A 100,008-nucleotide genomic window follows, 5' to 3' on the forward strand; every position below is an offset into this window, starting at 1 on the left:
AAGGCCCGGATCGGACAGCCCATACCATTGCTGCAGCAACAGCGCCTTAAACAGCGCCAGCGACGGGTAAGCTGGCGCTCCCATCGCCCCGCTGCGCAAGCCGCTCAGCAGCACTTCGATCGCGCCCCAGTCGACCAGTTCCGACACCCGCTGCAATGGCGCATTGGCTCGAGCCGCGTCACTCACCAGCCCGTCCGTAAAGCTCAGCTGACCAATCTGGCGCTCCGCCATCCATCCCTCCGGCGAATCCTTCACCTAAGAGAATCATCCCCACTGACTTCTGCAAAGCCCTCGCGAAAGCGGGGGATCCAGTACGCCGCGGCCTCTCGATCATCCTCCGGCGTCTCTGGAATACTGGGTCCCCCGCTTTCGCGGGGGACGACAGGTTACATGAACCTCACTTGTCCACGAACTCATCCCGCCGATAGCCCTGCGCGTACAGCAGCGCGGTGAGATCGCCGTGGTCGATCCGGACCGCGGCGGCGGCCGCGACCGCCGGCTTGGCGTGATAGGCAACCCCGAGGCCCGCGGCCTGGATCATGCCGAGATCGTTGGCGCCGTCGCCCACCACCAGCGTGTCGATATCGTCGAGGTCGAAGGATTCGGTGAGCTCGATCAGGGTGGCGAGCTTGGTGGCGCGGCCGAGGATCGGCTCGATCACTTCGCCGGTCAGCTTGCCGTTCTCGACCTGCAACTGGTTGGCGCGGTTCTCCTGGAAGCCGACCTTCTCCGCGACCACCCTGGTGAACAGAGTGAAGCCGCCCGAGATCAGGCAGGTATAGGCGCCGTGCGCGCGCATGGTCATGACCAGCTCGCGGCCGCCCGGCGTCAGCGTGATGCGCTTGTCGAGCACCTCGTCGACCACGCTGACCGGGAGCCCCTTGAGCAGCGCCACGCGCTCGCGCAGCGCCGACTCGAACTCGATCTCGCCGCGCATCGCGCGCTCGGTGATGGCCGCAACATGGGCCTTCAGCCCGGCGAAGTCGGCGAGCTCGTCGATGCACTCCTGGCCGATCATGGTCGAATCCATGTCGGCCAGAAAAAGCTTCTTGCGCCTGATGATCCGAGGCTGCACGACAATGTCGATCGGCAGGTCGCCGCGGGCCTGGCGCAGGCGCTCTTCGAACGCCTTGATGTCGTCCCTGCTGGCGTCCTGATGTTCAAAGGGAATGTCGACGGCGACCTCGTTGAACAGCCACTGCGCCGGGCCGGGTGAGGGCAGCACGGCCCGCGCACCGTCGACGATGGTGGAGTCGAGCGCGGGGCTTGCGGGATTGCAGATCAGCGTGGCAACGAGGGACATGCAGGCGCATTCGGAATTGTTGGACAAGGCAGTGCTTATCGCAGGGCCGACCGCCAGCGGCAAGTCGGCCCTGGCGCTCGAGCTCGCGCAGCGCACCGGCGGGGTCGTGATCAATACCGATTCCATGCAGGTCTATCGCGATCTCCGGATCATCACCGCGCGGCCGACCGCCGCCGAGGAGGCACTGGTTCCGCACCGGCTCTACGGCCATGTCGACGCCGGTGTGAATTTCTCGGCCGGCGCCTGGGTGGCTGACGCGACGACAGTGCTCGGCGAGGCGCGCGCGCAGCGCCGGCTGCCGATCTTCATCGGCGGCTCGGGCCTGTATTTCAAGGCGCTGACGCGCGGCCTGTCGGCGGTGCCGCCGGTCCCGGCGGCAGTGCGCGACGGCGTGCGCGCGAGGCTGGAGCAGCACGGCGTCGAGGCACTGCATGCCGAGCTCGCAACGCGCGATCCGGTGTCGGCCGAACGGCTGAAGCCGCGCGACCGCACCCGCATCGCGCGTGCGCTCGAGGTCGTCGAGGCCACCGGCCGTCCGCTGCCGGACTGGCATCGCGAGGGCCTGCCGCCGCTGCTGCCGCCGGGCCAATTCCACGCGCTGTTTCTCGCGCCTGACCGGGAGCAACTCTATGCACGGATCGACGCCCGGTTCGGTGCGATGCTCGATGCCGGTGCGCTCGACGAGATCGGGCAGCTTGCGGCGCGCGGGCTCGATCCGTTGCTGCCGGCCATGAAGGCCCATGGCGTGCCGGCGCTGATCCGGCACCTGAAAGGGGAGATCAGCCGGGAGGAGGCCGCCGAGATCGGCCGGGCCGACACCCGCCATTACGCCAAGCGCCAGTTCACCTGGTTTCGCCATCAGCTGCCGGAATTCGAGTGGGTCGAGCCCGGGGCAGCGAAGGCGTGGCTGCGGGAGCGGATCCGGTAGCCCGGATGGCTTAAGTGGCGGCGTACGCCCGTCTGCCATGCGCGTTTCATCACGCAAAAGCACTCGCCGAACGGGCGGAACCCCGGTAGAGTACGGAAATCGCGAAAGTGCTTGCCTTGCCTTGACATTCAGGCTTTGGCCGCTATGTTCGCGCAACCTTTGGGAAGACTGGGTCGTCTCGTGCGCAACATTATTGCCAAACTCCTTATCGCCGTCGTACCCAGGCACACCGCCGGGGATGGCTAGCGGCCATCCAAATTCGGGCGGTGTGCATGGGGCCTCTGGGGCCCCTTTTTATTGCCCGAAGCCGAACTGACGAGAACTGACAAAAGCCGCGCAAAAACAAGCGCATCCGGAGCGAACCATGACCGACAAGAGCCACGATCCCAATCAGATGACCGGCGCCGCGATGATCGTGCGCGCGTTCATCGATCACGGCGTGCAGCATGTCTTCGGCTATCCCGGCGGTGCGGTGCTTCCGATCTACGACGAGATTTTCCAGCAGAGCGAAGTCGAACACATCCTGGTCCGCCATGAGCAGGGCGCCGGCCATGCCGCCGAAGGCTATGCCCGCTCGACCGGCAAGCCCGGCGTGGTGTTGGTGACCTCGGGGCCGGGCGCCACCAACATGGTGACGCCGCTGACCGACGCGCTGATGGATTCGATCCCGCTGGTCTGCATCACCGGCCAGGTGCCGACCCACCTGATCGGCAACGACGCCTTCCAGGAATGCGACACGGTCGGCATTACGCGGCCCGCCACCAAGCACAATTGGCTGGTGCGCGACGTCAACGACCTCGCCAGGGTGCTGCACGAGGCCTTCTACGTCGCCACCACCGGCCGGCCCGGCCCGGTCGTGGTCGACGTGCCGAAGGACGTGCAGTTCGCCACCGGCACCTATCATCCGCCGCGCAAGTCGGACGTGCACATCTCCTACACGCCGCGCGTGAAGGGCGATGAGAACCAGATCCGCAAAGCGGTGGCGATGCTCGCCAACGCAAAACGTCCCGTCATCTATACGGGCGGCGGCGTGATCAATTCCGGCCCCGAGGCCTCGCAACTGCTGCGCCAGCTGGTGGAGGCGACCGGCTTCCCGATCACCTCGACCCTGATGGGGCTGGGCGCCTATCCCGCGTCTGGACCGAACTGGCTCGGCATGCTGGGCATGCACGGCACCTACGAGGCCAACATGACGATGCATGATTGCGACGTCATGCTGTGCGTCGGCGCGCGCTTCGACGACCGCATCACCGGCCGCACCGACGCGTTCTCGCCGGGTTCGAAGAAGATCCACATCGACATCGACCCGTCCTCGATCAACAAGAACATCCGCGTCGACGTGCCGATCATCGGCGACGCCGGCAATGTGCTCGGCGACCTGCTGCACGTGTTCAAGGCGGAGGCCAGGAAGCCGGACATCAAGGCCTGGTGGCAGCAGATCGCGCAATGGCGCGCGCGCAACTCGCTGTCCTACCGCAAGAACAACGATATCATCCTGCCGCAATACGCGATCCAGCGCCTGTTCGAGCTGACCCGCGGCAAGGACACCTACATCACGACCGAAGTCGGTCAGCACCAGATGTGGGCCGCGCAGTTCTACGGCTTCGAGGAGCCGCACCGCTGGATGACCTCGGGCGGTCTCGGCACCATGGGCTACGGCCTGCCGGCCGCGGTCGGCGTGCAGGTCGCGCATCCGGATAGCCTGGTGATCGACATCGCCGGCGATGCCTCGGTGCAGATGACGATCCAGGAGATGTCGACGGCGGTTCAGTTCGAGCTGCCGATCAAGATCTTCATCCTGAACAACCAGTACATGGGCATGGTGCGGCAGTGGCAGCAGCTGTTGCACGGCAACCGCCTGTCGCATTCCTACTCCGAGGCGCTGCCTGACTTCGTCAAGCTCGCCGACGCCTATGGCTGCGTCGGCCTGCAGGCGACCAAGCCGTCCGATCTCGACGGCGCGATCAAGGAGATGATCGCGATCAAGCGCCCGGTGCTGTTCGATTGCCGCGTCGCGGCGCTGGAGAACTGCTTCCCGATGATTCCGTCGGGCAAGGCGCATAACGAGATGCTGCTGCCGGAAGAAGCGACCGATGAGGCCACCGCGAAGGCCTTCTCCGGTGGCAAGGCACTGGTGTGAGGTGAGGGCGGATCATGTTTGATCTCGACGAGCTCGAGCGCGCGCACAAGATCGTCGGCACCGCGGTGCCGGCGACGCCGGCGCATGCCTGGCCGCTGCTCGCCGAGCGGCTCGGCACCGAGGTCGTGGTCAAGCATGAGAACCACACGCCGACCGGCGCCTTCAAGGTGCGCGGCGGCCTGGTCTATCTCGAGCGGCTGAAGCGCGAGCGGCCCGAGGTGCCCGGCATCATCTCGGCGACGCGCGGCAATCACGGCCAGAGTCTGGCGTTTGCCGCGAGCCGCCACGGCGTGCCGGCGACCATCTACGTGCCGCGCGGCAACTCGGTCGAGAAGAACCGCGCCATGCACGCATTCGGCGCCGAGCTCGTCGAGCATGGCGACGACTTTCAGGCCGCGCGCGAGGAGGCCGAGCGCCGTGCCCAGTTCGCCGGCCTGCACATGGTGCCGTCGTTCCACCCGGATCTCGTGCTGGGCGTTGCGACCTACGCGCTCGAGCTGTTTCGGTCCGCGCCCGACCTCGACATTCTCTACGTGCCGATCGGGCAGGGCTCCGGCATCTCCGGCTGCATCATGGCGCGCGATCTGCTCGGCCTGAAGACCGAGATCGTCGGCGTGCAGTCGACCGAGGCGCCGTCCTACGCGCTGTCGTTTGCGGCCGGCAAGATCGTGACCACCGAGACCAGCAACACGCTGGCCGACGGCATGGCGACGCGGATTCCTGATGCGGATGCGTTCGCGCTGATCCGCAAGGGCGCTTCCCGCATCGTGCAGGTCAGCGACGACGAGGTCGCCCAGGCGATCCGCGCCTACTGGACCGACACCCACAATCTCGCCGAAGGCGCGGGCGCCGCGGCGCTCGCAGCCGCGTTGCAGGAAAAGAGCAGGCTCGCCGGCAAGCGGGTCGGGCTGATCCTGAGCGGCGGCAATATCGATTTCGATCTGTTCCGGTCATGGATCGGGACGGATGCTGCGCCGGCCGCCCAGCGGGCGGTGGCGTGAAAAGAATGTAAGGGGACGACCATGAACCAGCCCGCATCCGCCTACTTCCTCGAAGAACGTCACGATCCCACCGAGACGCACACGCTGTCCGTGCTGGTGCAGAACGAGCCCGGCGTGCTCGCGCGCGTGATCGGCCTGTTCTCCGGCCGCGGCTACAACATCGACAGTCTCACCGTCTCGGAGACCGAGAACCAGAAACATCTCTCGCGGATCACGATCGTCACCACGGGCACGCCGATGGTGATCCAGCAGATCAAGCATCAGCTCGACCGCATGATCCCGGTCTACCGCGTCGTCGACATGACGCTGACCGGCAGCTCGATCGAACGCGAGCTTGCGATGGTCAAGGTGCGGGGCGGTGGCGATCACCGCGTCGAGGCGCTGCGGCTGGCGGATGCGTTCCGCGCCCGGGTGATCGACGCCACCACCGAGAGCTTTGTGTTCGAGATCACGGGCAATTCGTCCAAGATCAGTCAGTTCATCGACCTGATGCGCCCGCTGGGCCTGGTCGAGGTGTCACGAACCGGGGTGGCCGCGATCACGCGTGGGCCGGAAGGGATGTGAGTCATGTTGGCGCGCGACTGGTACTACACGCAACGGCGGCAGGTCGGTCTCGATACCGCGGTTGCCTCGATCTATGACGTCAGCGAGGACAGCGACGTCCGCGCCCGCCAGGCGCTGACCATGCTCGGCGTCAAGCCGGGCTGGCGGATCGCCGATATCGGCTGCGGCAACGGCGTGCTGGCGACCGAGGCGGCGCTGATGGGCGCCGAGGTCGACGCCATCGACATCTCGCCGGCGATGATCGGGCTTGCCGAGATCTATGCGCGCGACCGCAAGGCGAAAATCCGGACCCAGCCGGCCGGCCTCTTGTCGTTTGCCTATCAGCCGAGCTCCTACGACCTGATCGTCAGCGAGTTCACGCTGCATCATCTGCCGGACTTCTGGAAGGCGGTGGCGCTGTCGCGGATCTTCAACGCGCTGAAGCCCGGCGCGAACTTCTATCTGCGCGACATGGTGTTCGTCAGCATGCCCGACGGCGTCGACCGCGACATCGAGGGCTGGGCCGACTTCTCGATCAAGAACCACGATTTCGAGCGCGAGAGCGTGATGACCCATATGCGCGACGAATACTCGACCTTCGGCTGGGTGATGGAGCGCATGCTGACCGAGACCGGCTTCACGCTGGTTTCGGCCGACTATCACGCGCCGCTGCACGGCACCTATCTGCTGCGCAAGCCGAAGCCGGACGAGCAGATCTAGATCCCGACCGAAACGGAAGTAAAAGAAGAACAACAATGAAGCCGGCCGATGTTGGCATCGCCGTCATGGTCGCGGTGATCTGGGGGCTTGCGTTCGTCGCAAGCCGGATCGCGCTCAATGAGTTCTCGCCGGAGCTCATGACGACGCTGCGCTTCGCGGTCGCCGCGCTGCCGTGCCTGTTCCTGCGCAAGCCCGGCGTTTCCTGGCCGCTGCTGATTGCAATCAGCTCCACGCTGTTCCTCGGCCAGTTCCTCGCCCAGGCGTTTGCGATCGCGCATGGCGTCCCGGTCGGCCTCTCCAGCGTGGTCGTGCAGAGCCAGGCGCTGTTCACCATCGCGTTCGCGGCGATCGCCTTCGGCGAGATGCCGACGCGGACGCAGGCGATCGGGATTGCGATCGCCGCGACCGGCCTGCTGATGATCTGCGGCACGGTCGGTTACGACTTCAGCGTCTCGGCCTTCGCCATTCTGATGATCTGTCCGGTCAGCTTCGCGATCGGCAATCTCCTGCTGCGGCAGGCGCACGCCGCGCCGATGTTCGACCTGTTTGCCTGGCTGTGCCTGTCGGCCGCGGTGCCGCTCGCGGTGCTGACCTTGATCAGCAACGGGCCGCAGCCGACCTGGCAGGCGCTGACCCACATGTCGCTGACCGGCCTGATCTGCATGCTCTGCCTCGGCGGCATCTCGACCAGCATCGCCTACTGGCTGTGGGGCCGGCTGCTCAGGGATTATCCGGCGGCACAGGTGGTGCCGTTCGCGTTGCTGGTGCCGTTCGTCGGCTCCGCCGCCTCCAGCATCGTGTTCGGCGAGAGATTCGGGCCGCTGCGGCTCGCCGGCATGCTCACGGTGATCGCCGGCATTGCCGTGATGCTGCTGGCGAAGCGGCCAAAAGCTCTGCCGAAAGCCGCGTGAGGGCGTCATGTCGAATTCGCTGCTGTTCGCCTTTGTCGTGTTTGCCGTCGTGATGTTCTTCACGCCCGGCCCCAACAACATCATGCTGCTGTCGTCCGGGCTGACCTACGGCTTCCGCCGCACGGTGCCCCACATCGCCGGCATCACGATCGGGTTTGCCTTCATGGTCGGCGCGGTCGGCGTCGGGCTCGGGGCCGTCTTCATCGCCTATCCGGTGCTGCAGACGATCCTGAAATATGGCGGCGTCGCCTATCTGGTCTACCTTGCCGCCGTCATCGCCACGGCCGAGCCGCCCTCGGCGGACAAGGACGACAAGCCCGGCCGCGGCCCGATGACCTTCTGGGGCGCGGCCATGTTCCAGTGGATCAACGCCAAGGGCTGGGTGATGGTGATCGGCACCATCACGGCCTATGCGGCGATTGCCGCCTTCCCCTGGAACATCGCGATCCAGGTCGGTCTGAGCCTGGTCCTGGGGACGGTGTCCTGCATCGTCTGGGCGCTGTTCGGGACCGCGCTGCGGCCGGTCCTGACCTCGCCCCGGGCGATACGGATCTTCAATGTGGCGATGGCCGTCCTGCTCTTGGCCTCGCTCTACCCGGTCTTCATGGACGCATGATGCCGCACCGCGCCATGCGAGATGAGGGTTTCCCCTGAGGGGGAAAATGCTCTAGACAACGCCGGAAATTCGCGGGCGCCCGGCGGTTCTGACCTTCCGAAAGCCTGATTCATCGGCCGATTTTGGCCCCCTTCAAACGAGGAAACCACGATGCGAGTTTACTACGATCGCGATGCCGACCTGAACCTGATCAAGGGCAAAAAGGTCGCCATCGTCGGCTACGGCAGCCAGGGCCACGCCCACGCGCTGAACCTGAAGGATTCCGGCGTCAAGGAAGTGGCGATCGCGCTGCGCAAGGGTTCGGCCTCGGCCAAGAAGGCGGAAGCCGCTGGCTTCAAGGTGCTTGAGGTCGCTGAGGCCGCCAAGTGGGCCGACCTCGTCATGATGCTGACCCCGGACGAGCTGCAGGGCGACATCTATCGCGAGCACCTGCACGACAACATGAAGAAGGGCGCGGCGCTCGTGTTCGCCCACGGCCTCAACGTGCACTTCAACCTGCTCGATCCGCGCGCCGACCTCGACGTGCTGATGATCGCGCCGAAGGGCCCCGGCCACACCGTGCGCTCGGAATATCAGCGCGGCGGCGGCGTGCCCTGCCTGATCGCGATCGCCAAGGATTCCTCGGGCAACGCCCATGACCTCGGCCTCAGCTACGCTTCGGCGATCGGCGGCGGCCGCGCCGGCATCATCGAGACCACCTTCAAGGAAGAGTGCGAGACCGACCTGTTCGGCGAGCAGGTGGTGCTCTGCGGCGGCCTGGTCGAGCTGATCAAGGGCGGCTACGAGACGCTGGTCGAGGCCGGCTACGCGCCCGAGATGGCCTATTTCGAGTGCCTGCACGAAGTGAAGCTGATCGTCGACCTGATCTATGAAGGCGGCATCGCCAACATGAACTACTCGATCTCCAACACCGCTGAATACGGCGAGTATGTCACCGGTCCGCGCATCGTCACGGCCGAGACCAAGGCGGAGATGAAGCGCGTGCTGGCCGACATCCAGGGCGGCAAGTTCGCCCGCGATTGGATGCTGGAGAACAAGGTCAACCAGACCTCGTTCAAGGCGACCCGCGCCAAGCTCGCCCAGCACCCGATCGAGGAAGTCGGCGCCAAGCTGCGCGACATGATGCCCTGGATCAAGAAGGGCGCGCTGGTCGACAAGAGCAAGAACTGAGGTTGAATTTGCGGGGCGGGCATCGTTCGCTTGCCCTGCACGCCGAAAGCAAAAAGGGTGGGCAAATGCATTGCCTACCCTTTTTCTTTGCCGGAAAAACGCTGGCGGCGGCTAACCGGCCGCCATCGGCTGCTTCTCGATCCGCTTGTGCAGCTGCCAGAACCGCACCGTGCGCTGGGCGGTCTCCAGCGACAGCCGCCGGTAATCGCGCTGCGCGATCTCCAGCGTCGCGTGGTCGATGGCATGCGGCAGCGGTCGCTTGCGCAGGATGGTTTCGACCGTCGGCCAGTTGAGCCGGGCCGAGCGGCACGGAATCAGAAGCAGGTCGGAGCGCAGGCCGAGCATCAGGCGCTCGATCATCGCGATCGGCATGTCGTTGAGCACGGCGAGCGCCACCGTGACCTCGTCGAACTTGCCTTGCTCGGCGAATTTGTAGACCGCGACATCGTCGAGCTCGTTGAGCTGCTTCATCAGCTTGACCAGCTCTTCGGCGATGCCGTAGTTGCGGCGCGGAGCGGCGGCCTCTTCCTGCGCGATGTCGTTCAGCACCTGGCTGATCTCTTCGCGGGCGCGGGGCGATGCGATCGCGAGCAGGCGGGCGCGCACGGTATCCTTGGCGCGCTGCAAGAGGTCGCGCAGCAGCTTGGCTGGAATGTCGATGCGCAGCCCCAGGATCTCGACCAGCTCGTCGTCGCCTTCGGCGCGGGCGACGATGGTGGAATAGCCGTTATCGGAGAACTCGGCGCCGGCGTTCTTGGCGAGACGCCGGATCACCTTGTCCTCGCCGCGGTCGATGATCACGTCGGTGACGGAGGCGGGCAGGTTTTCCCGCGCCGAGATCGCGAACAGATGATCCTGTCCCTTGCTGCTGGCGATCTCGCGCAGTGCGGCGTTTGAGAGTCGGCTGGAGTGGGTCAGCACTTCGCCGGCGACGCCGATATCGTCGTCCCAGGCGAGGTGTTGAATCACCTCAAACGGCGCATAGTCCAGCGGCGCGAGCCGCTTGCTGAGCTCGGCCCGCGCCCGCGTCTCGACGCGCGCGACGAGCAGGCAGAGCACGTCGTCGAACACCTTGACCTGTTCATCGTTGAGGCGGTCGCCGTCGTTCAGGAACAGATCGGTGACCTGCCGCAGCGTCTGCACGCGCTTGGCCGATGTCCCGTCCCGGACCGCATCTTCGAGTTCGGCAATAATCGATTGTGACGCTTGTTGCGCCATCGATGGGCAACCTTGTTTTTGTTGAATGACACCTGTCTCCGCACCATGCGAGGCGCGGTGTTACACCTGCGTTAAGGTGGAACCCGGTGCAAATACGGTGTGCGTCGCATCCTTAACAGGCTGCGACCGGACTCGATTCAATTCACGCTTTCGGCGCGGCGGAAGCCGATGCCGATGCATTTTAAGAGAACGTTTAGGACGATGCGCGCCGCGCGACGGAAAAGATCTCGATCGACGCGGCACGTCCGCGCAATTGCGTCGAGCCGAGTGGCTCGATGACAATGTCCCGGTCCGGCGGCAGCAGGCGACGTAGCTCGCCAGATACCAGCAGCGGACGGCCGGCCTCCTTGCAATGCGCCTGCAGCCGCGCCGTGACGTTCACGGTGTCGCCGAAATAGGCGATCTGCCGCCGCGAATCCCCGCATTCGGCGATGACGACCGGTCCGGCATGGATCCCGGCGCGAAATGCGGGCACCACGCCGAACTCCTTGCGATAATGATCGGCCCGCTTGGCGAGGCGGTCCTCGATCGCGAACACGCAGTCGAGATAGCACCGCGATTGCCCGACGGCATTGGCCGGCCAGGTCACGATCACCTCGTCGCCGACATAGGCGTGCACCTCGCCGCCATGCGACACGATCGGCTCGTCGATGTCGAAGAAGAAGCGCGTCAGCAATTCCTGCACGCGCAGCTCGCCCATGGACTCCGCCAGCGTCGTCGAGCCGACCAGGTCGAGAAACAGCAGCACGCGCTCCTCGCGCACCGGCTGGCGGTAGCGCCCGAGCACGATGGCAAGCAGTGTATGTCCGCCGATCATCCGGATCAGCTCGTAGATCGTCGTGATTGGGATCGACAGCAGCAGTGCGACCCCGATGATCTTGAAGAAAGAATCACGAAGCCACTTGGCCTCGAGCCCATGCCCGTAGAGCACGACCTCCAGCACGGTCGCGGCGACCGCAACGATGGCGGCGAGGATCACCGAGCGGGCAATCAGTTCGACGATGAGCGGCTGCCGCCGCAGCCAGCCGCCGCGGGCCGCCAGATAAAGATGCGTGGCCCAGACGATCAGGGTGATGGCTGCGCCGTCGAGGGCGCTGCGCACGTAGTTCGCGACGGAGCCCGTGTTGGACTCGTCGAAGGCATAGCGAAACAGACCGCCGACGAGCACGCCGAACGCGGCCAGAACGATCACAGGCGTCAGGTTGCGCCGCATGGTGCCTCCACGCTCATGAAATATCCCGCGCGGGTCGGGAACGCCAGCGGCGCTGCGAATGAACGGGATGCGCAGCCGCCGCACTCATGTAAGGTCCGACAGCAATTTCGAACGAAAGGGAAGGTGGTATGAAATCGGCTCTTGCGGCAGGCGCGTGCAGGCTCAGGCCGCTGATTGCGGCCGTGTTGGTCACCGCCACCTCGTCGGCCTTCGCCGGCGATCAAGGCGATCCCGAACAGTCCTGCGACGGCAGCACTTACCAGATGGTCGAGTGTCTCAAGGCCAAGACCGCGCAATGGGACAAGCGGATGAACGTCGCCTATCAGCAGGCGCTGAAGGATGCCGCCGGCGACAGGCAGCGCGAGCAGCTCCGCATCGCGCAACGGCTGTGGATCCAGTACCGCGATGCCAACTGCCTGTATTACGACCTCGGCGAGGGCACCATCGCCCGGCTCGATGCCGGCGAAAGCATGCGCAGCATGACCGAAGCCCGGGCCAAGGAACTGGAGAATCTCGGCCATCAGTGAGCCATGTTCCGGAGTCAGGACCGAGGTCATGACCGACGGAAAGAACCAGGACGAATTGACCCAGCTTGCGGAGGAGGCGCTGCGCGCGCAGCCCGGCTGCGAGACCGCGCGCGTGCCGGCGGTCGCCGCGCTGCCCGATGCGCAGATCGGGCGCAACTGGGAGATTCCGAACGTGGTGCTCGGCGACAGCCTGATCAGCGACGTCGATCGCGCGGTGCTGTCGGTTCATCGCCAGCTCGGCCGCAAGTTTCATCTGGTGTGAGCGGGCCTGATCTCAGCCCGCTTGCTCCTGACGCGGCGCGGGCCGCGTGGCCATGCTGGTCATCCTGAGTGCGAACACGACGGCGAGCGGCACCAGGAACAGCGCGTAGAGCGGCATCTCCGGAATCCGCTTGCCGAACGAGACCATGAACTGCAGCAGCAGATAGTAGCCGCCGATCAGATGCAGCCTGCGCCAGACGTGCGAACCGAGCATCGCAGCGGTGCGATCGAACGAGGTCGCGGTCAGTGCGATGATGACGAGATAGCCGATGCCGCCGAAGATGTAGGAGACGACGGAGGTCGCGGCCGCGAAGCCTTCCGGATCGAGCATCGCGAATGCGGCAATCGCGACCGCATGGATGGCGTGCGAAGCCGCGAAGGTGACACCGAGATAGCGGCGGTTGCGGCGCTGCCAGTGCGTCCAGGCGTTCGGCCAGAGCCGCGCCAGCGCCGCGGCGGAGAAGGCGAGGCAGAACAGCAGCAGCGAGGTCCGCGCCGTGAAGCGGATCACCATCCGCACGCCCTCGACCTCGAACTGCCGCATCGCGGCGATCCAGATCGACAACACGATCAGGGTCAGCGTGAGCAGGCCGAACAGCCGCCAGCCCTCGAACCAGTTTCGACGCGTCGCCATATCCCGACTCCCACGGTTGATGTAATCACCAGTTACATTTGGCAATCGCCTGCGGTCAATCCGTGTAATCGGTGCTTACATTCACAAGCGGGTGATGCTAGAGGGCATGATCCGGAAAAGTGCGCAGCGGTTTTCCGAGAAAGATCATGCTCAAACAAAGAGCTAAAGCGCCATGCGTCGCCCCGCCAAAACTCCGCCTGCCGGTCGCCGGCCTGCCAAGCCGCGTCCAGCGCGAACGCCGGCGGCCAAGCCGTATCACCACGGCGACCTCCGCCGGGTGCTGCTCGATGCCGCCATGCAGCTGGTCGGCGAGGGCGGGCCGGAGGCGGTCAGCGTGCGCGAGGCCGCCCGCCGTGCCGGGGTCTCGCCGGGTGCGCCGTTCCGGCATTTCCCGAGCCGGGATGCGCTGATGAACGCGGTGGCGGAGGAGGCGCAGCGTCGCTTCCGCGCCGAGATCGAGGCGGCGCTCGCCGGCGCACCGTCAGGCGATCCGCTCGGCCGCTTCCGCCGCCTCGGGATCGCTTATCTGCGCTGGGCGATGCAGAACCCGACCCATTTCGAGATCATCTCAAGCCGCCGCTTCTTCGATCACGACCGCTCGGTCGGCGTCTCCAGCGACAATGCCGAGTTGATCGGCCTGACCGAGCGCACGCTGGCGGAGGCATTGTCGGCCGGTCAGCTCGGGGCGCACGACCTGAAGCAGGTTCAGATCGCCGGCCGCGCCCTGGTCTATGGTTTTGCGCGGATGCATATCGACGGTCATTTGCCGCGCTGGGGCGTCGCCGACGCGGAGGCCGAGCAGATGGCCGCCGACATCGTCGACCTCTTCATCGCGGGCATCACAAGGCGTACCTCGCAAGTCTAAGCACCGCGCTGGCCGAAGAGGACTTGGGGGCGGGCAAATTCATTGCGCGTTCATGACGATTCAATTACGGTTTTGTGACGCGGCGCAGACACCGGCTGTGCCGGGTGCCTCCTGGCCATTGCCAGTCAAGGCCGTGGCATTGCGCCGGGTTGTATTGCGTCCCGCCCATGGCGCCCGCGCCTCAGCAAAACTCTTCCATTGCCGCACTGGCCGGCGGTCTTGCCGCGATCGGCGTCTGGCGGTTGATGGCGGTCGCCGGACCGCATCTCGGCGCGCTGATCCTGATGCTGCGGACCGAGACCGATTTCGGCTCGCGGCTCTGCTTCCTTCTCACCTGGGGAATTCTGAACTTCCTGTTCATCGCGCTGCTGCGCAGGCCGGCGCTGTCGGGCGCGCTGTCGCTGACGCTGGTCGTGGTGCTGGTGCTGCTGTCGCGGTTCAAGCACGACGTGGTGCAGATGACCGCGAACTTCGTCGACCTGATGGTGATCGATCGGGATACCGCAGCGTTCCTGCTCACGATCTTTCCGAACCTGCGCTGGTCGATCATCGGCGCCGGCCTGATCACGCTGCCCTTGATGTACGCGCTGTGGTGGCTCGATCCGTTCCGCATCCGCCGCCTGCCGGCCGCGGCCGCCTGCCTTGCCTGCACCGCCGCGCTCTCGGGCTATGCCTTTGCCTGGCCGGATGAAGCCTGGCGCGGCTATTACGACGACGGCTATCTGTCGAAATTCGCGCGCTCCGGCGTCACGGCGGTGTCCGATTTCGTCGCCTACGGTTTCATGGAGTCGGATCCCGCCGCGAGCGACCAGCTCAAGGTCCCGCTGGTCGACGCCTGCCATCCTGCGGGCCGGCGGCCCAACATCATCATGATCCATGATGAATCGAGTTTCGACATCCGCGCCGCTTCCGGCGTCAAGGTGCCGGCTGGCTATGGCAGCCAGTTCAAATCCTATGACGGCGTCGAGCGCAGATTCCTCGCCGAGAGCAATGGCGGGCCGAGCTGGTTCACCGAGTACAACGTGCTTGCGGGGTTGTCGTCACGATCGTTCGGCCGCTTCTCCTATTTCGTCACCCGCATCGCCTCGGGCCGGGTGGAGCGCGGCCTGCCGCTGGCGCTGCGCCGCTGCGGCTATGACACGCTGTCGCTGTATCCCGCGTTCGGCGCCTTCATGAGCGCGCGCAACTTCCAGACCACGACCGGCATCCAGCACTTCTACGATGCGCATGATCTGCATGCGAAGGACGTCGAGCCCGACAGCTTCTTCTACGACAAGGCGCTGAAGCTGATGGCGGACCAGAAAACATCGGGAACGCCGCTGTTCACCTTCGTCTATCTCGCCGCCAATCATTTTCCGTGGGAGACCAAGTTCCGTCCTGACCTGCTGCCGGCATGGAAGCGGCCGGGCAACACGCCGTCGATCGACGAATATCTGCGCCGGCAGGCGATGAGCGCCAGCGACTATGCAGGGTTCGTCGCAGCGCTGAAGAAGAAGTTTCCGGCGCAGCCGTTCCTGATCGTGCGCTACGGCGATCACCAGCCGGAGTTCTCGCCGCAGCTGCTCGATCCCGAGCTCGACGAGGCCGGCATCGGCAAGAAGCTGATGGAGTACGATCCGCGCTACTACGCGACCTATTACGCGATCGATGCTGTCAACTTCGAACCGGTGAAGAGCCCGGCGGTGATGGAGACGATCGACGCCGCCTATCTGCCGCTGGTAATCCAGGAAGCCGCGGGCATTCCGCTCGATCCGTCGTTCGAGGAGCAGAAGGCGATCATGCTCCGCTGCAACGGCGCGTTCTATTCCTGCAAGGACGGCGCAGAGGCGCGCCGCTTCAACCGCATGTTGATCGACGCGGGGATCATCAAGGGACTTTGAGCATGCTTCGCCGGAACGTTCGTGCAATTGCATGAGCAGTTGCAACGACCAATCCGCACATCAGGGCGATCGCATCTCGAACTAGACTAATGGCGGTAGACGAAGGTCGCCTGCGCGAAGTCGCGAGCATTACTCATTTGTAATTGCTCTGCCGAGATTTCGTCACGATTGGCTCGATGATCTGTCGCGTCGCTGCCACGATGTTCATCGGCGCGCAGCGTCAACTCAGCCAATCCCGCCCTTCTTGCAGGAGTGTTTGCCCATGCGAGCGCTCGATGTTGCGCGCCTTGTCGTCGCCTTCGGACTTGCTACTCCCCTCGCGCTTCCCTCAGCCTATGCCGCAGAGCCGCCTCACGACATCAAGGGGCTCTACATGATGACGGACTATCCGGCCGTCACCGTCAGGCCCGGCACCACTTCCAACATCTCGCTGCGTTTGCAGAATTACGATCTCGGTCCGCAACGCTACAAGCTTTCGGTCGAGGGCGTGCCGAGCGGCTGGACCGCGACGTTGCTCGGCGGCGGCCAGCCGGTCGCGGCCGCGATGCCGGCGCCCGATTCCGGCGTGCCGCTGCAGCTTCGGCTCGACGTGCCCGCCAACGCGTCGCTCGCCGAGCAGACCTTGACGGTGAAGGCCGAAGGGCAGGGCAGCACGGCAACCTTGCCGATCGTGGTCGCGCTCGCCAAGGAACTGCCGGCGAAGCTGACGGTGTCGTCCAAGCTTCCCGAATTGCGCGGCAGCCCGAAATCGAACTTCGAATACACGCTGACCATCAAGAACGACAGCGGCCGCAACCTGGTCGCAAGCTTTGCTGCGGCGGCGCCGCAGAATTTCGAGACCTCGTTCACCGAGGCCTATGGCACCCAGGAACTGTCCTCGATCCCGATCGATGCCGGGCAGTCCAAGGACATCAAGCTCAAGGTACGGCCGCCGAGTGCGATCGATGCCGGGCATTTCCCGGTCAAGGTCACGGTCAATGCCGAGGATGCCAGCGCGCAGACCGAGGTGGCGCTCGACGTAGCCGGCCAGCCGCAGCTTCAGCTCTCCGGTCGTGACGGGCTGCTGAGCGCGCGGGCGGTCGCGGCCGAGCAGAGCACGATCCCGGTCGTCGTCACCAACAGCGGCACCGCGCCGGCCGACAATATCGAGCTCTCTGCGACCGCGCCGAGCGGCTGGAAGGTCACGTTCCAGCCCGCCAAGATCGAGCGGCTGGTGCCCGGCAAGGATACCGAGGTGCAGGCTTTGGTGACGCCGAGCGACAAATCGCTCGCCGGCGATTACCAGGTCGCGATGCGCGCCGCCTCGCGCGGCGAGACGGCATCGAGCCAGTTCCGCGTCACTGTGAGCACGTCCACCGTCTGGGGCATGGCCGGAGCCGGCGTGATCGGCGTCGCGCTGCTGTTGATGCTCGGTGCTGTCGCGAGGTTCGGACGGCGATGAGCGAACAGCAGACCAACAATGCTGCGATCCGGCCGGAGGCCGTGATCGCAGCGCGCGATCTTACCAAGCGCTACGGCAAGACCAGCGTTGTCGACGCCATCAACTTCGACATCGCCAAGGGCGAGGTGTTCGGGCTGCTCGGCCCGAACGGCGCCGGCAAGACCACGACCATCCTGATGATGCTCGGCCTCACCGAGATCTCGGCCGGCCGGGTCAGCGTGCTCGGCTTCGATCCGGCGCGCCAGCCGTTGCAGGTCAAGCGCCGCGTCGGCTATCTGCCCGACGCGGTCGGCTTCTACGACCATCTGTCGGCGGTGGAGAACCTCGCCTACGCCGCCAAGCTGATGGGGCTGCCGATGGCCGAGCGCTCGCGGCGGATCGCGGCGGCACTGACCCGGGTGCGTCTCGTCGAGGTCGCCGACAAGCGGGTCGCGACCTTCTCTCGCGGCATGCGGCAGCGGCTCGGGCTTGCCGAGATCATCGTCAAGCGCGCCGAGATCGCGATCCTCGACGAGCCGACCTCGGGTCTCGATCCCCAGGCGACGATCGAATTCCTCGACCTGATCAGGGAATTGAAGGCCGAGGGCGTGACCGTGCTGCTGTCCTCGCACATGCTCGACCAGGTGCAGCGGGTCTGCGATCGCGTCGCGCTGTTCCGTGCCGGGCGGATCGCGATGATGGGCTCGGTGGCCGAGCTCTCGGTCCAGGTGCTGGGCGCGGGCTTCGTCGTCGAGGTCGAGGCCGACGGCGCCGGGATTGCCCGGCGGCTTGCCGCGATCCCGGGCGTCGGCAATGTCGAGACGCTCGCCGACGACCGCTTCCGCATGACCGCCGACCGCGACGTGCGGGCCGATGCGGCGCGCGCGGTGGTCGCGGCCAACGGCGCGCTGCGGCGGCTCTCGGTCGACGAGCCGAGCTTAGAGGCGATCTACGCTCGTTGCTTCCAGGTCCCCCCGTCAGGAGGCGTACGCGATGCGGCGTGAAGGTTCAGCATTCCAGGGCGTCGGCGCGGTCTTCGTCAAGGAGCTGTCGGACAACATCTCGAGCGTCCGCATGCTGATGCTCGAGCTCCTGATCGTGCTGACGGCGATGGCGGCGCTCTACGAGGCGATCGTGGCGCTGCGCCAGAACACGGCGGAGGATCCGTTCCTGCTGCTGCGGCTGTTCACGGTGAGCCAGGCGCCGCTGCCGTCCTTCGTCGCCGTCCTCGGCTTCCTGATCCCGCTGATGGCGATCGGGCTCGGCTTCGACCTGATCAACAGCGAGCACAACCGCCGCACGCTGTCGCGGATCCTGGCGCAGCCGATCTATCGCGATGCGCTGCTGCTCGGCAAATATCTCGCCGGGCTTGCGACGATCGCGATCAGCCTGACTGCGCTGTGGCTATTGGTGATCGGGCTCGGCCTGATCTTCCTCGGCGTGCCGCCGGGCGGCGAGGAGATCGCCCGCTCGCTCGCCTTCCTGGTGATTGCGGTGTTCTATGCCGGGGTCTGGCTGTCGCTCGCGATGCTGCTCTCGATCGTGTTCCGCTCGCCGGCGACCGCGGCATTGGTCGCGCTCGGGATCTGGCTGTTCCTGACCGTGCTATGGCCGATGCTGGCGCCGGCGATCGCGCAGGCCATCGTGCCGCCCGATCCGCGCTTTGCCGCCCTTGGCCTCGATACGCCGGGCACCGCGATCTGGACCCTGCAGTTGCAGCGCTTCTCGCCGAACGATCTGTTCGGCGAGGCGACGCTCGCGGTACTGTCGCCGACCACGCGCACGCTCGGCCCGGTGTTCCTCGACCAGATCCGCGGTGCGGTGATGGGCGCCCCGCTGCCGTTCGGCCAGAGCGTGATGATCGCCTGGCCGCAGACGGTCGGCCTGATCGCCTGCACGATCGTGCTGTTCGTCGCGGGTTACGTCCTGTTCCAGCGGCAAGAGGTGAGGGCCTGAATCTTCGTCATTGCGAGCGGAGCGAAGCAATCGATATATCCGCGTATGTGGAGCAATGGATTGCTTCGTCGCTGCCGCTCCTCGCAATGACGGTGTGGTCCTATTTTGGCCCGACCTTCTCCCACAGCCAGCGCGCCACGGCGTCGGGCGACGATGATGCGTCATTGCCTGACGCGCGCAGGTTCGCCTCGCGCATCGCGGCGATGCCGATTTTGCCGAGCAGCGGCTGCAGCGCCGCCTTGAAGGCCTCGTCATCGCGCCGTTGCGGCGACAGCAGCACGATCGCGTCATAGGGCGGGATCGCGTGCCTGTCGTCCGCGAGCGTGACGAGGTCGTATTTCGCGATCAGCCCGTCGCTGGTGTAGCCGGCGATGACGTCGACCTCGCCCGAGGCGACCGCGGCATACATGAAATCCGGTTGCATCGTCCGCTGGGCGCGGAATGTCAGCCCATAGGCCTTCCGGATGCCGGCCCATTCCGGCCGCGAGAAGAACTCATAGTCGCCGGCGATCGACATCGTCGCGGCGCGCGACGCGAGGTCGGCGATCGAATGGATGCCGAGCTCGTCGGCGCGCTTTCTCGGCATCACCAGCGCATAGGCATTCTCGAAGCCGAGCTCGCCGAACAGCGTGATGTTCTGCTTGCCGAGCGTCGTCTTCAATTCGCCCAGCAGCTCGGCGCGGGGCCTGACGTCGGTGTGGTGGAACTGGTTGGCCCACAGCGTACCGGAATAGTCGACATAGACGTCGATATCGCCGGCTGCGAGCGCGTCGAAGATCACGTTGGAGCCGAGGCCGGCGCGGGTGGTGGCCGGTAGTCCGGCCGATTGCAGGCGCTGTGCGAGCAGCGCCGACAGCACATATTGCTCGGTGAATGTCTTGGCGCCGACCACATAGCGCGCATGCGGACGCGCGAGCGCGGGCACCAGCGTCACCGCGATCAGGGCCGCGATGCCGAGCCCGCCGAACGCGGTGCGGGTCCGGCTGCGGTTGCGCAGGCCGTTCTCGATCAGCGCCAGCAACTGGTCGACGACCAGCGCGAGCACCGCGGCGGCGAAGCAGCCGAACAGCACGAACACCCAGTTCTGGGTTTGCAGTCCCGCGAAGATGTAGTTGCCGAGGCTGGTCTGGCCGATCGGCGTCGACAGCGTCGCGGTGCCGATCACCCACACCGCGGCGGTGCGGATCCCCGCCATCATGACCGGCAGCGCCAGCGGCAGTTCGACCATGGTGAGCGATTGCCGTGGCGTCATGCCAACGCCCTGGGCGGCCTCCAGCACGGCGGGGTCGACGCCGGATAGCCCGGTGATGGTGTTGCGCAACACCGGCAGCATCGAATAGAGCGCGAGCGCCAGCACCGCGGGCAGGAAGCCGAAGGCGGAGAAGCTGAAGCCGAGCCAGGTCGCGGTCAGCGCAGCGAGCGCCAGCAACAGCGGATAGAACAGCGCAAGCAGCGCGAGGCCGGGCACCGTCTGCACGACGCTGGCAAGCCCGAGCAGCGCCGTGCGCAACACCGGCCGGTTGCGGGCGGCGATCGCGAGCGGCAGGCTGACCAGAAGCCCGAGCGCCAGTGCGGTGACGCTGACCCGCACATGACTGCCGAGATAATCGGGCAGATGTGCAAGCGCCTCGCTCCAGCGTGGATCGGCCGACGGGCTCATGCCGTGCCGTCCCGCGGCAGCAATGCGCCCAGGCGCTCCGCCTGGCGCCGCGGCGTGCGCAAGAGTTCGCCGACATAGCTGTCGGTGCTGGCCGACAGTTCCGCGGGCGTGCCCTGCGCCAGCAGCTTGCCGCCATGCATCACAGCGACCCGGTCGGCCAGCAGCAGCGCCTCGGTCATGTCGTGGGTGATCATGACCGTGGTCAGGCCGAGCGCGCGGTGCAGCGTCCGGTAGTCGTCGCCGAGCGCGTCGCGGGTCAGCGGATCGAGCGCGCCGAACGGCTCGTCCATCAGCACGATGCGCGGCTTCGCCGCCAGCGCACGCGCGACGCCGACGCGCTGCCGCTGGCCGCCGGACAGCTCGTGCGGCAGCCGGTCGCGATATTGTGCGCGGTCGAGCCGCACCAGGTCGAGCAGTTCGTCGACCCGCGCCGAAATCTCCGCCTGCGGCCAGCCGAGCAGCTTGGGCGTGATGCCGATATTGCCGGCGACGGAAAGATGCGGAAACAGCCCGCCGCTCTGGAAGACATAGCCGATGCGCCGCCGCAGCTGGATCGGGTCGATGCGGCTGACATCGTCGCCCTCGACGGCGATCCGCCCTCGGTCGGCTTCGATCAGGCGGTTGGCCAGCCGCAGCAGCGTCGTCTTGCCGGAGCCGGAGCCGCCGACGATAGCCAGGAATTCACCCTCGGCCACGTCGAGCGAGACGTCGTCGACCGCCACCACGCGACCATCGTCAAAACTCTTGCCGACATGCGCGTAGGCAATCAGCGGCGTTGCGGGCATTCGGTCCTGTCCCTCCCAGGGGGGCCGCCTGGTCACCGGATCGGTTGTGGCGTGCACATCTGATCTATTATGCTGTCGGCAGCGTTGACGGAAGGGCGGCGAAGGGCAGCGATGAGCGCCGATCAGTGCAGTTACGACTACTGGCTCGGCGCCAGGGAACTCAAGTACAGCGCCGCCGGCGTGGAGCGTTCCGTCAAGCCGGCCGCCACGATCCGGCGGGCGCGGGCCGTCCTCGATATCATCGGCGTCACCAAGGTCGCCGACGTGACCGACCTGGACCGGATCGGCATTCCGAACTTCACGGCAGTGCGGCCGCACGATGCCGGACCCGGCATCTCCTATTACAGCGGCAAGGGGACGACGCGAGACCAGGCTCATGCGGGTGCGCTGATGGAGGCGGTCGAGCGGCATGCGGCCGAATGGTACGACGGTCCGATAACCGCCGCGTCCCACGCCAATCTGCGCGAACAAGGTGCTTGTGTGGACCCGCGTCACATTCATGTGCCGACGGTCCGCGATTATAGCGAGAAGCTGCGCCTGGAGTGGGCACAGGGGTTCGACCTGATCGGTCGCTGTCCCACATACGTGCCGGTCAACTGCCTGCTGGCGCCTTACCGTCCCTATTTGGGGGCGCTGCTGTTCTATTCGAGCACCAACGGTCTCGCCTCCGGCAACACCAGGATCGACGCGCTTTGCCACGCGCTGTGCGAGGTGATCGAGCGCGACACGACCGCGCTGGCGATGGCGGAAGCGTTGGTTGGGCCGGCAGTGGCCGCAACTCTCTCCGAGATCGGATTTGACGTCCGCCAATCGCCGGAGCCCGCGGACGCGCCGCTGATCGCGCTTCGAAGCCTGCCCCGTCAGGCGGCGGCGCTGGTCCGCAAGATGCAGCGCGCCGGCATCGAGGTCGAGCTGCGGAATTTGACGTCCGCGATCGGGATTCCGACGATCGACTGCATCATCACCGAACGGGATGGTCCGGCGGGTGTCGCGGTCGCCTATGGCGGGGCCGGCACCCATCCCGACGCGCGTATCGCGTTGACCCGCGCGCTGACCGAAGCCGCGCAATCGCGGGTGACCGGAATTCATGGTGGCCGGGAGGACATTCCGGATTACGCATCCGCCGTTCCGCGCCCCGCACCGGAGCCCGGTCATTCAGCGATCAGCTTCGGCGAGATTCCGTCACGCGAGCATGCCACCGTAAACGAGGACGTCGAGTTCATCATTGACCGGATGCGTAACGCCGGGTTCGATCAGGCCGTCGCATTCGATCTCACGCGGGCGGAGGTCGGAATTCCGGTGGTACGGGTTGTCGTGCCGCGCGCCGAATCGTGGACGCTCTTCATTGAGCATGGCGGCCGTGCGAGTCTGGGGCCTCGGGCGTTGCGGCAGATCACATGAACCAGACCGCTGTGCCGATGGTCGATCCGCAGGCTTCGCTGAAGATGATCGTGTTTGCCGGTCCATCGATCAGCGAGACCGAGCTGCGCAAGCATGCAGTTGCCGCCCATGCGCCCCCGGTCCGGCGGGGTGATCTCGCAATGGCCGACGACTACGACATCATCGTGATCCTCGATGGCGAGTTCGGCCAGAGCATGTCGGTGTCGCCCAAGGAGATCCTGGGTCTGCTCGCGCGCGGAAAGACTGTGATCGGCGCGTCGAGCATGGGGGCGCTCCGCGCATCCGAGCTCGACCGCTGCGGCATGATCGGGGTCGGCTGGGTGTACGAGTATTTCCGCCGGAGCGCGGTTCGCCGCGACGCCGATGTCGCCCTGGTCTATTCGCCGTTCGACATGAAGGCGATGACGGTGCCGATGGTCGATCTCGAATTCTGGATGGAGGGTGCGGCGCGAGCGGGCCTGGCGTCGCGCAAGGACGGGGTTCGCCTGCTCAAGGCGGCCAGGAGCATCTTCTATGCCGATCGAACGCCGGACCGGTTGATGGACGCGCTGCACCGCGCCGCGGGTGCCCAGATGCTCGAAGCGCTGCTCGGGTTCTCGGACGGAGCCGTTCCAAGTGTCAAATCGCTCGACGCGGTCGAGGCGGTTCGTTTCGGAGCGTCATTGGTCGCGCGCGGCCGGCGGGACGGGTAGCGCGCCGGGGACGGGAAGGGGGCGGCAATTGGACGTCGACACGCTTTCAACACCGAGCCGGCAATTGAAGGAGCTGCTCGGCAGGGCGCTGCTGGACGACGAATTGCGCGCGCGGTTGCTCGCCGATCCCGGCGCAGTCGCGCGGGAGCTCGATCTTGCTCCCGCCGAGGCCCGCGCCCTCACGCGGCTCGACCATGCAGCCTTCGAGCAGCGGGCTGCCCGACTGCGACAGGTCTGAGGCCGCGCGAGCGGCGGCAGATTTGTTCAGGGTGTTTCCTGATCAGGATGTTTTGGGCGGGCAACACATCGTGAACCGAAGCAGGGTCGGACGGAGGCTGTCTGCCGCATATTCCCATTCCAGCTTGACCTCATGCACCTTGGCGCCCGTCGGCAGGTCTTCGACGTCGACAATGATGCAGATCGGATCCGGTTCCGAGTTGAAACACTTGCGAAGGCAGGCGTCCAGCAACGCACATCGTGTCAGCGGGACGACGTCGGGCTCGTCCAACGATAGCGGCGTCGTATTGGGCTGGTTGGTGAGATCGAGACGGGCTTGCCCCATCTCCTTGGTCCAGTACTGGCCGGCCCCGAACGGCCAGTCTTTCAGCGGTGACAAGACCGGCTGATACTGCCCGTACTCCATGGTCGCCATGTGGATCTGGTTCGAGGCCTTGAGCTTGGCCACGCTCGCTCTCATGGCGTCGATCGGATGGTAGAGCTGGTTCATATGATCTTTGAACTGCTGATTGTTGTAGATCGCGCCGCCGAATTTGGTGGGCATAATCGGGGATCCTTTCGAAACAAAAGCGTGATGGCACTACCGCGGGAAGTCTACGCAAGGTTGCGCGGTTGGCAATACCGCGTTGTGGGAGCGCCCGAACGACGGGTATGTCATTGACATGACACGTCTCGCGGGGGCTTGTCCGACCGGTTCGGCTACGTCACAATTGATTAACATCCCTGTCAGAAGGGCCGCCGAGCATCCGCTCGGAATGCGTCTGCCGACGTAACCGCAATAGCAGGCTGGATGGTGGACCCCGATAGCGAACGGAAGTTCGTGACAATTCTCCGCGCGGATGTGGTTCAGTCGACGGGTCTCATTGCCGAGCTCGAACCTGAGCAGGCGGTGTCGCGCCTCGAGCCTGCGTTGGTGGCGATGCGGGCTGCCGTGCGCCAGTTCGGCGGTATTGTCAGCAAGGAACTGGGCGATGGCCTGGCAGCCGTCTTTGGTGCGCCGATCGCCGACGACAACCACGCACCGTTGGCCTGCCACGCGGCCATCGAACTGGTCCGGCGGGTGGAGAGCCTCGGCGATCCGAGCCTGCAGGTCCGCGTCGGGCTCCATTCCGGTCTCGTGGTGACGTATGTGGTCGCCAGCGAATTCTCCAAGGTCTACGAGATCGGTGGTGCGGCGCAACATCTTGCCGCCAGACTGGAGTCGGTCGCGGAAGCCGGTCAGATCTACGCGTCGGAGGCCTGCCAGAAGCTTTGCGAAGGACACGTGCGCTTCGAGTTCCTGGGAACGCGGGACCTGCGGGGCTTCGCGGACCCGACCCCGGTCTATCGGGTTGTCGGAGCAAGCGATCTGTCGAGTTGGCGTGTGCGCAAGGCGCGTAGTGTTTCCCGGTTCGTGGGTCGCTTGGGAGAGACCGAACAACTTAGGGACTTCGCCGAGGCCGCGAGGAGCAACGGCCGAACCGTTTGTCTGAGCGGCGATCCCGGCATCGGGAAATCGCGTCTGGTCCACGAGCTTGTTCAGGAGCTCGAGGGCGAAGGTTGGAAGATTGTCGAAGCCGAATGCAGTCCCAATTTGCAGAGTTCGCCATTTGCGGCGCTCAAGCGATTGTTGCTGTCCGTCCTCGGCCCCGCGAAGGGGAGTTACACCCACGGCAGCGGAGGGGATCTGCGGTCGGGATTGCCCGCGGTCATGCGAACGGCGATCGATGCCGTGCTCGACCTGCCGATCGCGGACGCGCACTGGGAGCGGCTGGAGCCTCAGTTGCGCGGGCGAGCGATCTGCGATGCCACCTGCGCGCTGATCGAGAAGCTCGCGTGGCAGAAGCCCACGGTGCTGCTGATCGAGGACGTCCACTGGGTCGACCGCGCCAGCGATGCCGCGATGGCCGCCCTGGCGTCGCTGCGCGTCCGAAATCTGCTGATTATCATCACCAGCCGGACCAATGGCCTCCCGGATTGGGTCGATCGAGGCTCTGCCGAGCGGGTCGTTCTGCGGCCCCTCGAGGAGGGGGCAGGATTGGCCATGCTCGACGCAATTCTGGGAATCTCGGCGACCACGCTTGATCTGAAGAGCCGGATCATGCGTCACACCGCCAATGTCCCGCTGTTCATCGAAGAAGTCTGTCGCGGCCTCAAGGAGACCGAGGTTCTCCAGGGACAATGGGGCGCGCTGGTCCTCGCGCAACCGATCAACGAATTGGGAATTCCTGCCAATATCCAGGGGGTGATCGCGTCGCGTCTCGACCGCTTGTCGCGAGAGGAGCATTCGCTCATGCAGACCGCGGCCGCGCTCGGTCCGCGCTCGACCTTGAGTACGCTCCGCGACGCCGCCGAACTTCCCGATGCCTTGTTGCAGAGCTGTCTCGCCACACTCGACGGCGCCGAACTGTTCGTCAGGGCAGGCGACCTTTCCGGGGAATCCTTCGAGTTCCGCCACGACATGGTACGCCAGGTCACCTACGACACGATGGTCCAGCGCACGCGCGAACGGATCCACACGCGCATTCTTTCGGTGCTGGAACGTGACGACAGCCTGCGAGAGGAGCCCGACAAGCTCTGCTATCATGCGACGCGCGCGAAGGATTGGCCGAAGGCCTTTACCTATGGACGCATCATCGCCCGGAAATGCGTCGGCCGCTCTGCATTCGCCGATGCGGCCACGCATTTCGAGATTGCGATGGATGCGCTCGACCGAACGCCGATTTCCCATGAGCGGGAGGCCGAGGCCGTCGACTTGCGCATCGAGGCCCGGATGGCCTTCATGGGATCCGGCAGGGTTTCGGAATGGCTCGATCTCGGAAAGGAGGCCGAGCGACGCTCTGATTCCATCGGCGATATCGGGCGCAAGGTCGCGGCGATGACGATCCGCTCGGCGGCGCAGAATTTCTACGGCGCGGCGGTCGACGCGGTCGCCACCGGCGAGCAGGTGGTTCATCTCGCGGAGGAATGGGGCAATGTCGGATGGCTCAATCTCGCCGAATACGGCCTTGGCCAGGCCTACCATCTGTGTGGTCGTTATCGCGAAGCCGAACAGTCGCTCGGACGCGCTTGCGCTCGATTGATGGGACCCGAGCCCAGTGCGCCGATCGGGACCACACCAAAATATCTCCTCCTGGTATGCTGCATGATGAAGGCGATCGCGCACACGGCGCTCGGGGAATTCGATGAGGCTGAGGCGTTTCAGCGGCGGGCGGATGAAATCGCCGATGAAAGCGGACGTCCGTTCGACCGCGTAGCGGCCGCCTATAGCGGCGGCAGCCTGATCCTTGCACGTCAGGATCCGGCGGCTGCAGCGATCCTGCTCGATGATGCGTTTGCACTGGCGCAGGAGCATGGCGTGCGGATTTTCGCTCCGGTCATCGGCAGCCAGCGCGGTATGGCCTACCTCGAGCAGGACAGGGTGGACGATGCCTGCGCCATTCTATCGGAAGCGCGCGAGACCGCGCGCGAGGTGGGCTACACCTCGACCGTCGTTCGCAGTTCGGCGTTCCTGGCCGTGGCTCTCAGCCGGAGAGGTGAATTGGCCGACGCACAGAGAATGGTCCGCGACGCCCGCAACATAGCCCGGCAGCAGGGGTTTCGCGGACTGGAGGCCGAGGCCCTGTATTACGAAGCCGTGATCGCACCTGCGACCAGCGAGGATGATCGGGCTCCACTGGTTCGCACCTTGCAGGCCTGCATCGCGCTTGCGACCGAGTGCGAGGCTCATCCGTTGCGCGCGAAAGCAGAGGCGCTGTTCGACAAGATGTTTGCTTCGATGCGCAACTGAGGCCCGACCGGCCCGCCGTGTGAGGTCCTACACCTCGTACATCACACTTCGTTCTTGGGTACGTATTTGCCCATGATGCACTTATAACTCTGTAGGTGCCACTCATGGTACGGGCCCTTGGCGAGCCAATCGGCGATGCCGATCTGCGCATTCACTGCGCAGGCGCCCATGGTGATGCCGGATTGATCGCTGTTGGTGACGACCTTTTCCATGCAGAGCTGAGCATTGCAGAGGATGGCGACGAGCGTAACAAGCATGATGGTGTTTATCCGTAGGATTAACCCGGTCTGAACCGAATCATGCACGGTTCATGCCATTATCAGCGACTTTGGTGTCGCAGCCGACAAGACCGGGATAGTACGGCTGAGCGAATCACACGCTCGCCAGCGCGTAGCCGCACGCCCGCAGATACGCTATAGTTGCTCCCCAACTACGACGTGAGATCGGGGGCGGGCGAGGAAACGTTGCGCGGTCTGGGGCTGCATCGATGATGACGTTACCTGAGTTGGCGGCGGGTGCTTTGGAGAAGTTTCTCGCCACCTGGGTCAGCCGCACCTTCGGCGCTTCGCAGGCGCGCTTCGGTGAACTGCTGCCGGCTGCGGCGCGTATCGCGCTGGAATGCATCGGCAACAGCGACGCGCTCTATCACAATGTCGAGCACACGATGCTGGTCACGCTCGCCGGGCACGACATCATCCGCGGCCGCGCGCTGCACACCCACGTCACCGCCGAAGATTACACCCACACGATCATCGCCTGCCTGACCCACGACATCGGCTATGTGCGCGGTTTGCTGAAGGGCGATGGGCCGGATGGTTACGTCATCGATGCCGCCGGCAACAAGGTGGTGCTGCCGCGCGGCTCGTCGGATGCCGGCCTGATGCCCTATCATGTCGACCGCTCGAAGCTCTATGTGCTGGACAGGCTCGAGGCGGTGCTTCCGCTCGATCGCGAGCGCGTCGCGCGCAACATCGAGGGCACGCGGTTTCCGGCGCCCGAAGGCCAGCAATATGACGACGAGGCGGCGATCGTGCGGGCGGCCGATTTCATCGGGCAGCTCGGCGATCCCAACTACATCCGGAAAGCCAACGCGCTCTATCACGAGTTCGAGGAAGTCGGCATCAACCGCCAGCTCGGTTATGAATCGCCGGCCGATATCGTCGACCGCTATCCGCAGTTCTACTGGAACATGGTTGCGCCGCACATCCAGGGCGCCATCAATTGCCTGAACATGACGGCAAGCGGCCGTCAGTGGATCGCGAACCTCTACAGCAACGTCTTCCGCGCCGAGCGCGAGGTGACCTTGTCCGGCCCGCAGATCTAACCCCAGCAGCCAGGGCCGCGGCCTTTCAGCACGGATTGCGTTGCGTTCCCCGCGCGTTTTGCGGGTGTCCACATTTAGGCCTGCTTCATCGTTGCACAGTCGGTCGAAATCAGCGACCTTGGGCCATGGACCTCCCGAACGACCGTGTTTTCGACCGCTTCAGCATGATCTCCCGTTTCGCTCAATTGATTGTGGCTGCCGTCGCCTGCTGGCCTGCGCTCGCAATGGCCGCGGGCCCGGTCTACGACGTCGACCTGTATGCGTTGATGTCCGGCACCTGCCGCAACGTCACCGTCGCGGGCCGCAACTACACCTGCAAGGCCGTCGCCTATTTCCACACCTTGCGCGGCCGTTCCGAATTCACCGTGGTGCTCGACGATCCCGCCGACAAGAGCCACATCATCTCGTTCTCCGGCGAGAGCACCGAGCGCACCCAGGACAATCTGTTCGAGCTCGCGGTCGACCGCATGCTCTTGAAGTCGAGCGACCGCCCGCGGGTCGACGGCCTGCCGGTGCCGCTGGTCGAGATGTCGACGGGCTCCTGCCGTCAGGTCGGCAGTTTCATCACGCGCCAGGTGTCCACCATCACCTGCGCCGCCACCGACCAGGGCGGCAAGAAGTACGAGCTGAGCTTTGAGTCCGACGGCTCGCCGATGACGCTGCGCCGGTTGCGGCAATCCACGCTGCCGTCGGACCGGCAACGGGCCCGCCAGATCGCGCAGCTCGAATGCCGTCTCAAGGCGCGTGCCGCACAGGTTCTGCCGCGGGACACCACGGCCTTCATGATCCGCTGCCTCGGCGAAGGCGACGGCAAGCCGGCCGACGAGCAGCGATAGAAGCGCGCCCGGCGTGCCGGACCAGGCTCGAGGAGAATGCGATGCGCCTGACATTCACCATCATCGCCGCCGTCGGCGTTTGCATCGCCGGGCCCGCTACCGCGCAAATGTACGATCCGAATTATCCGGTCTGCATGGAAGTCTATGAAGGCCGGCTGACGCCCGAATACGTCGATTGCAGCTTCACGTCGCTTCCGCAGTGCCAGGCAACGGCCTCGGGACGTTCGGCGACATGCTCGGTCAATCCGTTCTACAAAGGTCCCAAGACGGCCCCGAAGGAGCGGCGGCAACGACAGCGCCAGCCCGGCAACTAGCGCGCTTGCGTATCTCGATCGCGTGCCTGCGAGCATACGCATGGCCGTTGCGTTGCTGGCGCTGTTGACTAACTCTGGCAGTTGTGAGGAAACGGTCCGAACGACAAGGAGACGTCGATGCGCCTGAAGCTGTTCGCGGTCGCCGCGTTTGCGGTCACCCTGACCGGGCCTGCCGCCGGGCAGGCCTATGATCCGAACTATCCGGTGTGCATGCACGTCTATGGCGGCCGGGCGGCCGGCGGAAACTACATCGATTGCAGCTTCACCTCGATCCCGCAGTGCCAGGCGAGCGCATCGGGCCGTGGCGCGATGTGCTCGGTCAATCCCTTCTTCGCTCCGCCGCCGCCTCCGAGCCGCCGGACGTATCGTGGACGGCATCATCGCACTTACTGACGCGGGAGCAGCCGTTCCCGCGCCGGCGATGAAGCGCGGTCAGGACGGCGCGCCCATCGTGTAGGGCTTCAGCACCGCATAGAGCATGCTGTGCGTCGGCGTCGCCACGCCGAGCTTGCGGCCGAGCTCGACCACCTTGCCGTTCAGCCAGGGCAGTTCGAGCCGGTTGCCGCGCTCGAGGTCGAGCGCCATCGAGGCCTTCATTGCCGGCGGCGCGTGCCCGATGAAGTCGAGCACCTTGGCAAGCGGGTCCGGCGGCAGCTTGATGCCGCTGGCGTGGGCGATCGCGATGATCTCCTCGCAGGCCGACACGAACAGCGGACGCAGGTCGGGATCGTCGCGCAGCCTGCCGATCGGCTGGCGCGTGACCGCGGTCATGCCGGCATTGGTGGCGAGGCCAATGAACTTCATCCAGAGCTCGGTGTTGATCTGCTCGCTCAGCGTGGCGTCGAAGCCGGCCTTCAGGCAGAGCTCGAGCAGCGCCTTGCCGCGCGGCGTGATGCGGCCGTCGAGCTCGCCGAAGATCATGCGCATGAAGGTGCCGACCTGGTTGATCACGCCGGCCTTGATGATCGAGGCTGAGATCTGCGCCACGCCGCCCATCACGGCGTTGCGGCCGAGGATCGGGATCAGCCGGTCGGGCGCGTCGATGCCGTTCTGGAGCGGGATCACGGCGGTGCCGGGACCGACCATCGGCTTGATGCGCTCGCCGGCGCTTTCGACGTCCCACAGCTTGACGCAGAACAGCACGATATCGACCGGGCCGACGCGTGCGGGATCGTCGGTCGCCTGGGTCGGGACCAGATGGGTTTCGCCGCGGCCGCCCTGAACCTTCAGCCCCTCGCTCTGCATGGCGGCGAGGTGGGCGCCGCGCGCGATAAAGGTGACGTCGGCGCCGGCATGCGCGAGCGCCGCGCCAAAGCCGCCCCCGACGCCGCCGGCCCCCACCACTGCGATCCGCATGACCTGTCTCCCTGTTCGCCACTTTGGCCGGCAGCCTCGACGATGTCGGATCAATGTGCAACCCCGGTTGCGCAGCGCGCAACCCGGCTGCGCTGAAAACCGCGTGACCGCCGCGTCAGCGGCCATATGCGCCATCTTCCTGCGTTGACTTGCCCGTTCAACCCGCTAAGCCATCCGGCAAATTGGGAGGCACGCGGTGGAGAATTCAGAGCCGACGGCGGTCGCGCTTGATAAGGCGACGGTGGCGTTTCGGTTGGCGGACGGACGCGTCTATACCGCGGTCGAGCAGGCCAATCTTGCGGTGGCGCATGGCGAGTTCGTCGCCATCGTCGGCCCGACCGGATGCGGAAAGTCGACGCTGCTCAACGTCACCGCGGGGCTGCTGAAACCGGCCGCCGGGTCGGCGCGGATCTTCGACAAGCCGCTGAACGGCCTCAACCGTGACGCCGGCTATCTGTTCCAGGCCGACGCGTTGTTCCCATGGAAGACCGCGATCGACAACGTCGCGATCGGGCTCGAGATCCGGGGCACGCCGCGCACCGAGGCTCTCTCGCGCGCGCAGAAATGGCTGACCTCGGTCGGGCTCGGTGCTTTCGCCAACCGCTATCCGCACATGCTGTCGGGCGGCCAGCGCAAGCGCGTCGCGCTGGCGCAGGTGTTGATCCGTGATCCGAAGATCCTCTTGATGGACGAGCCGTTCGGTCCGCTCGACGCCCAGACCCGGCAGATCATGGGCAATCTGCTCTTGGAATTGTGGAGTGCCGATCGCAAGGCGGTGCTGTTCGTCACCCATGATCTCGAGGAGGCGATCGCGCTGGCTGACCGGGTCGTGATCATGTCGGCCGGCCCTTCCGCGCGCATCATCGGCGATTGGCGCATCACGCTGCCGCGGCCGCGCGATATCGCCGAGGTCCGGATGGAGAAGGATTTCCATGCCCTGCACCGCGAGATCTGGGGTGTGCTGAAGGACGAGGTGATGAAGGGCTATGTCCAGTCGACCCAGGCGGGAGCCGCCTGATGTCGCGCATCACATTGCTGGCCCTGCAAGTTCTGGTCGCCGTCGTTACGCTGGCGCTGTGGCAGTTGTTTTCGACCGTGCCGGTGTTCGGCAAGGTGCTGCTGCCGCCGTTCTTCTTCTCCAATCCGGTCGACGTCTTCAGCCAGATTGTGAAGTGGTTCTCGAGCGGAGTGATCTGGAAGCATCTGGCGATCACGCTGTGGGAATCGATCCTCGCCTTCGTGATCGGCTCGGCCGGCGGCATCCTGGTCGGCTTCTGGTTTGCGCGGCAGCCGCGCGTCGCCGCGGTGTTCGATCCTTATGTGAAGATGGTCAACGCGCTGCCACGTGTGGTGCTGGCGCCGATCTTCGCGCTGTGGTTCGGGCTCGGCGTCTGGTCCAAGGTCGCGCTCGGCGTGACGCTGGTGTTCTTCATCGTGTTCTTCAACGTCTACCAGGGCGTCAAGGAAGTGCCGACCACGGTGCTCGATAACGGCCGCATGCTCGGCATGAACGAGCGGCAGCTGATGCGCCACGTCTACTGGCCGTCGGCGCTGTCCTGGATGTTCTCCTCGCTGCACACCTCGGTCGGCTTTGCGGTGGTCGGTGCCGTGGTCGGTGAGTATCTCGGCTCCGCCGCAGGTCTCGGCTATCTGATCCAGCAGGCTGAAGGGGTGTTCGACGTTGCCGGCGTATTCGCCGGCATGTTCGTGCTGTCGGCCTTCGTCATCCTGATCGACATGGGCGTGACGATGGTCGAGAAGCGGCTGCTGGTGTGGCGGCCGACCGCGGCGGCGAGAGACTAAGGGCGCGTCCATCGGACTGCAACATAAAGAGGCCGCCAACGTTGGCGGCCTCTTTGCATTCTCGATGCAAAAGCGTCAGGTCTTGTATCCCTGGCTGTGGCACCACCACGAAATGCCGTTGGTATCGTGGCCAAACTTGAGCAGGGATTCCCTACATTCGTTGAAGTTGTGGAAACGGTTGACGCCCTCTGGCCAGCAAACCACCGGCGTAGGATTGGGCCAGCTACTGGAGACGGAGCAGGGTACTCTCGAGGTTGCCTGTTTAGCGAGTGCGGGTTTGTTCTCAGCATTTGCGGGTGCAATCGACAAGATCGCGACAGCTAGACCCGCGACGAAGAGCGGCGAGGCTTTCATGGCTATCTTCTCCCATCCACCGTTGGGTCGGTGGTGGGGTACCTATACCAAAGGATGCGCCGAACTCGCGATACAATTCGTGTTTCGTTACGTGAACGCAGCCACGGTCACCTGCGTTCGGTCACTAGCGCCGCGTTCATCAGCCCGCGGATCTTATCCGTCACACCGGGGTCGACAGGATTGTAGACGATCATGCTGAGATCCGACCGGCCATCGACCGCGAACGCGGAATACTCGAACTTGACCGGGCCGAGGATCGGGTGCCGGAGCTGCTTGACGCCCTCGCCATGGGTGCGCACGTCGTTGTCGCGCCACAGCGCGGCGAATTCCGGGCTGAGCCGGCAGAGCTCATCGACGAACGGCTGCACCTCGGCGGCAGCACCGGCACGCGCGGCGTCGACCCTGAAGGCGCCGACCACGAAGCGCGCCACGCTTGCCCAGTCATGTTGCGCGGCGCGGACGCGCGGATCGAGGAACATGAAGCGGAGCACGTTGCGCTCGCGCGGCGGCAGCGATCCGTAGTCCGTCAGCATCACGGTCGCCGCCCGGTTCCAGGCCACGATGTCCCATGTCGCGGTCCGGATCACGGCGGGCTGCGGCTCCAGCGCGTCGAGCACGCGTTGCAGCCGCGGCGTGACGCCTTCGCTTTTTTGGTAGCGCACCTCGGGCGTGTGGCCGAGGCCAAGCAGGAACAGGTGCTCGCGCTCGACATCCGTCAGCATCAGCGCCCGCGCGATGCGGTCGAGCACATCGGCCGACGGCGCGCCGCCGCGGCCCTGTTCGAGCCAGGTGTACCAGGTGGCGCTGATGTTGGCGCGTTGCGCCACTTCCTCGCGGCGCAAGCCCGGCGTGCGGCGGCGCTCCGGCGGAAAGCCGAAGGTGGCGGGATCGAGCTTGCTGCGGCGGTCCTTCAGGTAGGCGCCGAGCAGGTTCTCATGCGCGAGCGGTTCGCTCATCCTGTTAGCCATTATACCATGATAAGGTCACTACTTTACCACGATAGCGTAACGACCCATTTGTCTCCAAGCAAAACCTGGAGACTTGCTGATGCGTGTGTTTGTCACTGGAGCCACCGGCTGGGTCGGCTCGGCCGTCACGAACGATCTGATTGCCGCCGGCCACAAGGTGCTCGGCATGACCCGTTCGGACAAGGGCGCGGAAGCGCTCGCTGCCGCCGGCGCCGAAGTTCACTACGGAACGCTGGAGGATCTCGACAGCCTGAAGAACGGCGCCGCGCAGGCCGATGCGGTGATCCACTGCGCCTTCAATCACGACTTTTCGCGGTTTGCCCAGAACTCCGAGCATGACCGGCGTGCGATCGAGACGTTCGGCGCGGTGCTTGCAGGATCGAACCGGCCGCTGATCACCACGTCGGGCGTCGCGACCATGGCGCAAGGCCGCGTCGCCACCGAGGAGGACGCGCCGCATCCGCCTTCGCCCGCCTTGCCGCGCATGACCGAAGCGGCCACGACCGAGGTGGCGGCGCGCGGCGTGCGCGCCGGCGTCGTCCGGCTCGCGCCGTCGGTGCACGGCCATGGCGATCACGGCTTCGTGCCGCGCCTCATCGCCATTGCGCGCGAGAAGGGCGTCTCCGCCTATGTGGGCGAAGGGCTCAATCGCTGGCCGGGCGTGCATCGCCTCGATGCGGCCCGCCTCTATCGTCTCGCGCTCGAGCGCGGCGTCGAAGGCGGCCCTTTCCATGCCATCGCCGACGAAGGCGTGCCGTTCAGGTCGATCGCCGAGGTGATTGCGCGCCGCTTGAACATTCCCCTGGTATCGAAGTCGCCGGAGGAAGCGCTCGCTCATTTCGGTTTCCTCGGCAGGTTCGCCGGTGCCGATGTGCCGGCGTCGAGCGCGCGGACGCGGTCGCGGCTCGATTGGCAGCCGCAGCAGCCCGGTCTGCTCGCCGACATCGATCACCCCGCTTATTTCGCTTGAGCGCCACGGAGAACCGGCCATGACGGGTGCCGTGATGTCGCTCGCCGGCAAACGCGTGATCGCAATCGGAGGATCGTCGGGGATCGGCTTCGCCGTCGCCGCGCTGGCGCAGGAGCGGGGCGCGGAGGTGGTGATCGCCTCCAGCAGTCAGGCCAATGTCGACGCGGCGGTGGCGCGGCTGCCGGGGGCTTCGGGCATGACCGTCGATCTGCGCGACGAGGCCGGCGTGTCGCGCTTCTTCGAAGACATCGGCGGCTTCGATCACCTCGCGATCACGGCAGGCGATCAGGGCCTGCCTGCGTTCGGCGCGGCGCGTGATCTCGATCTCGCTGCTGCACGCGAGGCTCTCACTCTGCGCTTCTGGGGTTCGCTCGCGGCGGTCAAGCACGGCAGCCGCGTGATCGCTGCGAACGGATCGATCACGCTGACCGGTGGCCTGCTGGCGCATCGCCCGCAAAAAGGCATGCCGTTCGTGACCGCGGCGGCGGGCGCTATGGAGAGCCTCGCCCGCGGCCTTGCCGTCGATCTTGCGCCGGTCCGCGTCAATGCCGTGTGCCCCGGGCTCATTCTCACCGAGCGCGTCGGGCAGATGCCGGAGGAGAGGGTGCACCGTTATGTGGCAGGCTTGCCGCTGCCGCGCGCCGCATCGCCGGACGAGGCCGCCACCGCCTACGTCTATCTGATGCTGAACAGCTACATCACCGGGCAGACCCTCGCGGTGGATGGCGGTGGTCTGTTGGTGTGAGCAACGCGCTTGGAGATCGTAGGGCGGATTAGCGCAAGCGTAATCCGCCGAGGTTCCGCAATGAAGATGGTGGGTTACGCCTTCGGCTAACCCACCCTACGCAGCTAGCCTAGAGCGGGAAGCACCGCATATAAGCCGCGAACAGCTTCTCGTCGTTAAAGCTCACGAGCTTTGATTCGATCGCGTCGGCAAGGTCGAGGTCGCGATTCTGCACGCGCAGCCATGCCTGCGCATCGGCGGTGATGGTCAGGGTCGCCTCTCCGACATGACGCCCAGGCACCACCTGAAGGTCCTTGCCCTTGATCGCGACCGTCATGTCGAGCGCGCTCGCGCCGGTGAAGCGCAGATGCGTGACGAAATCCAGGCCTCGCGCCCGGCCGCGCTGGAATCCGAGCGAGAGCGAGAAGATGTAGGCTTGGAGGCTGCCGGTATGGCGGCCGGACGTCACACGCTGCGCCTTCTTGTGCGGAAAGCGCCGCGTCACGGTGTCCTCGGCGTCGGTGTCGGGGATCACGTAGACGAACTCGTCCTTGTCGATCAGCGGCTGCACCACGTCTGCGAAATGCGCGTCGCGATCGTGCAGGAAGGGCCCGATCACGTCTTCGCCGGCCGGGCAGGCCGAGATGCAATAGGCCGCCTTGTAGCCCGGCTTGAACGACAGCGATTGCCAGATGTTCAGCGTCTCGGTGCGGGGAACACGGGCGCGATAGTCTTTTGCGTCCTTCGAATCCGCGACCTTCTCCACCCACTGGGTGAAGTTGCCGAGGAAGTCGTGATAATTGTGGGTGTGGCAGGACAGGAAATCGAAGCCGCCGTCCGGCTTGATGGCGCCGACCGGGCAGGCGGCGACGCACAGCTTGCATTCCAGGCAGGGGTTGTAGTCGATCGGCCCGTCATGGGCGTCGACCTCGCATCCGAGCAGCACGGTGCCGAGCAGGACGAAGCTGCCGAACTTCGGGTGGATGACGCTACGGTGGATGCCCATCCGCCCGAGCCCGGCTTCCACCGCAATCGGCTTGTGCTGGACCATCATGATCCTGGGCAGGTCCATCTCCATCGGGAAGGCGGCGACTGAATTGCAGGCCGGGATGCCGCGCGCATCGAGCGCGCGCACGATCGCGCGTGCGGTTTCGTTGACGTGGTCGTAGGTGCCGTGGAATTCCTCGTTGGCGACCGAGCGCGACGGCGAGCGCACCGGCTCGCGGTTCATGTGGCAGGCGATCGCGAGCAGGGAGCGCGTCCGGCCGTAGACCTTGCGGATGAAGTCGCGCTGCGGCGCGATGGCGGCGCGCTCGAACTCGATGATGCCGACGTCGTCGGCGCCGCACTCCCGCGCGATCTGCTTGATGACGTCAGATGAAACCGGGGCGTCGTGGACCGGCCGGCTGCTGCGCGCACGCACGGCCCTGACCGTGGGGTGATCGTCCAGGCTCATGGTCCTGCTCTCCATGAAATGACGATCGTCATATTATGGAGCGGCGAGACGCGAGGCAAGTGAATTATATGTCAATTGTCATGTAATGGAACCGACGCGCGCGGGCCGCGCCTCTCCGTCATTGCGAGCGAAGCGAAGCAATCCCCTCTCCGCATGTGCAGACCGATGGATTGCTTCGTCGCTTCAGCGCAAGATTGCTTTGCAATTTTGTCGCGAGCTCTTCGCTAACGACGGCGGAAGCATCGCCGGAAGAGATGTAGGTTGGGTGTCAATCCAGCATGTTCGCCTTGAGGCATTCTTGGCGCTTCTTCGGCTTTTCCAGTATTCGCAATGCTATGCTGCCGCCGCAGGCTTGGCCAGTTATCGGAAAGTCGCCTTCTCAAGCCTGGCCTCCTCCTCTATCTTGCCGGGCAGTCGAACGGAGGACGTCATGAACAAATGGCTTGGCAGGCTTGCCGGAACGCTGCTGGCGCTGACCCTGTCCACGGGTTTTGCCGCGGCGCAAAGCAAGATCACCATCGCGGTCGGGGGCGGCGCCTGCCTGTGCTATCTGCCCACCGTGCTGGCCAAGCAGCTCGGCGAATATGACAAGGCCGGGCTTGCGGTCGAGCTGGTCGACCTCAAGGGTGGCTCGGATGCGCTGAAGGCCGTGCTCGGCGGCAGCGCCGACGTCGTCTCCGGCTATTTCGACCATTGCGTCAATATCGCCGCCAAGAAGCAGGAGATGCAGGCCTTCGTGGTCTATGACCGCTATCCCGGCCTGGTGCTGGTGGTGTCGCCGAAGCACACCGGCGAGATCAACTCGATCAAGGATCTTGCCGGCAAGAAGGTCGGCGTCAGCGCGCCGGGCTCCTCGACCGATTTCTTCCTGAAATATCTCCTGAAGAAGAACGGCCTCGATCCGGCCGGCACCGCCGTGATCGGCGTCGGCCTCGGCGCCACCGCGGTGGCGGCGATGGAGCAGGGCCAGATCGATGCAGCCGTGATGCTCGATCCGTCCGTCACCGTGCTGCAAGGCAGCCACAAGGACCTCAAGATCCTCAGCGATACCCGCACCCAGCACGACACGCTCGCGGTGTTCGGCGGCGAGTATCCGGGCGGCGCGCTCTATTCGACCACGGCCTGGGTCAATGGCCACGAGAAGGAGGTGCAGGCGCTGACCAATGCGATCATGGCGACGCTTGCCTGGATCCATTCGCATTCCGCCGAGGACATCATGGCCAAGATGCCGGAAGACCTCGTCGGCAAGAACAAGGAGCAGTATCTGGCCGCGCTGAAGAACACGATCCCGATGTACTCGGAAACCGGCAAGATGGATCCCAAGGGCGCCGAAGCCGTGCTTGCCGTGTTCAGCGAAGGCTCGCCTGATGTCGCGAAGGCCGGCATCGACGTCACCAAGACCTACACCAACAAGTTCGTCGATCAGGTCAAGAAGACGACCGGGAACGCGAAGTAAGGCATGATCCGCAAAAGTGTGACGCGGTTTTGCGAAGAGATCATGCCCAAATGAAGGACATGGAGTCTCCACTCATTTGCCGCGTCACTGCGCTCGACCTCGCATTGGCGCGGCGTCCCTGGCCGTTCGCCGACCAGCGGCGCGCCGAGATCGACGCGCATTTCGCCGAGCAGCAGCGGCTGAACCCGAACCTGTGGAACGGCCGCGTCCTGCTCGGGCGCGATCCGGTGTTTGCCGGCGATCGGCTCAGCGCCAGCTATTTCGAGACCGATTTCGCAAGCTTCCTGGCCTGGCGCGACTGGGGCTTTCCGGACCGGGAGGTGTTCAACGGCTTCGGCATGGGCGCGCTGCTCGCAAGCGACGGCGCCTTCGTGTGCGGGGTGATGGGCGAGCAGACGGCCAACGCCGGACGCATCTACTTTCCCTCCGGCACGCCCGATCTTGACGACATCAGGGGCGAGACGGTGGATATCGCCGGCAGCGTGATGCGCGAGCTCGAGGAGGAGACCGGCCTTACGGCAGCGGATTGCCATGGCGATGCCGACTGGCATTGCATCTACACCGGCGTCGCGCTGGCGATGATGCAGATCCTGCGTGTCGATATGCCCGGTGATGCGCTGCGCGCGAAGATCGAGGCCAACCTCGCGCGCCAGCAGAACCCCGAACTTGCCGGCATCCATCTGGTGCGCAGCCGCGCCGATCTCACCCCCGCCATGCCGCGCTTCGTCACCGCGTTCATCGAAACGCAGCTGCCGGCCTAGGGCGTGTACGTGCCGTTGTTCTGTCCTGACGGAGCTTAGCCGCCTGACGTTTCCAATCGACCGGTTTTGCGGTAGCCTGCCGCCAGTCCTGAACGTGGAGCCGCCATGCTCACGCTCTATTCCTATCCGCCGTTGTTCGGCGTCGCCGACAACAATGGTTATGGCCTGAAGGTCTTCGCGTTCCTGAAGCTCGCCGGCGTGCCGTTCCGGCACGAGCACATTTTTGATGCGTCGAAGGCGCCGCGCCAGCAATTGCCCTATATCGTCGATGGCGACGATACTGTCGGCGACAGCGAGACCATCCTCGGCTATGTCACCGGAAAATATGGCGTGACGCTGGATGCCGCGCTGACGCCGGCGCAGCGCACGACCAATCTCCTGGTCACGCGGACGCTCGACGATCTCTACTGGGTGATGTCCTATTCGCGCTGGCAGGACGAGCGCTACTGGACCCAGTTCCGCGATGCGCTCAAGCGCGAGCATCCGGGCCTCACCGACGACGGCTTGATGAAGGCCAAGGAGTTCAACGCCCGGCGCTATTATTACCAGGGCATCGGCCGCTTCGAGCCGGACGCCGCGATGGCCCGCGGGCTCGCCGATCTCACGGCATTGGCGAGCTTGATCCCGGCGCACGGCTATGTGCACGGCGACAGGCCGACGGCCATCGACGCCGGCATTTATGGCTTCGTGGCCAACATCTACTTCTACGACATCGAGACGCCGTTGAAGACATTCGTGGTCTCGCACGACGCTTTGGTCCGGCATTGCCGTGCCATCCACGTGGCCGTCAGCATGTGAGCTTTTGAGGGCGAGGCGGATCCGGAATTATCAGGGCTCGTCCTGATGCCGCGCGTCGGCACCGTTCCGCCGAAACTTTGCGCAAGCCTGCGCCGTGGCGACGCAGCCATCGCGCTTGACATCATCGGTCGCTCCCCCTGTGATAGGGCGGCACGAAAACAAAAAATGCAGTGCACAATCTCTGGGGAGGGATTCATGCCGGTCAGGAGGGTCGCCCGCTGGCTCGCGGGTCTGTCTGTCGCGCTCGCCGCATTGGGGGTGGCTGCGCCAACGCAGGCGCAGGACAAGAAGATCAAGATCGGTGTGATCTTCGATCTGACCGGCCCCTTGGCCGGCGGCGGCTCCGAGCTGCAATATACCGGCGTCAAGATCATGCTCGACCATTACGCCAAGACCGGCGTCGAGGGGTACAAGGTCGAGGCGGTCTATGCCGACGCCCAGAGCAAGCCCGACATCGCCATCAACGAGGCCGTCCGCCTGCTCGAGCAGGAGAAGGTCGACATGGTGATGGGCTTCTTCTCCTCGGCACAATGCGTGCCGGTGGCGGCCCGGGTCGACCAGATGAAGAAATTCATGTGGATCACGACCTGCATCTCGTCGGGTGTGTTCGACGGCAAGAACTACAAATACGTGTTCCGCCCGCAGGCCGCCGGCAACCAGTACGGCATGATGACGACCGACTTCATCGCGCAATATTCGCTGTCCAAGTTCGGTAAGGAGCCGAAGGACCTGCGCGTTGCGATCATCCATGAGGACGGCGCCTATGGCGTCGACGTCTCCAAGGGCAACGAGGCCGGCGCGAAGAAGGCCGGCTTCAACATCGTGCTCAAGGAGGGCTATTCGGCGACCGCGCCGGATTTGTCGGCGCTGGTCACCAAGCTGAAGCGCGCCAAGCCCGACGTGATCTTCCACACCGGCTACAATCCGGACATCACCCTGCTGTTCCGGCAGGCGCGTGAGCAGGGGCTCAAGTTCGGCGCCATCGTCGGCCACGGCGCGGGCTATGGCGTCTATGAGAAGCTGAAGGAAGGCCTCGGCGCCGATGCCAACTATCTCTTCAACACCGATCCGATCTCGATCTGGCTTGCCAACCAGAAAGGCATGGACCCGAAGCTGCCGCCGGTCATCAAGATGGTCGGCGAGGAGTTCGACAAGCTCAAGCCCGGCGTGCCGATCCGCTCCGCCCATGTCGGCATCGGCGCGGCCAACGCCTATGTCTTCCTCGACGACGTGCTGCCGCGTGCGATCAAGAAGTATGGCGGCGTCGATCCGGATGCGCTGCGCAAGGCCGCGCTCGATACCGACATTCCCGAAGGCGGCACCATGCTCGGCTACGGCGTGAAGTTCTACGGCGAGGGAGAGCAGTACGCCGGGCAGAACGCGCGCTCGTTCCCGGTGGTGCTGCAATATATCGACGACAAATCCTATGTGGTGTGGCCGAAGAGCCAGATGCAGCGCGAGACCGTGCTGCCGCTGCCGGCCGGCACGACGTACAGCTACAAATAGCCAGAGCAAGATGAGATCAGGTCGAACAGCAGCCGCGAAAGAACTGCGCGCCCTCTCCGGCTTGCGGGCAGCGCTATCTGATATGCGCGCGATCCCTCCACAAACTCGTCATGCCCGGCCTTGTGCCGGGCATCCACGTCTTGGTTTCCGCGTGAGAAAGACGTGGATGGCCGGGACAAGCCCGGCCATGACGCATTTGGAAATGGCCGCGATCTAACGCAGCGAAAGGGACCGCCGTGCTCGCCGTGGAAGGCCTGGTCAAGCGGTTTGGCGGCTTTCGCGCCGTCAACAACGTGTCGTTCCGCGTCGAGCAGGGCGAGATCCTCGGCCTGATCGGCCCGAACGGCTCGGGCAAGAGCACGATCTTCAACATGCTGTCGGGGACGTTGCCGCCGACCGAGGGCTCGATCCTGTTCGACGGCCGCGAGATCGCGGGTCTCGCGCCGCACCGGATTATCGTCGGCGGCATCGGCCGCACGTTCCAGATCCCGCGACCGTTCCATCGCCTCAGCATTTTCGAGAACGTCGTGCTCGCCGGCTTCTACGGTCAGGGCCGCCACAGCCGCGCCAAGGCCGAGGAGGCGGCTGAGCGCGCGCTCGCGATGGTCGGGCTGCCGACCGATCGCCACAGCAGCGTCGAGGGTCTCGGCGCCGCCGGTTTGAAGAAGCTTGAGCTCGCCAAGGCGCTCGCCACCGGCCCGAAGCTTCTGCTCGCCGACGAAAGCCTCGGCGGCCTCGATGAGGCCGAGATGGACCAGGCCGCCGACATGCTGCGCCGGATCCGCGACGAGCTCGGCATCACCATCATCTGGGTCGAGCACATCATGGGCGTCCTGATGCGCGTGGTCGACCGCGTGATGGTGCTGGATCACGGCGAGAAGATCGCCGAGGGCTTGCCGGCCGATGTCGCCGGCGACACAAAAGTGATCGAGGTCTATCTCGGCACTGATGCGGACGCGAGCCTGGCGGCTGCGGCCGCGGCGCAAGCGCGCCGCCGGATCGGGGCATGAACGGCATGCTGGAATTGAAGTCGATCGATGCGGGCTATGGCAGTTTCCAGGCGCTGTTCGACGTCAGCCTCGACGTCAGGGCGGGTGAGGCGGTCGGCGTGATCGGCCCGAACGGCGCCGGCAAGACCACGTTGATGCGGGTGATCTCCGGATTGATCCGGCCGATCAGGGGCAGCATCGCGATGGAAGGCACCGACGTCGTCGCAACCCCGCCGCATCGCATCGTCAGCCTCGGGATCGCGCATGTGCCGGAAAATCGCCGGCTGTTCCCGCGGCTCACGGTCGCGGATAATCTCAAGATGGGCGCCTTCATGCCGGGCGCCCGCGCGCATTACGCCGAGCGGCTGGAGTTCGTGTTCGAGCTGTTCCCCCGGCTGAAGGAGCGGTTGCAGCAGATGGCCGGCACGATGTCGGGCGGCGAGCAGCAGATGTGCGCGATCGGCCGCGCGCTGATGTCGAACCCGAAGCTGCTGCTGCTTGACGAGCCGTCGGCTGGCCTGGCGCCGGTCGTGGTGCAGCAGGTGTTCGAGCTGGTCAAGCGCATCCGCGCCTCGGGACTGACGGTCCTGATCGTCGAGCAGAACGTGCAGCAGGTGCTGCGCGTGGTCGACCGCGCCTATCTGCTGGAAGCCGGCTCGATCCGCGCCGCTGGCTCCGCGGCGGAGCTTGCCGCCAGCGACACCATCAAGCAGGCGTATCTGGGGGTGTAGGGGATGAAGACGATATCGGAACGTGTTGCGGCGTCGGCGGTTCACCTCTCCCCCTGTGGGAGAGGTCGGATCGCATCGTCAGATGCGATCCGGGTGAGGGGTTACGCTCTCACGTGGGACCTGTTGCCCTCACCCGGCGCTGCGCGCCGACCTCTCCCCGACGGGGAGAGGTAAGAGAGAGGTAGCCATGCAATCCTTCCTCGACATCTTCGACATCTACCTGCTGGAGGCCGTCATCAACGGCATCCTGCTCGGCGGCGTGCTGGCGCTGCTCGCGCTCGGGCTCAATCTGATCTTCGGCGTCATCGACGTCACCTGGATCTGCTACGCCGAGCTCGTGATGATCGGCATGTACGGCATGTACTATCTGGTGCAGGTCTTCCATTTGCCGTACTGGGCCGCCGCGCCGCTGGTCATCCTGCTGGTGGCGCTGCTAGGGGCCGCGTTGCATTTCTTCGTCATCGCGCCGCTGCTGACCGCGCCGCCGATCAACCAGCTGCTCGCCACCGGCGGCGTGCTGTTCATCCTGCAGAGCTTCGCCACCGTCGCCTTCGGCATCGACTTCCGCAATCTCGGCATCCGCCTGCCGGTGCTGGCGCTCGGCGAGATGAATTTCAGCTACGCGCGATTGCTGTCGTTTGCGGCCGCACTCATCGGCATGGTCTGCGTCTATCTGTTCCTGACCCGCACCTTCACCGGCACCGCGATCCGCGCCATCGCGCAGGACCGCCAGATCATGCCGCTGATGGGCGTCGATCCCAAGCGCATCTATCTCGTCACCTCGGCGATCGGCGGCGGGCTCGCCGGCCTCGCCGCGTGCCTCCTGGTGCTGCAATACGACGTGCATCCGTTCGTCGGCCTGTCGTTCGGGCCGATCACCTTCCTGATCTGCGTGCTCGGGGGCTTAGGCAATTTCATCGGCGGCTTCATCGCCGCCTTCGTGTTCGCCGAGATCATCTCGCTTGGCGGCCTGTTCTCCGACCTCGAATGGGGCTACGTGCTGGCCTTCGCCTTCTTCATCGTGATGATGTTCATCCGGCCCGCGGGCCTGCTCGCGAGGCGCTCGTGAACAGGCAGGCCGCCTTCTGGATCATCGCGCTGCTCGCGCTCATCGCGCTGCCCTTCGTGCACCGCGATCCCTATCATTTGCACGTGCTGGTGCTGATCCTGATCTGGTCGTTCGCCTACACCTCATGGTCGATCATGGGCCGCTTCGGGCTGGTTTCGCTCGGCCATGGCGGCTTCATGGGCATCGGCGCCTATGTCACCGCGCTGCTCTGGAACCACCTCGGCGTCTCGCCCTGGATCGGCATCCCCGTGAGCATGGCGACCGCGGGCGTGCTCGCGCTGATCGTCGCCTATCCCTGCTTCCGCTTCCGCATCACCGGCCACTATTTCGTGCTGGTGACGCTCGCGCTGTCCGGCATCGTGCTCCAGGTCATCACCGCGACCCGCGACTATACCGGCGGCTCGCTCGGCTACACGCCGCAGCGCGCCCAGAGCGGCAAGGGGCTGCTCGCGCTGCAATTCGACGACAAGACCACCTGGTACCTGATCGCGCTCGCGGTGTGGGTCGTGGGCCTCGTGATCTGGCGCGCGATCGACCGCAGCATGATCCGTCACGCCATGGAGGCGATCTCGGAGGATGAGGACGCCGCGGCCGCAGCCGGCGTCAACGTCACCGCCGAGAAGCTCAAGATCACCCTGATCAGCGCGCTGATGACCGCGCTGTCAGGCGCGCTGTATTGCCAGTACCAGATGTTCATCTCGCCGGACACCGTGAGCGGCATTGCCGTCTCCTTGCAGATGGTGTTCGCGGCGATCGTCGGCGGCGTCTATGTCGCGCTGGGGCCGACGGTCGGCGCCGTCATCACCATCGTGCTGGCCGAGGTGCTGCGCATCTCGTTCGGCACCAAGGCGGTCGGCTGGGACAACCTGGTCTATGGCGTGCTGCTGGTGCTGTTCATCATCTTCCTGCCCAAGGGCATTCTTGGTAGCGTGATCGACAGGATCAAATCGCCACGCAAGCCGTTGAGAGGCCATGAGCAACAAACCGTCCCCATCGCTCGCCGATGAACTGAAGCCCTTCATCGCGCCGTTTCGCTTCGACGGGAGTGGCGAATTTCACCTCAAATCGTATCCGACCGCCGAGAAGGGCGGCATCGACAAGGACGCCGGCGGCAAGATCATCGAGGCCAACCGCAAGCGGCTCAACGATTTCCAGGAGAAGCTCTACGCCCAGGACCGCTGGTCGGTGCTTTTGATCTTCCAGGGCATGGATGCCGCCGGCAAGGATAGTGCGATCAAGAGCGTGTTCGAGGGCGTCAACCCGCAGGGCTGCGAGGTCTCCTCCTTCAAGCAGCCGTCGAGCCGGGAGCTCGATCACGACTACATGTGGCGCGCGATGGTCGCGCTGCCGGAGCGCGGCCGCATCGGCATCTTCAACCGCTCCTATTACGAGGAGTGCCTGGTGGTGCGGGTGCATCCCGAGGTGCTCGGCAAGCAGAAGATCCCGAAGAAGCTCGTGACCGAGAACATCTGGCGCGAGCGCTTCGAGGACATCTCTTCGATCGAACGCTATCTGTCGCGCAACGGCACCATGATCCTGAAATTCTTCCTGCACGTCTCCAAGGAGGAGCAACGCCAGCGCTTCCTCGACCGGCTCGAGGAGCCCGCCAAGAACTGGAAGTTCTCGATGGCCGACATCTCCGAGCGCGCGCTGTGGGCCAAGTATCAAGCCGCCTATCAGGACATGATCCACCACACCGCGACCAGGGAAGCGCCCTGGCACATCGTGCCCGCCGACCACAAATGGTTCGCCCGCGTCGTGATCGGCTCGACCATCGTCAACGCGCTCGACAGACTCGACCTGAAATTCCCCGAGGTCGACAAGGCCGAGCTCAGCGAGTTCAAGCGCGTCCGCGCCGCGCTGGAGGCGGAAGGCAAGGGCGGGGCGGTGGAGAAGGCAACGAAGAAGGAGGCCGCGAAGAAGTAGCGGATGAAGAAGTAAGGCCGCGCTTCCTCTCACTCACTGCGTAAGGTGAGCAAGCTCGTCAGGCTCCCTCCCCCCTTGCGGGGGGAGGGTGGGAGAGAGGGGTGGCCCCGGGCGAGATGACGAAGAACAAGCGCGTCGCCTTCCCAATCTCGATCGCGCGTCGTTGAAAGAGAAATGGAGAGAGTCACCGTGTGGTACCCCTCTCCCTAACCCTCCCCCGCAAGGGGGGAGGGAACCCTGCCGTCGGTGCGTCCCTTACTTGCGCGACGGCATCCAGGCGGACAGCAGATAGAAGCCGATCGCCACGATCAGGAGATAGCGGAAGCCGAGCAGGGTCGAGCACGACTCGGCGAGGCCGCCGATCACGGAGCCCGCGATGTTGGATCCGAACGCCTGGTCGGGATTGGCTTCGTCGCGGAACGAGCGGGCGAAGATCACGCCGGCGAAGAACATCGGGCCGAGCGCCAGCGCGCACGGGATCACGTAGCGCCAGATGATGCCGCCGCTGAGGAACGTGTCCAGCGGCACCAGCACCGCGACCGCCAGCAGCACCAATAGCCCGGCATAGTGCCGCGCCAGCCGGGTGGACGGCACCTTGATCACATATAGGTTGGCGGCGAGGATGAGCAGCAGCGCGGTGAAGAACACCGCCGAATTGACCAGCCAGGTGCTGCCGAACAGCAGCGCCATCTGCACCACCGCCTTGGTCTCCAGCAGCATGAAGGCCGCGCCGAGGAAGAACATCCGGTTGTTGGGCCGCCAGACGCCCTTCGGCTTGAACAGGTAGACCAGGCCGAGCCCGAGCACGCCGAGCAGGATCATCGAGCGAACCGTCAGGTCGGGGATCAGCCGGCCGCTGACATAGAGGAACGGCCAGTCGTCGCTGGTCGATTGCTTGGCGCCGTCATTGTCGACCACCAGCTTCGCCGGCGCCAGCGGCACCCAGTCGCCGCGCCCGGCGGCAGTCTTCTCCTGTGCTTTTTCCTGCGGCTTGTCGAAGCCGTTGACCGACAGGTTCTCCGGCGGAAGGCTGTTCAGCCAGAATTGGCCGCGGTCGCGGAACGCGGTGGAGATGCGCGGATTGCAGCCCGCGATGATGGTGGTGAAGCCGACCGCTTCGGACGACGTCAGCGTCTCCTTGTAGGGCAGCGGCAGCACCAGCGGATCGCAGCCAAACACCTGCTTCGCCATCTCGGCCACGCGCTGCACGATCCAGCCCTGGCGGTAGTAGTTGTACATCACGAAGATGCCGTCCTGCTTCAGCACGCGGCGGACGTCCTGGAATGCCTGTTCGGTGAACAGATAGCTTTCCAGACGGATGTTGGCGTAGCCGCTGTGCAGGATCAGCGAGTCGACGAGGGCGTAGACGACGAGATCGTATTTGCGCTCGGTGGTGCGCAGGAAATGCCGGCCGTCGTCGAGATGCGGCACCACCCTCGGATCCTGGTAGGGCTTGTCGGGATGGTTGTGGATGCCGATGTTCTGGATCACGGGATCGATCTCGACCGCATCGATGCGTTCGACGCCGAAGCGCAAGGCGTGCGCCAGGTCGTTGCCGGAGCCGGCGCCGATGATCATGACGTCCTTGAACGGCGCGCCGCCGCTGTGCTTCTGCAGCAGGTGGATCAGCGAATAGGACGAGCCGCGTTCGCTGAACGGCATCATCTCCTGATGGCCGATATTGTTGACGGTGATTTCGCCACTCGCCTTGTTGAGGTCGACGGCGTAGTAGGGCGACCAGCGCACGTCATGGTCGTCGGAACGATCGGTGTACCATCCGGTGAATCCGACCAGGATGACCAGCGTGACGAGGCGCAGGATCGACAGCGCCTTGTCCTGGTAGAGCAGATAGACGATGCCGGCGCAGCTGATCGCGAACCAGACCACCGGCGGCGCCTGCGCGAACGACAGCAGCGAGAACCCGACGATCCCCGCGAGGCTGCCGCCGATATTCAGCGAATAGCCGGCGACGCGGTTCGGATAGGCGTCGAAGGCGCGGCCGAGCGTCTGGCCGAGGCCGACGAACATCAGCGCGATCAGCACGAAGAACAGGCCTGCGATCGCCTCGATCGGCACCACGAACTTGGCGAGATCGGGGTTGCGATACTCGGTGCCGAAAAACACCTCCTGCGGCGAAGCCTGATGGCCGACGTCGACGGCGAATTTGCCCCAGTTGAAATACAGCGCCATGATCGTGACCACGGCCGCGAAGGTCACGAAAGCGAGCCCCGGAAACAGCGCGAGCCAGTTGGTGCTCCGCCGCGCCGCGAGGCAGCCGCAGGACATGCCGAGGAACGCCGCGAGCAGCACGATGTTGGTGAAGAATTGCAGGAAGACGACCTTGGCCGAGAACCAGCGGATGCAGGCCAGTTCGAGGAACAGGATCAGGAATCCAACCAGGAAGAGGTTGAAGCCGGCTTGTCGCTGGTTGAGCCCTTCGGCCAGTTTCGTCGCGGGCATCCCCATATCTCCTTAACCAAACAAGGTCGCGCCCAAAACAGCCGGTCGCCGGCCGCACCCTAAAGGCAACCCGTTGAGCAAAGATTGACTTATGAGCAAAGATTGACTTGGCCCGCCGCGCACGCGCAACGGTTGTCGCGATCGGCGTCACGCTTGGCATCATGGTGTAGGAGAGGTTTAGCATTGAGCATGTCTTGCTTGCGTCATGCAGGACGCGAATGTCGAGGCGGGCATCGACCGCGTGAGGAGAGCACCGTCGTCGGCTCCCTCCCCCCTTGCGGGGGAGGGTGGGGAGAGGGGTAAGCCCCGGGCGGGATGATCGTGAGAGTACCGCTATCGCAATCTCGGTTGTTGACACGCGTTGAACAGCACGTCGTGTGGCCACCCCTCTCCCTAGCCCTCCCCCGCAAGGGGGGAGGGAACCCTTCCGGCGGTGCGTCCCTTACATGAGTGCGCAGGTGTGCAACTGCGCCCGGGCGCACGCAGCCGCCTTCACGACGCAGCTTCGCCAAACACCATCTGCCAGCCCTTGCGCGTATCCATGTATTCGCGCACCTGCTTGATGCGGCCCGCCTCGACCGTGAACACGAAGCAATAGTCGTTGTCGTAGGGCCGGCCGCCCGGCAGCGTCGCGCGCATGCGCTCCTCGACGATCACGCTGTCGCCGGCGGCATGAACCGCGCGGAAGCTGATGTCGATCTCGGTGAACAGGCGGTGCATCTCGGTCGAGATGAAGCGGGCGATCACCTCCGCGCCGATCATGTGGTCGGTGTGGTCGAGCGCGACCGCGGTGGCGTTGCGCGTCGGCGCGATCCATTCGGCGTCCGGCGCGAACACTGCGGCAATCAGCCTGGCGTCGCGGGTGCGGAAGGTCTGCCAGGCGTTGAGGACGATTTCTTTGGCGGAAGGGCTGGTCATTGCGACGTCTCCGTGGTGATCGATCGGCTCGATCTAGGTCAGAGCGGCGGGGCGTGCTGGCCGGAATCGGACCTCATCACCGCCGGTCTCTTTTCTCGCTCGCGCGATGCGCTAGTGTCTGCCTCATGCTCAGCTTCGAGATCTGCAACGCGGCACGGCTGCGGCGCGACGCGCGCTATGACGGCCGCTTCTTCACCGCGGTGAAGACCACGCGGATCTATTGCCGCCCGGTCTGTCCGGTGAAGCACCCGTTGCCGCGCAACGTCACCTACTACCCGACCGCCGCCGCGGCCGAGGCGGCGGGCTATCGGCCGTGCCTGCGCTGCGGCCCGGAAACCGCGCCGTTCTGTCCGGCGTGGAACGGCACGCGCTCGACAGTTGCGCGCGCGCTGAAGCTGATCGACGGCGGTGCGCTCGAGCGCGGCTCGGTCGCAGCACTGGCCGACCGGCTCGGCATCACCTCGCGCCATCTTGGGCGGCTGTTCGAGCGCCATGTCGGCGCGAGCCCGCAGCAGGTCGCGACCACCCGCCGCGTGCAGCGCGCCAAGCGCCTGATCGACACGACAGACGATGCGATGACCGAGATCGCCTTCCGCGCCGGCTTCGGCAGCGTCCGCCGCTTCAACGCCGCCTTTGCCGACCTCTACGGCCGCGCGCCATCCAGCCTGCGCGCGTCCTCGCGCGGCCGGAGGTGAGGGGGCGAGCGCTGGGCGAGGTCGCTGCATCGCCAGCCGACGTGAGGCGAGCCCATTGGCCGGGCTCCCTTCCCCTTGCCGGATCGGATGCGAGGCGCTTGAACGATTTCGGAATATTGGAAATGTACCGCTGAGTTGCCCGACGGGTCAAGCTGCCTTGTCGATCGTCGGCAGCCGCCGGCTCCTTTGCATGGGGTTGTTTTCGATATTTTGGCCGCGCGGCTGCGGCGGTCCCGCAAGGGGGAGGAGAGGCCCACTGCTTGTGCGTCCCTGACGCGCCAGGCTGTCTTCGCCGCGTTAGGTCAACCCAGTTGACCATCTTTAGCCATTGCGGCAGCTTGCCATAATCGTCTAGAACGACGGCGCTCAGCGCGTCCCGGCAACCAACCGTCAAGGGTTTTGACCGAGGGTTTGGCGCTCAACAGGGTCTGGCAATGCTGATTCGCGGCCAAATTGATGGGATTTCGGCGGAGGTGGCCTTGGCTACCGCCACGTTCCCGGCCGTGCGGCCCACCCTCCTTATTGGCGGCCTGCTTCTTACCTGCCCCTGAGGGCCGGCTGGGCGTCTGCGCCTGGGCACTCAGGGGTTTGTACGAGATCACCGGACCCTGATATCGCCCAAGTAATTGCTCAAGGAGCAACATGACGGGCGCAAAGCTCAAAGGAATTCTGACATGGCCACCGCTGATAAGTCCGAGAAGGACCGCGTCATCATTTTCGATACCACCCTGCGCGACGGCGAGCAGTGCCCCGGCGCCACCATGACCTTCGAGGAGAAGCTCGAGGTCGCCGAGTTGCTGGACGATATGGGCGTCGACGTCATCGAGGCCGGCTTCCCGATCACCTCGGAAGGAGACTTCCAGGCGGTCAGCGAGATCGCCCGCCGCTCCAAGAACTCGGTCATCGCGGGCCTGTCCCGCGCCCACCCGGCCGACATCGACCGCTGCGCCGAGGCCGTGAAGTTCGCCCGCCGCGGCCGCGTCCACACCGTGATCGCGACCTCGCCGCTGCATATGCGGGTGAAGTTGAACAAGACCCCCGAGGAGGTCATCGAGACCTCGATCGCGATGGTCGCCCGCGCCCGCAACCAGATCGACGACGTCGAATGGTCGGCCGAGGACGGCACCCGCAGCGAGATGGACTATCTGTGCCGGATCGTCGAAGCGGTGATCAAGGCCGGCGCCACCACGGTGAACATCCCCGACACCGTCGGCTACACGGTGCCGGAGGAATATACCCACTTCATGCGGACGCTGATCGAGCGCGTGCCGAACTCCGACAAGGCGATCTTCTCGGTGCATTGCCACAACGACCTCGGCATGGCGGTGGCGAACTCGCTGGCCGGTATCGTCGGCGGCGCGCGGCAGGTCGAGTGCACCGTCAACGGCATCGGCGAGCGCGCCGGCAATGCCGCGCTGGAAGAGATCGTGATGGCGATCAACGTGCGGAACGACAAGTTTCCGTACTGGAACAAGATCGACACCACCCAGCTCACCCGCGCCTCCAAGGTGGTGTCGGCCGCCACCTCGTTCCCGGTGCAATACAACAAGGCGATCGTCGGCCGTAACGCCTTCGCCCATGAGAGCGGCATCCATCAGGACGGCGTGCTGAAGGACGCCTCGACCTACGAGATCATGCGTCCGGAGATGGTCGGCCTGAAGCAGTCCTCGCTGGTGCTGGGCAAGCATTCCGGCCGTCACGCCTTCGTCCACAAGCTGGAGGAGATGGGCTACAAGCTCGGCGCCAACCAGCTGGAGGATGCCTTTACGCGGATGAAGGCCCTGGCCGACCGCAAGAAGGACATCTACGACGAGGACATCGAGGCGCTGGTCGACCAGGAGATGGCCGCCGCCCATGACCGCATCAAGCTGACCTCGCTGACCGTGATCGCCGGCACCCATGGCCCGCAGCGCGCGACCATGAAGCTCGACGTCGACGGCCAGATCAGGATCGAGGAAGCTGAAGGCAACGGCCCGGTCGATGCGGTGTTCAACTGCATCAAGCGCCTGGTGCCGCACGAGGCCAAGCTCGAGCTGTACCAGGTCCACGCGGTGACCGAAGGCACCGACGCGCAGGCCGAAGTCTCGGTTCGTCTGGCGCATGAGGGCCGCTCGATGACCGCGCGCGCCGCCGATCCGGACACCCTGGTCGCCTCAGCAAAGGCCTATCTCGGCGCGCTGAACAAGATCGTGATGAAGCGCCAGCGCGACGTCGTCCCGGGCAAGGCTGCGGGCTGAGGCGCAAAGAGCGATCGATAGTTGGAAACGCGGTGCCTCGGCGCCGCGTTTTCGTTTGGGCAGACTGTAGAGCGGGTTAGCCGAAGGCGTAACCCGCCGCGTGGTCCGCGCACGGGGCGGCGGGTTACGGCTGCGCCTAATCCGCCCTACGCTTCCGCACCTTGGAATCAAATCAGCATTTCTCTCGGATTGTTAGAATCCTTTCCCAACAATCTTGTCCATCTCGCGCTGCTTTGGAATCTTCCACGCTATCCCCGGCGGTATCCTGTGGCCTTTCCCGGGACGCCCGCCCATGCCGATCGCCTCGATCGTATCAGACACGCAACGCAGCCCCACGGCGGCGGAGACCGCGCTGACGCGCCGGGTCGATCTCACCACGCTTCGCCTGTTCATCGCCGTCTGCGACGAGCAGAACCTCACCCGCGCCGCGCAGCGTGAGGGGATCGCGGCCTCTGCCGTGTCGAAACGCATGAACGATTTCGAGCTGGCGTTCGGCGTCACGCTGTTCAAGCGGCTCGCCAAGGGCATGGCGTTGACGCCGGCCGGCGAGGCGCTGCTGCACCACGCGCGGGTCACGCTGCTCAATGTCGAGAAAATCGCAGTCGAGCTGTCGGAATATTCGCAGGGTGTGCGCGGTCATGTCCGCATGCTCGCCAACCTCTCGGCGATCGTGCAGTATCTGCCCGAGGATCTCTCCGCCTTCTTCGCCGCACACGAGCTGCTCCGCGTCGATCTGCAGGAGCGCCCGAGCGCGCAGGTGGTGCGCGGCATCGAGGAGGGCGCGGCCGAACTCGGCATCTGCTCTGCCGAGACCGACAGCCGCGCGCTCGAAGCCTTCCATTACCGCTACGACAATCTGGTGGTGGTGATGCGGCCGGACCACCCGCTGGCCGGCCGCGAGAAGCTGCTGTTCACCGAGACGCTCGATTTCGACCACATCGGCCTGCACACCGCGAGCTCGATCTATCTGCGCTCGCAATATGCGGCCACGCAAGCCGGCAAGACGATGCGGCTGCGCATCAACGTGCCGGGCTTCGATGCGGTGTGCCGCATGGTGCAGGCCAATATGGGCCTCGGCCTGATCCCCGATCGCGCCTTCGAGGTGGTCGGCGCCGGCATGGGCCTTCGCGCCATCCCGCTGCGCGACGACTGGGGCCGGCGCGAGCTGAAGATCGTCGTCCGCGATGCCGCGCAGCTGTCGGCAACCAGCCGATTGATGCTGGATTATCTGCGCACGATCGAAGCGGATCGTCTCGGGCGCGTTGGCGGACGAGCGAGTTAGGCGCACCTGCGCGTCTGCACGCGCCGGCGCCGCCATTTCCACAATGTGAACGCCGGGTGCGTCAATCTGTCACACGAGTGTCGCGGTCGGCCTCGTATGAGGAGCCCATTCCAATTTCAAAAATGGGGGGCCTCGGATGTTCAATTCAATCGCCACATCGCAAACCACTCGCCGCGCCATTGTCCGGCGCCTGATCGCCGGGACTGCGCTCTCACCGGTGCTCTTTGCTGTCCATCCGGCACTGTCGCAGACCGTCGGCAACCCGCACGAATTGCTCGTCAGCACCGCGGTCTACGCCGGCAAGCCGTCGACCGTCACGGTCGGCCAGACGCTGCCGACCGGCGCGAAGGCGGTGGCTGACGGCACCTATCCGGGTGTCTTCAACAACGTTTCCGTCGATTCGAACTTCGGCGTGACCGCGCCGGTCGTGATCAAGAAATTTCATCTGGAAGGCCACAGGCTGCGCGAGATCGGCGCGCTGACCGTCCCGGCTGATGTGGCGGTGACGAGCTTCAGCTCGAAGTCGGAATTGTCGCTGCATCTGTCGCCCGACGGCAAGGCCGTGACGTTCATGGGCTACGACGCCGCGGTGAACGAGCTGGACGTCTCCAACTCCAATTCGCCCAATCATGTCGATCCCACCAACCCGGACACGGGCGTGCATGCGCGCGTGGTGGCGGAGCTGGATTTCGACGGCTCGCTGCACCGGACCAAGGTCAACATCTATAGCGGCGACAATGGCCGCGGCGCGATCCGTGCCAACAAGGTCAACGGCACCCAGGCCGACCAGTATTTCACGGTCGGCAATGCCGGTAACGGCAGCGGCACCCAGCCGGTGCTCGTCGTCAACGACACCGGCGTGCAACTTGCGACGCCCGGCGTCGACGGCTCCGACGCCGTGGTCGGCGTGCAGCAGGGAACGCCCGGCAGCAAGAACGGCTTCCAGTTCGGCTTCTCGGTTGCCCAGCTTGGCTTTGCCGTCGACAAGTCCGGCAAGGACGACAATTTCCGCGGCATCGCGATCTCCGGCAACACGCTTTACGTGACCAAGGGCAGCGGCAGCAACGGCATCAACACGATCTATCAGGTTGGGCAGCCCGGTGCTCTGCCGACCCGCGATACCGCCGCCGCGACGACGTTCAGCATTCTTCCGGGCTTCCCGAACAATCCCACGGCGAACTCCGGCGCGAACGGCTTCTATCCGTTCGGCATCTGGTTCGCCAATGCGACGACGCTCTACGTCGCCCAGGAAGGCGACGGCAATCTCGCCGACGCGGCCACGTCGCCGACGGCCGGCCTGCAGAAATGGGTCTATGCCAACGGCAGCTGGACCCTTGCCTACACGCTGCAGAAGGGTTTGAGCCTCGGCACCTCCTATCATGTCAACGGCTATCCGACCGATCCGGCAACCGGCGGCCTGCGCAACATCACCGGCCGTCTCAACCGCGACGGCAGTGCGACGATCTTCGCCGTGACGTCGACCGTGGGCACCTCGGTCGAGCCCGGCGCCGATCCGAACCAGGTGGTCACCATCACGGACAAGATCGCGGCGACGAAGCTGCCGGCGAATGAGGCCTTCGATGTCGTTGCGCCGCCCGCGTTCGGGATGGTCTATCGCGGCGTGTCGTTCGCCCCGGTCAATTGCGATGGCGATCATGGTCATATGAAGGACCATGGCCGTGGCCACGACAGCGACGACAATGCGCAGGACGACGTCTGCGGTCCGACCCGGATCGCCGCGGGGCATTGATTGCCTGCAGCCAGCGGAGCCTCCGCTGGTTGCTTCGCTCACGCTTCGCTTGGACTAAACGCAACAGCAGGCGCGATCGGCTGATCCCCGATCGCGCTTTCGCGATCGTCGGCGCCGCGTGCTCCGGACTGGAAAGACCCTCGATCGCGGCTGAACGCGAGGCCTGCGCTCGCTTCGAGTTGACAAGATCGTACACGCGGTCAACTATCGGTTCGGGTCGATACACCCGCCGCCTGCGCCCTTCGGGGATGGTGAACGTATCAGCGTCGCCCACACCCTCGCTATTGGCGAACGGGTCGGCAAGGCAGGCTCCGATTTTCTCCGTTCGCCGATACGGGTGCTACGATGCGCGATTTCCGCGACGCGAAGGCCATGGCGCGTTCCTTGCGTGACGCTCTCAATGCCAGGGCGCTGCAAACCAAGGCTGTACAGACCACTCACAGCGAATCCCTGGAGTTGATCGCCAAGGCGTTCGGCCTCGAGAATTGGAACGTGCTGTCGGCCAGGATCGATGCGGCGCAGCCGCCTGCCGGCGCCAAGATGCCGGATCAGCCGGCCAAGCTGCTGTATTGCTCGTTCTGCGGCAAGGACCAGAACGAGGTGAACAAGCTGGTCGCAGGGCCGGCGGTCTTCATCTGCGACGAATGCATCAGCCTGTGCAGCGACATCGTCGACGAGCAACTGCTTCGCCTCATTGCTGGCGATGACGCGAGCGCTCGCGCGATGTCGACCGCCGAGTTGGCCCATTATGTGGAGCAGGCAAACAAGGGAGCGGAGCGCAACCGTCTCGCGTTGCAGAGGATCGATGAGGTTCTCAGGCGCCGGCAGAATACATCGGATACAAATGATGGCGCGGCTCTGTCATCGGGATCTGCAAAGCTGATGCAAAAGACGTCCGATGAATTGATGACCATGAGGACGTATGCTCAGGAGCAGCTGAGGCGCTACGAGCAGGCGCAGCGAACCGTGAATTCGGTCATCGCCGCGCAGACAGGGTAGCGCGCAGGGGGCCGTCGCGCTGTCATGGCCCTTGAAATTCGACCCTCCGCGGCCATCTCGACGGGATAGCCGCGGGAAGGCCCATCATGACCATGAATCAAGTCAGGCCAGCACGTGTCGACGATGCCGCGGAGTTGACGCAGATCGCCGCGCGCGCGGTGAAGAATGACGGCTTCGACGATGACGCCGTCGCGCGCTTTATGCCCGGGCTCAGGGGCAACCTCGCGCTCATCGCAGCCGGGCTGGTCTTCGTGGCCGAGGGTGACGATGGCGTCTTGCAGGGCTGGGTGTCGATGAGGCCGACCGGATTTGGCGGGCTGGTTCTCCTGGAGGGCATCTTCGTCGACCCGGCCCACGCGCGAAGGGGCGTCGGCCGCAGACTTTTTTCGGTCGCAGTCGAGCTCTCGCGAAAGCTGGCGGGCAACGTCATCCTGATCTATTCGAGCCCGAGTTCGGTCGATTTTTATGCGCGCCTCGGCGCCAACAGGATCGGCGCCACGCCGTTCGTGTTTTCGCCCGACGTCCAGCTGATGATGTTCGCGTTCACGATTCCGCCTGCCTGAGCGGCAGGTGCTGGACGTCGATGCCCGACCAGGGCGCACAGGGCGACCGGTCAGCCGACCTGCATCGGTCTCACTATCTCACTGCAGAATTTTCATTCGGTAGAGGCCTTCCGGACGCTCCATCGCGGGTTACGTATTGCAAACGATTCACTGTCGCTCCGGCGCGCCTGAATCGCGATGCCGTTGCTATGCATCCGGCAAGGCTAGGCAGGAGACAGGAGTGCGATGATGGCGAACACGATTTCCGGCATTCAGATCCCCGACAGCAAGATTGCCCGGGAGGCCGCCGAGCTGGTGCGGCAATACGAGACCGAGATGCTGTTCAATCACTCGGTCCGCGTCTTTGTGTTCGGTGCCCTCAAGGGCGTCAGGCAGAATCTGAAGTTCGACCCGGAGCTGCTCTACGTCGCCGCGCTGTTTCATGATCTGGGCCTCGTCGATCACTTCCATACCGAGACCAAGCGCTTCGAAGTCGACGGGGCCGATGCGGCGCGCGCATTTCTCAGGAGCAACGGCATCGCGGAGCCGAAAGCGGACCTGGTGTGGGAAGCGATTGCGCTCCACACCACGCCCGGCATCCCGCAATATATGCGGCCGGAGATCGCGCTCACCAATGCGGGTGTCCTGGTCGATGCCGTCGGCGTTGGCTACGACGACTATACGGCCGCGCAGCGCGATGGCGTGCTTGCCGCGTTCCCGCGCGGTGACTTCAAGAACGAGTTCATCGAGGTGCAGACCTGCTCGGCCCTGAAGAAGCCGCAGACCACGTTCGGCACGGTCAACTTCGATTTTGTTGCAGAGTGCGACCCCACGTTTCACAGGCCGAATGCCTGCACCCGGATCCGCAACACGCGGTGGCCGAGCTGAGCGGGGCGGCAGACATCAGCCGCCGTCGACTGCGGCGAGACGATCGGCTTCCGCGATGTCCTCAACGGTGTTGGCATTGAAGAACGGATCGAGCGGCTCGGTCGGCCATTCGACCGTTGCCAGCGGATAGCGCGCGGTCCAGCGATCGATCTTGCGAACGTCCTCGACAACGAGTGCGTGGCGTAGCTCGTTGCGCAGGCGCACGCTCCAGAGGCCGATCACCGGATGGGTCTGCCCGCCGGATGACGCGACCGCGAGCTCGGCATTCTCAGCCGCACGCGCCTGCGCCAGACGTGCGACGAGATCGCGCGGCAGGAACGGACAATCGCCCGCCGCGCTTAGCACCCATTTCGCATCCGGCCGGTTGGCAGCGGTCCAGTCGAGCGCGGCCAGGATGCCGGCGAGGGGGCCGGGAAAATCGGCGACGTCGTCGGCGACGACGGGAAGCCCGAACGCGGCGAAGCGCGCCGGGTCGCCATTGGCGTTGATGATCAGCCCGCCGCATTGCGGCGCGAGCCGGTCGATCACCCGTTGCAGGATGGTGCGGCCGGCGATCTGCCGCATCGGCTTGTCGCCGCCGCCCATCCGCCGCGCGAGCCCGCCGGCCAGCAGCACGCCCGGTATGTCAGTCATGGTCGGTTTCGCCCTTGCGCTTGTGACGCATCGATTCCTCTTCGACATAGTCGAGGTTCTGGTCGTAGACGATCCGCTCTTGGCCCGACAGCGCGATGAAGCGCTTGCCGCGGGCGCGCCCGACCAGCGTCAGCCCGACCTGCCGCGCCAGATCGACGCCCCACGCCGTGAAGCCGGAGCGGGAGACCAGGATCGGGATGCCCATCCGCACCGTCTTGATCACCATCTCGGACGTCAGCCGCCCGGTGGTGTAGAGGATCTTGTCGGCGGGATCGACATTGTGGCGGTAGATCCAGCCCGCGATCTTGTCGACGGCGTTGTGCCGGCCGACATCCTCGGTGTAGCACACCGGCGTGCTCTCCTTGCACAGCACGCAGCCGTGAATGGCGCCCGCTTCCAGATAGAGCGACGGCATCGTGTTGATGGTGTGCGTCATCTGGTAGAGCCAGGAGGTCCGCAGCTCGGCCTTCGGCAGCGCGACCTTCTCGACGGCTTCGAGCAGGTCGCCGAACGCCGTTCCCTGGGCGCAGCCCGAGGTCTGGGTGCGCTTCTTCAGCTTGGCCTCGAAATTGGTGTGGTGCGCGGTGCGGACCACGACGACCTCGAGATCGTCGTCATATTCGACCTCGGTGACGACGTCGTCGTATTTCAGCATGTTCTGGTTCAAGAGGTAGCCGAGCGCGAGGTATTCGGGATAGTCGTTGATCGTCATCATCGTGACGATCTCCTGCGCGTTGAGGTACAGCGTCAACGGCCGCTCGACCGGCACCTTGATCTCGGCCCGCGCGCCGGTTTGATCGACGCCGACCACGCGCTCCGTCAGCCGCGGGTCGTCCGGGTTGGGAACAATGATGGGAGCGGTGGTTTTCGCGGTCACAGGTCGCAGTCCGATGGGTTCACACGGCAATAGAGCTGGGGATATAAGCACGATCGGAGACTGACTGACCACTCTCCGCCGCTCCGCCGGAACTGCCACGGACGATCCGGCCGTAAGGATAACGCCGCAGTTCGCGATCCGGATCGAACAAATGTCGTCGATGGCCGAGGACTGAAGGACACAATGGCGCAGCTTTCGGACGACTGCTTCGCGTTCGGCGGACCGATGATGTCGGTCGACGAGGCCGTTGCGATCATCGCCGCGCGCGTCAAGCCGGTCGGCGAGACGGAAGCCGTTGCCCTGGTGGGTGCCGACGGACGCATCCTGGCCGGCGACGTGGCCGCGCCGCTGCCGCTGCCGCCTTTCATGAATTCCGCCGTCGACGGCTACGCGGTATCCGGCGCCGACCTGCCGGCGAGCGGCGAGCGCGCGTTGCCGGTCGCCGGGCGCGTGCAGGCGGGAGCGCCGGCGCAGCCCGCGCGGCCCGGCCAGGCCGTGCGGATCTTCACCGGTGCGCCGATGCCCGGCGGCACCGATACCGTGTTCATGCAGGAAGACGTGCGGATCGACGATGCGGGCAACGTGGTGCTGCCGTCCGGTCTGAAGGCCGGCGCCAATGTGCGTCCCGCCGGCGAGGACATTGCGCGCGGCCATGTCGCGCTGGCGCAGGGGAGGCGGTTGCGTCCGCAGGACATCGCCGTTGCCGCCGCCTTCGGGCTGACCACCCTCGACGTGGTGCGGCGGCTGCGCGTCGGGGTGTTCTCCACCGGCGACGAACTGGCCGCGCCGGGGAGCGTGCGCACTGAGGCGCAACTATTCGATTCCAACCGCTTCATGCTGATGGCGATGTTGCGCAGGCTCGGCTGCGAGGTCGGCGATCTCGGCATCCTGCGCGACGAGCGCGCCGGACTCGCCACGGCGCTCAAGCAGGTCGCGCAGCGCTACGATCTGATCCTGACCACCGGCGGCGTCTCGACCGGCGAGGAGGACCACGTCAAGGCCGGCATCGAACAGGCCGGCTCGCTGGTGCTGTGGCGGATGGCGATCAAGCCGGGCCGTCCGGTGGCGATGGGCATCATCGACGGCACGCCGCTGATCGGCTTGCCCGGCAATCCCGTGGCGAGCTTCGTCACTTTCGTCCATGTGGTGCGGCCGACCGTGCTGGCGCTGTCGGGCGCGGTGCCGGCTCCCTTGCTGCCGATGCCGGTTCGCGCCGCCTTCAGCTACAAGAAGAAGAGCGGGCGGCGCGAATATGTCCGCGCCTCGCTGCGCCGGGCGGCGGATGGATCGCTGGAGGCGACCAAGTTTCCCCGCGAAGGCGCCGGGCTGCTGTCGTCGCTGGTCGAGACCGACGGACTGATCGAGCTCGGCGAGCCCGTGGTGCGGGTCGAGCCGGGCGATGTGGTCGGGTTTCTCGGCTACGCTGATCTGCTGTGAGACCGCTGACGCGGTCAAAATCGCGCGGCAGGACGACCGCGCGGCCGTTGGTGCGATAGAGAATTCAGATCGCCCGATAGGCAAACATTAACAATGACCTGCGCGGCAACCCGACGCTCCTAGAGACGTTCTAAATCTGCTTGCCTGTGGCATGCCAGAGAATAGAGTTGGTTCAGCAAGCGCGATTTGCGCAAGAGCGGAGTTCCAAGGCGAGGTTTCATGAGCGGAGACGACGTTCACAAGGTCCGCGCGTTCGAGCATCCCGGACAGGGCAGGAAGCGGGCGAAAGCCACGCCCAAGGGACGGCAGGTCGATCCCGTGTCCGCGCATGAGATCGAGGCGCTGCTCGCGAACCGGCCGAGGCAGCGCGACCTCTTGATCGAGTACCTGCATCTGATCCAGGACAAATACCATCAGATCTCGGCGGCGCATCTGGCCGCGCTCGCCGACGAGATGAAGCTGTCATTCGCCGAAGTGTTCGAGACCGCGACCTTCTACGCGCATTTCGACATCGTGAAGGAGGGCGAGCCTGACATCGCGCCGTTGACCGTGCGGGTGTGCGATTCGCTGACCTGCGCGATGCTGGGCGGCGAGAAGCTGCTGAGCGATCTTCAGTCCCGTGCCGGCCCCGGCATCCGCGTGGTGCGCGCGCCGTGCGTTGGCCGTTGTGACACGGCACCCGCGGCGGAGGTCGGCCACAACTTCGTCGATCATGCGACCGTCACCAATGTGCTCGCGGCGGCGAAGGGCAGTGACACCCACGTGCATCTCCCCAACTATGTCGGCTACGACGCCTATGTCGCCGACGGCGGATACAGGCTGCTGACGCGGCTGCGCTCGGGCGAACTGCCGCGCGAAGACCTGCTGAAGGCGCTCGATGATGCCTCGCTGCGCGGCCTCGGCGGTGCCGGCTTTCCGACCGGACGCAAATGGCGCGCCGTGCTCGGCGAGCCCGGTCCGCGGTTGATGGCGGTCAACGGCGACGAGGGCGAGCCCGGCACCTTCAAGGACCGCTATTATCTCGAGACCGATCCGCATCGCTTCCTCGAGGGCATGCTGATCGGCGCGCATGTGGTCGAGGCGCCCGAGATCTACATCTATATCCGCGACGAATACCCGGCCTGCCGCGAGATCCTCGCGCGCGAAATCGCCAAGCTGCCGCCGGGGGGCCCTGTGCTGCACATGCGGCGCGGCGCCGGCGCCTATATCTGCGGCGAGGAATCCTCGCTGCTGGAATCGCTCGAGGGCAAGCGTGGCCTGCCGCGGCACAAGCCGCCATACCCGTTCCAGGTCGGGCTGTTCGGCCTGCCGACGCTGATCAACAACATCGAGACGTTGTGGTGGGTGCGCGACATCGTCGAGAAGGGCGCCGACTGGTGGAAGAGCCACGGCCGCAACGAGCGCCACGGCCTGCGCAGCTTCTCGGTGTCGGGACGCGTCAAGCATCCCGGCGTCAAGCTCGCGCCGGCCGGCATCACGTTGCGCGAACTGATCGATGAGTTCTGCGGCGGCATGGCCGACGGCCATACCTTGCAGGCCTATCTGCCGGGCGGCGCGTCCGGCGGCATCTTGCCGGCCTCGATGGACGACATCCCGCTCGATTTCGGCACGCTGGAGAAATACGGCTGCTTCATTGGCTCCGCCGCTGTCGTCGTGCTCTCGCAGACCGACGACGTCAGGGAGGCCGCGCTGAACCTGATGAAGTTCTTCGAGGATGAGAGCTGCGGGCAATGCACGCCCTGCCGCGCCGGCACCGAGAAGGCGGCGCTGTTGATGCAGCAGCCGGTCTGGAACAAGGAACTGCTCGACCAATTGAGCCAGGCGATGCGCGACGCGTCGATCTGCGGCCTCGGTCAGGCGGCCTCCAATCCGCTGACGTCAGTGATCAAATATTTTCCGGACGGGTTTCGTCCGCAGCAGGCCGCCGAATAGGCGGGGTCGAGCAGGCGAATTTCGACGAGGATTTGAATGAGCAACCATCAGAACTCTACGCAGAAGGGTCTGGGCCCGACGATCCAGTTCGAACTCGACGGCCACCAGGTCGAAGCGCGGGCCGGCGAGACGATCTGGCAGGTCGCCAAGCGCCAGGGCACCGAGATTCCGCATCTCTGCTATTCGCCGGCGCCGGACTACCGGCCGGACGGCAATTGCCGCGCCTGCATGGTCGAGATCGAAGGCGAACGCGTGCTGGCGGCATCCTGCAAGCGGACGCCTTCGGTCGGCATGAAGGTGAAGTCGGCCAGCCAGCGCGCGGTCGCGGCGCAGAAGATGGTGATGGAGCTGCTCGTGGCGGATCAGCCGGCGCGCGAGACCTCGCACGATCCGGATTCGAAATTCTGGCACTGGGCCGAGAAGACCGGCGTGACCGAAAGCCGCTTCCCGGCGGCCGAGCGCTGGCAACCGGACACCAGCCATCCGGCGATGCGCGTCAATCTCGACGCCTGCATCCAGTGCGGCCTGTGCGTGCGCGCCTGCCGCGAGGTGCAGGTCAATGACGTGATCGGCATGGCTTATCGCAATCACGATGCGAAAATCGTGTTCGACTTCGACGATCCGATGGGCGAGTCCACTTGCGTGGCTTGCGGCGAATGCGTCCAGGCCTGCCCGACCGGCGCGCTGATGCCGGCGGTCATGCTCGACGACAAGCAGACGCGCGTCACCTATCCGGATCGCGAGGTGGATTCGCTGTGCCCGTATTGCGGCGTCGGCTGCCAGGTCACCTACCAGGTCAAGGACGAGAAGGTGATCTATGCGGAAGGCCGTGATGGTCCCGCCAATCACAACCGGCTCTGCGTCAAGGGCCGTTTCGGTTTCGACTACGTCCACCACCCGAACCGCCTGACCAAGCCGCTGGTGCGGCTGCCGGGCGTCAAGAAGGATGCCAACGATCAGGTCGATCCGGCCAATCCCTACACCCATTTCCGCGAGGCTTCGTGGGAAGAGGCGCTCGATCTCGCCGCGGCGGGCTTGCGCAAGATCCGCGACGAGAAGGGCGCCAAGGCGCTCGCCGGCTTCGGCTCGGCCAAGGGCTCCAACGAAGAGGCCTATCTGTTCCAGAAGCTGGTGCGCACCGGCTTCGGCTCCAACAATGTCGACCACTGCACGCGGCTGTGCCACGCCTCGTCGGTGGCGGCGTTGTTCGAGGGACTGAGCTCGGGTGCGGTCTCCGCACCGTTCGCGGCCGCGGCCGATGCGGAAGTGATCTGGGTGATCGGCGCCAATCCGACCGTGAACCATCCGGTCGCCGCGACCTACATCAAGAACGCTGCCAAGCGCGGCGCCAAGCTCTACGTGATGGACCCGCGCCGGCAGACGCTGTCGCGCCATGCCACCAAGCACCTCGCATTCAAGCCGGGCAGCGACGTCGCGATGCTGAACGCGATGATCCACACCATCATCACCGAAGGCCTGACCGACGAGCAGTACATCGCCGGCTACACCGAGGGCTACGACGATCTCAAGGCGAAGATCCAGGAGTTCACGCCGGAGCGCATGTCTCGGATCTGCGGCATTCCCGCCGAGACGCTGCGCGAGGTCGCGCGTGCCTACGCCAGTGCCAAGTCGTCGATCATCTTCTGGGGCATGGGCATCAGCCAGCATGTCCACGGCACCGACAATGCGCGCTGCCTGATCGCGCTCGCGCTGATCACCGGCCAGGTCGGCCGCCCCGGCACCGGGCTGCATCCGTTGCGCGGGCAGAACAATGTGCAGGGTGCCTCCGATGCCGGCTTGATCCCGATGTTCCTGCCGGACTATCAGCCGGTCGGCCGTGACGACATGCGCGGCGCCTTCGAGAAGCTGTGGGGGCAGGAGCTCGATCCGGTGCGCGGGCTGACCGTCGTCGAGATCATGAACGCGATCCACGCCGGCGAAATCCACGGCATGTATGTCGAGGGCGAAAATCCCGCGATGTCCGATCCGGATCTGCAGCACGCGCGCGAGGCGCTGGCCAAGCTCGATCATCTCGTGGTGCAGGATCTGTTCGTCACCGAGACCGCGTTCCACGCCGACGTCATCCTGCCGGCCTCGGCGTTCGCCGAGAAGTCCGGCTCCTTCACCAACACCGACCGCCGCGTGCAGCTGGCGCGCGAGGTAATCAAGCCGCCGGGCGATGCCAGGCAGGATCTCTGGATCATCCAGGAGATCGGCAAGCGGATGGGCTTGCCGTGGAATTACGCCGGGCCCGGCGAGGTCTTCACCGAGATGGCCGAGCTGATGCCGTCGCTGAAGAACATCACCTGGGAGCGGCTGCTTCGCGAGGGCGCGGTGACCTATCCGGTCGACGCTCCCGACAAGCCGGGCAACGAGATCATCTTCACCACAGGCTTCCCGACCGAGAGCGGCCGCGGCAAGATCGTGCCGGCCAAGGTGATCCCGCCGGACGAACTGCCCGACGACGAATATCCGATGGTGCTGTCGACCGGCCGCGTGCTCGAACACTGGCACACCGGCTCGATGACGCGTCGCGCCCAGGTGCTCGACCAGATCGAGCCCGAAGCCGTCGCGTTCATGACGCCAAAGGACATGCGCAAGAAGGGGCTCGCCCCCGGCGACTTCATCCGTCTCGAGACGCGCCGCGGCGCGGTCGAGGTCAAGGTCCGCGCCGACCGCGACGTGCCCGAGAACATGGTCTTCATGCCGTTCTGCTACGCGGAAGCGGCGGCGAACCTGTTGACCAACCCGGCGCTCGATCCGTTCGGCAAGATTCCGGAGTTCAAGTTCTGCGCCGTCCGCGCCGAGAAGATCGATATCCGGACTGCGGCGGAATAGCGCTCGCCGGGACGGACACGTGGAGCCGCCGCAATTGACGACGATCAAGGTCATCATCTCCGGCGGCTTCGCTGCGGTCTACCGGGAGGTGCTGCCTGAATTCGAGCGCAGCACGGGCATCGCTGTGGAAACCGGATCCGGCGCATCGGAGGGCACCGGTCCGAAAACGATCCGGCACCAGCTTGCGCACGGCACCCAGGCTGACGTGGTGATCCTCTCGCGCGAGGGGCTCAAAGGGCTGACCGAGGACGGACGGATTCGTGCGGGGTCCGAGGCCGGACTGGCGACGGCTCCCTTGGCCGCGGCGGTTCGGGCAGGCGATCCCAAGCCCGACATCGGCAACGCCATCGCCCTCAGGAAAGCCTTGATCGACGCGGGCCGGGTGGTGGCGCCGAGCAGCACCAGCGGACAGTTCGTCCGCGACAAGATCTTCCCGAAGCTCAATCTGCCGGACACGGTGCGGCTCACCCTCGAGGCGCGAGGAACCGAAGCCGCCGCAGCGCTGAGGGCAGGCAAGGCAAATTTCTCGATCGGGCCAACCAGCGAGTTGGTGCAAGAGACCGGCATCGATGTCGTTGGCCTGCTGCCTCCGGATCTCCAGCTCGTTCAAACCTTCACGGCCGCTGTCGTCAGCGACTCCAGATCGCCCGAAGCAGCGAGCCGCCTGATCGATTTTCTTTCCTCGGATACCGATATTCTGCGCGCGGCCATCAAGCGGGCAGGCATGGAGCGGCCGCGCGGATAAACCGCGGCGCGCAGCTCAATGATTGCCGGGTGCCACGTTGAGCGGCGCGCCACCGGTCGAAATCGGACCTGCCGGTTTTGGAGCGCGAACCGGCGGCTTTCTCGGCTTCGGCGCGGCGTGGGCGACCGGTGCCTGCGGTTGGTCGGCCGTTGCCACGGCCGGCGGTGGCACGGGGGCCGGAGCAGGGCGCTGCATCGCGTCGACCTTCGAGGTCAGGGCCGCGAGCTGGTCGACGATGCTCTTCAACTGCTCCTGCTGGTCCGCCACCGACTTGCCGAGTGCGCCGATGTCGTCCTCGAGCTTCTGCTGGGTGGCGAGCAGATCCGGCATCGCCTCCTTGTCGCCAGCGGCCGCTTTATCAGCCGGCGCGGCGTTGCCCAGCGAGGTGACCAGCGGCTCGATTTGCGGCCAAGCATAGACACCCCCGGCGCCCGCGCAGGCGAGGATGATGACAAGCAGGAACCACGGCCAGCGGCGGCGAGCGGCGGGAACCGGGCTTGACGGCGAATGGCGCTGCCACGCCTGATCGGAATCGTTGGTCACCCATGCTTCCTAGTCTGCTTCGGCAGCTGTTGCAATCGATGCCGAGTCTGACCAACTTGGCTGGTATGTCCCCGTCGTCCGGAGCCCCATTGGCGCCCACCCACACGTCCCAACTTCTTGAGGAACTCGTCGCTCAAGCACCGGACGGCCCCGTCGATCTCGAATGGCTCCTCAGCAACCTGGACAAGCGCTCGTTCGGTCTTCTCCTGCTGCTGCTCGGGCTCCTGGTCATCATTCCGGGCGTTGCGACGATCGCGACGCTGGCGCTGCTGTTTCCGGCGGTCGAGATGATGCTTGGCCACAGCGCGCCGTCGTTTCCGCAGTTCGTGTCGAAGCGACAGTTCGACTTCAAGCGCTTCAAGCGGTTCACCGTGCGGGTGCGCCCGATGCTCCAGGCGATCGAGCGCCTCAGCCGGCCGCGCTGGGACGCGCGTCGCGACGTGATCGACCGTCTCGTCGGATTGGTCGTCTTCCTGCTGGCCTTCTCGGCAGGCTGGCCGCTGCCGCTGGTCAACGTCATTCCCGGAGTGGTGGTCGTCCTGATCGCGATCGCGTATTTGCAGGAGGACGGTCTGTTGCTGACCATTGCGATGGCGGCTGCGCTGATCTGCCTCCTTGGGCTCGGATGGACGCTGTGGGCATCGTTTGGCGCCGTGATGGGCTGGATGGGGCTGTGACGTTCGACGACGCGTGCCCAAGGGCGCGCTGGTCCCGCGCAGAGCGGGTTGTTGCATTGGCGGGTCGTCTCGGCGATCGACATCCCGACCGCAGCTGAATGGCGGTCCCAGGTCAGGCCAGGCTGGGCCAGCCGGGATCCCGGTGGAAGGAGTGTAGCGTAAGCGACTTGCCGGCCGTGACGAAATCGCGTTCGCAGACCGTCGGAAGCCCGCCATCATGCTGATTGCCGCCGAGGATCCGGATGCGACCTCCTGATGCCGGGCCAGCATAGAAACCGACATGGCCGAGAGTCGGCGTAGAGTTGTTCTGGAAAACAGCGATGTCGCCGACTTGAGGCGCGGCCGTGGTCGTCATCCAGTTCCGAAAGCTGCTTGAACGAGCGTCGTCGGTTCGGGCCTGCTGTGCGCGCAGCAGGCACCAATTGGCGAACGCCGCGCACCACCAGGTCTCGTCGCCATTGGTTTGCTGCAGCCGCGTCGCCTGCGTAAAGAATTTGATGATGACCGGGTTGGCCCGGCTCCGTCGACCGGGCGGAGTCTGGGTTGTCCAGTGTGATGGCTGGTTGAGGAACCACTGCGCGACGACGAACGGGTGAAGCCGCCCGGCCGGGGCGGTTGCCAGGAATGCATCCGCTTGCGAATCTTCTTCCGGCGTCGGCTCACCGGTGCCGCGTGACGACGAGCCGTCGACGCGGTGCAGAATATTCTCAATGATCTCGAAATAGAGCTCGCTCTGCGTCCAGCCCGGACGTGACTTGATCATGAGCATTGCGCCGGCGATCGTCGCCAGAACAGTGCGGCGGCTCGGCTTCCCGATGTCCAGCATTAGCGCTCCTCATTGAAGTTGATGGTCTTGACCATGGTCCAAAGGGCCGGGCGGGAAGGTTCGAAATCCTTCTCCACTGCCCGCAAGCTGATTTGCGTGAAACGATCGGACCGCGAGATGAACACCATCTCCTCGAAAAACGTGAAGCCGTCCTCAACAAAGGTCCAGACCGCGCTCGCCACACGGTGTCCAGGACGCGGGGTGCCGCCCCACGTCGATCTGAGTTCATATTGTCTGATGTTTTGCGCAAGCGCGTGCTGTCGAAAATACGCCTGCCAGAACTCCCGCGCCTCCCCAGGAGGGATCGTCATCGTTGAACCATGCGGCGCGCTCTCGACGATGATGACCGTCAGCGCGTTGACTTCATTGGTAACGATTGCATCGGCGGTGTCGGCCCTGGCTTTGACGAGCCAGTATTTGCCCATGAGCTTTTGCGTTTCGTCCGTCGTGTTGCGCATGTGGTTGACAATTCCGTCGTAGCGGAGACCGTGCCAGCCCGCCACGACCGTAAGACTCCAGTCACCGCGCATCCCGCGCAGCGTTTCAGCCGTCGCCGGTGACGCGGCAAATAACAAAGCTGCAAATAATATCCGGCGAAAGATCCTAGCCATCGTAACCTCGCGCGGCGAGGAAGAACGGCGCCCATTGCCGCGCCGGCTTCCCCTGTCGTCGATACAGATCCTGTGTCAATCGCAGCGCTTCGACGGGGCCGCCGATGCTGCTGAGCTTGGTCACATGCTGATAGAACGTGCGCATGAAGGCAGCAGTCGTCTCGTCGTCCACGCGCCAGTGGGTGGCAATGACCGAGGACGCGCCAGCGACAAGAAAAGCTCGGATGATCCCGAGCCCGTCAGTCGTGTCATAGTCCTGGTTTGATTCTGCGAGCACGCCGTCCGATCCGTCGCGGATGAAGCCGGTCTGGCAATCGCTGAGGACGACGAGCGATGCGTTCAGGTCCATGCCCAGGATATCAAAGGCGCGCAGAAACGCGTCGTTGCCCTGACCGTCCCGCAGCACCAGCGCCGACAGCATGGGAGCTTTCCATTCGATCGTCGCGTGCGAAGCGACGTGGATCATCCCTGCGGTCGCCATGGCCTTGCTCAATGCAGCCGGCGTTGCCCGCTCGGCAAGCAGCGGCTTTGCGTGAACCAGGCCCGCAACTTCCCTGGCTTCAAGCTCGGCGAACCGCAGGGGTGGTTGAGATTTGAACTGGCCGATTCCAACCACGAGCGGAGGCCCGGATTGCCGCGCTGGCTCTGGTGTTGGGATCCGGGCCGAAAACGCCGCCAGCGATGCCGGCAAGATAGTCACGGACATCCGGGAAATAACTGGCTCGTCGGTGCCCGGCAGCAGCAGCGCTGAAACGGGGAAATAAGTCAGCGGCCCATCGGGGATGAACCATAGCGCGGACGCCTTCGCCAGCCAATCGGCGACCGGCGACAGCAGCCTGCCGGATAGGGACCTGAGCGCTGCGCCCGGCGGCAGGTCGGTGGACGACAGCCGCTCCTGTGCCGTCTCGGCTTCAGCCTTCAGATCCCATTTATCGCCGATCAGGACGAAACGCACGGCGCCGGATGGGTGCAGGGCGAAGAGGTAGCAGGTTTGGCGTCCACAATGAACGGCGAGCACAAGGCAGTCGTACGGCATGTGGGCGGCGACGGAAGAAGCGGATCGAGTGACGCGGTCGGGCTCCAGGTGCCGGTACACATCCCGATTCCGCACCTCCCCAACCTGCAACTCGGCGGCGCGTATCTGTTGGCTAAGGTTCTCGAACGGCATGTCGCGGCCTGCGCTTGGAATGCCGAGCCGCGCGAACAAATCCCGCAGTGCTCCGGCGAGTTGTTGCTTCAGCGTCGCCGGCTGAGCGCTGGCCTGGATCGCTGCATCGATTTCCGCGATGGCCTGCAACGCAAGGAGCTTGCGAAGCACCTCGGGACGGGTGCGAAGGGAGCGCCTGAGATCCATGCTGTACACGAACTCCAGACCCCAAACGTCCGCCGCCGCGGAAAAGGCGAGGTCGGTTCCAAGGCGTGCCAGCGAAGGTTCGAGGGCGTTCAGCATGTACTGGGTTTCGATGATCCGGGAGTGCAGCCAATGGAGGATCGGTTCGGCAACACGGCGCAAGAACACGTCGCTTATCGAGAGTTGCGCCAGGAACATCTTGCCTGAAATGATGCCATCGACCGCCGTGAGCTGTGCCGCGGTGATCTTTTCCTGCCCTGTCTTGAACTGCCTGGCCTTGATGGCAGCGAAGCCGTCTGCCAATTGCTCATCAGACCGGGAAAGCGCGAGGCCTGCAGATATGAGATAATCATCATCGGCATTCGCAGCCGCTCCGGCTGCAAGCGCAGCCCGCAGCGGCTGCCTCGCGCAGGCTGCCGACAGGGCCGCACCCAAGACATGCCGACGGCTAAGTCGTTTGCCCATGGCGATCTCAACACTTTTCGTGCATAGCGGCAGCGAACGACCTAGTCGGTACGCACGCCACCGACCAGACCAGGAAACCACATCGTCAAAACAACTGCGAAGGCGCGAACCACTAGAAATTGCCGACCGGATAAGGTGCCACGGGTCCACCGGAAAGCCCGGTAACGGTCAACTCATCAACCCTGCAATTGAAGTTCTGCGGATCGTCCGCGCCGTTGCATTGGGTCGGGTCGAGGGCACGGATGACGTTCGGCCCAGGCGTGAGCTGTACGACCAGGCCGGGCGGTCCGCCCGGGCAGAGATTATCCACATAACTGGAGTCGACTTGCCCCTTCTTGTCCCATCGCTGATCCGAGCCGATCGCCCACACGGTTATGAGACGTCGACTGGTCTGGCAGTTGAAAACCTCGACGGCTGAAAACCCCTGCGCGGGCGCCGGTACCGGCTTCTGAGCGACATGACCACAGCTGAGGTGACCGTCGTGGTTCTCGATCGGCTGTCGACACTGCGATACGTTGAGTGATGCCGGCTTGAAGTCTCGGTGATAATTCAGGCATTGCGCCGACAGCACGCCTGCGGTCATCACCGGGTCACGACAGGTCGCCTTGTAACTTCCGACGGGCGAAGGTTGATCGCCTTTCTCACACGACAAGTAGCCGTCGACATTCAGGATGTCGGTTCCGCTCCAGCATTTTTTATATTCTTGCAAGGATGCGGCTCGGTCGCCGCCGCCGATCTTCCGACACTCTCCAAGAAGCGTGCCGTTGTCGGTGCGAACTCGTCCGCATGACTTCGAGTAGCTTCCTGCTGGAGCTGCGCCGTCGGTCGAGCAACGAAGTGTGCCATTGTCGTTGAGAATTGACGATCCATTGCAATGACTGACTTGAGCTAGAGACGTGTCGTGATAGCCGCCATGCGAATCCATGCATGAACCGTAGAGGGTGTCATTGTCCACGCGACTGTTCCGGCATGTCTGCTGATACGTGCCGGCCGGCAGCGCGCCGTAGGAAGAGCAGCGCAAACTCCCGTTGTCGTTCGATACTTCGCCGGAGCAACGGCTGATTTCCGCAAGAGACGTGTCGTGATAGTGACCGTTCTTGTCACGGCATGAACTGAGAAGAGCATTGTTTTCGATGCGACTGTTCCTGCAGGTCTTCTGATAACTTCCTGCCGGTTGTGCTTCTGCATAACCCGACAATTGGAAGGTCAGGTATCCGGCAACGCAGACAGCAGCTTTCAGTAGTCCAATGCCCTTTGCGCCGGTCCAATACATTGTTCCCCCAAGAATGCATGATTCAAGCGAGGTAAGTGTTGCGCTCTAGCTTCTGCTCACACTTCGCCGACGGAGCGGTGTCAAATTTGTCGTTGTGTTGCTTTTTGGATTGCAGCCAGACGGCCTTTCGAGGCGTACCGGTATTCGAGATTTGCAACACGTTTAATCAATTCGCGCGGATGGTGGCGCTCTAAGATTTAGAGTCCACCTTTCGTCACAACTATAAGATACAACGTTCGTAAAGTACAGGCTGTAATCGAATTCACATTCGCGGCGCGGCTGATATCGTAAGGCTTCACAGGTCGCCGTTCCGCACGTGGTCCTATTTCTCGCGTTTTTTATTGCGTGGGACCCATGCGTGCGATCGGCACCCGGCTTTCCCTTTGCCCTCTGGTCGCGGAGGACGGAATGAAGAGCAAGACTCGAGCAAATCATGTCGCCAGGATGTGGAGGCGTGACTCACAGATCGCGCAACACATTCCGTGTCGGCCCGGCGCAGGCCGTGACCCATGACCACGAATGGTCATTGTTACGATGTCGGAACGACGAGTCCCTTCAACAACGTCTGCTGCGGAGTATGGGTCCCGGCCTTCGCCGGGACGACGTGGGGAGAGAGTCTTGTCCCACACACCTGTCATCGCCGGGCTTGACCGGGCGATCCAGTACGCCGCGGCCTCTCGGCTCAAGCACACGCGCCTCTGGAATACTGGATCACCGCGTGCGCGGGTGATGACACCGAATGCTTGGTGCTTATCGTTGCCGCTCCTCGCAACGCTGCTGGCACGCTCCAGCATTCGCGACCGGCGAACCCGCCATTGCCAAACCCCGCATTGACCGCACGCCGCCGGCCGGGCACAGCGTGGGGCGAAGTCAATCGAGCGGTCGCAAGAGCCGCAGGGAATACCGTCGCAGTCTGATTTTGCAGTGCAGCAACGGCCCAATTAGCCCCTGCTAAAGGGGCAATGGCAATCGTCGTTGCTTCTCTGTAATGGTGCGACCGGATGTCTCGGGGCCGGTATTCGCGCTCCGCAATTACGCGGGAGGAAACATGCGTAAGTTCATTTTGGCTGCGGCGTCGATCGCGGCTTTGACCTTTGTCGGGCAGGCGTCGGCGCAGTCGCCGATCGTCCTCAAGTTCAGCCACGTGGTGGCCTCGGATACGCCGAAGGGCAAGGCGGCCGACAAGTTCAAGGAACTCGCCGAGAAGTACACCGGCGGCAAAGTGAAGGTCGAGGTCTATCCAAACTCGACGCTCTACAAGGACAAGGAAGAGCTCGAGGCGCTGCAGCTCGGTGCCGTGCAGATGCTGGCACCGTCGAACTCGAAGTTCGGCCCGATCGGCATCAAGGAATTCGAAGTCTTCGATCTGCCCTACATCCTTCCCGACCTGAAATCGCTGCGCAAGGTGACTGACGGTCCGCTCGGCGCCCAGCTGCTCAAGAAGCTGGATTCCAAGGGCATGACCGGTCTCGCCTATTGGGACAACGGCTTCAAGCAGATGAGCGCGAACAAGAAGCTGGTCGCGCCGGCCGACTACAAGGGGCTCAAGTTCCGCATCCAGTCGTCGAAGGTGCTGGAGGCCCAGTTCCGCGCGCTCGGCGCGATCCCGCAGGTGATGGCGTTCTCGGACGTCTATCAGGCGCTGCAGACCGGCGTGGTCGACGGCCAGGAGAACACCTGGTCGAACATCTACACCCAGAAAATGCATGAGGTGCAGAAGTACGCTACCGTCACCAATCACGGCTACATCGGCTACGTCGTGGTCGTGAACAAGAAGTTCTGGGACGGCCTGCCGGGCGATATCCGCGACCAGCTCTCCAAGGCGATGAAGGAAGCCACCGAGTTCGGCAACAGCCAGTCGGCCAAGGAGAACGACGACGCGCTCGAGGCGATCAAGAAGGCCGGCAAGACCGAGATCGTCGCCCTGACGCCGGAGCAGGACGAGGCGATGCGCAAGGCGATGATGCCGGTCTACAAGGACGTCGCCTCGCGCGTCGGCCAGCCGCTGATCGACGAATTCCTCAAGGAAACGGGCCGCAGCCCGATGAACTGAGGCGTGATCCGGAAAAGCGGGTACCGGTTTTCCGGAAGGATCATGCTCAATCAATCGCGGATCTGAACCGCAAAACATAACGATGCCGCGGCCGCGCGAGGCCGCGGCCTGGGTGCCGTGGCCGGTTGCCGCATCAGGCCATGACAGGGGAGATCTATGCTGCTGAAGATTCTGGACCGGCTCGAGGAAATCATCATCGCGAGCCTGATGGGCGCCGCGACGCTCTTGACCTTCGTCACGGTCGTGCACCGCTTCCTGGTCGACGTGCCCGTCCTCTATCCGTATTTGTTCGGCATCAACCTCGCATGGTCGCAGGAACTCTGCATCTACATGTTCATCTGGATGGCGAAGTTCGGCGCCGCCTATGGCGTGCGCGCCGGTGTCCATGTCGGCGTCGACGTCCTGATCAACCGCCTCAACGACTACTGGCGCAAGCGCACCATCATCTTCGGCCTGCTCGGCGGCGCACTCTTCACAGGCATCGTCGGCACCATGGGCGCCAAGTTCGTGTTCGAACTGATGCACACCGACCAGGTCTCACCCGACATGGAGATCCCGAGCTGGATCGTCTACGCCTGCATCCCGCTCGGCTCCTATCTGATGTGCTTCCGCTTCCTGCAGGTATGCTGGAATTACTGGTGGACCGACGAGCTGCCGCACCATGACGCCTCCCATGTCGATGGCGTCGAGACCAGCAAGACCGCGCCCGTCGCGCTTGGAGAAGCGTGATGAGCGCCGCACTTATTTTCGGACTGCTGTTTGCCCTGATGCTGACGGGCATGCCGATCTCGATTTCGCTCGGCCTGACCGTGCTCACCTTCCTGTTCACCATGACCGAGGTGCCGATCGAGAGCGTCGGATTGAAGCTGTTTTCGGGCCTCGACAATTTCGGCATCATGGCGATTCCGTTCTTCATCCTGGCCGGCACGTTCCTGACCCGCGGCGGCGTCGCGCGGCGCATGATCGCGTTCACGACCTCATTAGTCGGGCATCTGCCCGGCGGCCTTGGGCTCGCCGGCGTCGCGGCTTGCGCGATGTTCGCCGCGATCTCGGGCTCGAGCGTCGCCACCGTGGTCGCGATCGGCTCGATCATGATGCCGGCGATGGTCGATCACGGCTATCCGAAGCGGTTCGGCGTCGGCGTGATCTCGACCTCGGGCGCGCTCGGCATCCTCGTGCCGCCCTCCATCATCCTGGTGCTGTACGGCGTCTCCACCAACACCTCGATCGGCGCGCTGTTCATGGCCGGCATCGTGCCGGGCGTGCTGCTCGCGCTGATGCTCGCCGCGGTGACCTTCTTCGTCGCGCAGCGCAACGGCTATCCGAAGATGCCGCGCGCGACCATCGCCCAGCAGTTCACGGCGTTCCGCGAAAGCATCTGGGGCCTCTCGCTGATCGCGATCGTGCTCGGCGGCATCTATGGCGGCATCTTCACGCCGACCGAAGCCGCCGCGGTCGCCGCGACCTACGCCTTCTTCATCACCGTGTTCGTCTACAAGGAGCTGAAGCTCTCCGAGGTGCCGAAGGTGCTGTTGCAGGCGGCGAGCATGAGCTCGATGCTGCTCTACATCATCACCAACGCGGTGCTGTTCTCGTTCCTGATGACGCATGAGCAGATCCCGCAGGAGATGGCGGCCTGGATCATCGACAAGAACTTCTCGGTGTGGATGTTCCTGCTCGTCGTCAACGTCATCCTGCTGCTCGCCGGCAACGTGATGGATCCGTCGTCGATCCTTTTGATCATGGCGCCGATCCTGTTTCCGCTGGCGACCAAGCTCGGCGTGCACCCGGTGCATCTCGGCATCCTGATGATCGTCAACACCGAGGTCGGGCTGTGCCATCCGCCTGTCGGCCTCAACCTCTACATTGCGAGCAGCATCGCCAAGATGGGCATCTCCGAGATCACGATCTCGGTCTTGCCGTGGCTGTGCGCGATGCTGGTGTTCCTCGGCCTGATCACCTACGTGCCGGAGATCTCGCTGTGGCTGCCGCGACTGCTGGGAATGATTTAGCGCCAATCAGAAAACCAAAGCGCGATCTCGCGCTTTGGTTGTTTCTGAAGGGAAATGAAGCGGATTACATCTTGGCAAGAAAGCTCTCTCTGTCCAATCCGTAAGTTGAAGGCGGCAGCCGGCGGCATCATCTTCGAGCAACCTTCAAAGGAGGTCTGGATGAAGAAAGTTCTGCTCGCCGGCATCGCGGCGCTCACGATAGCCGGTTCGACCGCGGTCTATGCCCAGCATCGCCCCTGGTTCCATGGCCATATGCGGATGAGCCCCGAGGATCGGGCCGCGTTCCTTGATGCGCGGATCGCAGCTGTCCATGCCGGGCTGAAGCTGACCGCCGATCAGGAGAAGCTGTGGCCGCCGGTCGAAGCCGCGGTGCGCGACTTCGCCAAGATGCGGCTCGATCGCGCCAATGCGCGGATGGCGGCGGAGAAGACCGATGCGAACAAGGCCGAGAAGCCGGATGATCCGGTCGTGCGCCTGCGCGAGCGCGCCGACAACATGGCCGCGACTGCGACGTCGCTGAAGAAGATCGCGGATGCCGCCGACCCGCTCTACAAGACGCTCGACGACAACCAGAAGCGGCGGCTGACCATGCTCACCCACATGGAGGGCCGCGGCTTCGGCGCCGAGGGCTGGCGTCGCCACCGCCTCGAGCGCGGCATGGACCGCTGGGAGCGCGGCGGCCGCGACCATCACTTCGACCGCGATGACGGTCCGGATCAGGAGCGCTCGGGCAGGCTTTGACAGCCTGCCGCCGGCGCCCTCGCCAAGCCCATGAAAGGCCGCCGGAATCCGGCGGCCTTTCGGCTGTCGGGAGGGCGCGTAAAAGTCGGGAAAACTTGCTCTAGCTTGCTGGACATCGCGGAATCGCTTTGCTAAACGACGGCCTCTCTTGCGAGGGTCATTTCCGGACAAGTTCCGGGCGCATAGCTCAGTTGGTAGAGCAGCTGACTCTTAATCAGCGGGTCCCAGGTTCGAGCCCTGGTGCGCCCACCAAGCTTTTCAATAGCTTAGGTAAGCCCTCGTAGCGGTCATTCCGACAAAGCAGCCATGTCTATTCCGACAAACCGGCTGCTTTTGTTCGCTCCTCACGCCGTTTCCTGGTCCCCGATATCAGCTGTTTGCGCGTCCGTTTCGCATAGGTCGGCAATTGCCGCGCCGACCGGTGGCGGCCGGCGGCACGCAGTTCCGCGTCTGTCAGGTCGCTGTCGGCCCCTTCCGTGAAACCGCCATGGCGGAACGAGGTAAACGAAAGCTCAGACCGAATGCCGGCTGCCGCCACGATGTCCTTCACGACGCTGCGCAGGTACCGCAGATCCTTCCGTTCGGTGATCCATGGTAATGGGGTAGTCGATTTGCGGTGCGCGTGGTCGCGCCGGAAAACCAGCCCCGAAACCATGTCTTGCTTGATGACGTCGAGCTCGGCCATCAGCTCCGGGAAGAGGGCTTCTCCCCGGTCATCGAAAAGCGGCCACCAGGCTTCTTCCCCGTTCTTGGGATGGACGATCTTGACGCTGTTGGGCCGCTCCTTTGGACGATAGTGCGTAATCTCGAAGGCGCCGAACACATGCTCCTCGCGCTGCAGCCATTCCCAGGTCACCAACGCTGCCGTTGCAACCGAGAAGTATCCGAGCTTCCTCGCAGCCTGCCTGAACGCCACGAGGTCGTCCCAGGTCGCGGTCGGGGTCTCTCGGACCGGCTTGCCCGGTGAGCGCGCCTTCAGGCCCATTCGAGAGAACGGATTGACCGCCGGTACGAGCTTTTCCTGAGCACGCTGGCCGATGAACCAGGCACGTCTGCAAGCGGCCATCGCGGCATTTGCGAAGCGGCGGCGTTCGCGTTCGACAACATTGCCGTCCGCGTCTTTCTCTTCAACCACGAGCAGCTTCGCATAGACCGTATCGGCGAAACTCTTCGTGTATTGCGAAATCTGCTTCGACCCGGCGCGGGTGCCATCCTTCAGTCTGTAGTTGGCGAAGAGGGACAGGCCCTGCTCGTAAAGCCGCTGGGTCTTGTGATCGATTTCTTTCCACTTCTGATGGGACTTGAAGATGCCGACAAGCCAGTCAAAGGACCCCGGGGCGACCCCAATCGGAACGAGATCGGTCATTCCGCGCGAGCGCCAACTGTCGAAGGCCGGCAGAAGAACGTACTCGGCACGCTCGACCGCCGTGCCGTAATCCTCGCCAAGTGCTTTCGCCTTGACGTGACACCCTTGCGCGCGTGCCCAGGTCGGCGGCTCGAAGAAGTAGGCCCATCGGCCACTCTTCAACGGCTTTCTTCTGCAATACCTCGGCAATCTCAGAACGGTCTTGGGAGGCTTCATACCAACGCTGCCAGATCGTGTGCCGGCAGATTCTGCCTGAGGGCACGGCTGCCTGCAACATGCTCATCAACGATCACCTTTGCCCAAATTGCTTCTCGCGACCGGCCAGTCCCGCGACTGCTCGTCGGTGACGGCGCATCGCCCCGGGAAACGGCAAGCGCCAATTCGCGCACGCTTCTGAAATCGAGATATGCCGCGAGCATGTCGACGCGCATCTCGGCTGGCCATGCGCCGTTTTCCGGATGGCGAGGTGACAACACATTATATCGCGCGTTGACAGCGCGCTTGCTGTCGACACTGGCTGGCTTGTCTGCAGATGTGTCGATTGCCATGAAGCGCAGCTGACATCATTGAGCCCGATCGCTCAATGTCAAGCTGGGCAAAGTTGCTGCATCTCGCGCTCAGATCGGCGGGCTTGCGTCATCTCGGTATGACCGTTGACCATTTGGTCAAGTCGATCATCTTCGCGTTATCGCGTTGCTTCATCTAACGCAGGCGCGTGCGGCTATCGCCGCAATGGGCTCTCGTCGACCGAGCCGTGCGGCGTCTCGGCCGTTCGGCTTCGATCCCGCGCGCAAGTAGTAGAAGATATATAATGTGTCGCTCGCCGGAGGCACTCGTCCGCGGGCCCCGCCGGCATTGCATGCCGGCGTCGTTATCACTGTCCCGCGCTCGGGTGCCTTGTTGCCAAGTTCACGAGATGCCGCACGGACGCCGCCCTCTGGGCGACCCATCTTCGGTTGTTTCGTATCGGATTGAGACGAAACTCGCTCAGTGATCTTGATCCACTCTGCGAAGCATCAGGCTCCTCGACACGGTGACGGCGGGGACTCGCCGGCCAAAAACTCCAACCTCGCACCCCCGCAAAATGCTACTTGGGGTCGATCCAGGGCAGGATCAAAGGAACAACGTGGATGGCCAAAGCAGCTAACAGGATGGTCGTAATTGCGAACAGCATCCGTGTGGTGACAGCAATAGTGCTCGCGGTGGGGGTGGTCGCTTCCGGTCCTGCGTTTGCACAAACAGCGGAAACATTGGCCGCAGCGGATCGTCTGATCGCGGCTCAAAGGCCGGCAGAATTGATGAAGGACATGGCCCCAAATCTCGCGGCAAAGCTTGCCGGCGCCAGTGACGAGCAAAAGCGGGCGTTCATCGCGGAAATGACCAATCAGGCATTTTTGACCCGTTATATCGAACAGATGCGTCTGGCCATGGCGAAACACCTGACGGTCGAAGAAATGGATGCGTTAGCACAGTTCTATTCGAAGCCGGTTGCTCAGACGGCGATGAAGAAGATGGGCGCGGTAACCGGAGAAGCGATGACCTTCATCCAAAGCGAGGTCCCGCCCATGGTCGCCCGAATAATGAAAAAGCCGTAATACCGACTTCTCGTTGGTCTGGATGGCGATCGTGATCGCGGCGCTGGTCTACGTGCTGGCTGAGCCCGCGGGTGGTTGAAACAGGTGCCACCGCGCGCATCCTTCCCTGACAGTCTTAGCGCGCGTCCCATTTGTCCCGGCGATGTCCCAGCTGTATGTTCCTGATGCCTCAGAGGAGCGGACCATCGGCGCGCCGCCTCTTACTCTTCCAGATACGGCTTTGCGAGCTTGCGAAACTCATCCTCGGTTGAGCATCGGGTGTCACCCACGCCGCAATCTACGGAATTCAACGATCCGAAGGAATGCCAATAGTGCCCATACTCCTTGTTCTCATTGAGGTCGTACAGACGCATTGAGGTCGACCTTTCGTTCTTCTCGAAGAACGTAGCAACTTCGAGGTAGAAACATTTGTTGAGCTTCTGGCTGTAGTGGTTCTCGTAATTGAACATCTCACTGCCACCAGTCGCGGTCTTTTGTGACGGCGAGTAGTCCTTCGCATAGACAGCGGCGGCCAGCTTCCCACAGCGCTCCCGCAGATTGTATACCTCGGTAGCGGTGGGCTGCTGTCCGTGTGATGGTGACAGCATCGTCCAGCAGAACAATCCGGCCAGTATGGCTCCGGTTATGGACAAAGACCCAGCACTGTCGGCCGCATTCGACGTTTCAAAGACGACCTATCGTATCGAGGACGTCCGACAGCAAAGCGGCAGCGAGCACCAGCTCGCTTGTGCAGCTAACCTGTATACGCAGCCTGTGCCATGCCGCGGGGCTGACGTCGACAAGGCGGGCCTGGAGGCATTCTCCAAGATGGGACTGGACATCACGTATACGGTCGAGAAGCTCGACAAGGGCGGCATCTACGTCACGGTTCGAGGATTGTAGGGACTAGGTGCACTGTAACCGGTGGCGTGCAGAGCACGAGCCGTTCGCGTGGAGCCGTGTTCAAGGGCACTACTGACACAGCGCCATGAAAGACTTGGCCCTCAATCAGTGGAGGGTGCACACGCCGCCTCTACCGTAAGCGTTCCGAAAATCGAGGCATGCATAGTGATTCCAATAATTCCGCTCAAAACTGCTGGTTGAAAAGGTCGCCCAACCTTGATGGACGCTGGCCTTCCGGAATCCGGTCAAGCATTCCATGAACGCAGTTTGTGAGAGCCTCGTATGACGGGCGGTCTCGTTGCGAAACGCCATCCGCGCACCTCTCAAAGATTGGCGCCGCAGCTGCCGCACACTGGAATGTCAGAGGTCGAAGTCGCATATTGAGCGACATGACGAACAAGACGCCTCAGTTTCAGCCCGAGAAGACAAGGAATGGTCGCTGGTTTGTGGCGGTCCAGACGGGCAACGGGCCAGATTCTCATATCGGAGACTTCGATACTGAAGCTGATGCCGTGCGTTGGATCGCCACCAGAGCGAAATATTGGCCTGGTGGAGAGAAATAGCCCGGCCGGGACCGTCGCTCCGTGGGGGCGGAGCGGCGATCCCTTATCGCGATAAGCATGGTCCGGGTGTGGGCACACCGGCCAATCCGCACCTCATTGTAAGTCGACAGGTGCGCTGAGCAAACTCCGATTCCGAGCTAACCCACGTGGATGCGCCTCAGCTGCGCGCGGCGGAGCCTTTGTTTTGGTCTGCCGCCGATCAATCCGCTTGAAAGGGGAGGCGTGCTGACATTGTACGACGCGCAAATACAATCCTCTCGCCTTGCTTGCGGTCTCGTGCAAAACTGTTTCTCGTACGAGGCCCGATTACCCAACAAATTTTCAATGACGCCTTAAAGCTGGCTCTTCTCCTATCTCGAAGGATTGTTCCAACGGTGCGCCGGTTTTCCCGGCGTACACTGGAGCAATTCCGCTCCGACCAACGAGGGGAGATTTCATGTTGAAAGCATTGTTTATCACTACTTCGCTGGCAGCCATCACATTGGTCGCGCCCGTCCGCGCGCAGGACCTCCAGTCCGAGGTGGAGAAAATAGGCGCGGCCTATACCGACTGTATCGCCAAGCATGATGCCGCGTGCGTTGCGTCGCTCTATTCAAAGGACGGCGTCCAGGTCAACGTGGTTGGACAAGTGCAAACCGATCTCAAGGCGACCTATGAAGCTTACTTCAAGGACGGTGAGGACGGGATCGCCGTCAAAGTCAACTATGCCCAGCCGCTCGGCAACGATATGGCAATGGCGGCGGGCGACGTCGATGTCACCTTCAACGTCGAACCGAAACTGCGCGCGCTGTTCTGGTCCGCCGTCTACGTCAAGGAAGGCGGCCAGTGGAAAATCCGCATGCTGACGGCGGGCATCAAGCCGCCGCCGCCGCCCAAGGAAGCGATGGCCGACAAGAAGTAAAAGCGATGCCAGCCCAGTGCGGGAGCAAGAAACGAAGAGGCCGCCAACTGAGGCGGCCTCCAATCGGAAATCTCATTGCATAAACAGCCAAGTCATACTGGCGACGAGGGCTGCAAACGACACCGCCGCAGCGCAGATAAAGGCGGCTTCAACGCCGTCGAAATGATGGTGGTGATCGGTCTGCATGACGGCCTCCTAGATCGGAGCGCGCGGACCGGGAGACATCAGCCACTCCGTCAAATGAGCGGCTGTTTCGTCGTGTCGCGCCCGTCTTAGCAACGACTCGCGTTCTCGACCTGGGGGGAGTGCCTGAGCCCGTCTGCGTAGCCGTTCGGCTTCATCGGTAAGCCGTTCTTCAAGGGGGAATATCTGCTGTACTCGTCGCCGCCGCTTCATGGCTCCTCTCTCCAAAGCTGACGTTGCTGCCCTGACATCAAAAAGATGGAACGGCGAAAAGGTTCCCAGGCGAGGAACGGAAGATGGGGAGCACCGCGGAACCGGGACACTGTTGTACGCCGGCCATAGCGAGGGATTTGAACCCGGTGCAGGATTGACGCAACCGATCGGCGGATCGGGTATCGGCTCCAGCACCGGCCCTTGGCCCCCAGAGGTGCTGGGGCCGCTTCTTTGGGCACCTCACAGCACAACGCCGTCCGCTCAGTATGCAGCGGACGGCGTTGGCCCTAGCCCCAGGAAGGTGTGCAAAATCCTGATAGGTAAGATTTGGCACAAAATGCATAGACGGGGCATATCCCAAACCGGGTATCACATACCCGTAAGAATACGCCAGCCACTAGGAGCGTGGCGCCGGACATCCCATGTACTTCGAAGCGGCGCGGTAAGGCGGCCTCAGCATTCGTTCCAACATGCTGGGGCCGTTTCCTTTTGGAACGAGCGCGGCGCGGGGCGGGTTGTCGCATGTTCGAGCGTTGTCCTCTGCCGGACAGCGCCTTGGACGATCAAAGTGAAAACTTGCGGCCCCAGCAAGTGTGCCCCTCTCTCTGGGGCCGTCTCTTTTTGGGGAGGCGATCAGCCGCAGCTCGCGCCCATCGGCATGTGCTGGAGCAGGATGTCCGGGTGTCAGTCGCGATCCCGTCTCGCTTGAGAGGATCGTACTCGGCATGGAACAGCCGCATGTTGGCCGCGAATTCCTTGGCAACCTCAGTCGGGATTTCTAGCCGATTTCGGATAATCGGCATGCATGGAAGAAAGGTATTCCGGACCGCGTTTGCGAGTTCCGTATAGACCAATGGCGCATTGTCCTGCGCAGGCCAATTTGCGGAAGCACGCAGCGGTGCACGCTACACGCTTGCGCAGCTACAGCACCAGCGCCAGATAGGGGCACTGGTGCTTTTACGCGAACAGGTGTTCCCCTGCCTGATTCATCCGGCAAGCCGGAAGCTCGGGTTCGATATCAGTGGCCGAGTAATTCTGCCGCCGGGTCAGTGCAGGAAAGCCAGGATCAGTGCAATCGTGACCAAGGTGTATGTGCTGGTAACGGTGATGCCCAGGTATAGACGTTCCATGGCGAGCCCCTGCTCAGGGTGAGGTACCGTCGCTCACTCCCAACCCTAGCGCTTGCTGCATTCAAGAAAGTTGGAATTTCGACTTACGGTGGACCCTACGGCGAGGACATTGGGCTTAATCCATGTGAGCGAGCCCTCAGTTTTGCGTCGTTTCGGTTGATTCCGGATAGGCTGATAAAGCATTCTTTAAAGCAACCCTGCAATTCTCCTCAGATGGATCGAGACCCGCCACGGGAATGGCTCGTGCCAGCGCTAAGGCGTGGCTACGCTCGACTAGCTTCCTGGATGGTACGCGACAACAGAACGCTGGAGGCGAGCCGGTCGCCAGAGCCGACGCGCACCGAGGTCCCGACTAGAATGCCGGAATCCTCAAGACGTTCGGAGCCGCCCAGATTTCAAGGAGCGTCATTTCGTGAAAGGCTTATTGCTAGGTGTAGGCATCATTTTAGTTTTTTACGTCGCCGATCAGCACTTCAACCACGGTCAATACACGGACGCCGTCCAGCGCATCGCGAGTCAGATGAGACATTCCTTCGGAGTGTAAGGCCGTTTTTACGGAAACGCAGGCAGCAGCTCCCGGTGCTGGCCAGCTTCTGTTCGATCGCTTTCCCGATTTCAATTTAGTCGGTCCAAGTGCGGTCTCCGCACCGCTCGCATTCAAACGTATGAATGACAACTCCGCTTTCAGATTCCATGATCGTTCTGACGAGGGTAAGCTTCACTCCGCAAAAGCGGCAGTCATGATGTGATCGGTCCGGGACAGTTGCGATCTTCTCAGCTCGAAATAGATCCACGGGTGCCGCGCAATCGGTTTTGGAAATGGTAGCTGCTCTTGCATTCGCGATTACCGGAATGCGTTGTATTTCCAATTGTCAGGCGGGAGCTCGATTAACGCCGCGAGGCCCATGAGGCCGCCAAACCATAGCCTGCCATTCGCGACGGGTCCGAGGCCCATGGAGTCATACTCCTGAAGCCTACGGTACGGCGATTCACGCCCGCGCGGTGTGGCGTAATCCACACTGTGGACAACAATGCAATTTACTCGGAACGCGCGGCGCGACGCTTGCCCGCCGGCGGCGGTGGCAGGGAATCCGTCAGCATCTGCCTTAGATTTTCAGCCTGTTCCTTCGTCAGCTTCTCCGCGAACCGGCCACCCTTTTCCAATTGCGCTGGCCCCTTGAGTTCTCGATCGTAGACCATCCAGCCGGTGCCTCCCGTCCGAACGAGGAACCTAGCCTTCTGAGGTGCTGCACTATTCAACGATACCTCCCCATTGATCCGGGGCGCCGTCTCAAAAATACACCGCGTAACGGCGTCTATTCCTGGGACACTGAATCCCCAGCAGGAAATCTAATGCAGGGGTCATGCCATCGAATCGCGGGGGCGGTGTCGCGGACGGGGCCTTGACCGATTGATGGTGGGTGGAACCTAGCTGCTCGCTAGGCTTCGTGGATTGCCGCCGGGACGCGAAACAGCTGTAGTTGCATCATGAGCGACTACCCGACCGAAGATCACGTTCGGCGATCGGATTGCGCGGCACATAGATTGGCCGCTGCAGCGTCGACCTGCTGTAGGTCGCTGGGACATACCTGGGACGAACGTATTGATACCGGGGCGCGTACACTCGTGCAGCCGGCGCTACTCGGTAAACGGGCGCAGAGCGCATGACCGGGGCCGCTCGGAACGACCCTCCGGATCTTGCTCCGCCTCCGTAAGAGTGGCCGCCTCCGCCGGCTCTCGCAAAACATGGTGATGAGATTATCGTCGCAGCGGCCAATGCCACCGTGACCAACGAAAGTCGTTTCATAATAGCCGCCCTAAAATATCTATTCTGAAAGGGCGACAGTCTCCCGCAACCTGCGGGCGAGGGCAAGGGGGCTACCTACTTTTCGTCTTCAGTCTCAGTAACCGGCGGATGGCCTCGGAGCGTCCGGGCAGGCCGCCATTGTCGGCGCCGATCATCCCTCGATGATGAGGCGACCCAGGAACGCATTGCAGGCCCGTTCGGCTTCAGCGAACGTGCTGAAGGGCGATCCGGACACTTGAAGCGCGGGCATATTCAGAAAGTCTGGACGGTATGACGCAACGAAACCAGGCTCTCCATGCAAGCCCGGTCCACTTCGGCTCTCGTTGCTGATAACGAATGAATAGTCGTCACTGCTTGCGATCCACATCTCCAGATCGCCAGCTTCGACGCGGCTGAAGTGCAGGGCCATTTCGCCCTCCACATTTACCAGGACGCAATTTGTTTCGCTTTCGGCCCGATCCCCGATGAACGTTCAAATGGCGATTGCCGCCGGCTCGCAGCTAATAGCAAGCATACGGTTGCTGGCTTGCCGTTGCGACGCAGTAGCCATGGCTGGCTCGGTACGGATATGGTATTCATTGGGAGGCGAGTACCGTTGCTTTCGTATTCGATCTGTGAATGGAGATGCCGGCACTGCAGACTTTAGGCGTACCCACGCAGGAAAGCAGAAGCGACTTGGCCGCCATACCGGACGTGTCTGTTTGGATTCGAAGTTTCCATCACACGTTCTCTATGCAACGCCGGTTGGCGGAGATGTTATTGTAACACGCGAGGAGAAAGGGGAGGGAGAAGATTGGCGGCCTGGCGATCCAAATTCGCCGTTCGATACGAGATGACTCAAGGTATGAGAAGATGACGAACGACGAAGCTCGCCATTTGAGCGCTTGTCAATACCGTCTCACTCGGAGCTGCGAGAGTGAGCCGTACGGAACTCCCGATGCCGAGCGACGTAGGTCAATCACCGCGCTTCGTCGACGTGTTTGGCTCGCGAGGTCGATGGTTCGCTCGCAGCGACCTAGTTGTGTCTGAAGCGGAGCTGAAAGGCACTCTTCAGCGCGAAACGGACCTTGCTTCTTTCCCCGATCCCGGCAAGCGATTGAAATCGCGGCAAATGCGAACGCCCTCCGAGCGCACCATAAGCCTACACTTGGTCGCCAGTTCCGGAGCGCATTTTGTTGCGGGCTGGTCGCAACGAAATGCCGCTCACGAACTTCGCACTCCGACCATCTACACTCATGTCGACAGAGAACCTTAACAGACCGCAATACTCGCCGGTCCGCCGCCTTCCTCTCGGGACGAGCGGAGAGCTCTTGTGCTTGTTGGGAATCATTTGGGCAGACGAGGACGCACGCGACAACATCGAATTGCAGACGCGCCGCGTGTTCGAGCGCATTTCACGCGTGCTTGCCAAGCACGGCGGATCGCTGCCCGATATCGTGAAGACCACAGAACCTCCCGCGCCAGCACCGCCGTCGGAGCCTGCTCGCTCCTCGGCACCCGCGCCGAGATCGAGTCGTGGCGTTGGTACCGCCGCGCCGAGGCAACCGTTGGTGGCTTGATTGGGGCGCCTGGATAAAACGGCTTTGTGCAGGCGATGGTGTGGCCCTCGAGCTAATTTAGGCCGGCTCGGCGGAAGGCTTCCAGATAGTGTTCGCGGTCGGCTTCGTATTTGAACGGCAAGTTTTTCCCGATCCAGGCCAACGAGAAATCGGGCTGTCTGCGGAGCAGTTCCTGCAATGCAGCCGTGGCGATTTCGCCTCGTCCGGCCATCGCGGCCGCCGCGGTCAGCATGCGGTAGCCAGAGACATGATCGGTGCGAAGCCGAATGCTGGCTCCGGCCAGGCGCATCGCCTCCTCGTAATTTCGTCCGACCAACTGGGCATGGGCCGCGATGCCGTTGTAGATCGCCGCAAATGGATCGCGCGGGCTGAGGCGCAACGCCTTCGCGGTGGCCGCGCCGGCTTCCTCCCAGTGGCCGCTGAACGTCAGCGCGAGGCCGTACACGCTCAGCGCCAGCGCAAAGCTCGGATTGAGCTTCAGCGCCAGCTCGAACTCGCCAAGCGCTTCGTCGAAACGCCGCCGCAGCACATGAACGCAACCCAGCGCATGGTGCGCCCAGGGATCCTCGCTGTCGGCGCGGACCGCCGCCAGCGCCGCGCGTTCGGCAATCGGCACCGACGTCGCCATCTCGCTCCAGCCATTGTAGGCGCAAAAGGTGTGGCTGGAGGACAGAACGGCAAGCGCTTGTCCGTAGTGCGGATCGATCGCAATCGCTTTCTCCAGCAGCTCCTGGGCTTTGACATAGTCGGCTGGCGTGATCCGCCAGAAATGCGACATTGCCCGCATCACCAGACCCCAGGCATCCATGCTGTCCGGGGTCTTGCGTCTGGAGTGAAAGTGTTCCGCCGCATAGAGCTGCGGCTCGATCGACGCAACGATCGCCTCCGTGATCTCGTCCTGCACGGCGAACACATCGGCGAGGCTGCGATCGTAACGCTCCGCCCACAGGTGGCTGCCGGTGGCGACGTCGTTGAGCTGCGCGGTGATGCGCACGCGATCGCCTTCCTTGCGCACGCTGCCTTCGACGACATAACCGACGCCGAGGGTCTCGCCGACGTCCTTGATGTTGACGGACTTGCCCTTGTAGGCAAACGACGAGTTGCGCGCGATCACGAAGAACCAGCGCAGCTTCGAGAGCGCGGTAATGAGGTCCTCGCTGATGCCGTCAGAGAAATAATCCTGGTCCGGATCGTCGCTTATGTTGGCAAAAGGCAACACGGCGATGGCGGGACGGTCGGGCAGGGGTAATGCCGCGATTGGGTCGACGGGTTGGTTCAGGGCCGGCTCAGCGCAAAGCTCTCCGAGTTCGTCGTCCATCGACGGCGTGCGCACTTCGCCGACGAAGCGCAGGCCCTTGCGCGGAATGGTGCGGATCAGCTTCTGCTGCTGGCCGCTGTCGCCGACCGCCTTGCGCACGGCATAGATGCGGCTGGTCAGCGTCGCATCCGAGGTGACGCGGCCGCCCCACACCGAAGCAACCAGATCGTCCTTGGTGACGACGCGATCGCGATTCTCGATCAGGTAGAGCAGAAGGTCGTAGACCTGGGGCTCGACTGCAATCAGTTCAGACCTGAACCGCAGCTCGCGGGCGCTGGTATCAAGTACGTAATCGGCGAAATGAAACTGCATGCTCGTGTCCTGGACCGGCTTGCCGCGATTTGAACCGCATCAACCGTGGTTGCAACTCGCCTTTGGTGCGCCGCGGCGCGTGGTTGCCGCGTCCGGTTGGGGCTCAGGCGATCACGGCCGATCACGGCCAGATCACGGCTCGATCACAATAGCACAATCAGGAAATCAGCAGGGCTTCTTCAGGCAAATCACGGCGTTCTCAAGGCCGGCTTCAAGCCTGTCATCCGCTTCGCGGCTAAGCATCGGTCGAGGGGCATAAAACCTCTGGAAGGATGACGACTATGGCTATCAAAGCTAGTTTTTCTTCGGCCGCCGGCCTGCTGTCGGTGTTCGATGACAATCTCGACAACTCGATCACCGTGAGTCGCGACGCGGCCGGAAGGATCCTCGTTGATGGCGGCGCGGTCGCCATCACGGGGGGCACCTCGACGGTCGCGAACACCTCCTTGATCCAGGTGTTCGGCGCCGGTGGCGACGACACGATCGCGCTGGACGAGGCCAACGGGGCACTTCCGGCAGCCCAGCTGTTCGGGGGCGCCGGCAACGACGTCATCACCGGCGGCTCCGGCAACGATGAGCTGTTCGGCGGCGCGGGCAACGACACCCTGCTCGGCAAGGGCGGCAACGACCTGCTGTTCGGCGGCGGCGGCAACGACATGCTGATTGGGGGCACGGGCGATGACCAGATGTTCGGCGGGGCCGGCAACGATCTCATGATCTGGAATCCGGGCGAGGGCACCGACCTGATGGAAGGCGGCGACGGCATCGACACCGCCCAGGTCAACGGCGGCAACGGCGCCGAAAACTTCACCCTCACCGCCAACGGCTCCCGCGTGCGATTCGATCGCGTCAGCCCGGGGCCGTTCTCGCTCGACATCGGCACCACCGAGAACCTCGTGCTCAACATGAATGGCGGCGATGACGTCTTCATCGCCGGAAACGGCCTTGCCAATCTGATCAAGCTGACCGTTGATGGCGGTGCGGGCAACGACTCCATCACCGGCGGCGACGGCAGCGATACGCTGCTCGGCGGTGATGGCAACGACACCATCATCGGCGGCCGCGGCAACGATCTGCTGTTCGGCGGCGCGGGCGACGACAGCTTCACCTGGAATCCGGGTGATGGCAGCGACAAGGTCGACGGCGGTGCGGACAACGACACCCTGGTGTTCAACGGGGCCAATCTGACCGAGAACATGACCATATCGGCCAATGGCAGCGGCGCCACGCTCACCCGCGACATCGGCACGGTCTCGATGAACCTGACCAGCATCGAGACCATCGACGTCAATGCGCTCACGGGAGCGGACACCATCACTGTCAACGACCTGACCGGCACCGGCGTCGGTCAGGTCAACATCGACCTCGGCGGCAATGACGCCAAGCCGGACACCGTGGTGCTCAACGCGACGAACGGTGACGACGCGATCAATATCACCGAAAACAACGGCGTCATCACGGTGACGGGTCTTGCGACCGACGTGACCATCTCCAACGTCGGCGCCGGCGACCGTCTCGTCATCAACGGCCTCGGCGGCGACGATGTGATCTCGGCTTCCGGACTGCGCAACGGCATCCTGCTCACCGCCAATGGCGGCGGCGGCGACGACGTCCTGATCGGCGGCAACGGCAGCGAGCTCCTCAGCGGCGGCGCGGGCGATGACATTCTGCTCGGCGGCAGCCCGCAGAATGTCCTCGATGGCGGTGCGGGAAACAACGAGGTGATCGCGGGCGCGGCGCCAACCCTCGCGCCGACGGCGGCGGCAAGCGCGAGCCTGCTCAGCCAGTTCATGGCGTCGAGCTTCGTCTCGGCGGGAGCGGGTCACGGTGCGATGCCCATCGCCGAGCCGCCGTTGAGCCAGCAGCCGCAGCTCGCTCAGCCGCACGCCGCCTGACGCTGACGACCTCGTCCTGGAGACCGACCATGAGCATCGAAACCAATGGTGCGAGACCGACCGACCCGGGTCTCGAAATCCTCGTGACGCTGCTACATCTCCAGGGCGTTGCGGCCGATGCCGGACAGATCAGGCATCGGCTGGGAACGGACAAGATCGGCGCAGCGGATATGCTCCGCTGCGCCAGGGATCTCGGCCTCAAGGCTCGTGCCTGGCGAACCGATTGGTCGCGGCTCGGCAGCACGCCCTTGCCCGCCATCGCGTCGTTGCGTGATGGCGGATTCCTTCTCCTTGCCAAGGCTGATGCGGACCGGGTGCTGGTGCAGTCGCCGCTGGCGCCTAGGCCGGTATTGATGTCGCGGGACGAACTCCTCGCCATCTGGGACGGGCAGCTGATCCTGATGACCCGACGTGCCGGATTGTCCGACATGGCGCGGCGGTTCGACATCGGCTGGTTCGTCGCTGCGATCCAGAAATACCGGCATCTGCTCAGTGAAGTGCTGGTCGCCTCGTTCTTCCTGCAACTGCTCGGCCTGGTTTCGCCGCTGTTCTTCCAGGTCGTCATCGACAAGGTGCTGGTGCATCGATCGCTGAGCACGCTCGATGTCCTCGTGCTCGGGCTGGTGACGATCTCGGTTTTCGAGACCGTGCTGGGAATCCTGCGGACCTATTTGTTCGCGCACACCACCAACCGCATCGACGTCGAACTCGGCGCACGGCTGTTTCAGCAATTGCTGGCGTTGCCGATGGCCTATTTTCAGGCGCGGCGCGTCGGCGACTCGGTGGCCAGGGTTCGCGAACTGGAAAACATCCGGAACTTCCTCACCAGCTCGGCGCTGACGCTGCTCATCGACCTGTTCTTCACCTCCGTCTTCCTCGGCGTGATGTTCTTCTACTCGCCGCTGCTGAGCTGGATCGTGCTGGGCTCGTTCCCGTTCTATATCGCGATCTCCGCCGGAGCGACGCCGCTGTTCCGGCGGCGGCTGGACGAGAAGTTCCGCCGCGGCGCCGAGAACCAGGCCTTTCTGGTCGAAAGCGTCACCGGGATCGAGACGATCAAGGCGATGGCGGTCGAGCCGCAGATGCAGCGGCGCTGGGAAGAGCAGCTCGCAGGCTATGTGGCTGCGAGTTTCCGGGTCCTGAGCCTTGGCAACAGTGCGAGCCAGACGGTGCAGCTGGTCAGCAAACTCGTCACCGCAAGCATCCTCTACTGTGGCTCAAGGCTCGTGATCGACGGCAGCCTTTCGGTGGGCGAGTTGGTCGCCTTCAATATCTTCGCCGGCAGGGTGAGTACGCCGGTACTGCGTCTTGCGCAGCTTTGGCAGGATTTCCATCAGGCGCGCCTGTCGATCGCGCGGCTCGGTGACATTCTCAACACCGCCGCCGAGCCGACCTATTCCGCGGGGCGGGCGCGGCTGCAGGCGATTCGGGGAGACATCAAGTTCGATCACGTCTCGTTCCGCTATCGCGTAGACGGGCAGGAAGTCCTGCAGGACGTCTCGTTCGAAGTGCCGGCAGGCCAGACCGTCGGCATTGTGGGGCCTTCCGGGTCCGGCAAGAGCACGTTCGCCAAGCTGATCCAGCGGCTTTACGTTCCGGAACGCGGACGCGTGCTGGTCGACGGAATGGATCTCGCGATGGCCGACGCCGCCTGGCTGCGCCGCCAGATCGGCGTCGTGCTGCAGGAAAACGTGCTGTTCAACCGCTCGGTGCGCGACAACATCGCGCTTGCCGATCCTGCGATGCCGATGGAGCGCGTGATCGCCGCGGCGCGGCTTGCGGGCGCGCATGAATTCATCCTCGAACTCGCAGAAGGCTATGACACCATGGTGGGCGAGCGCGGCTCGACGCTTTCCGGCGGCCAGCGCCAGCGGATCGCCATTGCGCGGGCCCTCATCACCGACCCGCGCATTCTGATCTTCGACGAAGCGACCAGCGCGCTGGACTATGAGAGCGAGCGGATCATTCAGCAGAACATGAAGCAGATCGCCGACGGCCGGACCGTGCTGGTGATCGCGCACCGGCTCTCCACCGTACGGACGGCGGACCGAATCGTGACGCTCGATCGCGGCCGCCTGGTCGAGGATGGCAGCCACGACACATTGATCAAGACTGGCGGCCGCTATGCGTCGCTACATCGGCTGCAGGGAGGATTCCATGAGGTCGGCTGAACTCGCAGCGCCCGAACCGTCGGCGCAGCGCGTGATCCCGTTTCGTGGTCAGCGAGGAAGCCGCCGCGAAGAGCTGGCGTTTCTGCCCGCCGCGCTTGAAATCGTGGAGACGCCGCCATCGCCGCTCGGTCGCGCGATTGGCAGTACGATCATCGTCCTGTTCGGCCTGGCCCTGGTCTGGGCCTGGTGGGGCACGATCGATATCGTCGCCTCGGCCACGGGAAAGGTCCTTCCCAGCAGTCGCGTCAAGATCATCCAGCCGTTCGAGACCGCCTTGGTGCGCTCCATTCGAGTCCAGGATGGTCAGGCGGTCAAGGCCGGCGACGTCCTGATCGAGCTCGATCCGACCGCGAACGAGGCGGAGCGAGATCATCTGCGCAACGACCTGCTTGCCGAGCGGCTCAATATCGCGCGTTTGCGCGCGGCGCTTTCAGACAATCCAGCCGCCGATTTCGTGCCGTCGGGCGGCGTAGATCCGGAGCTGATCAGCACGCAGCGCCAGCTGTTGCTCAACCAAGTGACGGAGCACCGCGCCAAGATCGCCGCACTCGCGCGACAGCAAGCTCAGAAGGAAGCCGAATTAGCCACAACGGGGGCGACGATCCACAAGCTGGAGACCATCATTCCGGTCATTCAATCACGCGTCGACATCCGCAAGACGCTTGTGGAGAAGGAACTGGGCTCGAAGCTGACCTACTTCGAGGTGTTTCAGCTCCTGGTCGAGCAGCAGCAGGAGCTCGTGGTTCAGACCAGTCATTTGCACGAGACGGAAGCGGCCATCGCAGCCATTGGCGAAACGCGCAACCAGGCGGTGGCGGAATATCGGCACACGATCTCCGACAACCTCGCCAAGGCGGAACAGAAAGCGAGCGGGCTCGCCCAGGACCTCATCAAGGCCGAGCAAAGGACGAAGCTGCAGCAGTTAACTGCGCCGGTGGACGGCGTGGTGCAGCAGCTTGCAGTTCACACCGTCGGCGGCGTAGTGACGCCGGCGCAACAGCTGCTTGTGGTGGTGCCGAGCGAGAGCCGGCTCGAGATCGAGGCCATGGTGTCGAACGGCGATATCGGCTTCGTCCATGCCGGACAACAAGCTGAGATCAAGGTCGATACCTTCAATTTCACCCGCTACGGCCTGTTGCGTGGCGAGGTGCTGTCGGTGTCGCAGGACGCCTTGATCCGCGATCGTCTGCAGGATCGCGCCAGCGATCGGGCGCTGGGTGCGGCAAACGACACCAGCGAGCCGAAAGGCCAGGAGCTGAACTACAGCGCGAGAATCTCGCTCGATCGTACCCAGATGCAGATCGACGACAGGATGGTCCATCTGTCGCCCGGGATGGCTGTCACGGTGGAGATCAAGACCGGATCGCGGACTATCCTGAGCTATCTGTTGTCGCCGCTCCGCCGCTATCGGCAGGAAACGTTGCGGGAGCGCTAGCTGAAGCAGATCGCAGCCTTGGGAGTGGAGCGTGAACCGCCTTCACGAACGAGAGTGGACGCATCTGGCGGGCGGCGATGGCGCTGCAGGCAACGAGAGTTAACTAAGGTCTTGATCTCGTTGGTCGGCCCGGCAGGACTCGAACCAGCAACCAGACCGTTATGAGCGGCGGGCCAACCTGATCTCGTGTAGGGCAGGGTCCTTATTCAGCGGTTGGGCCAAAAGGCACTTCACCCACGAAATGCACCTCAACTCGTTCTTGGCCCCCGTAACCCATTGATATCGGATCAAATGCGAACGCCATCCGAGCGCACCATAAACCCACAACGAGCCTCAAGCCCGCTTAAGCCCAAAATCATAGTTCAGGTGAAAATAGTCCGTGTTAACCGTGCGACCATCGGGGCCCGACCGGATCAGGCTTGTCCTTGACGCCGAACGCGACATCGGAATCCAGATACTGGTCGCCGGCCACAAATACATGCGTCACCAGCCGGGCGAGGAAATCATGAAATGCCACATGGCTGGCCCTCCAGGGATGCCGGGCTTGCGCTCCCAGCTTTTTTGCCGACCGGGCCATCGTGCGGGTCCGGAAAACGGCCGACCCATGTCTGCTCCGTCGGAGCTGCGGCCGGCCTGAGGCCGCTTCAAACTTATGGGTCTGGGCTCATCGCGCGGCCAGCTATAGCTGGATAGATGTGAGTTGGACGGGGCAAGGCAATTGGCGGCGAGCCGGTCGTGGCGCGTCACCATCCGACGGCAATTGCTTGATCTCGTTGAAACCGCTCGACCTGGGTGCCGGAATTACGGCTGGGCGGTCAAACACAACGTAGCCCGCCAGTAAGTAGCTTGGTCCCTTTCAATCTACGTAGACTTGTTATCTCTGAGCTTTTCTATTCATGACTGGGCGCCGACAATAGCGAAGACGAAGCAACTGCCATCGCTCAGACTTGAGCTTGTTTCAAGAGCCGTCAGCCAGCAGGGCCCGCGAACAGAATGAGGTTGCCGTTAGGATCAAGAACGATGAAGTTCCTTGCGCCCCAAGGTTCTTTCTTGAGTCCTTGATGGAAGGTCACGCCAGCGGATTGGAACTCCAAGAAGAGTTGCTTGATCTCTGCTGCGGTATCCACAGTAATCGAGGCTGACAAAAGTTGTTCGCGCTGGCGATTGTCCCCGACAAAGACGGGCTCGCAAACAAGCCGCAAGCAAAGCCGCGCACGATCGCGCCTAACCATGCCGTAAAACGGCGGATCGCCGTATACAAAGTCGGCTGTAAAGCCGAGTTTTGACGTGAAGAAATCGCTCGAGGTCCTGACGTCAGCGACATAGAGCTGAGCCTCGGTCCCGTTGAGTATCGGAGCTGTCGCTGCCTGTTTTACTTCAGTGCTCATGGCTGGGGTTCCTACCTTAAGCGCGTGCCATCCCTCGAAGCCCAATTGGCGAGCGACAAGCTCTTGCGCTTGGCACCGCCCCACAGCACGCGATCGCCGTTCTCATAACTCTTGATTGTGTTCTCGACGATTGGTCGACGAGACCGAGTTAAATGTTGCGTGAGACAAGAGGTCGAAAGCACACGAACGGCATTCGCGGAATGAAGCTTATGGAACGTGTCCGTCCCCTGAGGAAGGGTGAGCGAAGAGGCCGACGTACTTCTTTGGTTAGAGGCACCGGAGCTTTCAGGGCGAAAAATTTTCGAGCCGGAGTGTTCTAGTCGCCCCCAGGGGATCGGCGCCCGGTCGGGCAGCCAGGTGCCGAACTGCTTCAGCACCGTGCAGGCCAATTGCACGATCAGGCGCTGTCCTCGCCGGCCTGGGCGGAACGAGTCGAGTACAAAAACAACCGACCGATCATCCGGCGGAAGGCCGCTGTGCGCGCAAGCTCGCCCTTGGGATCCGGCACCAGCATCGATCCCGGATGAACGTAGAGGCTCGGCTCCAGTACCGTCGAAGTCTGTCGGGCGCGCCCGCGATCGTGACTATCGGCCGGTCGTCGAGGTGGCAAACTTGCCCAGCGATCTGCCCCGGAACCGCGGACAGAGCGATTGTGCTAAACATCCACGTTACTAAACACATTGATAAACATCACGGAGGATCATAACCGTCGACGAACGCGGCAGGAGTCTCGCAATTTATAGCATATGGACAATCAACCCACCGGGCGGTGTGCTTAACTGATAATTTAGTGAAAAATCATATGCTGAACTTATCGCTCGTCACCTTCGCGATTCCACTGCGCGAATCTCCTACCGGGACCTATCGATGAAGCAATTTTCAGCGCTGCTCGGCGCCAGCTCGATTACGCTGCGCATTTATCTCGGCTTTGGTACCCTGCTGGTTCTCCTCGCGATGATCGCGGGCTGCGGCTGGATGCAGGTGAGAAGCACAGCAGGACTGTTCGAGGGCTATGCGGCGTCCGCCGGTGTCGTCGAAGGAGCGAACCGCCTGCAGATGCTGGTTGGTGATCTGCAGCGGGCCACCAGCGAATTCATCGCTGTGGGGGCACCGGAGAAGAAGGTCGAAGTGACACAGCGGGCGGAAGCCGTCAGCAAGCATCTCGAAGTGCTCGGGGAGCAGATTGCCGACCCGGTGCAGCAGCAGCATGTCCTGACCATCCGCGAATTGAACAAGAAGGTCGGCGAAAACCTCTTGACGCTTTATGAGCGCGTCACGCTGCGGCAGGAGGTGGAGGATGGTCTAAACTATGACGATCGGGACATCCGCAAAGCGCTCGGAGGCTTGATCGGCGGCGGCAAGGGTGATTACGGAACCGTGCTCGACCGTTATCTGGGTGCCCGGACTTCCACCTTTCGCTTCGCCACCAGCGGCAAGGACGAACAAAAGGTCCGCGCCGAGCTCGCCAAGGTCGCCGAACTCGGTGCCAAATTCGCCTCTGAAGTGAAGGGCGACGACGATCTTAAGGATTCTTATGACGACTTCGTTGGCGCTCTGAAGCGCTATGTGGAAGACTTCGGCCGGTTGTCCAATGCGGTGGCCAAACGCCAAGAACTCGTGGTCACGATCGATCAGCTCAGCGGCAAGATGCGGGCTGCGGCGACTGAGGTCAAGCAAGCTGCGACAACTCTCCAGGACCTCACTCGAGCGTCCGTAGCGCAGGCCGCAACCGGCGCCAGCGGGTGGATGCTGGTCCTATCCCTGACCTCGTTGGTTTTCGCCGCAATCGTCGGTTTCGCAATTGCCCGCAGCATCACTCTGCCGGTGCGCTCGCTTAGCGCAGCGATGCGCCAGCTCGCATCAGGCGATCTCGCGGTCGAGGTGCCGGCTTTGCTGCGCCGCGACGAAATCGGGCAGATGGCGGCGACCGTGCAGGTATTCAAGGAGAACGCCGAGCGGATCCACGTCCTGCAAGAGGAGAACAAGGCCGGCGAGAAGCGCGCCGAGGCCGAAAAACGGGCCACCCTGATGCACCTCGCGGACGAGTTCGAAAGCGCCGTGGGTACGATCGTCACGACCGTTTCCTCGTCGTCCGGCCAACTAGAGGCTTCTGCAGGCACGCTTGCAGGTACCGCGGAGCAGGCGCAGGATCTCGCCACGCTCGTAGCGACGGCTTCGGAGCAGGCATCCATCAATGTGCAATCGGTGGCTTCCGCCACCGAGGAGCTGTCAGCTTCGATCGGTGAGATCGGCCGTCAAGTCCAGCAGTCGGCGCGGATGGCGAGCGAAGCCGTCGAGCAGGCCCGGGCTACCACGGAGAGCGTTGGCGAGCTGTCGAAAGCTGCTGCTCGCATCGGCGACGTCGTTGAGTTGATCAATACGATTGCGGCCCAGACCAACCTGCTGGCTCTCAATGCCACCATTGAGGCGGCGCGTGCCGGAGACGCTGGTCGTGGGTTTGCCGTCGTCGCCTCCGAAGTCAAGGCGCTCGCGCAGCAGACTGCGAAGGCGACATGCGAGATTGGGGAGCAGATCTCCGGGATCCAGGCTGCAACGCGCTCATCGGTTTCCGCAATTATGGAAATCACGGCAACGATCGAGAAACTATCAGAGGTGTCGTCCACGATCGCTGCCGCAGTCGAGGAACAGGGAACGGCCACGCTGGAAATCTCCGGCAATGTGCAGCAGGCGTCGCATGGCACGCAGCAAGTATCTTCAAACATCGTCGATGTGCAGCGCGGGGCGTCAGAAACGGGCCGCTCCTCCTCGATGGTTCTGGCAGCAGCGCGATCGCTTTCGAGCGAGAGCGGGCATTTGCGAACCGCGGTCGACCGGTTCCTATCCACGGTTAGAGCGGTGTAGGAAAGGGCGGTCATTTACGACGCCGACGAGTCCCGATAGCCCGCGGTTCGATCCACCGCGGGCGGATCGCCACCTCAGCTAGGTCTGGCATCTCGAAAAATCGTCATCCGACGCTTCCTCGCACCCAGCGGAATATCGCGGAACGTCCCAGTTCCTGCTCGATGCGCAGCAGCTGGTTGTACTTGGCGGTACGGTCGGAGCGCGCCAGCGAGCCGGTCTTGATCTGCCCGCAATTGGTGGCGACCGCGAGGTCGGCGATCGTGGAGTCCTCGGTCTCGCCGGAGCGATGTGACATGACAGCGGTGTAGCCGGCCTTGTAGGCCATCTCGATCGCCGCGAGCGTCTCGGTCAGCGTGCCGATCTGGTTGACCTTGACCAGGATCGAATTGGCGCGGCCGTGCTTGATGCCGTCGGCAAGCCGGGTGACGTTGGTGACGAACAAATCGTCGCCG

Annotated in this window: 89 protein-coding genes, 1 tRNA gene and 2 pseudogenes; 60 read left to right on the plus strand and 32 right to left on the minus strand. The window is 63.9% G+C overall.

Features of this window, described 5'->3' with window-relative positions; genetic code table 11:
• Positions 1-231: transposase (locus BI327_RS38940; protein WP_143271779.1), on the minus strand; the 231-nt coding region annotated here is incomplete at its 3' end.
• Between the two features lie 166 nt (positions 232-397).
• Complete coding sequence (gene serB / locus BI327_RS38945; RefSeq protein ID WP_076866943.1) at positions 398-1,303, minus strand: phosphoserine phosphatase SerB; 906 nt, start codon at positions 1,301-1,303, stop codon at positions 398-400.
• Here serB and miaA point away from each other — a divergent pair.
• The 8 genes from miaA to ilvC all read left to right on the plus strand — a co-directional run bounded on the left by miaA (position 1,302) and on the right by ilvC (position 9,332).
• Positions 1,302-2,231 carry a tRNA (adenosine(37)-N6)-dimethylallyltransferase MiaA gene (miaA, locus tag BI327_RS38950; protein ID WP_076866944.1) on the plus strand — a complete coding sequence of 310 codons (930 nt, stop codon included), beginning with the start codon at positions 1,302-1,304 and terminating at the stop codon, positions 2,229-2,231. The genes serB and miaA overlap by 2 nt on opposite strands.
• 364 nt (positions 2,232-2,595) lie before the next feature.
• Positions 2,596-4,371 (plus strand): acetolactate synthase 3 large subunit, encoded by a 1,776-nt coding sequence (locus BI327_RS38955; RefSeq protein ID WP_076866945.1) that lies wholly within the window; start codon positions 2,596-2,598, stop codon positions 4,369-4,371.
• A gap of 14 nt (positions 4,372-4,385) precedes the next feature.
• Positions 4,386-5,372, plus strand: coding sequence for a threonine dehydratase (locus BI327_RS38960; protein WP_076866946.1), 987 nt, complete (start codon positions 4,386-4,388; stop codon positions 5,370-5,372).
• A 21-nt stretch (positions 5,373-5,393) separates the two neighbouring features.
• Positions 5,394-5,936, plus strand: a complete 543-nt coding sequence (gene ilvN, locus BI327_RS38965; RefSeq protein ID WP_076866947.1) for an acetolactate synthase small subunit — start codon at positions 5,394-5,396, stop codon at positions 5,934-5,936.
• 3 nt (positions 5,937-5,939) lie between these two features.
• Positions 5,940-6,635: a class I SAM-dependent methyltransferase gene (locus tag BI327_RS38970; RefSeq protein WP_076866948.1), complete on the plus strand. Its 696-nt coding sequence runs from the start codon at positions 5,940-5,942 to the stop codon at positions 6,633-6,635.
• Positions 6,636-6,670: 35 nt separating this feature from the next.
• Entirely contained in the window at positions 6,671-7,546 is an 876-nt protein-coding gene (locus BI327_RS38975) for an EamA family transporter (RefSeq protein ID WP_076866949.1), read from the plus strand.
• A 7-nt stretch (positions 7,547-7,553) separates the two neighbouring features.
• A complete protein-coding gene (locus BI327_RS38980; RefSeq protein ID WP_076866950.1) occupies positions 7,554-8,162 on the plus strand; it encodes a LysE family translocator in 609 nt (202 codons plus the stop codon).
• 150 nt (positions 8,163-8,312) lie between these two features.
• Positions 8,313-9,332, plus strand: coding sequence for a ketol-acid reductoisomerase (ilvC, locus tag BI327_RS38985; protein WP_076866951.1), 1,020 nt, complete (start codon positions 8,313-8,315; stop codon positions 9,330-9,332).
• 111 nt (positions 9,333-9,443) lie between these two features.
• Here the strand turns inward: ilvC and BI327_RS38990 are convergent, their stop codons facing one another.
• Together BI327_RS38990 and BI327_RS38995 are read right to left on the minus strand one after the other, a co-directional pair.
• The gene (locus BI327_RS38990; protein WP_076866952.1) at positions 9,444-10,550 is read right to left on the minus strand and encodes a DUF2336 domain-containing protein; all 1,107 of its coding nucleotides are present in this window, start codon (positions 10,548-10,550) and stop codon (positions 9,444-9,446) included.
• Positions 10,551-10,743: 193 nt separating this feature from the next.
• Entirely contained in the window at positions 10,744-11,763 is a 1,020-nt protein-coding gene (locus BI327_RS38995; protein ID WP_076866953.1) for an adenylate/guanylate cyclase domain-containing protein, read from the minus strand.
• 128 nt (positions 11,764-11,891) lie between these two features.
• On the opposite strand from BI327_RS38995, the gene BI327_RS39000 reads away from it, so the two are divergent.
• Together BI327_RS39000 and BI327_RS39005 are read left to right on the plus strand one after the other, a co-directional pair.
• The gene (locus tag BI327_RS39000; RefSeq protein WP_245335065.1) at positions 11,892-12,290 is read left to right on the plus strand and encodes a lysozyme inhibitor LprI family protein; all 399 of its coding nucleotides are present in this window, start codon (positions 11,892-11,894) and stop codon (positions 12,288-12,290) included.
• Between the two features lie 28 nt (positions 12,291-12,318).
• Positions 12,319-12,552, plus strand: a complete 234-nt coding sequence (locus BI327_RS39005) for a hypothetical protein (RefSeq protein WP_076866954.1) — start codon at positions 12,319-12,321, stop codon at positions 12,550-12,552.
• A 12-nt stretch (positions 12,553-12,564) separates the two neighbouring features.
• On the opposite strand, the gene BI327_RS39010 is transcribed toward BI327_RS39005, so the two are convergent.
• The gene (locus BI327_RS39010; RefSeq protein ID WP_076866955.1) at positions 12,565-13,185 is read right to left on the minus strand and encodes a hypothetical protein; all 621 of its coding nucleotides are present in this window, start codon (positions 13,183-13,185) and stop codon (positions 12,565-12,567) included.
• Between the two features lie 172 nt (positions 13,186-13,357).
• On the opposite strand from BI327_RS39010, the gene BI327_RS39015 reads away from it, so the two are divergent.
• Both BI327_RS39015 and BI327_RS39020 read left to right on the plus strand, forming a co-directional pair.
• Positions 13,358-14,050, plus strand: a complete 693-nt coding sequence (locus BI327_RS39015; RefSeq protein ID WP_076866956.1) for a TetR/AcrR family transcriptional regulator — start codon at positions 13,358-13,360, stop codon at positions 14,048-14,050.
• Between the two features lie 167 nt (positions 14,051-14,217).
• Positions 14,218-15,930, plus strand: a complete 1,713-nt coding sequence (locus tag BI327_RS39020; protein WP_076866957.1) for a sulfatase-like hydrolase/transferase — start codon at positions 14,218-14,220, stop codon at positions 15,928-15,930.
• Positions 15,931-16,016: 86 nt separating this feature from the next.
• On the opposite strand, the gene BI327_RS42555 is transcribed toward BI327_RS39020, so the two are convergent.
• Positions 16,017-16,163, minus strand: a complete 147-nt coding sequence (locus tag BI327_RS42555) for a hypothetical protein (protein ID WP_159450526.1) — start codon at positions 16,161-16,163, stop codon at positions 16,017-16,019.
• Between the two features lie 29 nt (positions 16,164-16,192).
• On the opposite strand from BI327_RS42555, the gene BI327_RS39025 reads away from it, so the two are divergent.
• From BI327_RS39025 to BI327_RS39035, 3 genes are read left to right on the plus strand one after another with little or no spacing between them, the layout of a single operon-like run.
• Positions 16,193-17,371 (plus strand): COG1470 family protein, encoded by a 1,179-nt coding sequence (locus tag BI327_RS39025; protein WP_076866958.1) that lies wholly within the window; start codon positions 16,193-16,195, stop codon positions 17,369-17,371.
• On the plus strand, positions 17,368-18,354 hold the full coding sequence (locus tag BI327_RS39030) for an ABC transporter ATP-binding protein (protein WP_076866959.1): 987 nt from the start codon (positions 17,368-17,370) through the stop codon (positions 18,352-18,354). Before BI327_RS39025 ends, BI327_RS39030 begins: the two co-directional genes overlap by 4 nt.
• Entirely contained in the window at positions 18,344-19,306 is a 963-nt protein-coding gene (locus BI327_RS39035; protein WP_076866960.1) for an ABC transporter permease, read from the plus strand. Before BI327_RS39030 ends, BI327_RS39035 begins: the two co-directional genes overlap by 11 nt.
• Positions 19,307-19,406: 100 nt before the next feature.
• Here the strand turns inward: BI327_RS39035 and BI327_RS39040 are convergent, their stop codons facing one another.
• The gene (locus tag BI327_RS39040) at positions 19,407-20,966 is read right to left on the minus strand and encodes an ABC transporter permease/substrate-binding protein (RefSeq protein ID WP_076866961.1); all 1,560 of its coding nucleotides are present in this window, start codon (positions 20,964-20,966) and stop codon (positions 19,407-19,409) included.
• Positions 20,963-21,751: an ATP-binding cassette domain-containing protein gene (locus tag BI327_RS39045; protein ID WP_076866962.1), complete on the minus strand. Its 789-nt coding sequence runs from the start codon at positions 21,749-21,751 to the stop codon at positions 20,963-20,965. Before BI327_RS39045 ends, BI327_RS39040 begins: the two co-directional genes overlap by 4 nt.
• A gap of 69 nt (positions 21,752-21,820) precedes the next feature.
• On the opposite strand from BI327_RS39045, the gene BI327_RS39050 reads away from it, so the two are divergent.
• The 3 genes from BI327_RS39050 to BI327_RS42100 are packed head-to-tail and all read left to right on the plus strand — an operon-like array spanning position 21,821 to position 24,082.
• Entirely contained in the window at positions 21,821-23,152 is a 1,332-nt protein-coding gene (locus tag BI327_RS39050; RefSeq protein ID WP_083742401.1) for a YcaO-like family protein, read from the plus strand.
• Positions 23,149-23,844 (plus strand): TfuA-like protein, encoded by a 696-nt coding sequence (locus tag BI327_RS39055; protein WP_076866964.1) that lies wholly within the window; start codon positions 23,149-23,151, stop codon positions 23,842-23,844. The genes BI327_RS39050 and BI327_RS39055 overlap by 4 nt, the downstream gene beginning before the upstream one ends.
• Before the next feature lie 28 nt (positions 23,845-23,872).
• A complete protein-coding gene (locus BI327_RS42100; protein ID WP_143271780.1) occupies positions 23,873-24,082 on the plus strand; it encodes an Os1348 family NHLP clan protein in 210 nt (69 codons plus the stop codon).
• A gap of 42 nt (positions 24,083-24,124) precedes the next feature.
• On the opposite strand, the gene BI327_RS39060 is transcribed toward BI327_RS42100, so the two are convergent.
• Entirely contained in the window at positions 24,125-24,625 is a 501-nt protein-coding gene (locus tag BI327_RS39060) for a hypothetical protein (RefSeq protein ID WP_076866965.1), read from the minus strand.
• A 246-nt stretch (positions 24,626-24,871) separates the two neighbouring features.
• Between BI327_RS39060 and BI327_RS39065 the strand changes: the two genes are divergently transcribed.
• On the plus strand, positions 24,872-27,850 hold the full coding sequence (locus BI327_RS39065) for an ATP-binding protein (RefSeq protein ID WP_076866966.1): 2,979 nt from the start codon (positions 24,872-24,874) through the stop codon (positions 27,848-27,850).
• Positions 27,851-27,891: 41 nt separating this feature from the next.
• Here the strand turns inward: BI327_RS39065 and BI327_RS39070 are convergent, their stop codons facing one another.
• On the minus strand, positions 27,892-28,107 hold the full coding sequence (locus tag BI327_RS39070) for a hypothetical protein (RefSeq protein WP_076866967.1): 216 nt from the start codon (positions 28,105-28,107) through the stop codon (positions 27,892-27,894).
• 230 nt (positions 28,108-28,337) lie between these two features.
• Here BI327_RS39070 and BI327_RS39075 point away from each other — a divergent pair, with 230 nt between their 5' ends.
• From BI327_RS39075 to BI327_RS39090, 4 genes are all read left to right on the plus strand, one after another.
• Positions 28,338-29,174 carry a metal-dependent phosphohydrolase gene (locus tag BI327_RS39075; RefSeq protein ID WP_076866968.1) on the plus strand — a complete coding sequence of 279 codons (837 nt, stop codon included), beginning with the start codon at positions 28,338-28,340 and terminating at the stop codon, positions 29,172-29,174.
• Between the two features lie 125 nt (positions 29,175-29,299).
• On the plus strand, positions 29,300-30,010 hold the full coding sequence (locus tag BI327_RS39080) for a hypothetical protein (protein ID WP_245335066.1): 711 nt from the start codon (positions 29,300-29,302) through the stop codon (positions 30,008-30,010).
• A 41-nt stretch (positions 30,011-30,051) separates the two neighbouring features.
• Positions 30,052-30,324 carry a DUF3551 domain-containing protein gene (locus BI327_RS39085; protein WP_076866969.1) on the plus strand — a complete coding sequence of 91 codons (273 nt, stop codon included), beginning with the start codon at positions 30,052-30,054 and terminating at the stop codon, positions 30,322-30,324.
• Between the two features lie 117 nt (positions 30,325-30,441).
• Positions 30,442-30,717 (plus strand): DUF3551 domain-containing protein, encoded by a 276-nt coding sequence (locus BI327_RS39090; RefSeq protein WP_076866970.1) that lies wholly within the window; start codon positions 30,442-30,444, stop codon positions 30,715-30,717.
• Positions 30,718-30,756: 39 nt separating this feature from the next.
• Here BI327_RS39090 and BI327_RS39095 read toward each other — a convergent pair whose 3' ends face one another.
• Complete coding sequence (locus tag BI327_RS39095) at positions 30,757-31,680, minus strand: ketopantoate reductase family protein (RefSeq protein ID WP_076866971.1); 924 nt, start codon at positions 31,678-31,680, stop codon at positions 30,757-30,759.
• 196 nt (positions 31,681-31,876) lie between these two features.
• Here BI327_RS39095 and BI327_RS39100 point away from each other — a divergent pair, with 196 nt between their 5' ends.
• Both BI327_RS39100 and BI327_RS39105 read left to right on the plus strand, forming a co-directional pair.
• Positions 31,877-32,698, plus strand: a complete 822-nt coding sequence (locus BI327_RS39100; protein WP_076866972.1) for an ABC transporter ATP-binding protein — start codon at positions 31,877-31,879, stop codon at positions 32,696-32,698.
• Positions 32,698-33,483, plus strand: coding sequence for an ABC transporter permease (locus BI327_RS39105; protein WP_076866973.1), 786 nt, complete (start codon positions 32,698-32,700; stop codon positions 33,481-33,483). The genes BI327_RS39100 and BI327_RS39105 overlap by 1 nt, the downstream gene beginning before the upstream one ends.
• Before the next feature lie 75 nt (positions 33,484-33,558).
• On the opposite strand, the gene BI327_RS42105 is transcribed toward BI327_RS39105, so the two are convergent.
• The gene (locus BI327_RS42105) at positions 33,559-33,837 is read right to left on the minus strand and encodes a hypothetical protein (protein WP_143271781.1); all 279 of its coding nucleotides are present in this window, start codon (positions 33,835-33,837) and stop codon (positions 33,559-33,561) included.
• A 107-nt stretch (positions 33,838-33,944) separates the two neighbouring features.
• Positions 33,945-34,793, minus strand: a complete 849-nt coding sequence (locus BI327_RS39110; RefSeq protein ID WP_076866974.1) for a helix-turn-helix transcriptional regulator — start codon at positions 34,791-34,793, stop codon at positions 33,945-33,947.
• A 91-nt stretch (positions 34,794-34,884) separates the two neighbouring features.
• Between BI327_RS39110 and BI327_RS39115 the strand changes: the two genes are divergently transcribed.
• Complete coding sequence (locus BI327_RS39115) at positions 34,885-35,775, plus strand: SDR family oxidoreductase (protein ID WP_076867018.1); 891 nt, start codon at positions 34,885-34,887, stop codon at positions 35,773-35,775.
• A 19-nt stretch (positions 35,776-35,794) separates the two neighbouring features.
• Positions 35,795-36,520, plus strand: a complete 726-nt coding sequence (locus BI327_RS39120; RefSeq protein ID WP_210191247.1) for an SDR family oxidoreductase — start codon at positions 35,795-35,797, stop codon at positions 36,518-36,520.
• Between the two features lie 109 nt (positions 36,521-36,629).
• Here the strand turns inward: BI327_RS39120 and BI327_RS39125 are convergent, their stop codons facing one another.
• Entirely contained in the window at positions 36,630-37,955 is a 1,326-nt protein-coding gene (locus BI327_RS39125; protein ID WP_076866975.1) for a 4Fe-4S binding protein, read from the minus strand.
• A gap of 430 nt (positions 37,956-38,385) precedes the next feature.
• Between BI327_RS39125 and BI327_RS39130 the strand changes: the two genes are divergently transcribed.
• The 9 genes from BI327_RS39130 (at position 38,386) to BI327_RS39170 (ending at position 47,191) form a co-directional block, all read left to right on the plus strand.
• A complete protein-coding gene (locus tag BI327_RS39130; RefSeq protein ID WP_076866976.1) occupies positions 38,386-39,411 on the plus strand; it encodes an ABC transporter substrate-binding protein in 1,026 nt (341 codons plus the stop codon).
• Between the two features lie 59 nt (positions 39,412-39,470).
• Positions 39,471-40,172, plus strand: coding sequence for an NUDIX hydrolase (locus BI327_RS39135; protein ID WP_076867020.1), 702 nt, complete (start codon positions 39,471-39,473; stop codon positions 40,170-40,172).
• Between the two features lie 105 nt (positions 40,173-40,277).
• Complete coding sequence (locus BI327_RS39140; RefSeq protein WP_076866977.1) at positions 40,278-40,970, plus strand: glutathione S-transferase family protein; 693 nt, start codon at positions 40,278-40,280, stop codon at positions 40,968-40,970.
• 195 nt (positions 40,971-41,165) lie between these two features.
• Positions 41,166-42,476 (plus strand): ABC transporter substrate-binding protein, encoded by a 1,311-nt coding sequence (locus BI327_RS39145; RefSeq protein ID WP_076866978.1) that lies wholly within the window; start codon positions 41,166-41,168, stop codon positions 42,474-42,476.
• Positions 42,477-42,712: 236 nt separating this feature from the next.
• Positions 42,713-43,486 carry an ABC transporter ATP-binding protein gene (locus BI327_RS39150; RefSeq protein WP_076866979.1) on the plus strand — a complete coding sequence of 258 codons (774 nt, stop codon included), beginning with the start codon at positions 42,713-42,715 and terminating at the stop codon, positions 43,484-43,486.
• 5 nt (positions 43,487-43,491) lie between these two features.
• Positions 43,492-44,196 (plus strand): ABC transporter ATP-binding protein, encoded by a 705-nt coding sequence (locus BI327_RS39155; protein WP_076867021.1) that lies wholly within the window; start codon positions 43,492-43,494, stop codon positions 44,194-44,196.
• Positions 44,197-44,383: 187 nt separating this feature from the next.
• Entirely contained in the window at positions 44,384-45,265 is an 882-nt protein-coding gene (locus BI327_RS39160; protein ID WP_076866980.1) for a branched-chain amino acid ABC transporter permease, read from the plus strand.
• Complete coding sequence (locus tag BI327_RS39165) at positions 45,262-46,272, plus strand: branched-chain amino acid ABC transporter permease (protein ID WP_076866981.1); 1,011 nt, start codon at positions 45,262-45,264, stop codon at positions 46,270-46,272. Before BI327_RS39160 ends, BI327_RS39165 begins: the two co-directional genes overlap by 4 nt.
• Entirely contained in the window at positions 46,238-47,191 is a 954-nt protein-coding gene (locus tag BI327_RS39170) for a polyphosphate kinase 2 family protein (RefSeq protein ID WP_076866982.1), read from the plus strand. The genes BI327_RS39165 and BI327_RS39170 overlap by 35 nt, the downstream gene beginning before the upstream one ends.
• A 255-nt stretch (positions 47,192-47,446) precedes the next feature.
• Here BI327_RS39170 and BI327_RS39175 read toward each other — a convergent pair whose 3' ends face one another.
• Together BI327_RS39175 and BI327_RS39180 are read right to left on the minus strand one after the other, a co-directional pair.
• Positions 47,447-49,651, minus strand: coding sequence for a spermine/spermidine synthase domain-containing protein (locus tag BI327_RS39175; RefSeq protein ID WP_076866983.1), 2,205 nt, complete (start codon positions 49,649-49,651; stop codon positions 47,447-47,449).
• A 492-nt stretch (positions 49,652-50,143) separates the two neighbouring features.
• Positions 50,144-50,569, minus strand: a complete 426-nt coding sequence (locus BI327_RS39180; RefSeq protein WP_076866984.1) for a nuclear transport factor 2 family protein — start codon at positions 50,567-50,569, stop codon at positions 50,144-50,146.
• A gap of 125 nt (positions 50,570-50,694) precedes the next feature.
• On the opposite strand from BI327_RS39180, the gene BI327_RS39185 reads away from it, so the two are divergent.
• The 7 genes from BI327_RS39185 to BI327_RS39215 all read left to right on the plus strand — a co-directional run bounded on the left by BI327_RS39185 (position 50,695) and on the right by BI327_RS39215 (position 58,962).
• Positions 50,695-51,264 carry a bifunctional transcriptional activator/DNA repair enzyme AdaA gene (locus tag BI327_RS39185; protein ID WP_076866985.1) on the plus strand — a complete coding sequence of 190 codons (570 nt, stop codon included), beginning with the start codon at positions 50,695-50,697 and terminating at the stop codon, positions 51,262-51,264.
• A gap of 674 nt (positions 51,265-51,938) precedes the next feature.
• On the plus strand, positions 51,939-53,501 hold the full coding sequence (locus BI327_RS39190) for a 2-isopropylmalate synthase (RefSeq protein ID WP_076866986.1): 1,563 nt from the start codon (positions 51,939-51,941) through the stop codon (positions 53,499-53,501).
• 292 nt (positions 53,502-53,793) lie between these two features.
• Positions 53,794-54,783: a LysR substrate-binding domain-containing protein gene (locus tag BI327_RS39195; protein WP_076866987.1), complete on the plus strand. Its 990-nt coding sequence runs from the start codon at positions 53,794-53,796 to the stop codon at positions 54,781-54,783.
• Positions 54,784-54,919: 136 nt separating this feature from the next.
• Positions 54,920-56,533, plus strand: coding sequence for a hypothetical protein (locus BI327_RS39200; protein ID WP_076866988.1), 1,614 nt, complete (start codon positions 54,920-54,922; stop codon positions 56,531-56,533).
• A 345-nt stretch (positions 56,534-56,878) separates the two neighbouring features.
• Positions 56,879-57,532 carry a ClpX C4-type zinc finger protein gene (locus BI327_RS43890; RefSeq protein WP_076866989.1) on the plus strand — a complete coding sequence of 218 codons (654 nt, stop codon included), beginning with the start codon at positions 56,879-56,881 and terminating at the stop codon, positions 57,530-57,532.
• A gap of 86 nt (positions 57,533-57,618) precedes the next feature.
• On the plus strand, positions 57,619-58,095 hold the full coding sequence (locus tag BI327_RS39210; RefSeq protein ID WP_076866990.1) for a GNAT family N-acetyltransferase: 477 nt from the start codon (positions 57,619-57,621) through the stop codon (positions 58,093-58,095).
• A gap of 228 nt (positions 58,096-58,323) precedes the next feature.
• The gene (locus BI327_RS39215) at positions 58,324-58,962 is read left to right on the plus strand and encodes an HD domain-containing protein (protein ID WP_076867022.1); all 639 of its coding nucleotides are present in this window, start codon (positions 58,324-58,326) and stop codon (positions 58,960-58,962) included.
• Positions 58,963-58,977: 15 nt separating this feature from the next.
• Here the strand turns inward: BI327_RS39215 and mobA are convergent, their stop codons facing one another.
• Both mobA and BI327_RS39225 read right to left on the minus strand, forming a co-directional pair.
• Positions 58,978-59,595: a molybdenum cofactor guanylyltransferase MobA gene (mobA, locus tag BI327_RS39220; protein WP_076866991.1), complete on the minus strand. Its 618-nt coding sequence runs from the start codon at positions 59,593-59,595 to the stop codon at positions 58,978-58,980.
• Positions 59,588-60,472, minus strand: a complete 885-nt coding sequence (locus BI327_RS39225; protein WP_076866992.1) for a formate dehydrogenase accessory sulfurtransferase FdhD — start codon at positions 60,470-60,472, stop codon at positions 59,588-59,590. Before BI327_RS39225 ends, mobA begins: the two co-directional genes overlap by 8 nt.
• Positions 60,473-60,655: 183 nt before the next feature.
• Between BI327_RS39225 and BI327_RS39230 the strand changes: the two genes are divergently transcribed.
• From BI327_RS39230 to BI327_RS39245, 4 genes are all read left to right on the plus strand, one after another.
• Positions 60,656-61,909, plus strand: a complete 1,254-nt coding sequence (locus BI327_RS39230; protein WP_076866993.1) for a molybdopterin molybdotransferase MoeA — start codon at positions 60,656-60,658, stop codon at positions 61,907-61,909.
• Positions 61,910-62,128: 219 nt separating this feature from the next.
• Positions 62,129-63,841, plus strand: coding sequence for an NAD(P)H-dependent oxidoreductase subunit E (locus BI327_RS39235; protein ID WP_076866994.1), 1,713 nt, complete (start codon positions 62,129-62,131; stop codon positions 63,839-63,841).
• A gap of 36 nt (positions 63,842-63,877) precedes the next feature.
• A complete protein-coding gene (gene fdhF, locus BI327_RS39240) occupies positions 63,878-66,679 on the plus strand; it encodes a formate dehydrogenase subunit alpha (protein ID WP_076866995.1) in 2,802 nt (933 codons plus the stop codon).
• 34 nt (positions 66,680-66,713) lie between these two features.
• Positions 66,714-67,424 (plus strand): substrate-binding domain-containing protein, encoded by a 711-nt coding sequence (locus BI327_RS39245; RefSeq protein WP_245335067.1) that lies wholly within the window; start codon positions 66,714-66,716, stop codon positions 67,422-67,424.
• Positions 67,425-67,439: 15 nt separating this feature from the next.
• Here the strand turns inward: BI327_RS39245 and BI327_RS41230 are convergent, their stop codons facing one another.
• Positions 67,440-67,967, minus strand: coding sequence for a hypothetical protein (locus BI327_RS41230; protein ID WP_083742403.1), 528 nt, complete (start codon positions 67,965-67,967; stop codon positions 67,440-67,442).
• A 38-nt stretch (positions 67,968-68,005) separates the two neighbouring features.
• Here BI327_RS41230 and BI327_RS39255 point away from each other — a divergent pair, with 38 nt between their 5' ends.
• Positions 68,006-68,644, plus strand: coding sequence for an exopolysaccharide biosynthesis protein (locus BI327_RS39255; protein WP_245335068.1), 639 nt, complete (start codon positions 68,006-68,008; stop codon positions 68,642-68,644).
• 112 nt (positions 68,645-68,756) lie between these two features.
• Here BI327_RS39255 and BI327_RS39260 read toward each other — a convergent pair whose 3' ends face one another.
• The 4 genes from BI327_RS39260 to BI327_RS39275 form a co-directional block, all read right to left on the minus strand.
• Positions 68,757-69,470 (minus strand): TIGR02594 family protein, encoded by a 714-nt coding sequence (locus tag BI327_RS39260; RefSeq protein WP_076866998.1) that lies wholly within the window; start codon positions 69,468-69,470, stop codon positions 68,757-68,759.
• A complete protein-coding gene (locus BI327_RS39265) occupies positions 69,470-70,081 on the minus strand; it encodes a hypothetical protein (RefSeq protein ID WP_076866999.1) in 612 nt (203 codons plus the stop codon). The genes BI327_RS39260 and BI327_RS39265 overlap by 1 nt, the downstream gene beginning before the upstream one ends.
• Positions 70,074-71,897, minus strand: a complete 1,824-nt coding sequence (locus tag BI327_RS39270; protein ID WP_083742405.1) for a CHAT domain-containing protein — start codon at positions 71,895-71,897, stop codon at positions 70,074-70,076. Before BI327_RS39270 ends, BI327_RS39265 begins: the two co-directional genes overlap by 8 nt.
• Positions 71,898-72,009: 112 nt before the next feature.
• Positions 72,010-73,170: a CVNH domain-containing protein gene (locus tag BI327_RS39275; RefSeq protein WP_076867001.1), complete on the minus strand. Its 1,161-nt coding sequence runs from the start codon at positions 73,168-73,170 to the stop codon at positions 72,010-72,012.
• Positions 73,171-74,218: 1,048 nt separating this feature from the next.
• Here BI327_RS39275 and BI327_RS39280 point away from each other — a divergent pair.
• From BI327_RS39280 to BI327_RS39300, 5 genes are all read left to right on the plus strand, one after another.
• Complete coding sequence (locus BI327_RS39280) at positions 74,219-75,223, plus strand: TRAP transporter substrate-binding protein (RefSeq protein WP_076867024.1); 1,005 nt, start codon at positions 74,219-74,221, stop codon at positions 75,221-75,223.
• A gap of 156 nt (positions 75,224-75,379) precedes the next feature.
• On the plus strand, positions 75,380-75,952 hold the full coding sequence (locus BI327_RS39285) for a TRAP transporter small permease (RefSeq protein WP_076867002.1): 573 nt from the start codon (positions 75,380-75,382) through the stop codon (positions 75,950-75,952).
• The gene (locus BI327_RS39290) at positions 75,952-77,235 is read left to right on the plus strand and encodes a TRAP transporter large permease (protein ID WP_076867003.1); all 1,284 of its coding nucleotides are present in this window, start codon (positions 75,952-75,954) and stop codon (positions 77,233-77,235) included. The genes BI327_RS39285 and BI327_RS39290 overlap by 1 nt, the downstream gene beginning before the upstream one ends.
• A 159-nt stretch (positions 77,236-77,394) precedes the next feature.
• Positions 77,395-77,976 carry a Spy/CpxP family protein refolding chaperone gene (locus BI327_RS39295; protein WP_076867025.1) on the plus strand — a complete coding sequence of 194 codons (582 nt, stop codon included), beginning with the start codon at positions 77,395-77,397 and terminating at the stop codon, positions 77,974-77,976.
• Positions 77,977-78,152: 176 nt separating this feature from the next.
• Positions 78,153-78,228 (plus strand) — tRNA-Lys (locus tag BI327_RS39300).
• 58 nt (positions 78,229-78,286) lie between these two features.
• On the opposite strand, the gene BI327_RS39305 is transcribed toward BI327_RS39300, so the two are convergent.
• Both BI327_RS39305 and BI327_RS42120 read right to left on the minus strand, forming a co-directional pair.
• On the minus strand, positions 78,287-79,504 hold the full coding sequence (locus BI327_RS39305; RefSeq protein WP_076867004.1) for a hypothetical protein: 1,218 nt from the start codon (positions 79,502-79,504) through the stop codon (positions 78,287-78,289).
• Positions 79,505-79,554: 50 nt separating this feature from the next.
• On the minus strand, positions 79,555-79,890 hold the full coding sequence (locus BI327_RS42120; protein WP_143271784.1) for a hypothetical protein: 336 nt from the start codon (positions 79,888-79,890) through the stop codon (positions 79,555-79,557).
• Positions 79,891-80,472: 582 nt separating this feature from the next.
• On the opposite strand from BI327_RS42120, the gene BI327_RS39310 reads away from it, so the two are divergent.
• Positions 80,473-80,937, plus strand: coding sequence for a DUF2059 domain-containing protein (locus BI327_RS39310; RefSeq protein ID WP_076867005.1), 465 nt, complete (start codon positions 80,473-80,475; stop codon positions 80,935-80,937).
• A gap of 200 nt (positions 80,938-81,137) precedes the next feature.
• Here the strand turns inward: BI327_RS39310 and BI327_RS39315 are convergent, their stop codons facing one another.
• The gene (locus BI327_RS39315) at positions 81,138-81,524 is read right to left on the minus strand and encodes a hypothetical protein (protein WP_076867006.1); all 387 of its coding nucleotides are present in this window, start codon (positions 81,522-81,524) and stop codon (positions 81,138-81,140) included.
• Positions 81,525-81,561: 37 nt separating this feature from the next.
• Here BI327_RS39315 and BI327_RS39320 point away from each other — a divergent pair, with 37 nt between their 5' ends.
• Complete coding sequence (locus BI327_RS39320; RefSeq protein WP_076867007.1) at positions 81,562-81,819, plus strand: hypothetical protein; 258 nt, start codon at positions 81,562-81,564, stop codon at positions 81,817-81,819.
• Between the two features lie 999 nt (positions 81,820-82,818).
• The gene (locus BI327_RS39325; RefSeq protein WP_076867008.1) at positions 82,819-83,283 is read left to right on the plus strand and encodes a nuclear transport factor 2 family protein; all 465 of its coding nucleotides are present in this window, start codon (positions 82,819-82,821) and stop codon (positions 83,281-83,283) included.
• A gap of 2,564 nt (positions 83,284-85,847) precedes the next feature.
• Here the strand turns inward: BI327_RS39325 and BI327_RS43420 are convergent.
• The 3 genes from BI327_RS43420 to BI327_RS39345 all read right to left on the minus strand — a co-directional run bounded on the left by BI327_RS43420 (position 85,848) and on the right by BI327_RS39345 (position 89,805).
• On the minus strand, positions 85,848-86,009 hold the full coding sequence (locus BI327_RS43420; RefSeq protein WP_244485111.1) for a hypothetical protein: 162 nt from the start codon (positions 86,007-86,009) through the stop codon (positions 85,848-85,850).
• A gap of 758 nt (positions 86,010-86,767) precedes the next feature.
• Positions 86,768-87,025, minus strand: a complete 258-nt coding sequence (locus BI327_RS39340) for a hypothetical protein (protein ID WP_076867026.1) — start codon at positions 87,023-87,025, stop codon at positions 86,768-86,770.
• A gap of 1,202 nt (positions 87,026-88,227) precedes the next feature.
• Positions 88,228-89,805: a winged helix-turn-helix domain-containing protein gene (locus tag BI327_RS39345; RefSeq protein WP_076867010.1), complete on the minus strand. Its 1,578-nt coding sequence runs from the start codon at positions 89,803-89,805 to the stop codon at positions 88,228-88,230.
• Positions 89,806-90,086: 281 nt separating this feature from the next.
• Here BI327_RS39345 and BI327_RS43640 point away from each other — a divergent pair, with 281 nt between their 5' ends.
• From BI327_RS43640 to BI327_RS39360, 3 genes are read left to right on the plus strand one after another with little or no spacing between them, the layout of a single operon-like run.
• On the plus strand, positions 90,087-91,700 hold the full coding sequence (locus tag BI327_RS43640) for a calcium-binding protein (RefSeq protein ID WP_076867011.1): 1,614 nt from the start codon (positions 90,087-90,089) through the stop codon (positions 91,698-91,700).
• A 29-nt stretch (positions 91,701-91,729) separates the two neighbouring features.
• Positions 91,730-93,871 (plus strand): type I secretion system permease/ATPase, encoded by a 2,142-nt coding sequence (locus BI327_RS39355; RefSeq protein WP_076867012.1) that lies wholly within the window; start codon positions 91,730-91,732, stop codon positions 93,869-93,871.
• Positions 93,858-95,306, plus strand: a complete 1,449-nt coding sequence (locus BI327_RS39360; protein ID WP_076867013.1) for an HlyD family type I secretion periplasmic adaptor subunit — start codon at positions 93,858-93,860, stop codon at positions 95,304-95,306. The genes BI327_RS39355 and BI327_RS39360 overlap by 14 nt, the downstream gene beginning before the upstream one ends.
• Before the next feature lie 382 nt (positions 95,307-95,688).
• Here BI327_RS39360 and BI327_RS39365 read toward each other — a convergent pair whose 3' ends face one another.
• Positions 95,689-95,823 carry a hypothetical protein gene (locus BI327_RS39365; RefSeq protein WP_347337690.1) on the minus strand — a complete coding sequence of 45 codons (135 nt, stop codon included), beginning with the start codon at positions 95,821-95,823 and terminating at the stop codon, positions 95,689-95,691.
• A gap of 451 nt (positions 95,824-96,274) precedes the next feature.
• Positions 96,275-96,763: pseudogene (locus BI327_RS39370) on the minus strand (VOC family protein); the annotation flags it as partial.
• A gap of 798 nt (positions 96,764-97,561) precedes the next feature.
• On the opposite strand from BI327_RS39370, the gene BI327_RS39375 reads away from it, so the two are divergent.
• Positions 97,562-99,556, plus strand: a complete 1,995-nt coding sequence (locus tag BI327_RS39375) for a methyl-accepting chemotaxis protein (protein ID WP_076867015.1) — start codon at positions 97,562-97,564, stop codon at positions 99,554-99,556.
• Positions 99,557-99,659: 103 nt separating this feature from the next.
• Here the strand turns inward: BI327_RS39375 and eno are convergent.
• Positions 99,660-100,008 (minus strand): annotated as a pseudogene (gene eno, locus BI327_RS39380) (phosphopyruvate hydratase); the annotation flags it as partial.

Origin of the sequence: Bradyrhizobium mercantei (assembly GCF_001982635.1) — a bacterium.
GTDB lineage: Bacteria > Pseudomonadota > Alphaproteobacteria > Rhizobiales > Xanthobacteraceae > Bradyrhizobium > Bradyrhizobium mercantei.

Bases quoted from the DNA above. Each gene is read 5' to 3' on its own strand.
- miaA (WP_076866944.1), top strand. From the start codon at position 1,302: ATGCAGGCGCATTCGGAATTGTTGGACAAGGCAGTGCTTATCGCAGGG.
- serB (WP_076866943.1), bottom strand. From the start codon at position 1,303: ATGTCCCTCGTTGCCACGCTGATCTGCAATCCCGCAAGCCCCGCGCTC.
- BI327_RS38955 (WP_076866945.1), top strand. From the start codon at position 2,596: ATGACCGACAAGAGCCACGATCCCAATCAGATGACCGGCGCCGCGATG.
- BI327_RS38960 (WP_076866946.1), top strand. From the start codon at position 4,386: ATGTTTGATCTCGACGAGCTCGAGCGCGCGCACAAGATCGTCGGCACC.
- ilvN (WP_076866947.1), top strand. From the start codon at position 5,394: ATGAACCAGCCCGCATCCGCCTACTTCCTCGAAGAACGTCACGATCCC.
- BI327_RS38970 (WP_076866948.1), top strand. From the start codon at position 5,940: ATGTTGGCGCGCGACTGGTACTACACGCAACGGCGGCAGGTCGGTCTC.
- BI327_RS38975 (WP_076866949.1), top strand. From the start codon at position 6,671: ATGAAGCCGGCCGATGTTGGCATCGCCGTCATGGTCGCGGTGATCTGG.
- BI327_RS38980 (WP_076866950.1), top strand. From the start codon at position 7,554: ATGTCGAATTCGCTGCTGTTCGCCTTTGTCGTGTTTGCCGTCGTGATG.
- ilvC (WP_076866951.1), top strand. From the start codon at position 8,313: ATGCGAGTTTACTACGATCGCGATGCCGACCTGAACCTGATCAAGGGC.
- BI327_RS38990 (WP_076866952.1), bottom strand. From the start codon at position 10,550: ATGGCGCAACAAGCGTCACAATCGATTATTGCCGAACTCGAAGATGCG.
- BI327_RS38995 (WP_076866953.1), bottom strand. From the start codon at position 11,763: ATGCGGCGCAACCTGACGCCTGTGATCGTTCTGGCCGCGTTCGGCGTG.
- BI327_RS39000 (WP_245335065.1), top strand. From the start codon at position 11,892: ATGAAATCGGCTCTTGCGGCAGGCGCGTGCAGGCTCAGGCCGCTGATT.
- BI327_RS39005 (WP_076866954.1), top strand. From the start codon at position 12,319: ATGACCGACGGAAAGAACCAGGACGAATTGACCCAGCTTGCGGAGGAG.
- BI327_RS39010 (WP_076866955.1), bottom strand. From the start codon at position 13,185: ATGGCGACGCGTCGAAACTGGTTCGAGGGCTGGCGGCTGTTCGGCCTG.
- BI327_RS39015 (WP_076866956.1), top strand. From the start codon at position 13,358: ATGCGTCGCCCCGCCAAAACTCCGCCTGCCGGTCGCCGGCCTGCCAAG.
- BI327_RS39020 (WP_076866957.1), top strand. From the start codon at position 14,218: ATGGCGCCCGCGCCTCAGCAAAACTCTTCCATTGCCGCACTGGCCGGC.
- BI327_RS39025 (WP_076866958.1), top strand. From the start codon at position 16,193: ATGCGAGCGCTCGATGTTGCGCGCCTTGTCGTCGCCTTCGGACTTGCT.
- BI327_RS39030 (WP_076866959.1), top strand. From the start codon at position 17,368: ATGAGCGAACAGCAGACCAACAATGCTGCGATCCGGCCGGAGGCCGTG.
- BI327_RS39035 (WP_076866960.1), top strand. From the start codon at position 18,344: ATGCGGCGTGAAGGTTCAGCATTCCAGGGCGTCGGCGCGGTCTTCGTC.
- BI327_RS39040 (WP_076866961.1), bottom strand. From the start codon at position 20,966: ATGAGCCCGTCGGCCGATCCACGCTGGAGCGAGGCGCTTGCACATCTG.
- BI327_RS39045 (WP_076866962.1), bottom strand. From the start codon at position 21,751: ATGCCCGCAACGCCGCTGATTGCCTACGCGCATGTCGGCAAGAGTTTT.
- BI327_RS39050 (WP_083742401.1), top strand. From the start codon at position 21,821: ATGCTGTCGGCAGCGTTGACGGAAGGGCGGCGAAGGGCAGCGATGAGC.
- BI327_RS39055 (WP_076866964.1), top strand. From the start codon at position 23,149: ATGAACCAGACCGCTGTGCCGATGGTCGATCCGCAGGCTTCGCTGAAG.
- BI327_RS39060 (WP_076866965.1), bottom strand. From the start codon at position 24,625: ATGCCCACCAAATTCGGCGGCGCGATCTACAACAATCAGCAGTTCAAA.
- BI327_RS39065 (WP_076866966.1), top strand. From the start codon at position 24,872: ATGGTGGACCCCGATAGCGAACGGAAGTTCGTGACAATTCTCCGCGCG.
- BI327_RS39070 (WP_076866967.1), bottom strand. From the start codon at position 28,107: ATGCTTGTTACGCTCGTCGCCATCCTCTGCAATGCTCAGCTCTGCATG.
- BI327_RS39075 (WP_076866968.1), top strand. From the start codon at position 28,338: ATGATGACGTTACCTGAGTTGGCGGCGGGTGCTTTGGAGAAGTTTCTC.
- BI327_RS39080 (WP_245335066.1), top strand. From the start codon at position 29,300: ATGGACCTCCCGAACGACCGTGTTTTCGACCGCTTCAGCATGATCTCC.
- BI327_RS39085 (WP_076866969.1), top strand. From the start codon at position 30,052: ATGCGCCTGACATTCACCATCATCGCCGCCGTCGGCGTTTGCATCGCC.
- BI327_RS39090 (WP_076866970.1), top strand. From the start codon at position 30,442: ATGCGCCTGAAGCTGTTCGCGGTCGCCGCGTTTGCGGTCACCCTGACC.
- BI327_RS39095 (WP_076866971.1), bottom strand. From the start codon at position 31,680: ATGCGGATCGCAGTGGTGGGGGCCGGCGGCGTCGGGGGCGGCTTTGGC.
- BI327_RS39105 (WP_076866973.1), top strand. From the start codon at position 32,698: ATGTCGCGCATCACATTGCTGGCCCTGCAAGTTCTGGTCGCCGTCGTT.
- BI327_RS42105 (WP_143271781.1), bottom strand. From the start codon at position 33,837: ATGAAAGCCTCGCCGCTCTTCGTCGCGGGTCTAGCTGTCGCGATCTTG.
- BI327_RS39110 (WP_076866974.1), bottom strand. From the start codon at position 34,793: ATGAGCGAACCGCTCGCGCATGAGAACCTGCTCGGCGCCTACCTGAAG.
- BI327_RS39115 (WP_076867018.1), top strand. From the start codon at position 34,885: ATGCGTGTGTTTGTCACTGGAGCCACCGGCTGGGTCGGCTCGGCCGTC.
- BI327_RS39120 (WP_210191247.1), top strand. From the start codon at position 35,795: ATGACGGGTGCCGTGATGTCGCTCGCCGGCAAACGCGTGATCGCAATC.
- BI327_RS39125 (WP_076866975.1), bottom strand. From the start codon at position 37,955: ATGAGCCTGGACGATCACCCCACGGTCAGGGCCGTGCGTGCGCGCAGC.
- BI327_RS39130 (WP_076866976.1), top strand. From the start codon at position 38,386: ATGAACAAATGGCTTGGCAGGCTTGCCGGAACGCTGCTGGCGCTGACC.
- BI327_RS39135 (WP_076867020.1), top strand. From the start codon at position 39,471: ATGGAGTCTCCACTCATTTGCCGCGTCACTGCGCTCGACCTCGCATTG.
- BI327_RS39140 (WP_076866977.1), top strand. From the start codon at position 40,278: ATGCTCACGCTCTATTCCTATCCGCCGTTGTTCGGCGTCGCCGACAAC.
- BI327_RS39145 (WP_076866978.1), top strand. From the start codon at position 41,166: ATGCCGGTCAGGAGGGTCGCCCGCTGGCTCGCGGGTCTGTCTGTCGCG.
- BI327_RS39155 (WP_076867021.1), top strand. From the start codon at position 43,492: ATGCTGGAATTGAAGTCGATCGATGCGGGCTATGGCAGTTTCCAGGCG.
- BI327_RS39160 (WP_076866980.1), top strand. From the start codon at position 44,384: ATGCAATCCTTCCTCGACATCTTCGACATCTACCTGCTGGAGGCCGTC.
- BI327_RS39170 (WP_076866982.1), top strand. From the start codon at position 46,238: ATGAGCAACAAACCGTCCCCATCGCTCGCCGATGAACTGAAGCCCTTC.
- BI327_RS39175 (WP_076866983.1), bottom strand. From the start codon at position 49,651: ATGCCCGCGACGAAACTGGCCGAAGGGCTCAACCAGCGACAAGCCGGC.
- BI327_RS39180 (WP_076866984.1), bottom strand. From the start codon at position 50,569: ATGACCAGCCCTTCCGCCAAAGAAATCGTCCTCAACGCCTGGCAGACC.
- BI327_RS39185 (WP_076866985.1), top strand. From the start codon at position 50,695: ATGCTCAGCTTCGAGATCTGCAACGCGGCACGGCTGCGGCGCGACGCG.
- BI327_RS39190 (WP_076866986.1), top strand. From the start codon at position 51,939: ATGGCCACCGCTGATAAGTCCGAGAAGGACCGCGTCATCATTTTCGAT.
- BI327_RS39195 (WP_076866987.1), top strand. From the start codon at position 53,794: ATGCCGATCGCCTCGATCGTATCAGACACGCAACGCAGCCCCACGGCG.
- BI327_RS39200 (WP_076866988.1), top strand. From the start codon at position 54,920: ATGTTCAATTCAATCGCCACATCGCAAACCACTCGCCGCGCCATTGTC.
- BI327_RS43890 (WP_076866989.1), top strand. From the start codon at position 56,879: ATGCGCGATTTCCGCGACGCGAAGGCCATGGCGCGTTCCTTGCGTGAC.
- BI327_RS39210 (WP_076866990.1), top strand. From the start codon at position 57,619: ATGACCATGAATCAAGTCAGGCCAGCACGTGTCGACGATGCCGCGGAG.
- BI327_RS39215 (WP_076867022.1), top strand. From the start codon at position 58,324: ATGGCGAACACGATTTCCGGCATTCAGATCCCCGACAGCAAGATTGCC.
- mobA (WP_076866991.1), bottom strand. From the start codon at position 59,595: ATGACTGACATACCGGGCGTGCTGCTGGCCGGCGGGCTCGCGCGGCGG.
- BI327_RS39230 (WP_076866993.1), top strand. From the start codon at position 60,656: ATGGCGCAGCTTTCGGACGACTGCTTCGCGTTCGGCGGACCGATGATG.
- BI327_RS39235 (WP_076866994.1), top strand. From the start codon at position 62,129: ATGAGCGGAGACGACGTTCACAAGGTCCGCGCGTTCGAGCATCCCGGA.
- fdhF (WP_076866995.1), top strand. From the start codon at position 63,878: ATGAGCAACCATCAGAACTCTACGCAGAAGGGTCTGGGCCCGACGATC.
- BI327_RS39255 (WP_245335068.1), top strand. From the start codon at position 68,006: ATGCCGAGTCTGACCAACTTGGCTGGTATGTCCCCGTCGTCCGGAGCC.
- BI327_RS39260 (WP_076866998.1), bottom strand. From the start codon at position 69,470: ATGCTGGACATCGGGAAGCCGAGCCGCCGCACTGTTCTGGCGACGATC.
- BI327_RS39265 (WP_076866999.1), bottom strand. From the start codon at position 70,081: ATGGCTAGGATCTTTCGCCGGATATTATTTGCAGCTTTGTTATTTGCC.
- BI327_RS39270 (WP_083742405.1), bottom strand. From the start codon at position 71,897: ATGGGCAAACGACTTAGCCGTCGGCATGTCTTGGGTGCGGCCCTGTCG.
- BI327_RS39275 (WP_076867001.1), bottom strand. From the start codon at position 73,170: ATGTATTGGACCGGCGCAAAGGGCATTGGACTACTGAAAGCTGCTGTC.
- BI327_RS39280 (WP_076867024.1), top strand. From the start codon at position 74,219: ATGCGTAAGTTCATTTTGGCTGCGGCGTCGATCGCGGCTTTGACCTTT.
- BI327_RS39285 (WP_076867002.1), top strand. From the start codon at position 75,380: ATGCTGCTGAAGATTCTGGACCGGCTCGAGGAAATCATCATCGCGAGC.
- BI327_RS39290 (WP_076867003.1), top strand. From the start codon at position 75,952: ATGAGCGCCGCACTTATTTTCGGACTGCTGTTTGCCCTGATGCTGACG.
- BI327_RS39295 (WP_076867025.1), top strand. From the start codon at position 77,395: ATGAAGAAAGTTCTGCTCGCCGGCATCGCGGCGCTCACGATAGCCGGT.
- BI327_RS42120 (WP_143271784.1), bottom strand. From the start codon at position 79,890: ATGGCAATCGACACATCTGCAGACAAGCCAGCCAGTGTCGACAGCAAG.
- BI327_RS39310 (WP_076867005.1), top strand. From the start codon at position 80,473: ATGGCCAAAGCAGCTAACAGGATGGTCGTAATTGCGAACAGCATCCGT.
- BI327_RS39315 (WP_076867006.1), bottom strand. From the start codon at position 81,524: ATGCTGTCACCATCACACGGACAGCAGCCCACCGCTACCGAGGTATAC.
- BI327_RS39320 (WP_076867007.1), top strand. From the start codon at position 81,562: ATGGACAAAGACCCAGCACTGTCGGCCGCATTCGACGTTTCAAAGACG.
- BI327_RS39325 (WP_076867008.1), top strand. From the start codon at position 82,819: ATGTTGAAAGCATTGTTTATCACTACTTCGCTGGCAGCCATCACATTG.
- BI327_RS43420 (WP_244485111.1), bottom strand. From the start codon at position 86,009: ATGGTCTACGATCGAGAACTCAAGGGGCCAGCGCAATTGGAAAAGGGT.
- BI327_RS39340 (WP_076867026.1), bottom strand. From the start codon at position 87,025: ATGGCCCTGCACTTCAGCCGCGTCGAAGCTGGCGATCTGGAGATGTGG.
- BI327_RS39345 (WP_076867010.1), bottom strand. From the start codon at position 89,805: ATGCAGTTTCATTTCGCCGATTACGTACTTGATACCAGCGCCCGCGAG.
- BI327_RS43640 (WP_076867011.1), top strand. From the start codon at position 90,087: ATGGCTATCAAAGCTAGTTTTTCTTCGGCCGCCGGCCTGCTGTCGGTG.
- BI327_RS39355 (WP_076867012.1), top strand. From the start codon at position 91,730: ATGAGCATCGAAACCAATGGTGCGAGACCGACCGACCCGGGTCTCGAA.
- BI327_RS39360 (WP_076867013.1), top strand. From the start codon at position 93,858: ATGAGGTCGGCTGAACTCGCAGCGCCCGAACCGTCGGCGCAGCGCGTG.
- BI327_RS39375 (WP_076867015.1), top strand. From the start codon at position 97,562: ATGAAGCAATTTTCAGCGCTGCTCGGCGCCAGCTCGATTACGCTGCGC.